We start from the raw sequence: 112,212 nt of genomic DNA, 5'->3' as shown, positions 1-112,212 counted from the left end.
CCGCGTTGATGATGTTCTCCCGTACCTGGCGGGCGAGTTCGGGAATGACGACGCCGTACTCGACCACCAGGGCGATGTCGATGGCGGTCTGCCGCTCGCCGACCTCAGCCTTGATGCCCCGCCCGACGCTCGGCCTGCCGCCGGGCACCCGGTCCCGCATCGCACCGAACGTACGGGCGAGCCCGGAGCCCAGCGCGTGGATCCCGGGGACCTCCCGGGCGGCCATCCCGGCGATCTTCTCCACCACGCCGACGGCCAGCGCCGTACGGCCGCGCTCCTCGACCGGCTTCGCTCCGCCGGAGGCGCCCGGCGGCGGGCCGGGGGTCGGGGCGCCGCCGGCGTTCTTGTGCAGGGTCGCGGGCGTCGGAGTGTCAGGCATGGGCATATCTCCCGTCGTACGGCTCCAGCTATATCGCAAACCTCCCCAACTCTGGCATTTCGCCACGTTCCGCGCCCGCCGAAGGGCACCCGCCCGGCGCCCGCCCGACCCCGCGACGGACCCCGCAACGGACCCGGGAAGCGCCGAAGGCCCGCCCCGGACATCCTTGGGGGCAGGCCTTCGATCAGAGACGGGCGGTCGAACGATGCGGGGTCAGTCGCCGATCCCGGCGAGCTCCCGCAGCCGACGGGCCTGCGCCACCCGTTCGGCCGAGCGCTGCTCCTCGAAGGAGCGCCCGGCGGCGCCCTGTAGCAGGGCCTTGGTCTCGATCACCGCGCCGCGCGGAGCCGCCAGCAGGGCCGCCGCGAGGTCACGGGCGGCGGCGTCCAGTTCCGCGCCCGACACGGCCAGGTTGGCCAGCCCGATCGCGGCGGCCTCCTCGGCGCCGACCCAGCGGCCGGTCGCGCAGATCTCCAGCGCGCGGGCGTAGCCGACGAGTTCGGTGAGCGGCTTGGTGCCGGCCAGGTCCGGGACGAGGCCGAGTGCGGTCTCCTTCATCGCGAACTGGACGTCCTCCGCGACCACCCGCAGGTCGCAGCCGAGGGCCAGCTGGAAGCCCGCTCCGACGGCGTGGCCCTGGACGACGGCGATGGAGATCAGGTCGGGGCGGCGCCACCAGGTGAAGGCCTCCTGGTACGAGGCGATGGTGTCGTCCAGTTCCTTGTCGCTGGCCGCGGCGAGCTGCAGGAAGTTGGGCTCGCCCGGGATGCCCTCGGCGGTGAACATCGCCCGGTCCAGCCCGGCCGAGAAGGAGACGCCCTCGGCGCGCAGCAGGACGACCCGGACGCTGCCGGGCAGGTCACGGCCGGCGTCGGTGAGCGCGCGCCAGAGGGCGGGCGACTGCGCGTTGCGCCGCTTGGGCTGACAGAGGGTGACGACGGCGAGTTCGCCTTCGATCTCCAGGCGGACGCCGTCCCGCTCCCAGCTCGGGGCCTGCGGGTCGGTGGCGGGGGCGGTCATGCGGGGACCTCCGGTGGCGGGGGATGTGGCTACCGGAGAGTAACAAAACTGGACGCGCGAGGGCAGGGGGCCCGGCCCGGAAAGATCGACCGGGCCCGCAGGAAAGGAGGACGGGGGCGGACGGCGCCCCGGACATGACGATCGGCGGCCGGTCCACACGACCCGAGGGCACACGTCCAGCTGTCGGTCAGCTGCCGTCTCCTCAGTCGGCGCCCTGCCGCCGCGTCATCCAGCCAATAGCTGACGAACCGTCAGGAACCGGCCCCGGCAGTCGCCTTGTTCTTGCCCCGCGTGGCACCGCCGCGGCCCCGGAGGATCACTCCGGACTCGCTCAGCATCCGGTGCACGAAGCCGTACGAACGACCGGTCTCCTCCGCGAGAGCGCGAATGCTCGCCCCGGAGTCGTACTTCTTCTTGAGATCGGCCGCGAGCTTCTCACGCGCGGCACCGGTCACCCGGCTGCCCTTTTTCAGAGTCTCGGCCACCCGTGCCTCCTCGTAGCGTTGCTCGGTCAGATTCCCATGATCACCCATCCACCGCGTCCTGGCCACCCATTCGACAAGGTCGATGCCGGAAATGCGCGGTCCTGCGGTGGTGATCCGAGCGCATCAGGGCGCTCACGCAGAGTGCACGCCCCCGGGCGGTTACCGCCATTCGCCGTGAAAGGGCTGATCAGCAGCGTCGGCCCGACCACGATCGAGTGGCGGGCCGACGGGAAGTCCTTAAACGGAATCCGGGTCTACTTCATTCCCGGACACGCCGTAAGGACTAGTTTTTCTGGTCCGAAAAGCGGATGCCGCGTCTACTTCCGGTCAGGCCAGCGAGACCAGATCGGCGTAGGACGGGTTCCAGAGGTCCTCCACGCCGTCCGGCAGCAGGATGATCCGCTCCGGCTGGAGCGCGTCGACCGCGCCCTCGTCGTGGGTGACCAGCACGACAGCGCCGGAGAACTCGCGCAGCGCGCCCAGGATCTCCTCACGGCTGGCCGGGTCGAGGTTGTTGGTGGGCTCGTCGAGCAGCAGCACGTTGGCGGAGGAGACCACCAGGCTGGCCAGCGCCAGACGGGTCTTCTCACCGCCGGAGAGCACCCCGGCCGGCTTGTCGACGTCGTCGCCGGAGAACAGGAACGAGCCGAGGATCTTGCGGATCTGCACCAGGTCGGTGTCGGGCGCCGAGGAGCGCATGTTCTCCAGCACCGTGCGGTCCGGGTCCAGGGTCTCGTGCTCCTGGGCGTAGTAGCCGATCTTCAGGCCGTGGCCCGGGATCACCTCGCCGGTGTCCGGCTGCTCCACTCCGGCCAGCATCCGCAGCAGGGTGGTCTTGCCGGCGCCGTTGAAGCCCAGCACGACGACCCGGGAGCCCCGGTCGATCGCCAGGTCGACGTCGGTGAAGATCTCCAGCGAGCCGTAGGACTTGGACAGACCGCTGGCGGTCAGCGGCGTCTTGCCGCAGGGGGCCGGGTCGGGGAAGCGCAGCTTGGCGACCTTGTCGTTCATCCGGACCTGCTCCAGGCCGGACAGCAGCTTGTCGGCGCGGCGGGCCATGTTCTGCGCGGCGACCGTCTTGGTGGCCTTGGCGCGCATCTTGTCGGCCTGCGCGTTGAGGGTGGCGGCCTTCTTCTCGGCGTTCGCCCGCTCGCGCTTGCGGCGCTTCTCGTCGTCCTCGCGCTGCTGCTGGTACTGCTTCCAGCCCATGTTGTAGACGTCGATCGCGGAGCGGTTGGCGTCCAGGTAGAAGACCTTGTTGACGACCGTCTCGACCAGGTCGACATCGTGCGAGATGACGATGAAGCCACCCTTGTAGGTCTTCAGGAAGTCCCGCAGCCAGACGATCGAGTCGGCGTCCAGGTGGTTGGTGGGCTCGTCGAGCAGCAGCACGTCGGAGTCCGAGAAGAGGATCCGGGCCAGCTCGACGCGGCGGCGCTGACCACCGGAGAGGGTGTGCAGCGGCTGGGCCAGGATCCGGTCCGGCAGGCCCAGCGCGGCGGCGATGGTGGCGGCCTCGGCCTCGGCGGCGTACCCGCCCTTGGTGAGGAACTCGGTCTCCAGCCGGGCGTACTTCTTCATCGCGTTGTCCCGGGTGGCGCCCTTTCCGTTCGCCATCCGCTCCTCGTTCTCGCGCATCTTCTTCAGCACGGTGTCGAGGCCACGGGCGGACAGGATGCGGTCCTTGGCGAGGACGTCGAGGTCGCCGGTGCGCGGGTCCTGCGGGAGGTAGCCGACCTCGCCCGAACGGGTGACGGTCCCGGCGGCGGGCATACCCTCGCCGGCCAGCACCTTGGTGAGCGTGGTCTTGCCGGCGCCGTTGCGCCCGACCAGGCCGATCCGGTCGCCCGGGGCGACCTTGAAGCTCGCGGACTCGATCAGGATCCGGGCACCGGCGCGCAGCTCGAGGGCGTTGGCGGAAATCATGGCTGGGAACTACTCCTGGGACGTGGGCGGGCGGCCGGGCGGGGACCCGGGGCCGGGCGAGCGGAAAGGGGCTTTCATCGGCGGTCGGCGCAGCACACTGGGCGCCGCCGCCCGCTATTGCCCGGAGGAGATAGCCATGACGGCAAGTCTACCGGGCCGCACGAAACACCCCGGGGGTACTACCGCCCCGGGGTACCCGCCGGCTTACGGCTGCTGCGCGGCCGGCTGGTCATCCGCCGGAGCGGAGGGGCCCGGGGTGTCGGTCGCGGCCGGGGCATCGGTCGCGGCGGGAGTGTCCGGAGCGGCCGGGGCGTCGGTCGCGGCCGGGGCCACCGGGGCCGTGGGAGCCGCCGGGGCGTCCGCGGCCGGGGCCGCCGACGGGTCGACGCAGTTGCCCTGCGGCCGGACGGCGGCGAAGGGTACGTCGAGGGTGCCGCAGGCCGTCTCGGGCGCGGCCGCCTTGGTGTCGAAGACCTTGGGCGGCATGACCGGGCCGTCGGTGATCTCCACCCGGCTGGCGTCCAGCACCTTGACCGTCGCGGCCGGGCCGGTGCTCATCGCCCAGCCGTTGCTGTCCAGCCGGTAGCCGGTGATGGCGCCCGAGACGGCCTGCCCGCTGCTGTTGGTGCAGGTGCGCGGGATGAGTACGGCGTAGTCGGTGTGCACGGCGCGCAGCGGGTCGAAGGCGCAGCCGTTGGCCGGCTTGTCGTTGTAGCGCAGGTCACCGTCGGCGTCGCGCAGACCCATCGTCAGGTTCGGGGTCATCAGGGCCAGCCAGGGCGAGCCGTTCCGCTGGACGGGGTGCAGCGCGGCCGCGGCCCGCTGCTTGGCGAGCTGCTTGCGCTGGGCGTCGGTCCGCTTGTCGGCGCCGGGCTCGCCGTCGCCGCGCAGCCAGTCCGCCAGGCCCGGCACCGCGCGGTGCCAGCGCACCTCGTGGTCGCCCGGGCGCACCGAGGTGACGATGCCGTCGTCCCAGACCACGATCGCGTTGTCCCCGGCCATCGCCAGGTAGAGCGCCTCGGCGCCCTCGCGGCGGTAGGACCAGGCCTGCTCGCCGGTCTGCTTGTGGAAGGCCTCCAGGCCCGGGCCCACCCGCAGGTCCAGGTCGGCCGCGCTGAGCGACTCGGAGTTCACCGGCGTCGCCTCCGCGTCGCCCGGCCCCGCCACCCGGTCGCCGAACGGCACCGGCTTGTTCGCGTGGGCCGCCGCGCCGGCCGCAAGGACCAGCATCACCGCCAGGGCAGGCAGGATCGAGCGGGGGGTCAGTACACGCAGCGGCTTCCGGGACACGGCCGGAGCGTACCTTTCGCCGGGCACGCGAGTCAGCCCGGTTCCGGGCCCCGCCCGTACCGCGAACCGCGCGCCCGGCCGCGCGCGCCCCGCCCGCACGCCCACCCGCCCACCTGCGTCGTCGGCTCCCCGGCCGCTCCGCGGGGCGGGGCGGGCCGGGCCGCGGGGCCCGGTCGGACCGTTACAGATCTGATACACGGCGGCCGGTCGGCGGCCATTGCGGCAGACGGCGTTCGAATATCGCCCACTTTAGGGTGACATTCGGCTTTTCTGTCCTCCGGCGGCCCTACTGTCGGCGAGCGGGGCGCCACGGTCCGTCCACGCCGAGACCGGGCGCCCCTCCCACGCGACGTCGGAGGAGAGACCATGCGAATCGGCCGCCTGACGCTGGCCGCCGCCGCCCTGCTGCTGATGGCCACGGTCGGCGTCCCGGCCGGGACTCCGCTCAGCCAGACCGAACGGCGCGCCCTCTCCTCGGACGCCTTCGACCCGCGCGGCGCCGCCCCCCGCCCGCCCGCCCAGCGGCCGAAGCACGAGCCGCCGTTCGGCGCCTTCGTCGGCTCCTGGGACAACTACATCCCGCAGATCGGCCGGTACGCCCAGTGGCTGGGCGACGCGAACCTGCAGGTCGGCCACACCTACCTGGCCGGCAACGGCTGGGCCGACATCGACGGTGACCCGGTGGTGCTCGGCATGTGGTCGCAGTGGCGGCTGGCCGACCCGTCCCGGCTGCTCGTGCTCGGTGTGCCGATGCTGGTGCCCAACGAGGAGAACGTGCCGGACGGCGAGGTGGCGAAGCTGCTCGCCCAGGGCGCGCGCGGGGACTACGACGCGCACTTCCTCAAGCTCGCCCGACGGCTGGTCGCGCTGGGTGGCGCGGACACCGTGCTCACCGTCGGCTGGGAGATGAACGGCACCACCTACACCCACCGCTGCAAGCCCGACCCCTCCGCGTGGAAGGCCTACTGGCGGCGGATCGTCGGAGTGATGCGCTCGGTGCCCGGGCAGCGGTTCCGCTTCGACTTCGCCCCCAACCGGGGCCCGGACGCCATCCCGTGGACCAAGTGCTACCCCGGCGACGACGTGGTCGACATCATCGGCATGGACAGCTACGACCAGCCCGCCGGGGGCACCTTCGACGACTACGTGCGCGAGCCGTACGGCCTGCAGGACCAGGTGGAGTTCGCCGCCAAGCGCGGCAAGCCCGTCTCGTACCCGGAGTGGGGGCTGTTCCGCAACGGCGACAACCCCGAGTTCGTCCAGCGGATGGTCGACTGGATCCGTACCCACGACACCGCTTACCAGACCGTCACCGACTACTGCCCGCACGGCTTCTTCCAGTGCGGCAGCAACCCGCGCTCGGCGGCGCGGTTCAAGCAGCTGATGTCCGGGTCGAAGGGGGCGCCGGCCGTGGTGCCGACGGCGCCCCCGGCGCCCACCGCTCCGGCGGTGCCGACCGTACCCGCGGTGCCGAGCATTCCGGCGCTGCCGACCGCGACCGTCCGGCCGAGCGCGACCGCGACCGCAACGCCGCCGACGGGCCCGGCCGCGAGCCCGTCAGCCGGTCCGACGCCCACCCGGCGTTGAACGGTCAGCTGCGGCGGCGGGCCAGCAGCGCCTCCTTGAGCCTGGGGAAGCGGGTGCGCAGCTGGTGCGCCGCCGCCTGCCGGGCGCGCACCGCCCCGGCCCGGACGAGCGCCGCCGGCGCCGGCCCCGACGGGCCCAGCAGCAGCCGCTGGTTGGGCAGCCGGTCCGGGCGCCAGCGCTGCTTGTACGGCTCCTGGCCGCGCAGCAGGCCGAGCAGCGGGATGCCCGCGCCGACCGTCTCGTCCAGTGCCGCGCCGAACAGCAGCCCGGCGATGTCCAGCCGCTCGCGCAGCATCGGGTGCGCGCCGTAGAGGTACAGCCCGCCGAAGGAGGGGCAGAGCAGCAGCAGGTTCACCGCGACCACCTGGCCGTCCAGGTGGAACTGGTGGACGGCGGCCCTGCCGGTGGCGACCAGGCCGGTGGTGGACTCGGTCAGGTGCCGGGCGAACCGCTCGGTGCGGTGCTCCGGGGTCACACCGCGTACCTGCCACTGCAGGAAGTGCAGCCGCAGCAACTCCTCCAGCGCCTCCGCCACCTCGGCCGGCGGCGTCGAACGGACCTGCACCCCGGCCTCGGCGATCTTGCGCAGCTTCACCCGGCTGCGCTGGGCGGTCTTGCCGGGCAGCCGCTTGAGCAGCCGCTCCATCGGGACGGCCGGCAAGTACTGGCAGAGCGAGTCCTCGAAGCGGCGGCGGTCGCCGCGCCAGTGCGCGTACACCCGCTGCACCGCCGCCTCGGGGTGGACCTCGCGCAGCTCCAGCCAGTGCCACGGTCGGGTGAGCGGGAGCGCGGCGGCGAACTCGGCGGCGGCCCGGTCGGCGCACTCGTCGTCGAGCAGGACGTCGGTGTAGTCGGCCAGCCCGGCGCCCAGGCCGGTCAGGCCGCCGAAGGGGCCGCCGCGACGCCGGAAGGCGCCCGCGCCGACCAGCAGGCCGTCCCGGCGGACCAGCACCACGACCAGGCCGCCCGGGCGGCCGTAGTGGCGCCACCAGGAGCGCTGCCAGGCGGCGGCCTGGAAGAAGGTGGCGGTCCGGCAGCGGGCGGCCAGGTCGTCCCACTCCTCGGCGAGAGTGTCCAGGGCGTCGTCCTCGCAGCGCAGCTCGGTGGTCCAGGACGACGCCGCCGACCGGGCCGGGCGGCCTGCGCTGCGGGTCTCGGTGCTCATCGGCCGCTCCCGGCCGCGCTCTTCTCCTTGGCCGCCGACTTCTCCTTCGCCGTCGGCTTCTCCGTGGCCGGGGGCTCCTCCGCCGCTTCGGGCTCGGCCTCGGCGGCGGCGGCCTTCGCGGTGTCAGCCTTCCGGGTGTCGCTCCTCACGGCGTCGCTCTTCGCGGTGGCGGCCTTCACGGCGTCGGCCTTCGCGGTGCTGCCCTTCGCGCTGCTGCCCTTCACGGTGCTGCCCTTCACGGCGTGGGCCTTCGTGTCCGGCCCGGCCTTGGCAGGCTGGTCCTCGCTGCGCGGGCGCGGCGTCGTCGGGGCCTCGGCCGGTCCGGCGGCCGCAGGGGTCTGCGGGGTCCCGGTGCCCTCGGCGGCCTGCGGTGCCTCGGCCTCGCCCCGGCGGCGGGTCATCATCGCCAGCGCGCCCAGCAGCAGTCCGGCCGCGCCGCCGACCGCGACGTCCAGCTTGGCGGAGGGTGTGGTCGGCGTGTCCGGCGCGGCGGCCGGGGCCAGCGTCACCAGCCGGACGTTGGTGTCCTTGCTGCTGGTGTTGGCGAAGGCGACCAGCGAGCGGGCCACCGCGTCGGCGGTCCGGGCGGCCTCCTGGGCGCGCGTCCCGGTGCCGGTGATCTCGATCATCGGGGCGTCCGGGGAGGTCGTCCCGTGCACCAGGGACTCCAGCTCGGCCCGGGTGTGGCCGGTCTCGGCGGCCGCCACCGCGAGCACCTGCGGCTGGCCCGCCAGCCGCCCGTACGCCTGGGCGAAGTTGGTCGCGGTCGCGGCCTCGCCGGGGTTCTGCGGGACCACGAGGACGTAGGCGTTGGCGGCGTACGAGGGGTGCGAGACGACGGCGTACCCGGCGCCGGCCGCGGCGCCCAACGGAACCGCGAGCGCCACCGGCCACCAGCGGCGGACCAGGCGGCGGGCGCTTCGGCGCGGTGTGGTCATGGGTGTGGCTCCTTGGGTATGGGACGGCGGTTCCGGCGGTGGCGGGCGGTCAAGCGCGGGCCAGCCGGTCGTAGAGGGCGCCCAGGTCGGCGGCGACCCGGGCGATGTCGTAGTGGCCGACGGCCGGCGGGTACGGCAGCGGGTCGGCGGTGTGCTCGCTCAGGTGCCGCAGGTCGCGCAGGGCACCGGCGTAGGCGGCGGGCTCGGACGGGATCCGGCGAGCCTGCGGGGCGGCGCTGGGCGGCAGTTCGTCGAGCGCCGGGCAGGCGCTGTGCCGCACCGGCAGCCCGGCCGCGAGGCCCTCCAGGACGCCGAGGCCGAAGGTCTCCGCGGTGGAGGGCGCGGCCAGCACGTCCAGGGCGGCCAGCAGCTCGGGCACGTCGTCGCGCTCGCCGGTGAGCACCAGCCGCTCCCGGACGCCGAGTGCGGCGGCCCGGCGCTCCAGCGCGGCGCGCTCCGGACCCTCGCCGACCAGCACCAGCCGGGTCGCCGGGTCGAGTTCGGCGAGTGCCTCGACCAGGACCTCGAAGCGCTTGCCGGGGACCAGCCGGCCCACCCCGCCGATCACCCAACTCCCCTCCGGCAGGCCGAGTTCGGCCCGCAGCCGACGGCGGGTGACGGCCCGGTCGACGGGTGGAAGGCGGTAGCGGCCGGTGTCGATGCCGTTGGGGATCAGCTCGATCCGGGCCGGCGGCACGCCCCAGGAGCGCAGCGTCTGGGCGACCTGCCGGGAGACCGCGACGGTGGTGCAGCCGAGGCGCTCGGCCGCCAGGTAGAGGCCCTTGACGCCCCGGGTGACCGGGCGACCCTCGATCACCCCGGCGTGCAGCGAGTGCTCGGTGGAGACCACCGCGCGCACCCCGGCCAGCCGCGCGGCCAGCCGGCCGTACAGCTGTGCCCGGTAGAGGTGGGTGTGCACCAGGTCGTAGCGGCCGGCCCGGACCAGCCGGACCAGCCGGGGCAGCGCGCCGAGGTCCCGGTTGCCGCGCATGCCGAGGTGGTGGACGGTCACGCCGTCGGCGCGCAGGGCGGCCGCGACCGCGCCCGGGTTGGTCAGGGCGAGCACCTCGCACTGCTGGTGCGCGGGCAAGTGCCGGAGCAGCAGGTGGAGTTGGCGCTCCGCTCCGCCGGAGGCGAGCCCGGTGACGATGTGCAGCACCCTCACGGCCGACGCTCCGTGACCGCCCGCTCGCCTCCGGGGCGCTCGGGGCGCGCCGTGCGCGCGCGGCGCAGCTCGGTGAGGGCGTCGCGCAGTCGGTGCCGGCCCTTCTTGGCGCGCAGCCGCCAGGCGCCGTCGCGGTCGCCGACGTAGCAGCGGGGCAGGGCGAATCGGCCGGTGAGCGGGGAGTGCGCGATGGCGCAGCCGTAGTCGTACCCGGCGTCGCGGATGGCCAGGGTGGCGGGCAGGTCGACGGCGCCGTACGGGTAGCAGAAGCCGGTGACCGGGCCGCCGACGACCTCCTCCAGCAGGCGCCGGCTCTCCCGGGCCTGCACCGCGAGGGCCTCGGCCGGCAGGCCGGGCAGCGCCTGGTGGCCGAGGCCGTGCGAGCCGATCTCCCAGCCGGCGGCCGCGAGTTCGGTGACCTCCGGGACGGTGAGCAGCTTCTTGCGCGGGCCCTCGGTGTCCCAGTTGTTGTCGCGGCCGAGCAGGTCGGCGACCACGTACGCGGTGGCGGTGAAGCCGTAGGCCTGGAGGATCGGTACGGCGTACCGGGCGAAGTCCGCGTAGCCGTCGTCGAAGGTGAGGCCGACCAGCTTGTCGTCCCGGCCGAGGGCGCGGGCCCGCATCAGCTCGCGGACCGAGACACCCCGCCGGCCGCGCCGGTGCAGCCAGGCGATCTGCTCGGCGAACCGCTCGGGGCTGACGGTGAGCCGGTAGGGGTCCTCCTTCTCGACCGCCACCGAGTGGTACATCAGGATCCACGGTGAGGCGGGGCCGGGAATCGGCGGTTCACCGACCGGGTGACGGCTCCTGGGCAGTCGCGCCCGGTGCGGCGAGGCGTTGCTGACGCCCGCCTGGGCCGAACGAACGGTGCCCCGTTCATTGTCCATGGGGACGCTTCCCTTCTTCGGCGACGGTGGCGACGGTGTGCGGGTTCAGGGCCCGGGCGGCGGCGAGGACCGGACCGCGCACCTCGTGGGCACCGAGACCGGTGCCCAGGGCGGCGAAGGCCAGCGCCACGGTGAGGCCCCCGAGGAGGGTCGAGAGCAGGGGGTCGGCGGCCAGTCCGGCGGCGGCGGTGCCGAGCACGGTGGCCCCGGCGGCGGCGGCCACCAGCCGGCCGTGGCCGCCGAGGACCCGGCGCAGCCGTAGCGGGATGCCGCGCAGCACCAGGCCGCGCAGCAGCAGCGCGGCGGTGGTGGTGATGCCGGCCGCGTTGCCGGCGGCGAGTCCCAGGGCGCCGAAGGTGGGCGTGGCGAGCAGGCCGGTGGCGACGGTGACGCCGAGGCCGAGCACCATCGCGGCGGCCGGGAACCAGTCCAGCAGCCGGCGGCGGCCGTCCTCGGTGCCGGGGTCGTCGGCCCGGCGGACCACCGGGCGCAGCGAGAAGTACGGCCGGATCATCACGCCGATCAGCGCCTGGGCGGGCAGGCCGAAGCTGTACACCCGGATGACGTCGGCGGTGGCGGCGGTGTCGCGGGGGCCGAAGGCGCCGCGCTCGAACAGCAGCGCGACGACGGAGGGGGCGCAGGCCATCAGGAAGGCGGTGCCGAGCAGGACGACGGCCGCCGCCTGGCCGAGGTCCTTCTCCACCCGGTCGCGGGCGCCGGCGAGGTCTCCGGCGGCGAGCGCCCGGGCGACCAGCGGGAAGGTGACGGTGCAGATCAGGATGCCCGCCGTCATCGCGAGTTGGGAGACCTTGGCGGCGTAGTTGAGGTGCGAGATGGTGCCGGGCGGCAGCGCCGAGCCGAGGTAGCGCTCGACGAAGACCTGCGACTGGCGGGTCAGGGTGAAGGCGCCCACCGGCAGCAGCGCGAGCGGCATCAGCACCAGCGCCTTGCGCGAACGGCGGGCGCGGCCGGCGCCGCTGCCGCCGCCTGTACCGGTGCCGGTGCTGCTGCCGGGGTGGCCCTGGCGCAGCCCGCGCAGGAACGGGCCGACCAGCAGGCCGGCCATCAGCAGGCTGCCGGCCGCGACGCCGAGGGCGGCGGAGCGCACCCCGAGGGAGGCGTGGAAGCCGAGCAGGACGGCCAGGATGCCGAGGTTGTAGACGACGTAGATGCCGGCCGGGGCGGTGAAGCGGTGGTGCGCGCGCAGCGCGGCGGCCAGGTAGCCGGCCACGCCGAAGGGCAGCACGGTGATCGCGGTGATCCGGGTGCAGGTGACGGCCAGGCCGGGGTCGGGCAGGCCGGGGGCGAGCAGCTCGACCAGCTGCGGGGCACCGAGGGCGGCGGCCAGGGCGAGGCAGCTGAGCGCGAGCAGCAGCCAGGGCAGGGTGGCGCGGGCCAGTTGGCGGACCGGGTCGGGGGCGTCCGGGTCCTCCTCGCGCAGCACCAGGGCGAGCGCGAAGGCGGGCACCATGAGGAAGGACATGGCGTCCTCGATCAGCAGCGGCGCGGCCGTCTCGGGGACGGTCCAGGCGACCAGGAAGGCGTCGGTGCCCTGGTTGGCGCCGAAGTAGCGGGCCAGCAGGAGGTCACGCAGCAGGCCGAGGCCGGAGCCGGCGGCGCTGAGCACGGCGGTGATGCCGAAGGCCTTGGCGAGGAAGCCGCGCCGGGGCACCGGGTCGGGTGCGGGGGCCGGCTGCTCGGCGGGCGCGCTGCGCGGGGCCGGCAGGGCGGAGGCCAGGGCGGCCGGCCGGTCGGTGGTCACAGGTCCGCCTCCCCGGCGGCGGCGCGGGCGGCGAGGCCGAGGACGACGGAGGTCAGCACGGTGGTGGTGCCGCCGATGTCGGCGTACAGGTAGTCGACCAGCACCCAGGTCAGCAGGGCGAGCGCCGCGAGGCCGAAGCCCCGGGAGCGGCGCAGGCAGCCGAGCAGGAGGGCGAGGAAGAGCGCCGCGTAGGCGGTGATGCCGATCAGGCCCTGCTCGCTGAGGACCAGGAAGTACATGTTGTGCGGGGAGAGCAGCGGCTCGCGCTGGAAGCCGATGGTGGGGTCGGCGGCGTCGCTGCCGGAGGACAGCCGCAGCGGGGCGTGGCTGTCGCGCAGCTGCTGGAAGGCCTTGGGCCCGGCGCCGTGGACGGGGTGGTCCTGCCAGATCCGCCCGGCGGTGGCCCACAGGTCGTAGCGGTCGGAGACGGACTGGTCGGGGGCGGCGGAGACGGAGCCGATCGAGCTGACCCGCTTGGTGACGCCGGAACCGCCGAGGCCGAGGCCGCCGACCAGGACGACCGCGGCGGCCAGACCGAGGACGGCGCTGCGGACGGCCAGCCGGGCGTCGGCGCGCAGCAGCAGCACGGTGGCGGCGACGCCGGTGGCGATCCAGCTGCCGCGGCTGAACGAGACGGCGAGCGGGAAGGTGAGGAAGGCGGCGGCGGCGAACATCGACCGCCGCAGCCGGGCGTCGCCACGAGGCCCCCGTGTGGCGCCTTCCCCACTCGCTTCCGGTCGCTCGAGCGCGACCTTCGGCTCGCGGGCCCCGAGCGCCAGGGCCAGGGCGGCGAGCAGGCCGAAGCTGACCACCGTGGACATCGCCATGACGTCCAGCGCGCCGAAGGTGCCGACGGCCCGGATCGGCTCGCCGGTGTAGGAGGCACCGGTGTGGGTGAGGTACTGCTTCGCGCCGACCATGCCCTGGATCAGCCCGGCGAGCACGAAGGAGCCGAGGACCAGGCGCTGGTCGGTGCGGTCGCGCAGCGAGCAGAGCACCGCGGCGGGCACCAGCACGAAGACCTGGACCAGCCGGACGAAGCCGGTGACGCTGGTGGCCGGGTCGATCGAGCCGACGGTGGCGACGGCGGCGGCGATCACGATCCCGCCGAACAGCGCGCAGGTGGTCCGGCCGACGGCGGGCAGCCGCCCGCGCAGCAGGTTCAGCGCGGTGAGGGCGACCAGCGCCAGCGAGGCGAGGTCGGCGGCGGTGACGTGGACGGCGGCGGTGACGTCCTTCTCGCCGGTCGGCACGCAGACCAGCAGGACGGTGGCCGCGGCGAGCAGGCTGGGCCGGTCCGCGAGCGCGGGCAGCGCCCTCCGTAAGGCGGGGTGCGGGACGGCGGGAAGGGTCAGGGCCACGCGGGTCAGCTCCCGTCCGGGTGGAGCATCAGGGCCGCGGTGCGGCACAGGATCTTGACGTCCTGCCAGAGGCTCCAGCTCTCGATGTAGCGGTTGTCGAACCGGGCCCGGTCCTCGATGGAGGTGTCTCCACGCAGGCCGTTGACCTGGGCCAGGCCGGTGAGGCCGACCGGGACGCGGTGGCGGTCGGCGTACTCGGGGTAGGCCTGGCCGAACCGCATGACGAAGTACGGGCGTTCGGGGCGCGGGCCGACCAGGCTCATGTCGCCGCGCAGGACGTTCCACAGCTGCGGCAGCTCGTCCAGCGAGCTCTTGCGCAGCAGTCGGCCGACGGCGCCCATCCGGTGGTCCTGCGAGATGTTCCAGCGGGTCGCCGACTCGTGCTCGTTGCTCGGGCGCAGGGTGCGGAACTTGAGGACGGTGAAGACCCGGCCGTCCAGCCCGGTGCGCTGCTGGCGGAAGAGCACGCCGGGGCCGGTGTCGAAGCGGACGGCGAGGGCGCAGAGCGCCAGGACGGGGGCGAGCAGCAGCAGGCCGAACGCGGCGGCGGTGATGTCCAGGGCGCGCTTGCCGGCCCAGCCGGGGCGGCGCATCGCCGGGCGGCCGACCCGCAGGCAGGGGAAGCCCCACAGGTGGTCGCTGCCGGCGATCGGGGCGGTGGGCAGCGAGCCGAACTCGCGCAGCGCGGGCACCAGCCAGACCTGGCAGCCGAGCCGGGTGGCCTCCCGCAGGGCGGCGGCGGTCTCGGCCTCGTCACCGGCGCCGGCGGTGGCGATCACGTGCTGGATCCGGTGCCGGCGCACCTCGCGCTCCAGCACTTCGCGGCCGCCGAGGACGGGCAGGTCGGTGTCGCCGGCGAGCAGCGGCGGGTCGGCGTCCAGGAAGCCGACCGGGCGCATCCCGTACTCGCCGTGCTCGCCGAGGGCGGCGGCGATCCGGCGGCCGAGCCCGCCGGCGCCGAGCACCAGGACGGGGCTGGGGCGGCTGCGGCGGATCCGCCGGACCAGGCGGTAGAGGACGGCGCGGCCGACGGTCGCGACCAGCAGCTGGGCGCCGAGCAGGACGGTGAGGCGGGCCGGGTCGGCCGGGCCGTAGTCGGGCCAGTGGCCGCTCAGGCAGCCGGACAGGGTGACGGCGAAGGCGGCGGCGACCACCGCCCGGGCGGCCAGGACGGGCAGTTCGTCCAGGACGGACAGGGTGAGCCGGGCCCGGTAGAGGCCGCCGGCCAGGTTGAGCAGGAGCAGCAGGGGCAGGACCGCGGGGACGCCGAGCAGGGGGTCGAGCGGGGCGGACGGGTCGACGGCCCGGTTGGCGATGCCGGTGGCGGAGAACAGCGCGATGGTGTCGGCCTGGACCAGGGCGAGCGGCAGGGCCAGCCGGTTGCGGACCGCCCCACGGTGCCGGCGCTGCGCCGGGACCGTCCGACTGTGTGCCGATCCCGCCGGGCGGTCGAGGAGCCCGGTGCCCGGCCGGCGTGGGCCGGCCAGGGGCAGGCCCGATCGCGGCACACTGTCGTGGTCAATGGTCATCAGCGCACGATCTCCCCTGCTGTGTGCCCGGGGTGACGGTGCCCCGACACCGGTTGGCCCGGGGCGGCCATCCCGGCCCGGTGGGCGCGGTCCTGACAGCACCTGCTGCCGCTGGCGGCTTTCGGATCTCCCGCGGCGGGGCCGATCGCAATGGGGCCGGTCGCACTGGACTCGGTCGCGAGGGGCTCAGCCGTGAATTCCCGGTATGAAATCTGAACGAAGCAGGCAAAATCCGACAATACCGAACCAGGGTCTACGGGCCGTAAGTTGACTTGCCGTTTCATTCCAGCCGCCCATTGATAGGTATTCCAGATTTGACGCCTCGTCCCATATCCGGTTGAGGGTGCGAATACGACAGCGCCGGAACGGCGGGCATTCACGGCATGTGAAACGATCAGATCCGCTCTGGGACACGGGCCCGGCGCCGCCGCGCCGACGGTCCGGCGCCCAGCAGATGGCGGTAGAGGACGTCCACCTGTTCGACCACGGTGCGCACGTCGTGCCGCACCACCACGTGGTCGCGCAGCCGCGCGCCGCGTCGCTCGCATTCGATCGGATCGGACAGCGCCTCCGCCATTCGGGTGGCGAGGGCCGACGCGTCCTCCGGCGGGACCACCGCGTGCTCCCGCTCCGCCGGCGGCAGGCACTCCCTCGCCCCCGGCACATCGGTCAGCAGCACCGGACGGGCCGCCGCCATCGCCTCCAGCGGGGCCAGCGCCATCCCCTCCCAGCGCGAGGGCAGCACCACCAGATCGGCCGCCGCCAGCCACGGACGCGGGTCCGCCACGTCCCCGACCAGCCGGACCCGGGCCGGCTCGACGCTATCCCGGACCAACTCCGCCACCCGCTGCTCCTCCGGCCCGCCGCCGACCAGCGCCAGACGGGCCTGCGGCACCCGGCGCAACACCTCCGGCCAGGCCGCCAGCAGCACGTCCTGGCCCTTCTGCCGACACAGCCGCCCGACGCAGACCGCGAGCGGGGCGTCCAGGTCCAGGCCGAGCGCGATCCGGGCGGCCCGGCGGTCGGCGGGCGCGTAGTGCCGGACGTCCACCCCGTTGGGCACCACCGCCCAGTCGGCGTGCACCCCGGCCGCCACGCCGTCGGCCCGCTCCTGGACGCTGACGCAGAGCAGCCGGTGCGCCCACCGGGTGGCGAAGCGCTCCCAGTGCAGGGTCGCGGCGGCCAGCGCGCCGTCCACGGCGGCGAAGGACCAGGCGTGCGGCTGGAAGACGGTCGGGACGGCGCCGCGCACCGCCAGCCGACCGGCCAGCCCGGCCTTGGCGCTGTGCAGGTGGACCACGTCGGGCGCGGCCGCCCGGACGATCCGGCGCAGCCGCCAGGCCTCGGCGGCGGCACCCGGGCCCGGCGAGCGCCCGGCGGACCAGTCCTGGACCAGCGCGCCCACCGCGGCGGCCTCCTCGGCCAGCCGTCCGCCGCGCGGACAGGCGACCAGCACCCGGTGGCCGGCCTCGCGCTGCCCCCGGACCAGGTCGGCGACGACGCGGGCGACCCCGCCGTCCACCGGTTGCGAAATGTGAAGGATCGTCATATGCACGGCGGCGAGCCTAGGATGGCTCGCCCGTGCCGGGCGGCCCTCGTCACCCGGAGGTGGCGGTTCGGCCACCCGTACGGCTTTCGGCTCGCACGGGTGGCCGAGCCGCTCGAATTCCCGCGCGATTCAAGCGCGTTGAAGGATCAACCCGCTCGAATCGCGCCGGTCAGCATACCGGGCCGCGTCGGCGGCGGACCTCGGTGGAGCTCAGCGGACCTCGGTGGAGCTCAGCGGACCTCGGCGGCCAGGTTGGCCAGCACCTGGTCGTGGATGCGGTTCAGGCCCTTCGGGGCGAAGGTGCGCTCGAAGAATCCGCCGATGCCGGTCGCGCCCTGCCAGGTGGCGGTCACGGTGACCTTGGAGCGGCCCTCGCCGGCGGCGGAGACGGTCCAGGTGATCACCATGCTGGAGTTGGCGTCCTTCTCCACCAGCTGGTCCGGCGTCGGCGCCGAGACGGTGAAGAGGCAGTCGCGCACGCGCTTCTCGGTGGCCTGCAGCCTCCAGTGCACCTGGGTGCCGGCGCCGGTGCCGCCGACCCGGACCTCGTACTCGCTGTACTGCGCGGGCAGCAGCTTCGGGCGGGTCACCTGGTAGTCGGCCAGCGCCTCGTACACCCGCTCGGGGGCGGCATCGTAGTCCCGCTCGGTGGTGGCCTGCACCTGTCCCATGACCTTGCTCTCCTCGTGTGGGGGGTAGCGCTCTCACCGGCAAGCCAATCACAGGGTCACGCCCGTGACGCCTCGGGATAGGGTGACCGGTGTGCTCGATCTGGTGACTGCAGTGCGCTACGTCGACCCGCTGCGGGCCGGCGGCTCCGTTCCCGGCGTGGTGGAGACCGACGACCTGGGAACGTACGTGGTCAAGTTCACCGGGGCCGCGCAGGGCCGCAAGGCGCTGATCGCCGAGGTGATCGTCGGCGAGCTGGCCCGGCGGCTGGGCCTGCGGGTGCCGGAGCTGCGGCTGGTGGACTTCGACCCGGCCGTCGCCGCCGACGAGCCGGACACCGAGATCCAGGACATGCTCAAGGCCAGCGCGGGCCTCAACCTCGGGATGGACCTGCTGCCCGGGGCGCGGGACTTCCGGCCGGGGATGATCACGGTGGACTCCGTCGAGGCCGGCCGGGTGGTCTGGCTGGACGCGCTCACCGGCAACGTCGACCGCACCGTGCACAACCCCAACCTGGTGGTCTGGCACGGGCGGCTCTGGCTGATCGACAACGGCGCCGCGCTGATCTTCCACCACCGCTGGGCGGGCGCCGAGGCCTCGGTCGGCAAGCGCTACGACCTCAGCGCGCACGCGCTCGGCGGCTCGGCCCCGGACGTCCGGCTGGCCGACGAGGAGCTCGGCCCGCTGGTCACCGTGCCGCTGCTGGAGGAGGTGCTGGCGCTGGTCCCGGACGAGTGGCTGGCCGACGAGCCCGGCTTCGACTCGGCGGACGCCGTCCGGCACGCGTACGTCACCCATCTGGCCGCCCGGGTGGTGCTCGCCGGGGAGTGGCTGCCGGAGGGCTTCGCCACGCCCGAGCAGCTGCGCGAGGCCGAACGGCGGCGGGCGGCCCGGACCCGGGCCGGGCGCCCGGCCTGGCTGCGGGAGGTGCCGGACCTGCACGGCAAGCCGTCGGTGGAGACGGTCTGGGAGCACCACGTCGACGAGGGCTGACCGGGAGTCGGCCGAGTGTCAGCCGCAGGGTCGACCGAAGGTCGGCCACAGGGTCAGCCGAGCGCGGGGCGGATCCAGCCGAAGTACTCGACGGCGGTGCCGAGCAGCAGGCCGAAGCTGACCGCGGGGAACGCGACGTCCCTGGGCAGCCCCTGCAGCCGGACGATCAGGAACGCCACGCCCAGGCCGATCAGCGGGCCGGCGGTGAGCAGCAGGGCGAGGAGCAGCACCGCGGGCGCCGAAGCGCCGGCGGCCAGGCCCATCACCGCGACCACCAGGCCGCCGGTCGCGAGGGTGGCGAGCATCGGGGCGGCGAGCAGCAGTTGACCCACGCCCAGGGCCAGCGCGAGCCGGTTCCGCTTGCCGGGAAGGGCCTGCCGGCCGGTGAGGCTCTGCGCCATGCCGCTCAACTCCTGTGGTGGCTCCGGTGGGTACGGCTCCATCCTGGGCGGCGGGCGCGGCGGCGGCCTGAGTACGGGTACTCAAACGCGACCGGGGAGCGGGGCCCACGTGGCCCCGCTCCCCGGCTCAGCGATCAGGTGTGGTCGCGGTCAGCGCCTCAGCGCCACCACTGGACCGCCTTCTCGGCGTTGATGATGCCCGCGCCGTAGAAGCCGTTGTCGTCCGCGCCGCCCTCGCAGGTGGCCTTCCACTGGCCGGCGCCGCCCGGGTTGACCTCGCCGGTCGGGCACGGGTGGGACTCGGCCTGGCTGGTCAGCATCTCGGTCAGCTCGTCCGGGCTGGCCCACGGGAAGGTGCTGGCGAGCAGGGCGAGCACACCGGTGGTGTGCGGGGAGGCCATCGAGGTGCCCTGCATGTAGCCGTACTTGCCACCGGGGAGGGTGGACAGGATGCGGCCGTCCTTGTCCGGGGTGTTCGGCAGCTGGTAGCGCTTGTCGCCACCCGGCGCGGCGACGGTCACGACGCCCTTGCCGTAGCTGGAGTAGTAGGCCTTGTCACCGTTGACGCCCACGGAGGAGACGGCGATGACGCCCGGCAGCTCGGTCGGCAGCGACAGGCAGTCGTTGGTGACCGGGCGGGTGCCGGGGGTGGTGTCGTCCGGGCTCGAGACGTCGGTGGTCTTGTGGGCCAGGTCGATGTTCTCGTTGCCCGCCGCGGCGACGTTCAGGACGCCCTTGCGCTGCGAGAACGCGACGGCCTTGCGGACGGCGGCGGTGATGGCCGCCTGGTCCTTGTCGTTGGGGCAGTTGAACATCCACGGGTCGACGTAGTAGCTGTTGTTCGTCACCTTGAACTGGTGCTCACCAGCCCACACGAAGCCGCAGATCGCGTACTCGGGGTAGATGAAGCCGCCGTCGTCGACGACCTTCACGGCGGCGAGCTTGACGTTCGGAGCGATGCCGACGATGCCCTTGCCGTTCTTGGCGGCGGCGATGGTGCCGGCCACGTGGGTGCCGTGGTCACCGTCGGGGCCCGGCTGCCAGGCCTTCCAGTCGGTGTTCGGCTTGCCGCCGTCGATGCAGGAGACCGACTGGGACGCGTCCACGTTGGCGGCCAGGTCCTCGTGCGTGGCGTCGATGCCGGAGTCCAGCACGCCGACGGTGACGTTGCGGCTGCCGAGCGAGATCTTGTGCGCCTTGTCGACGCCGATCTGACGCATGTCCCACTGGTTGGCCTCGTACGGCTCCTGGCCGGCGGCGGCGGTGCCGGTGGGCTCGGCGGCGACCTCGGCCTTGCCCTGGTCGGCGGCGGTGATGCCCTTGGTGCGGCTGGCACCGACGGAGTCGACGCCCTTGGCCAGGCGCAGCTTCTCGGCGAACTTGGTGTCGGTCGAGCGGGCGATCACGACGCCGATCTGCTCGTACGAGTAGACAACGGAGCCGCCGAGGCTCTTGACGGCGTGCTCGACCTTCTGCACCTGACCGTGGTTGGCCTTGGTGTTGACGACGTAGCTGAGCAGCGGACCGGTCGTCGAGTCGGCCGAGGGAGCCGCGACGGCGGTGCCGGCCGGGAGCGCGAGGGCGCCGGCGGTGGCGAGCACGAGGCCCACTGCCGCGTACCGGGTCCGGCTGATCCGAGGAACTCTCATTGGGGTTGGCCCTCCCGAGTCGTCATGCGGCAGCTGCGGTTGGCAGGTGCACTGGCAATGACCGGGACGTTAATGAATATTCGCTGATAAGCGCAAGAGACAGTCATCTAATCGTCACATCTCGATCAACAACGGGGGCCGGAAGTCCGCAGGTCAACAAGGGCAACAGGTTCAAGATTGTTAAAAAGTGATGGTTCGCCGACGTGCGACCCCACGCTTCGGAAGGCTCGCGGCCGACCGGATCGCGCCGCCGCGGCACAGCTGCGGAGCAGCTAGGATGCCGTTACAACCCGTACAGCCGACGGGCGTTGTCGGCGGCGATCAGGCGCGCCAGCCGTCGCGCGTCGGCCGCGGAACACGCACCATCGGCCTGCCAGCGATCCAGCAACCCACCCAGTCCGTGCCGGAACTGGCAGGTGCCCACCAGGAAAAGTTCGGGCAGCCCGTAGGCGTCGGTGGAGAACAGCAATTTGCCGAATGGCGCCAGTTCCAGCATCTCGCCCAGCACGGCCGCCACCCGCGGGCCGGTGTAGGAGGCGGTCAGCCCGAGGTCGGTGAAGACCGTCGGGAAGGCCTGGGCCAGCCAGGCGGCCTGGCGGTGGTACGGGTAGCAGTGCAGCAGCACCAGCGGGACGCCGCTGGGCTCGGCGGCGCGCACGAAGTCCGTCAGCAGGGACGGGTCGGCCCGGTGCAGGGTGAGGTCCGGATCGCCGAAGCCGGTGTGGAGTTGGAGCGGCAGGCCGAGTTCGGCGCAGACGTCCACGGCCGTCCAGAGCAGGTGGTGCAGCAGGACCGGGTCGGTCAGCCGGTCCTGCCCGCCGCGCAGCCGGGCGCCGGCCGCGGCCACCACGGCCGGCCCGGCAGGGCGTTCGGCCGGGGCGGCCAGGCCGTGCCGGTAGGCGAGCACCGACTTCACGGCGACGGCCCCGTCGGCCGCGGCCGCCAACGCCTCGGCGACGGCCCGCGGCCAGTCCTCGGCACCGGCCGTGACGGACTCGGCGACCGACTCCAGCCGGATCACCTCACGCACCGACGCCCCGGCGGCCTCGGCCAGTTCGCCCAGCGGCAGCAGCGGCAGGCCCGCGGCGGCGGTCAGCCCGGTGTCCACCAGGCAGGTGTCCAGCCCGGCCGCGCCGAGCAGCCGTCCGGTCGCCTCGGCGGCGCCCAACTCGCGCCGCCGGGCCAGGTAGTCGGCGGCCGGGGCGTGCGCCGGCAGGCCGAGCGCGGGCGGGCACCAGCGCCGCACGGCGAGGCCGAGCGCGCTGTCGAAGGGCGAGCAGCCGGGCGCGGGCGGGCGGTCGGACTCGGTGAGCAGCCCGGCCAGGGCGTCGTCGGCGAGGTCGGCCACCACCACGCTGTGGCAGTGGTGGTCGACCAGCGCGGGCGGCTCCGGCCGGGCCACCGGTCAGTACCGCCAGCGGGCGGCCGCGGCCACCTCCTCGGGTGTGGCGGCGGCGTACTGCTCGCTCTCCGCGCGGCGCACCGCCAGCACCGCCTGGTACAGCGGCTCGCCGAGCGCCTCGCGCAGCACCGCCGAGCGCTCGTACGCGGCCAGCGCCTCCGCCGGGCTCTCCGGCAGCCGGGGCACCGTGCCGGGCTCGGCGGCCGCCGGGTCTCCGGTGAACTCCGGCGGGAGCGCCCGGCGTTGGTCCAGCCCGGCGAGGCCGGTCGCGATCACCGCGCCGACCGCGAGGTACGGGTTGGCGCTCGCGTCGAAGCACTTGACCTCGGCGTTGGCGGCGGCGGCCCGCTCCCCGGTGGAGCCGGTCACCAGGCGCAGCGCGGCCTCGCGGTTCTCCAGGCCCCAGCACTGGTAGGCGCCCGCCCAGTGCGAGGGCACCAGCCGCAGGTACCCGGCCGGGCTGGAGCAGCCCAGCACCAGCAGTTCGGGCAGCGCGTCGAGCACCCCGGCGAGGAAGCCCTCGGCCTCGGCGGTCAGTCCGTGCGGCCCGGGGCCGCCGTGGCCGAGGTTGCGCTCCTCCCGCCAGAGGCTGAGGTGCAGGTGGCCGCCGTTGCCGACCGCGCCCGCCTCGACCACCGGCGCGAAGGAGACCCGCAGGCCGTGCCTGGCGGAGACGGCGCGGATGGTGTGCCGGACCAGGACGGAGGTGTCCGCGGCGCCGACCGGGCCCTCGGGGGCGACCGAGACCTCGAACTGGCCCGGGGAGTACTCGGGGTGGATCTGCAGCACGTTCAGCCCCTGCTCGCCGAGGGCGCGCAGGACGTCCCGCAGGTAGTCGGAGAGGTCGGTGAGCCGGTGCATCCCGTACGCGGGGCCGTGCGTCGGGTACCGCGGCTCCTCCTGTGGGGAGCCGGCGAGGGCGACCACCCACTCGACCTCGATGCCGGCCTTGATGCCCAGCCCGCGCGCGGCCGCCGCGGCCTCCGCCCGGCGGGCGAACAGTCGCTGGCAGCCGGGGTGCGGGGCGCCGGCCTGGGTGTACCTGTCCCCCGGGGCCCAGGCCCAGCCGGGCTGGGCGGCCAGCGGGACGACCCGCTCCAGGTCGGGGTAGAGCCTGAGGTCCCCGGTGGGGCCGCCGATGATCGGGCTGGTGGTGATCGCGTCGTCGGCGAGGAACACGTCGAAGCACGGCGCGGTGCCGACGCCCCACTGCGCGGCGTGCGTCAGGGCGCCGAGCGGCACCGCCTTGACCCGGGTGATGCCCGCGTTGTCCACCCAGGTGACGGCCACCGCCTCCACGGCGGCGGTGCGCAGCCGGTCGGTGGCCGCCTCGGCGCGCTCGGCCCGCTCGGCGCGCGGGGGCAGCGCGACGGCGGCCGCCCCGGCGGCGCCGAGCGGCCCGGCGGCCCCGGACGGCTGGGCGGGACCGGGCGCGGTGGGGCCGGCGGTGGCGGTTCCGATGGTCATGTCCCCATGCTGCCCCGCCGGTCGGGCTTCCGTAACTCCCCTATCGGGTGGTCCAAACGGAAGGCCGTCCATCCGTTCACCCGTTCGGGGCGAACCGGGCCACCAGCTCCCCCGCGGTGATCCGCTCCAGGGCGTCCGGGGCGGCGTCCGTCCGGCCCGGGTAGAGCCGGTAGAACGTCCCGTGCGCCCCGGCCGGGGCCTGCACGTCGGCGTGCACCAGCGCCACGAACGCCTTGGAGTCGGTCAGGCGTTCGGCGATCAGCCGGGCGGTGTCGTCCGGCCGCTCCTCGGTGCGCCGGTCGCTCACGTGGCGTCCGCGCAGCCGCTCGGCGAAGTCGGCGACCGGCTCGTCCGCGCCCCGGCGGTAGACGTCCAGCCCGCAGCCCGTCCGGTCGCGGACCAGCACCTCGTCGCTGCCGGCCGCGGCGGCCGCGCAGGCGAGGTCCCAGAGGGTGGCCCGGGCGCCGGGCGCGAAGTGCGCCAGCACGTCCTCGGCCAGCGAGCCGATCCTGTCGTGGTGCCGGTCGAGGTTGTGGAAGCCGCTGCCGGAGCCGGGGTTGAGGTCGGTCCAGGTGTAGTCGCGGGTCTGGAGGTCGACGATCATCGGCACGCAGATCTTGGCGTCCCCGGCGAGGTCCAGCCGCTGGCGGACGCTCTGCGGGTGGAAGCTTCCCTTCCGCTGCCGGGCCGCCTCGGACGGGGTCAGGGTCATGAAGCCGGCGAAGGCGTCGGTGAGGTCCTCGAACGGGATGTCGTTGTAGCTGAACACCACCACCACGGCGTACCGGGCACGGGCCTTGCCCAGCCTCTGCACGTCGAGGTCGACGAACTCGGTGGCGCCGTGCGGCGGCGGGGCGGTGGTGTAGTCCCCGGAGTGGACGGCGGCTCGCCCACCGAGGACCAGGCGGGTGTAGTCGCACAGCCCGACGAACTGCCACTCCTCGTCGTAGAAGGCGACCGACAGGTCGAGGTCGACCCGCTGGTGCGGGCGCTGCATCCAGTGCACGAACAGCCGCAGGTGCTGCCCGTCCGGGAGCCGCTGCACGCTGCCGCGCGGCACGGCGACCAGGGTCTTGGCGCTCGCGCGCTCGGCGAAGGGCACCACCAGGTCGGCCAGGCCGTCGTCCAGCACGGCCACCTCGTAGCGCCCCGCCTCCCCCGCCGACCGCTCGGCCCGGCGCAGCAGTTCGGCCTCGATCAGGGCGCAGACCGGCGCGCTGAGCCCGGCCGGGACGCGCGTGCCCCAGTCGGAGCGGGCCTTCGCCGAGGCGACCCGGCCGCGCGGGAAGTACAGCCGTCGCTCGCCGAGCGCGCGCGGGGCTCGCAGCCGCCCGTACGCGCCGAGCAGCGGGCCGGGCGCGACCGCGCGCAGCGCTCCCGGCAGCGCCTCGGCGAGCTCGGCGGGCAGCGACCGGCCGGGGAACCAGGCCTCGTGCACCCGCAGCAGGTGGTGCAGCCGGCGCACCAGCTCGCCCGGGCGGCGCGTCAGCAGCCGGACGGCGGCGGGCAGGTCGCCCTGCTCGAGGGCGTGCTCGACCCCGGCGGCGAAGGTCTCGACGGTCAGCCGGGTGTGCCCGCCCGGCGTCTCGCGCACCCGCAGCGGGGCGGGCGCCTCGCGCAGTTGCGGGCCGAGGCCGTGCAGGTCGAGGTCGCTCTGCCGGAGCACGGCGAAGGCGGCCGCCGCGTACGGGAAGCGGGCGCGGTGCTCGTACGGGTGGAGCAGTTCGCCGACCCGCAGCCAGGGCTCACGGTGGCGGCGCAGGTCCTCGGCGAGGGTGCCGACCGGGAACGCGTCCAGGACGGCGAGCAGTTCGCGCCGCAGCGGGCGGGGCAGGCCCCGCAGCCGCAGGGTGCGGGCGGTCCCCGGCAGCAGGTCCGGTTCGGCGCCGGACCACGCCCAGATCAGCCGCAGCACGTCGGTGGCGGTGGTGAGGTGGCCGGCGAGCAGCGGGCGGGCGCGCTCCGGGTCGCGGCGCAGCAGTGCGGCCAGCACGGTGGCGCGGCTCTCCCGGACGGGGATCTCGGCGGGCAGCCAGGCGGCCGGGTCGGCCGGGGTGTGGTCGAGGAGCAGCGTGAGGTCCTCGCGGTCCTGCGGGCTCAGCGGGGTCTGCCGGGCGAGCAGGGCGGCCAGCGCGGTGCCGGCGAGTTCGGTGAGCGTGAGGGCCTCGGCGAGGCGCAGCGGCTTGAGGAGGTTGCCGGGCGGGAGGCCGTCGGCGACGGCGCGGGCGCCCTTGGTGTCGGGCCTCAGGTGGCGCGGCCGCTCCAGCGGGGCGTCGCAGATCGGGCAGCTGCGGCCGTGGCCCTGCTCGACCAGTTCCTCGTAGCACTCGCCGCACAGCAGGTGGGCGCACGGGGCGAGGGCGCCGACGCCGGCCTCGACGCTGCCGCGCGCGCACAGCAGGCAGATCTGGCTCGCCTGGCAGAGCAGGAAGCCCCGGATCATCGCGGAGTAGGAGGCGTGCGCGTGCGAGGGCACGCCGTCGGGGAAGCGGCGGAACAGCGGGTCGTGGCGGCGGTCGGCGCCGAGCATGGCGTCGATTTCCCCCAGCAGCCGGTTTCCGGTCGCGGCCAGGTCCGCCGGGCGCAGTCGGCCGAGGGCGGTGCGCAGGTCGCGGGTCAGTACGTACCCGCTCTGCGCCAGGTCGGCCTCGAGGGCGACCAGGCCCTTGGCCGTCCACGGCTGCGGTTCCTCGGGCGGGGCCCCGGCTTCGACCGGGAACATCCCGTGGCGGCGCAGCAGGTAGGTGGCCAGGGCCGTCCCGGCCGCGGCGGTGTTCTGCTCCTTCACTGCTCTTCCCCCGGTGGATACGACAAAGCGGGGGCGGAGAGTGGGCGCACTCGGTTCATTGGAAGATGAGGAGAAGGAAGCACGCCGCGGAGCCGCCCCCGCGTCGATCACCCTAGCGAAGGCCGGGCCCGCGCCCGAACGGTTTTCCGCGCACGCCCCCTTCCTACCGGTGAGTAGCTTCGCTACAGTGGCCGCACGCACCATCGCCGGGCTTCGGGAGCCGCACCGGCGGGAGCCTGCGATCGCCGTGTCTGCGGCGCTCGCGCGGTGCGTTTTCACCGGCCGGCGCCGCGAACCGCGGCGGGCCGGGTTTCTCCTCGCATCAGAGCCGCTTCCTTCACCTTCGAGCGCCTGAGTACCACGGCACACCCGCAGTTCGGCCGGAGCGGACCGGCCGCTGCCCTGGTGGGCCGAACCCCGTCATCTCCCCAAGCCCCCGCGCGTGAACCCTCCTCCGGCGGCGGCCGCCCCCGGTGTCCGGGCGCGGCGGCGTGCCCGCCGGAGCACGCGCGGGCCCTTCATGACTAGGAGTTCAGGACAGATGGAGCGTCCCTTCCCCACTGTTGCCGTCGTCGGCCTCGGCACGATGGGTGCCGGCGTCGCGGTGGCGGTCGCCAAGAGCGGCCGCCGGGTGATCGGCATCGAGGCCACCGAGGACTCGGCCGCCCGGGCGTTGGCCCGGATCGAGGAGGCGACCGCGCACGCGGTCGACCGGGAGCGGCTCACCGCCGAGGAGCGCGCCGGGCTGCTGGCCCGGATCTCGGTCGGACACGAGCTGGCGGCCGCCACCGGAGCGGACCTGGTGATCGAGGAGGTGCCCGAGCAGCTGGAGCTGAAGCGGGAGATCTTCGCCGAGCTGGACCGGATCTGCCCGCCGGCCACCGTGCTGGCCACCGGCACCACCGCGCTCTCGGTGACCCGGATCGCCGCCGCGACCGCCCGTCCGGAGCGAGTGCTGGGCCTGCACTTCTTCAACCCGGTGCACACCATGAAGCTGGTCGAGGTGGTCCGCACCGTGCTGACCTCCCCGCAGACCGCCGAGGACGCCGCCGCCTTCGCCCGGGACCTCGGCAAGGAGCCGGTGGCAGCCGGCGACCGGGCCGGCTTCGTGGTGAACGGCCTGCTGTTCGCGTACCTGAACCAGGCCGCCTCGATGTACGAGTCCAAGTACGCCTCGCGGGAGGACATCGACGCCGCGATGCGGCTCGGCTGCGGCCTGCCGATGGGCCCACTGGCGCTGCTCGACCTGATCGGCGTCGACACCGCGCGCACCGTCCTGGAGGCGATGTACGAGCAGTCCCGGGACCGCCTGCACGCCCCCGCCCCGATCCTCGGCCAGCTGGTCGCGGCCGGGCTGCTCGGTCGCAAGACCGGCCGCGGCTTCTACACCTACGAGGCGCCGGGCTCCTCGAAGGCCGTGGACGCGGCCACCGGGCCGGCGCTGCCGAAGGTGCCGGGCCGCGAGGTCCGTACCGTCGGTGTCTGCGGCTCGGGCACCATGGCCACCGGCATCGCCGAGGTGTTCGCCAAGGCCGGACACCCGGTGCTGCTGGCCGCCCGCAGCCAGGAGAAGGCCGACCGGGCCAAGGCGCAGCTGGCCAAGTCCCTGGAGCGCTCGGTCGCCAAGGGCCGGATGTCCGCCGAGCAGCGGGACGCCGCGCTGGCGCTGGTCACCCCGGTCGGCCGGTACGCCGAGCTGGCCGACGTCGACCTGGTGGTCGAGGCGGTGGCCGAGGACCTGGAGGTCAAGCGGGAGCTGTTCGCCACCCTGGACAAGATCGTCAAGCCGGGTGCGGTGCTCGCCACCACCACCTCCTCGCTGCCGGTGATCAGCTGCGCGACCGCCACCTCGCGGCCGCAGGACGTGATCGGCATGCACTTCTTCAACCCGGCGCCGGCCATGAAGCTGGTCGAGGTGGTCTCCACCGTGCTGACCGCGCCGGACGTCACCGCGACCGTGCTGGAGCTGACCGCCAAGGTCCGCAAGCACCCGGTGGAGTGCGGCGACCGGGCCGGCTTCATCGTCAACGCGCTGCTCTTCCCCTACCTGAACGACGCGGTGCGGATGCTGCAGGAGCACTACGCGACGGTGGACGACATCGACACCGCGATGAAGCTCGGCTGCGGCTACCCGATGGGCCCGTTCGAGCTGCTGGACGTGGTCGGCCTGGACGTCTCGCTGACCATCGAGCAGGTGCTGCACCAGGAGTTCCGCGAGCCCGGCCTGGCCGCCGCGCCGCTGCTGGAGCACCTGGTCGCGGCGGGCTGCCTGGGCCGCAAGACCGGCCGCGGCTTCCGCGACCACGCGCGCCGGTGACCACGCCGCAGCCGGGGGGCGGCGACCCGTACGGGGCGGCGCCCGCCGCGCGGCCCGGCTGGAGCCCGGGGACGGTGTCCGCGCGCTGGCCACGGCCGGCCGTGGCCGGCCCGGTCGCCCCGGTGCGCCGGGGAAGGCCCGCGGCCGCGCCCGCGGGGCCGTGTAGCGTTCCGGACATGGATCGGGTTCAGTCAGCCTCCCCGCAGCACCCCGCCGGTTCGCACGGCGCCGACCGGACGGCCCCCTCGACCGGGGGCACCGGGCCGGAGGCCGGGCCGGGCAGCCGCCGGGCGGCGGCGCAGCGTCAGCAGATGCGTCAGGACCTGGCCACGGCCGCGATGGAGCTGTTCGCCTCGCAGGGTTACGAGGAGACCACGGTCGACCAGATCGCGGCCGCCGCCGGGGTGGCCCGGCGCACCTTCTTCCGGTACTTCCGGTCGAAGGAGGAGGCGATCTTCCCGGACCACGACGACACCCTCGTGCGGGTGGCCGACCTGCTCGCCAGCGCCGAGCCGGAGGAGCACCCGCTGGACGTGGTCTGCCGCGGCATCAAGGAGGTGCTGCGGATGTACGCCTCCACCCCGGGGGTGTCGGTCGCGCGGTACCAGCTGATCCGTCAGGTCCCGGCGCTGCGCGAGCGGGAGATCGCCGTGGTGGCCCGCTACGAGCGGCTGTTCACCCGGTACCTGCTGGGCCGGTTCGACACCAGCGAGTCCATCCCGTCCGGCTGGCAGCGCGGCGGCGAGGACGACTCGATGCTGGCCGAGGTGTCGGCGGCGGCGGTCGTCGCGGCGCACAACCACGTGCTGCGGCGCTGGCTGCGGGCCGGCGGCCGGGGGGACGTGGAGGCGCAGCTGGACCACTCCTTCGAGGTGATCCGGCGGACCTTCTGGGCGGCCAGTGCCCCGGGGGCCAGACGCCGGGGATCCCTGGTGGCACCCGGTGCCAGTGGGGCACCCGGTGACATCGTGGCGGAGAGCGTACTGAGTGCCAGCCCCGGGGGTGAGGTGCTCATCACAGTCGCCCGGACGGATGCCCCGCTGGATGTCGTGGTGGACAGCATCCGGGCCGCACTGAGCGGCGCCCGGGAGTCGTAAGCCCGGCATTTTCGCAGGTCAGAGCAGCATCGAAGGCCCGCGCCGACGAATCGGCGCGGGCCTTTCGGCTACCCGCGCAACGCGCGTCACGCGCCGTTTCGGCCCGTTCCGAGCCTCGGGAATTCCTGGCACCCGGTGTCTTTACGAGTGGCACAGGGTGCCACTACCTTGTTACTCACCAGTCGCGGCGCCGCGGCTCCCCACCTCGGCGCGCCGTCGTCCGGTGTTCCCACACCCCGGGAGCAGTGCCAGCCCGGCCCGGTCCACACCGGGCGCCCAGCCTGACCCGCCCACCACCCAACTCAGCGAAGCCGGTGTCCGCTCCCGGTTCCCCCAGACGCCCTGTGACCCTCACACAGGTACGCCTTCGGAGGCAGCCATGCAGGAAATCCTCGACGCGATCCTCAGCACCGACAGCACGTCGGCGGACTTCGCAGCGATCAAGCTCCCCGAGTCCTACCGAGCGGTGACGCTCCACAAGGACGAGGAGCAGATGTTCGCCGGCCTCGACAGCCGCGACAAGGACCCTCGCAAGTCCCTTCACCTCGACGAGGTCGCCCTGCCCGAGCTGGGCCCGGGCGAGGCCCTGGTCGCCGTCATGGCCAGCTCGGTGAACTACAACACCGTCTGGAGCTCGATCTTCGAGCCGGTCTCCACCTTCGGCTTCCTGGAGCGCTACGGCCGGCTGTCCCCGCTCACCAAGCGCCACGACCTGCCGTACCACGTCCTCGGTTCCGACCTCGCGGGCGTCGTGCTGCGCACCGGCGCCGGGGTCAACGCCTGGAAGCCCGGCGACGAGGTCGTCGCGCACTGCCTCTCGGTCGAACTGGAGTCCCCGGACGGCCACAACGACACGATGATGGACCCGGAGCAGCGCATCTGGGGCTTCGAGACCAACTTCGGCGGCCTGGCCCAGGTCGCGCTGGTGAAGACCAACCAGCTGCTGCCCAAGCCGAAGCACCTCACCTGGGAGGAGGCCGCCTCCCCCGGCCTGGTCAACTCCACCGCCTACCGCCAGCTGGTCTCGCGCAACGGTGCCGGCATGAAGCAGGGCGACAACGTGCTGATCTGGGGCGCCAGCGGCGGCCTCGGCTCGTACGCCACCCAGTACGCGCTGGCCGGCGGCGCCACCCCGATCTGCGTGGTCTCCAGCGAGGCCAAGGCGGACATCTGCCGCGCCATGGGCGCCGAGGCGATCATCGACCGCTCCGCCGAGGGCTACCGGTTCTGGAAGGACGAGAACAACCAGGACCCGCGCGAGTGGAAGCGCCTGGGCTCCAAGATCCGCGAGTTCACCGGCGGCGAGGACGTCGACATCGTCTTCGAGCACCCGGGCCGCGAGACCTTCGGCGCCTCGGTGTACGTCACCCGCAAGGGCGGCACCATCGTCACCTGCGCCTCCACCTCCGGTTACATGCACCAGTACGACAACCGCTACCTGTGGATGTCGCTCAAGCGCATCGTCGGCTCGCACTTCGCGAACTACCGCGAGGCCTTCGAGGCCAACCGCCTGGTCGCCAAGGGCAAGATCCACCCGACCCTGTCCAAGGTCTACTCCCTGGAGGAGACCGGCCAGGCCGCCCTCGACGTGCACCACAACAAGCACCAGGGCAAGGTCGGCGTGCTCTGCCTGGCCCCCGAGGAGGGCCTCGGCGTGCGCGACCGGGAGCTCCGCGAGAAGCACCTGCCCGCCATCAACCGCTTCCGGAACGTGTGAGACCGATCCGATGACCGAACCCCAGAAGCGGGACCGGCCCTGGCTGATGCGTACCTACGCCGGCCACTCCACCGCGAGCGACTCCAACGCGCTCTACCGGCGGAACCTGGCGAAGGGCCAGACCGGCCTGTCCGTCGCCTTCGACCTGCCGACCCAGACCGGCTACGACTCCGACCACATCCTCGCCCGCGGCGAGGTGGGCCGGGTCGGCGTCCCGGTCGGCCACGTCGGCGACATGCGCGCCCTGTTCGACGGCATCCCGCTCGAGCAGACCAACACCTCCATGACGATCAACGCCACCGCGATGTGGCTGCTGGCGCTCTACCAGGTGGTCGCCGAGGAGCAGGGCGCCGACATCGCCAAGCTCACCGGCACCACCCAGAACGACATCGTCAAGGAGTACCTGTCGCGCGGGACGCACGTCTTCCCGCCCGGCCCGTCGGTGCGGCTGATCACCGACATGATCGCCTACACGGTCGGCAACATCCCCAAGTGGAACCCGATCAACATCTGCAGCTACCACCTGCAGGAGGCCGGGGCCACGCCCGTCCAGGAGATCGCGTACGCGATGTGCACCGCCATCTCGGTGCTCGACGCCGTCCGCGACTCCGGCCAGGTGCCCGCCGAGCGGATGGGCGACGTGGTCGCCCGGATCTCCTTCTTCGTGAACGCCGGCGTGCGCTTCGTCGAGGAGATGTGCAAGATGCGCGCCTTCGCCCGGCTGTGGGAGAAGGTCACCCTGGAGCGCTACGGCGTGACGGACCCCAAGCAGCGCCGCTTCCGCTACGGCGTCCAGGTCAACTCCCTCGGCCTGACCGAGGCCCAGCCGGAGAACAACGTCCAGCGGATCGTCCTGGAGATGCTGGCCGTCACCCTCTCCAAGGACGCCCGCGCCCGGGCCGTCCAGCTGCCCGCCTGGAACGAGGCGCTCGGCCTGCCCCGCCCGTGGGACCAGCAGTGGTCGCTGCGGATCCAGCAGGTGCTGGCGTACGAGTCGGACCTGCTGGAGTACGGCGACATCTTCAACGGCTCCGAGGTGATCGAGACCAAGACCGCCGAGCTGCTGGCCGGCGCGGAGGCCGAGATCGCCAAGGTGCTGGAGATGGGCGTCAAGGCCGGCAACCGAGGCATCATCCCGGCTGTGGAGTCCGGCTACCTGAAGTCCAACCTGGTCGCCTCGCACGCCGCCCGCCGGGCCCGGATCGAGTCCGGCGAGGACAAGATCATCGGGGTCAACTGCTTCGACACCACCGAGCCGAGCCCGCTCACCGCCGACCTCGACACCGCGATCATGGTCGTCGACCCGGCCTCCGAGCAGTCCGTGCTCGCCGCCCTGGAGGCCTGGCGCGGACAGCGCGACGAGGTCGCCGTCCAGGAGTCGCTGGCCGAGCTCAAGGCCGTCGCCGCCACCGAGGCCAACCTGATGCCGGCCACGCTCGCCTGCGCCCGGGCCGGCGTCACCACCGGCGAGTGGTCCTTCGCCCTGCGCGAGGTCTTCGGCGAGTACCGCGCCCCCACCGGCGTCGGCGGCGCGCCCGTCGCGGTCGCCGCCGAGCCCGGCGGGGAGCTGGAGCAGGTCCGCGCCGCGGTCGCCGCGACCGCCGCGGAACTGGGCGCCGGCAAGCTGCGCCTGCTGGTCGGCAAGCCCGGCCTGGACGGGCACTCCAACGGCGCCGAGCAGATCGCCGTCCGGGCCCGCGACGCCGGGTTCGAGGTGGTCTACCAGGGCATCCGGCTGACCCCGGAGCAGATCGTCTCCGCCGCCGTCGCGGAGGACGTCCACTGCGTGGGCCTGTCGATCCTCTCCGGCGCGCACTGCGAGCTGGTGCCCGACGTCCTGAAGCGCCTGAACCGCGCCGGGGTGCAGGATGTCCCGGTGATCGTGGGTGGCATCATCCCGGCAGCGGACGGCGAGGCTCTCAAGGCCGCCGGCGTCGCCGCCGTGTTCACCCCGAAGGACTTCGGCATCACGACCATCATCGGCCGGATCGTGGACGAGATCCGGCTCGCCAACAAGCTCCAGCCGTGGACGCCCACACCGACCTCGGCCACGAACTGACCAGCTGACCAGCTGACCACTGGGAAGGAACAGACCCACCCTCATGACGAACGTGAACCGCCTGCGCCCGCGCCGCTCCTGCCTCGCCGTACCGGGCAGCAACCCGCGCTTCCTGGAGAAGGCCCAGGGCCTCCCGGCCGACCAGGTCTTCCTCGACCTCGAGGACGCCTGCGCCCCGCTGGTCAAGGAGAGCGCCCGCCACACCATCGTCGACGCCCTGAACAACGGCGACTGGGGAAACAAGACCAAGGTCGTCCGGGTCAACGACTGGACGACGCACTGGACCTACCGCGACGTGATCACCGTCGTCGAGGGCGCCGGCCCCAACCTCGACTGCATCATGCTGCCCAAGGTCCAGGACGCCGAGCAGGTCAAGGCCCTCGACCTCCTGCTCACCCAGATCGAGAAGACCATGGGCTTCGAGGTCGGCAAGATCGGCATCGAGGCGCAGATCGAGAACGCCAAGGGCCTGATCAACGTCGACGCCATCGCCGAGGCCTCGCCCCGGCTGGAGACCATCATCTTCGGCCCCGCCGACTTCATGGCCTCCATCAACATGAAGTCCCTGGTCGTCGGCCAGCAGCCGCCCGGCTACCCGGCCGACGCCTACCACTACATCCTGATGCGCATCCTGATGGCCGCCCGCGCCAACGACCTGCAGGCGATCGACGGCCCGTACCTGCAGATCCGCAACCAGGAGGGCTACCGCGAGGTCGCCGGCCGCTCCGCCGCCCTCGGCTTCGACGGCAAGTGGGTGCTCCACCCGGACCAGGTCGCCGCCGCGAACGAGATCTACTCGCCCTCGCAGGAGGACTACGACCACGCCGAGCTGATCCTCGACGCCTACGACTACTGCACCTCCGAGGCGGGTGGCGCCAAGGGCTCCGCGATGCTCGGCGACGAGATGATCGACGAGGCCAGCCGCAAGATGGCCCTGGTCATCTCCGGCAAGGGCCGGGCCGCGGGCATGGAGCGCACCACCAAGTTCGAGATCCCGGAGGCCTGAGCCATGCAGTTCGGACGCACCTACGAGGAGTTCGAGGTCGGCGCGGTCTACAAGCACTGGCCCGGCAAGACGGTCACCGAGTACGACGACCACCTCTTCTGCCTGCTCACCATGAACCACCACCCGCTCCACATGGACACCAACTATGCGGAGAAGACGACGGACTTCGGCAAGAACGTCGTCGTGGGCAACTACGTCTACTCGCTGCTGCTCGGCATGTCCGTCCCGGACGTCTCCGGCAAGGCGATCGCCAACCTGGAGATCGAGTCGCTGCGCCACATCGCGCCGACCTTCCACGGCGACACCATCTACGGCGAGACCACCGTGCTCGACAAGTGGCCGTCCAAGTCCAAGGACGACCGCGGCATCGTCTACGTCGAGACCAAGGGGTACAAGCAGGACGGCACGGTCGTCTGCATCTTCCGCCGCAAGGTGATGGTGCCGACCGAGACGTACATCAAGGAGCGGGGCGGCGAGCAGCCCGGCCGCCCGACCCCGCTCTCCTGACTCCCCTCTCCCCTGGAGACCCCGGACGGGCAGGCCGCCGTCATCGGCCGACCCCCACCCGGTAACGGGGGCCCTGCTGCCACGCCGGCAGGGCCCCCGCAATCCCCCCCCCCCCCGCCCTCTTAGACCTTTCCGGAGCCGCACGATGGGACGCCTCGCACAGACCGACGGCCTCACCGAGATCCAGCGGGACATCCTCGCCACCGTGCGGGATTTCGTCGACAAGGAGATCATTCCGGTCGCGACCGAGCTGGAGCACAAGGACGAGTACCCGACCGCCATCGTCGAGGGCATGAAGCAGCTCGGCCTCTTCGGGCTCACCATCCCCGAGGAGTTCGGCGGCCTCGGCGAGTCGCTGCTCACCTACGCCCTGGTGGTCGAGGAGATCGCCCGCGGCTGGATGTCGGTCTCCGGCATCGTCAACACCCACTTCATCGTGGCGCACATGATCAACGCCCACGGCACCCAGGAACAGAAGGACTACTTCCTGCCGAAGATGGCCGCCGGCGAAATCCGCGGCGCCTTCTCGATGTCCGAGCCCGGCCTCGGCTCCGATGTTTCGGCCATCTCCACCAAGGGCGTCAAGGACGGGGAGTTCTACGTCCTCAACGGCCAGAAGATGTGGCTCACCAACGGCGGCACCTCCACCCTCGTCGCGGTCCTCTGCAAGACCGACGAGGGCGGCAGCAGCCCGTACAAGAACATGACCACCTTCCTCATCGAGAAGGAGGCCGGTTTCGGCCCGAACCCCTCGGTTCCCGGCCTGACCGTGCCCGGCAAGATCGAGAAGATGGGCTACAAGGGCGTCGACACCACCGAGCTGGTGCTGCAGGACGTCCGGATCCCGGCCGACCGCGTCCTCGGCGGCGTCCCGGGCCGCGGCTTCTACCAGATGATGGACGGCGTCGAGGTCGGCCGCGTCAACGTCGCCGCCCGCGGCTGCGGCGTCGCCCGCCGCGCCTTCGAGCTGGGCATCTCCTACGCCCAGCAGCGCTCCACCTTCGGCAAGAAGATCGCCGAGCACCAGGCCATCCAGTTCAAGCTCGCCGAGATGGCCACCAAGGTCGAGGCCGCCCACCAGATGATGGTCATGGCCGCCCGCAAGAAGGACAGCGGCGAGCGCAACGACCTCGAGGCCGGCATGGCCAAGTACCTCGCCTCCGAGTACTGCAAGGAGGTCGTCGAGGACGCCTTCCGCATCCACGGCGGCTACGGCTTCTCCAAGGAGTACGAGATCGAGCGCCTCTACCGCGAGGCCCCGATGCTGCTCATCGGTGAAGGTACTGCGGAGATCCAGAAGATGATCGTCGGACGCCGGCTCCTGGAGGAGTACCGGATCGCCGAGTGATCCCCGGGCCGCCCGCCGACGGACCACGTCGCGGGCGGCCCCCTCGAACCGCCGGTCGACGGGCGTGCGGGTCCGTCCCGGCGGAGCGCCGTGCCCCGTCACGGACCCGGCCTGGTCCGCCTGGGTCCGGCACGGCCCTCCGGAAGCGGCCGCAGGGCGTACAGCTGCGACAACACGCCCGGCGGCCGCTTCCGCACACCTTCTTCCGGCCACTACGGCCGTTTCCCCCACCGGGTTCCGCCGGGGCACCTCTTGAGACAAGTCTCACCAGCTCTGTCAGGTCCCTTGGGAACCGGACCGGGGCGAGCTACGGTCGTAGAGGTGGGACGCGCACACGCGCTCCCACCGGACACATGAACGAGCAGGCGGGTTGCCCACCCACCGTGTGCTCCCGATAGCATCCACCGGGACAGCAAGCCGTCCCTTCTATTACCGATCCCGCGGTGGCCCCCGTCCAGCGGCCATGATCCCCCGCGACAAAGGTCTTCGATGCCCATCAGCCCGTCCCCTCGCACTTCCGTCACGGACCGCGATGCCCTCGCAGCCCCGGCGGCCGGTCGGCGACCCCGCGTGACCATCGCGCGCGGAGCCACCCCCTGGTTCGTCCCCACCCTCGCCACGGCCGCCGTGACCACCGCCCTCACCCGGCGCAGCGGCAAGTGGGCCCTGGCGGCGGTACCCGCCTGTGCGCTCAGCGCGGGCATGCTGTGGTTCTTCCGCGACCCCGAGCGTGAGATCGCCACGGGCAGAGTGATCTCCCCCGCCGACGGCGTGGTGCAGAGCATCGACGCCTGGCCGGACGGCCGCACCCGGGTCGCGATCTTCATGAGCCCGCTCAACGTCCACGTCAACCGCGCGCCCCTGCCGGGCACGGTGACGTCGGTCGAGCACGTCGCGGGCGGCTTCGTCCCCGCGTTCAACAAGGACAGCGACCAGAACGAGCGGGTCGTCTGGCACTTCGACACCGAGCTCGGCGACATCGAGATGGTCCAGATCGCGGGGGCCGTGGCCCGCCGCATCGTGCCGTACGTGGCCGCCGGAACCAAGGTCGAGCAGGGCGACCGGATCGGCCTGATCCGGTTCGGGTCCCGGGTCGACACCTACCTGCCGGCCGGCGTCGAGGTCGGCGTCGAGGTCGGCCAGAAGACCACAGCCGGGGTGACGCGCCTTGACCGTGACTGATCCTGAGACAATCGTCGGCCTGGACGACGAGGAGACGGCCCTGCGCCGCCGCCGCTGGGCGCGCGACCGCGAGCTGCGCGCCCCGCGCTCTCCCCAGCACCTGTCCACCGCCGACTTCCTGACCCTGGGGAACGCCGTCTGCGGCTTCCTGGCGATCTACTCGATCACCACCGGGGTCCTCGTCCCGCACATCACCAACCCGGACGCCGCTCCGGACCGGCACAGCGCCGCCACCGCGGTCACGCTGCTGCTGATCGGCTCCATGTGCGACCTCTTCGACGGCCTGGTGGCGCGCAAGCTGCGCTCCTCCGCCCTCGGAGCGGAACTGGACAACCTGGCGGACCTGATCAGCTTCGGCATCGCGCCGGCCTACTTCGTCGCGGTCTGGGGCATGGTCTCCCAGGGCTCCAACAGCAAGCTCTCGGCGCTCATCGCGATCACCGTGCTGCTCGCGGTCGTCCTGCGGCTGGCCCGCTTCTCGGCCGTCAAGATGCGGCCCGGGGTGTTCCAGGGCATGCCCTGCCCGATGGGCGCGATGACGGTCATCGCCATCGTGCTGCTCGACCCGCCGTTCCTGCCCGGTCTGCTCGCCATCTTCGGCGCCGCGTACCTGATGGTCAGCCGGATCGAGTACCCGAAGCCGCAGGGGCTGCTGGCCACCGCCACGCTCTGCTGGATCGTGGTCTCCATCGGCTGCCTGGCCGCCTGGGCCACCGGCCTGCCCGGCGGCGACGCGCTGATGCACGTCGGCGCGTTCGCCCAGATCACGCTCGCCGCGATGGCGCCGCTGCTGGTCATCCGCCGCAAGGTGGGGCAGAAGGTCGGCGACGTCCGCGCCCGGCGGGCGGAGTCGCGGCTCGGCTGAGGCCGCTCATTCGACCCACGCGGAAGGGCCCGGAACCGATCGGTTCCGGGCCCTTCGCCGTGCTCCGTTCCAGCGAGCCCGCAGTGGCTACGCCCCGCCGGTGTGGACGCTGAAGGCCGAACGGCGGGCCGCCCGCGCCACCCCCGGGTCCGGGTGCACGCCCGAGACCGCCGTCAGCACCGAGGCCGCCCTCGGGTGCCCGGACTGCCGGGCCCGGGCGAACAGCCGCACCGGGTCGCCCGCCGAGGCACCCTCGACATGGCCCACCAGCAGTTCCGTCTCGCCGTGGTCGAGCACCGCCGCCGCCGTGTCCACCCAGAGCCAGGCCGCGTCGTCCGCGCCCAGCACGTCCGCCGGGGAAACCCCCTCGTCCGCGCGCTCCGCCAGCCACAGCAGCGCGTACGGGCGCAGCACCGGCGCGTCCACCGCCGCCCGCACCGCCTGCTCGGCCGGCCCTCCGGCCACCCGCAGCGCCTCGAATGCCAGCCCGCGCACCAGCGCGTCGTCGCCCCGTGCCGCCTCCAGCAGCTCGGCCACCGCCCGGTCCGCCGGACGGGCCGCCACCCAGGCGCGGTACTCGGCGCGGGCCGGGCCCGGCGAGTAGTCCGCACAGGCGTTCAGCAGCTCGAAAGCGCTCTGCTCGATGTGCCCGGCCGCGGTCTGCGCGACCGTGCAGATCTCCTCCAGCTTCGCCCGCACCGCCCAGTGGCCGAGCGGCGACAGCTCGGCGGCCTCGTTCCTGCGCGTCAGGGCGCCGACGGCCGCCAGGCCGTCCAGCATCCAGTCCAGGACGGCGGCCACGTCCGAGGGCGAGGCCGGGGTGTCGATCTGCGGCTCCCGGCAGGTGCCGCGGACCGCGGACACCGCGGAGGCCGCGTGCGGCACGGGCGACAGGCCCGGACCGCCGGCCCCGCCGACCCGGCGCTCGTCCAGGCCACGGCGCAGCAGCTCCAGCAGCTCGCTCTCGGCCACCGGACCGTCCACCAGGTGCAGGAAGGAGAGCAGCTGCGGAGCCTGGTCCACGGCCTGCCCGGCCAGTACGGCGAACACCCCGCGCAGCGCGGCGGGCGGCACCGGGGCGAGCAGGGTCCAGGCGTCGAACAGCGCCGACCAGCCGCGCACCACGGCCTCGTCGTCGTGCTCCCAGGCGTGCAGGCGCCAGCCCGGACCGGCCCCGGTGTCCCGGGCCTCCACCAGGCCCACCAGGAGCGCCTGCCCCCAGGCCTTGGCGGCGGCACCGACCGTCATGGCCAGCGCCCGGCCCGCCGCACGGGCGTCCTCCGGGAGCAGCTCGCCACGCTTGTCGATCTCCGGCAGCTCCCCGGCCCAGCGGGCGATCCGGACGGCGTCCACCAGCATCCGGCGGGCCAGCGGCGCCAGCTCGGCCGGCGCCGGAAAGCCCTCCGGCACGGGAACCCGGCCCCGTCCGGGCGCCGGCGCGGGTCCCCGTCGCCGGGGTACGCCGTTACGGGGTACAACCGCCCCGCTCGGCCTGCCACCGGCTGGCCGGTGGGCCGTACCGGGGAGACGGGTCACCGTCGCACCGGTACCGATCGGAGGCGGGAGCGGGGCATCACGGTCGCGCGGGTTCCGAGACGTCACGTCGAGCAGTCTTCCCCTTGTACCGGCCTTCTGTCACATCCGGTTGTCCGTACGACCGGGCGCCCGGTGGCGACACCTCCGCAAGATCGGGCAACAGAGGCAAACCGCCTGGCCGGAAACGTGTGGCCTGCTCATGCCAGGTCAGTCGCGACGGTTGCTGCGGCCGTTCGAGCGGTCACGGAACGTGAGGGGGAGGGTGGTGTGCGGGGCCAAAAATGTGCCCCTCACGGCGCGGCGACCGCTGCGGGCCGCGCCGAAGCCGTCGGCGGGCGGCAGGGCTGTCGAGCCCGGATCCGGACGGATGGGCGCGCGGGACGGGCCGATCTTGGAGCACGAGAAGTCGGCGGGTCCGACTTCCCGCGCTCCGCACGGGCGGTGGCTCCCGGTCAGAGGAGCGGGGTGAGCCAGCGGCGGAGGAGTTCGGTGTAGTGGTCGGGGGCGGAGTTCCAGAGGGTGCCGTGGTCGGCGCCGGGGAAGGGCTGGAGGCCGACCACGTCGGGCCGGGCGGCGGCGAGGCGCTCGGCACTGCGGAACGGGGAGACCCGGTCGGCCGGACTGTGCAGGAGGAGGGTCGGGACGCGCAGGTCGGCGCCCTCGGCGATGCGGGAGAAGTCGGCGAGGTCGACGCCGGTGCGGCCCTGGGCGGCGAGGGCGCCGAGTTCGACGGCCGCACCCCGGAAGCCCAGCCGTTCGGCGTCGCCGCGGGCGGTGGCCGGCAGGTCGAGGACCGGCGAGTCGAGGATCAGACCGCTGACGGCGTACGCCCAGGCGGAGCGGGCCGCCGTCTGCAGGACCATCGTGGCGCCGACCGACCAGCCGTAGAGGATCACCCGACCCGCGCCGTGGGCGAGCGCCAGCCGTACCGCCGCCTCGACGTCACGCCACTCGGTCTCGCCGAAGTGGCTGTACCCGTCCGGGGAGGCCGGGGCGCCCTCGTCGCCGCGGTAGGTGACGGCGAGGGCGGGCAGGCCGAGACGGTCGAGGACGGGCAGGACCGGAAGGGTCTGCTGGCGGTCGGCCTCGGGGCCGTGGACGAGGATCACCCAGGTGCCGCGCTTGCCGTCGAGGTACCAGGCGGGGAGGGCGCCGAGTTCGCCGTCGACCGCGGTCTCGGTGTAGGCGAGGCCGAGCGCCCGGGTGGGGTCGCCGACGTGGACGCGCGGGCTGAAGCGGACCTCGGCGCCGGGGACGAGGGTGCCCCGGTCGGCGCGGACCAGCCGACGGGTGACGTCCTCCTCGTCGCTGTGCAGGACCTCCTCGACGACCGCGTGGCCGCCGTCGTCCCACTCGACCGCCCAGCGGCCGGGACGCAGGCTCTCGGGGCTGCGGCTGAAGGTGATCCGCCCGACGCCGAGGCCGCGGACCAGGACCGGCCCGGACTCCTGCACGGCCGTGACCGGGCGGACCATCCGCTCGGAGGCCCGGCGGCCGATCACCAGGACGACGGCCCCGGCTCCGACGGCGGCGGCCGCCACGACGGCGGCGGTTCCCCAGCGCATATCGATCCCCGCTCTGTTGGTCACGGACCGGACGGTGTTCGTGCACCAGTCCACCGGCGCCCCGGCCGCCCGGCCACCGGGCTGGGCCGTCCGGGTCACTCGGCGCGGGGTCGGGGCGCGGGGACGGGGTCCGGCGTCGGGGCGCGGGGTCAGTCCGTGGCGGCGTCGAGGAGGTGCCAGAAGCGGGGGGTGAGGGAGTCGGTGGTGGGGGGTGGGGCGGCGCGGGTGGTGGCGCCCCAGTGGGTGGGGACGTGGTGTTCCTGGTGGAGGACGGTGAGAGCGGCGGCGAGGGTGTCGGCGGGGGCCGGGACGATGCGGGCGAGGGCGCGGAGGTGGGGTTGCCAGCGGCCCGCGACGCACTGGCGGAGGAGCTGGCCGAGGGCCTCCCGGCGGCCGGTGGCCTCCACGAGCTCGGGCAGGGTCAGGTCGAGGACCTCGGCGAGGGCGCGGGTCTGTTCCTCGTCGCCGTCCCATTGGCCGGTCAGTTCGGCCTGCCGGTAGGTGGCGAGGACGGTGCCGGTGCGGTCGGCGACGGCGGCCTGGCCGAGTTCACGGGCGACGCGGTGGTCGCGCAGCCGTACCGGGCGGGTGTCCATCAGCTGGGCGGCGGGGCACCAGAGGGCGCGGGCGAGGGCGATGAACTCCGGTTCGCTGGGGCGCAGCTCGCCGGCCTCCCAGGCGAGGACGTGGGCGGGCAGCAGCCGGACGCCGTGCGCGGCCATGCCCTCCGCGACCTGCTCGGGGGTCAGGCCGAGGCCGGCCCGGTGGGCGCGGGCGGCCGCGGGGGAGAACGGCACCGGAGGCGGGACAGTGGGGGTCTTTCTGCGACGCATGCCACCGAACGGTAGGCGCGGACCGCGGTGCGCCCCAGCGACCGAACCCACGAAGCGGCCGGTCCGGGGGCGGTGCTCCGCTGGGCGATCCCACAGCGCGTCGGGGCGGTGCCCGGTGTGACCAACCCCTCCGTGACCTCGGTTGACTCCCGGTTCGGCCGCGTGATGGGATCCTGGGGCCAATCGGAGGCATGGAGAGGAAGCCGGTGCGAGTCCGGCGCGGTCCCGCCACTGTCACCGGGGAGCACGCTCGGAATGATCGCCACGGCGGGCCGTCAGAAGCCGCTGGAAGGCCCCGGGGGTGTGTCCGACCCGGAAGCCAGGAGACTCTCGCCCCCGCTACGTCGATCCAGGGCGCGGACCCTGAGTGAGGACACGCACGCGATGCAGGCTGCCCCGCCCCACCGGACTCCGAGCGGCCTTCCGCCGAGCTGTCTCCCGATGAGTTGTCTTCCGATCAGCCCCCTTCCGGCGTTCGTCCTGTGACCGTCCGTCCTGCGACCGGACGCCCCCTGGCCCGCGCCGCCGCGTTCGCACTGGGCGCCGTCGCGGGCTACGCCGCCGACGCCCGCTTCGCCGACCCGCGCCGGGGCCACCCGGTGGCCGTCTTCGGCAGCGCGGCGACCCGGCTGGAGCGGCGCCTGTGGCGCGACGACCGTACGGCCGGGGCCGGGTACACGGCGCTGTGCGTGGGCGCGGTCGCGGCGGGCGCGCTCGCCCTGGACCGTACGGTGGGCCGGCGCCCGCTGGGCCGGGCGGCGCTGGCGGCGGCCGCGACCTGGACGGTCCTCGGCGGCACCTCGCTCACCCGGGAGGCCCGCGCCATCGGCCGCTCGCTGAAGGACGGCGACCTGCGGGCCGCGCGGGAGCGGCTGCCGCACCTGTGCGGGCGGGATCCGAGCGCGCTGGACGGGCAGCAGATCGCCCGCGCGGTGGTCGAGTCGGTGGCCGAGAACACCGCCGACGCCGTGGTGAACGCGCTGGCCTGGGGTGCCCTGGCGGGCACGCCCGGGCTGCTGGCGTTCCGTGCGGTGAACACCCTGGACGCCATGGTGGGACACCGTTCGCCGCGCTACGCCCGGTTCGGCTGGGCCTCGGCCCGGCTGGACGACGTGGCGGGCTGGCCGGGCGCCCGGCTGACCGCACTGCTGACGGTGGCCGCCGCCCCGCAGCCCCGGACGGCCTGGCGGGTCTGGCGGCGCGACGGCTCCTCGCACCCGAGCCCGAACGCGGGCCAGGCGGAGTCGGCGTTCGCCGGGGCGGTGGGCGTGCGGCTGGGCGGCACGCTGCAGTACGGCGAGCGCGTGGAGCACCGTCCGGTGCTGGGCGCGGAGCTGCGGCCGGTGACGGTGGACGACATCGAGCGGGCCTGCGCGCTCTCCCGGCGGGTGGGCGCGCTGGCACTGGGTACGACGGTCGCGGGGCATCTCGTGATCAGGGCGTTCGGTAAGAGGAGGGGTGGGGCATGAGCAACGCGCTGCTGGTCGCCGGGACGACATCGGACGCGGGCAAGAGCGTGGTGACGGCCGGCATCTGCCGCTGGCTGGCCCGCCAGGGTGTGCGGGTCGCGCCGTACAAGGCGCAGAACATGTCGTTGAACTCCTTCGTCACCGCCGACGGCGCCGAGATCGGGCGGGCCCAGGCGATGCAGGCGCAGGCCGCCCGGGTGGAGCCGGAGGCGGCGATGAACCCGGTGCTGCTGAAGCCCGGCGCGGACGGCCGCAGCCAGGTGGTGCTGCTGGGCAGGCCGGTCGCCGAGGTGGGTGCGCTGGACTACCGCGAGCGCAAGCCCGTCCTGCTGGAGCGCGCCCTGGAGTGCCTGGCCGACCTGCGCCGCCGCTACGACGTGGTCGTCTGCGAGGGCGCCGGCTCGCCCGCCGAGATCAACCTGCGCGACCGCGACATCGCCAACATGGGCCTGGCCACGGCCGCCGGGCTGCCGGTGGTGGTGGTCGGGGACATCGACCGCGGCGGCGTGTTCGCGGCGATGTACGGGACGCTGGCGCTGCTGTCGGCGGAGGACCAGCGGCACGTGGCCGGCTGGTTCGTCAACAAGTTCCGCGGCGACGCGCGGCTGCTGGCGCCCGGGCTGGAGATGCTGCACGAGCTGACCGGCCGTCCGGTGCTGGGCACCCTGCCGATGCTGCCCGGACTGTGGCTGGACGCCGAGGACTCGCTGGACCTGTCGACGGTGGTGGACCGGGTCGACGGGCGCGGGCCGCTCGGGGCGGACGTGCTGCGGGTGGCCGTGGTGCGCTTCCCCCGGCTGTCCAACTTCACCGACCTGGACGCGCTGGCGCAGGAGCCGGGCGTGCTGGTGCGCTGGGCCACCAGACCCGAGGAGCTGGCCGACGCCGACCTGGTGGTGCTGCCCGGCACCCGGGCCACCGTGGCGGACCTCGCCTGGCTGCGCGAGCGCGGCCTGGAGCCGGCGCTGAAGGCGCGGGCGGCGGCCGGGCTGCCGGTTCTCGGGGTGTGCGGCGGCTACCAGATGCTGGCGCGCGGGATCGTCGACGAGGTGGAGTCCAAGGCGGGCGCCGTCGACGGGCTCGGCCTGCTGCCGACGCAGGTGCGGTTCGGCGCCGAGAAGGTGCTGGCGCGGCCGGTCGGCGAGGCGTTCGGGCACCGGGTCGAGGGCTACGAGATCCACCACGGGGTGGTGGCCGTGGAGGGGGGCCAGGCGTTCGTCTCCGATGGCCGAGGGCAGAGTCTGGACGGCTGCCGGGTGGGCTCGGTCTGGGGCACGACCTGGCACGGCGTGCTGGAGAACGACGACTTCCGTCGCGAACTCCTGCGCGAGGTCGCCGAGTTGGCGGGCCGGGCGTTCGTCCCGGCGCCGGACACCTCCTTCGCCGAGGCGCGCGAGGCCCGGCTGGACCGGCTGGGCGACCTGATCGAGGAACACGCGGACACCGACGCGCTGTGGAAGCTGATCGAGGGCGGGGTGCCGGCGGCCGGATCGCTGCCGTTCCTGGCGCCCGGGGCACCTGGGAGTGACGCATGACTGACGTCCGCTATCCGTTCACCGCGATCGTCGGCATGGCCGACCTGCGGCTGGGGCTGCTGCTGAACGCGGTCTCCCCGGCCGTGGGTGGCGTGCTGGTCCGCGGCGAGAAGGGCACCGCGAAGTCGACCATGGTGCGCGCGCTGGCCGGCCTGCTGCCGTCCATCGCCGCCGTGGACGGCTGCCGCTTCGCCTGCGACCCGGCCGCGCCCGACCCGCAGTGCCCGGACGGGCCGCACTCCGCCGCCGGGAGCCACGAACGGCCGTCCCAGCTGGTCGAGTTGCCGGTCGGCGTGGCCGAGGACCGGATCGTCGGCTCGCTCGACCTGGAGCGCGCGCTGGCCGAGGGCGTCAAGGCGTACGAGCCCGGGCTGCTCGCCAAGGCGCACCGCGGCGTGCTCTACATCGACGAGGTGAACCTGCTCCAGGACCACGTGGTGGACCTGCTGCTGGACGCCGCCGCGATGGGCCGCTCGTACGTCGAGCGCGAGGGCGTGTCGGTGCGGCACGCGGCCCGGTTCCTGCTGGTCGGCACGATGAACCCGGAGGAGGGCGAGCTGCGGCCGCAGCTGCTCGACCGGTTCGGCCTGACCGTCGAGATCGCCGCCACCCGGGACCCGGCCGAGCGCGCCGACGTGGTCCGCCGCCGGCTCGCCTACGACGCCGACCCGGCCGGCTTCGCCGCGCGGTTCGCCGAGGAGGAGCGGGCACTCGCCGAACGCGTCACCGCCGCACGGGAGTTGCTGCCAAAGGTCGAGCTGACCGAGGTGGCGCTTCGTCAGATCACCGCCGTGTGTGCCGCGTTCGAGGTGGACGGCCTGCGCGCGGACATCGTGATGGCCCGCACCGCCGTCGCGCTCGCCGCCTGGGACGGGCGCACCGAGGTGCTGGAGGAGGATGTCCGCAAGGCCGCCCAGCTGGCGCTGCCGCACCGGCGCCGCCGCAACCCCTTCGACGCGCCGGGGCTGGACGAGGAGCAGCTGGACCGGACGCTGGAGGAGCACGCCCAGGGGGACGACCCCGAGCCCGACCCCGAGCCCGAGGGCGACGGCCCGGGGCCGGACGGCGACGGCCCCGACCCCGAGGGCGGCCCGGACGGCGGCGGCCCGGACGGTGGTGGTCCGGACGGCGGCGGGGCGCCCGAGCCCTCCGACGGCGGCGCCCCGGAGGCGTCCACGACCGGCGGGGACGACCAGCCACAGTCGCCGGTCCCGACCCAACACCCGGCCCCCGCACGGGAGTCGACGCCGGCCGCGGCCGGGGACCCGTACCGGACCAAGCTGTTCACCGTCCGCGGCACCGGCCACGGCGCCCAGGGCCGCCGCTCCCCCGCCGAGACCACCGGCGGGCACACCATCCGCGCCCGCCGCCCGCAGGGCGCGCTCGGCCGGCTGCACCTGACCGCGACCCTGCAGGCCGCCGCGCCGCACCAGGCGGCACGCGGACGCAGCGGCCGGGCGCTGGTGCTGCGGAAGGACGACTTCCGCGAACAGGTGCGCCAGGGCCGGGAGTCCAACCTGGTGCTGTTCGTGGTCGACGCCTCGGGCTCGATGGCCGCCCGGCAACGGATGACCGCCGTCAAGGGCGCCGTGCTGTCACTGCTGATGGACGCCTACCAGCGGCGCGACAAGATCGGCATGATCACTTTCCGCGGCGCCGGCGCCGAGCTGGCGCTGCCGCCCACCTCCTCCGTGGAGGTCGGCGCGGCCCGGCTGGAGTCGCTGCCCACCGGCGGACGGACCCCGCTGGCCGAGGGGCTGCTGCGGGCCCACGAGGTGCTGCGGGTCGAGCGGCTGCGCGACCCGAGCCGCCGCCCGCTGCTGGTCGTGGTGACCGACGGCCGGGCCACCGGTGGCCGCGACGCGCTCGCCCGCTCCCACCGCGCGGCCGCGCTGTTCGCCGCGCAGGGCACGGCGAACGTGGTGCTGGACTGCGAGTCCGGCCCGGTCCGGCTGGGCCTGGCCCGCACCCTGGCCGGGCAGCTCGGCGGCACCGCCGTCAGCCTGGACGAGCTGCGCGCCGAGGGCGTGGCCTCGCTCGTCCGCGAGAACCGCGGGGACAACCGTTCCTCGACCGTCCGCGACAACCTCGCGACAACCATGCGAAAGGCGGCCTGACCCATGCCCAAGGGCGTCCCCGAGAGCGTTCCCGACGACGGCCTGACGACCCGTCAGCGCCGTACGCAGCCGATCACCGCCGTGCACACCGGCCCCGGCAAGGGCAAGTCCACGGCCGCCTTCGGCATGGCGCTGCGGGCCTGGAACCAGGGCTGGCCGGTCGGGGTGTTCCAGTTCGTGAAGTCCGCCAAGTGGAAGGTCGGCGAGGAGAACGCGCTGCGCGTGCTCGGCGCCTCCGGCGAGGGCGGCACCGTCGACTGGCACAAGATGGGCTCCGGCTGGTCCTGGATCCAGCGCTCCGCCGAACAGGAGATGACCAGCGAGGAGGCGGCCAAGGAGGGCTGGGAGCAGGTCAAGCGCGACCTCGCGGCCGAGACCTACCGCTTCTACGTGCTCGACGAGTTCACCTACCCGATGCACTGGGGGTGGATCGACGCCGACGAGGTGGTGGCCGTGCTCAAGGACCGCCCGGGCAGCCAGCACGTCGTCATCACCGGCCGGTACGCGCCCGAGGCGCTGACCGGTTTCGCCGACCTGGTCACCGAGATGACCAAGGTGAAGCACCCCATGGACGCCGGCCGCAAGGGCCAGCGCGGTATCGAGTGGTAGACCGTTGAGCACCGTCCCCCGCCTCGTCATCGCCGCGCCCTCCTCCGGCGCCGGCAAGACCACCGTCGCCACCGGCCTGATCGCGGCACTCGCCGCGCGCGGGCTGGCGGTGTCCCCGCACAAGGTCGGCCCCGACTACATCGACCCGGGCTACCACGCGCTCGCCGCCGGGCGCCCGGGCCGCAACCTCGACGCCTTCATGTGCGGTCCCGAGCGGATCGCGCCGCTGTTCCTGCACGGCGCGGCGGGCGCGGACGTCGCGGTGGTCGAGGGCGTCATGGGCCTGTTCGACGGGGCTTCCGGGCGCGGGGAGTTGGCGTCCACCGCGCACGTCGCCAAACTGCTGCGGGCACCGGTGGTGCTGGTGGTGGACGGCTCCTCGCAGTCCCGCTCGGTGGCCGCGCTGGTGCACGGCTTCGCCTCCTGGGACCCGCAGGTGCGGCTCGCCGGGGTGATCCTCAACCGGGTCGCCTCCGACCGGCACGAGCACCTGCTGCGCGAGGCCCTGGAGGAGGGCTCCGGCGTGCCGGTGCTGGGCGCGCTGCGCCGCTCGGCGGCGGTCGCCACGCCGTCCCGCCACCTCGGGCTGATCCCCGCGGTGGAGCGCTCGGCGGAGGCGCTGAAGGCGGTCGCCGACATGGGCGAGCTGGTCGGCTCCTCCGTCGACCTGGACGCGCTGCTGGAACTCGCCCGCACGGCACCCGATGTGGACGCCGAGCCGTGGGACCCGTCGGCCGAGGTCACCCCGGTGGCCGGTCGGCCGCGGATCGCGGTGGCGGGCGGCCCGGCGTTCTCCTTCTCGTACGCCGAGAACGCCGAACTGCTCGGCGCGGCCGGGGCGGAGGTGGTCCCGTTCGACCCGCTGCACGCCACGGCCCTACCGGCGGGAACCGCCGGGCTGGTCATCGGCGGCGGCTTCCCGGAGCTGTACGTACGGGAGTTGAGCGGGAACACCGAACTGCGCTCGGCGATCGCCTCCTTCGCCGCGTCGGGCGGGCCGATCGCCGCCGAGTGCGCCGGACTGCTCTACCTGGGGCGGGAGTTGGACGGCCTGCCGATGTGCGGCGTGCTCGACACCGAGGCCCGGATGACCGAGCGCCTCACCCTCGGCTACCGGGAGGCCGTCGCCCTGCACGACTCACCGCTCGCGGCGGCCGGCACCCGGGTGCGCGGGCACGAGTTCCACCGGACGGTGTGCGAACCGGGCGCGGGCGAACACCCCGCCTGGGGCTGGCGCCTGCCGACCGGGCCCCGCACGGAGGGCTTCGCCGCGGGCCGGGTGCACGCCTCCTACCTGCACCTGCACTGGGCGGGGGCGCCGGCGCTGGCAGCGTCCTTCGCGGCCGCGGCGGCGGCCTACGACGGCACTCCGCGCGGGGCGGCCGCCGTGTAGGGGGCGACTGCGTAGGATGCGCGCATGCATGTGATCGTCCTCAACGGCGGCTCCAGCTCCGGCAAATCCAGCATCGCCCACCGTCTGCAGGAACTGCTGCCGCAGCCGTGGCTGCACCTCGGCGCGGACACCATGGTCGGCGCCCTGCCGCCCTCGCTGCGCAGCGGCGGGGAGGGCATCGGCGGCCTGGAGGACGGGACCGGCACGGTCGAGGTCGGGCCGGCCTTCGCCGCGCTGGACGCCGCCTGGACGGTCGGGGTGGCGGCGATGGCCCGGGCCGGCGCCCGGATCGTGGTGGACGAGGTGTTCCTCGGCACCACCGCCTCGCAGGCCCGCTGGCGGGCGGCGCTGGAGGGCCTGGACGTGCTCTGGGTCGGCGTGCGCTGCGACCCGGCGGTGGCCGCGGCCCGGGAGGCCGCGCGCGGCGACCGGGTGGCCGGGATGGCCGCCGCGCAGGCGGAAGCGGTGCACGAGGGGGTCGCGTACGACCTGGTGGTGGACAGCTCCCGGACCTCGGCGGACGAGTGCGCCGAGCTGATCCTCGCGCGGGTGTCCGCCCGCGGCTGACTGCCCGCGCCCATCCGCCCCGGGTGACCGCCCGCGCCCATCCGCCCCGGGTGACGGTCGCGGGCAGAGCCGCTACAGGACCAGGGTCCGCCAACCCCGGGTGATCTGGTCGTCGACGGCCACGGGGTCCGGCGTCGTCGGCTGGGCCGCCTCCAGCACTGCCAGCAGGGCGGCGCCGTCCGCCGGGCGCTGCGCCGGGTCGATGGCCAGCGCGCGGGTGACGACGGCGGCGAGCGCCGGGTCGAGAGCCCGGACCGCCGCCAGCGCGGTCGGTTCGGGCCCGGTGTCCACGATCCGGCGGATCACCGCGCCGGTGCTGGTCGCCGCGAACGGGCTGGCCCCGTGCGCCGCGCACACCACGCAGCACGCCCAGGCCCACACGTCGGCGGCCGTACCGACCCGCTCATCGCCGAACTGCTCCGGCGCCATGTACGTCAGGGTGCCGGGCCCGCCGCCGGTGGCGGTGAGCCGGGTGCCGTCCACGATCGCCGCGATGCCGAAGTCCAGCAGGCGCGGGCCGGCCGTGGTCAGCATGATGTTGGCCGGCTTGAGGTCCCGGTGGATCAGCCCGAGCCGGTGCACCCCGGACAGCGCCACGGCCAGCGCCAGCGCGAGCGCGCGGAGCGCCTCGGCGGAGCGGATCGGCCCCTGCTCCCGCAAGTGGACGTCCAGCGGGCGGCCGTCCAGCAACTCCATGGCCAGGTACGGACGTCCGGCATCCACGCCCGCGTCGAGCACCCGGGCGGTGTAGGCGCCGGGCATCATGGCCAGCACCTCGGACTCACGCTGGAAGCGGCGCAACAGCTCGGCGTCGTCGAGGAGTTCGAGGTTGATGGTCTTCAGGGCGACCTGGGTGGCGGAGCCCTGGCGCTGGGCGAGGTAGACCGTGCCCATCCCGCCGGAGCCGATCCGGCCGAGGAGCTGGTAGCCGCCGATCGTGCGGGGCTCGTGGACACGGAGTGGACCGTGGGCCACGGGCGGGGCAGGTGATACGGGCGGCGCAGGTGACACGGGCGGCGCGAACTGCGGCACCGGCGGGGCGGCCGGAACGTGCTGCGTCGGAACGTACGCCTGCGGCGCCGGGGTGGTCGCGGCCGCGTTCGGCGCAGGGGTGGCCGGTGCGGCGGTGTTCGACCTGGTGACGACCGGCTCGTGCCGCCTGCTGGTGACGGCCGCACCGATCTGGAACAGCAGCACGGCGAAGACCAGCCAGTACGGCAGGGCGAACACGCCGATCACCGCGCGCAGGGCGAGCAGGCCGAGGACCCGGCGCCAGGTGGCACGTGCCGACCGGACCTGCTCCGGCATGCGGACGGTCAGCAGGTTGCGCTGGGTCAGGAACCAGAACAGCAGCCAGAGCACCAGGGCCGAGATCACGGGAACGAGGTACCAGAGCCTCGCCGTGTGGAGGGCCAGGTGCGCCTCCCTGCTCAGGTAGCGCACGTTGTCGGTGTCGATCGGCTCCCGCAGCATCCGGAGGGTGTCGGTGTCGCCGAGGAACAACAGGGCATCCAGCCCTGCCGCGCAGACGAGCCCCACCAGCGGCGCGGCGATGAACGGCACCCGACTGACCGGGGCGCCCGCACCCACGGCCGCCGCCGCCCGTTGGCGCGTCGCCCGTTGAAGCCACAGCAGCAGCGGAAGTGTCACCACCCGCACCACCAGCAGCACGAGCAGGAGGAACACCGGTGCGACGAGGCTGACCACGCTCATGTCTCCCCCTTGGCCGATCGAGCACACGGAGTAACGGAGTATAAGCGGGACGACCCGGGCCTCTCCCCCGGGCTCCTACTCTGCCGCCGTGAGCAGCGCGTCGAGGTAGCGCGCCGCATCGTCGCGCAGTTCCTCCGGCATCGGCGTGCGCCAGTGCCCGCTGCCGGCCGTCGCGTTGAACAGCACGCCGTCGCACCAGCGGACCAGCCGTCGGGCGTCGGCTGCCGGGTCGGTCGAGCCGCACCGGGCGAGCAGGACGGCGGCGGCGTCGGCGAAGCGCGCGCCCAACCGGTCGTAGACGGCGCGCAGTTCGGGCCGCCTGGTGGCTTCCAGGGCGAGTTCGAGCCGGGCCAGGGTGAGCCGGCGTCCGGTGGTGAGCGCCTGGAACAGCAGATCGGCGGCGACCCGTACGAGCAGCTCGCGCGGCGGGGTGTCGGCCGGCGGCTCACCGGTGAGGACGGGGTGCTCCCGGGTCTCCCGCTCGACGATCCGGGTGAGCGCGACCTCGAGCAGGGCGGCCCTGGTCCGAGCGAGGTTGGAGGTCGAGCCGGCGGGCAGCCCGGCCTCCTCGTCCACGGCGCGGTGGGTCAGCCCGCGCAGGCCGCGTTCGGCGATCAGGGCGATGGCTGCGTCGGCGATCAGGGTCGGGCGCGGGGGCGTCATGGGTCCGATCATGGCCTTTCTCCTCGGGCGTCCCAACCTACTACGGCAGTAGTCTGCGGCACTACATCCGTAGTACGGTGTGCGGGCAGCGCTAACTACAGCCGTAGTGCGAGATGAGGAGCCCACCCATGGACAGGCACCAGGCGATCGTCATCGGCGGCGGCATCGGCGGGCTCACCGCCGCCCTCGCCCTCCACCGGCAGGGCATCCCCGTGGCCGTCCACGAACGCGCCGCCTCGCTCGAACCCGTCGGCGCCGGACTCGCCCTCGCCCCCAACGCCCTGCGCGCCCTCGACCGGCTCGGCGTCGGCGAACGCCTGCGCGCCCTCGCCACCCCGCACCCCGCCATCGGCCTGCGCCACCCCTCCGGCCGCTGGCTCGCCCGCACCGACACCGCCACCTTCGAGGCCCAATTCGGCGACCCGATCGCCGCCGTCGCCCGCGCCGATGTCATCGCCGCCCTGGTCGACGCCCTCCCGGACGGCACCGTCCGCACCGACTCGCCCGCCTCGCTCGTCACCCCCGGCAGCGCCACCGAACCCGCCGTCGTCCGGACCCCGGACGGCGACCGGCCCGCCGGGCTGGTCGTCGCCGCCGACGGCATCCGATCCGCCACCCGCGGCCTGCTCTTCCCCCAGCACCCCGGCCCCCGCTACAGCGGCTTCACCACCTGGCGCACCATCGTCACCCCCACCCGCCGACCGGACGCCGCCGGCGAGATCTGGGGACGCGGACAGCTCGCCGGGATCGTCCCGCTCGCCGACGGCCGCGTCTACGTGTACGGCGCCGCCCTCGCCCCGGCCGGCGCCCGCGCCGCCGACGGCGACGAGAAGGCCGAACTCCTGCGCCGGTACGGCACCTGGTGCGCGCCCGTACCCCAACTCCTCGCGCTCGCCGAGCCGGAGCGCGTCCTGCGCCACGACGTCTGGGACCTCGCCGACCCGCTGCCCGCCCACCACCAGGGCCGGGTCGCCCTCCTCGGCGACGCCGCCCACGCGATGTGCCCCTTCCAGGGCCAGGGCGCCTGCCAGGCCATCGAGGACGCCGTCGTCCTCGCCTCCCTGCTGACCCCGTCCACGGACCCCGCCACCGCCCTCCCCGCCTACACCGCCACCCGCCTCCCCCGCACCACCGCCATCGTCACCGGCTCCCGCCGCATCGGCGACCTCGTCGCCCTCCGCACCCCCGTCGCCACCCTCCTCCGCACCACCGCCCTCACCCTCGCTGGCCTCCTCCCCGCCCGCGCCCTCCTCCGCCGCTCCGCCCCGATCTACGACTGGCAGCCGCCGGCCCTGGACGCGACGGCCTGAGGGCGCCGCAAGGCACCGGAGACGGCGCGGACCGGGCCGCCCGGACTACGCGTCAGTGTCCTTCGGATGCCGGGACGAGGCGTAGACGACATGCACGGCCCGGCCCGCCTCGTCCACCAGGTAACGCACCCGCCCCCCTGCGGTCACCTCGCACTCCAGCCCTTGGCGGCCTCGCTCGTACCGATCCGCAGCCGCCACTCGTCACCGATGGGCGGCGACGGGACGTCGTCACCGCGCTTGGGGCTCACGGCTCGACCACCTCGCCGTGGTCGTCGCCGGGGAGCGGCCTGGTGAGCAGCGGTACGGCCGGTGTCAGTGGCGGTGGGGACAATGCCCGGCATGAGCGACTCCGACGACTCCAGCGGGCCCGCCTCCGACCCCGGCTCCGGCTCCGGCCCCGACATCGCCGAGTACTGGGACGCGGCCGCCGAGGCCTTCGACGAGGAGCCCGACCACGGGTTGCGGGACGCCTCCGTCCGGGCGGCGTGGGTGCGGCGGGTTCGGGGGTGGGTGCCGGGTGAGGCCTGCGACGTGCTCGATATGGGGTGCGGCACGGGCTCGCTGTCGTCGCTGCTCGCGGCGGACGGGCACCGGGTGGCCGGGGTGGACCTGGCACCGCGCATGGTCGAGCGGGCGCGGGCGAAGCTCGCGGCGGCGGGGCTGCCGGGCCGGTTCCTGGTGGGTGATGCGGCGGCACCGCCGGTCGGGGGCGAGGGTTTCGACGTCCTGTTGTCGCGCCACCTGATCTGGACGCTGCCCGAGCCCGAGCGGGCCCTCCGCGCCTGGGTGGGGCTGCTGCGCCCGGGCGGCCGGCTGGTCCTGATCGAGGGCCGGTGGCGCGAGGCCGGGCAGGCCGTGGCACCCTACGCGGCCGGGGCGGAGCGGCTGCCGTGGAGCGGCGGCATCGGGGCGGACGAACTCGCCGGTGCCGTACGACCATTGGTGGCCGAGCTGCGGGTCGAGCCGCTCAGCGGGGACGACGAGCTGTGGGGTGGCCCGGTGTGCGACGAGCGGTACGCGCTGGTCGCGTACCGCTGAGCGGCGCGTCCGCCTGAGCCTTTCGTACAGCCGGGCGGCACGTACGGCCGGGCAGCCCGTCAGGCGCCGCTGCCGAAGGTGCCGCGCCGGGGGTCGGCGCGGCGCTTCTCCTCCGGTGCGGTTCCGCAGGGTCCGCGGGTGCGGTTCCGCCGGAGTCAACGCGGACGGGCGGGCGCTGGACACGCCCGCCTCCGCGTCACGCTCCCCGTCGATCCTTCCCCGCCGGCCCTCCCCCGCGTCGACCGGAGTCGCCGCTCAGCCGAGGAGGGGTTCGGTGTCCCCGTGCGCGATGAGGAGCTTGCGCAGCAGGCCGTCGAGCTGGGTGCGCTCGTCGTCGTCGAGCGCGGCGAGGATGCGTTCCTCGTTGCGGACGTGGCCGGCCAGGGCGCCGTCGATCAGCTCCTTGCCGGCCGGGGTGAGGCGGACGAGGACGGCGCGGCGGTCGTCGGGGCAGGGGTTGCGCTCGACCAGGCCCTTGGCCACCAGCCGGTCGACCCGGTTGGTGATGGCGCCGGAGGTGACCATGGCGGACTTGAGAAGGGCGCGGGCGTTGAGCTCGTAGGGCTCGCCGGAGCGCCGCAGGGTGGCCAGGACGTCGAACTCGGAGGAGTCCAGGCCGCAGGAGGTGAAGTACTCGCGCAGGGCGGCGTCGACCCGGACGTTGAGTCGCCGCAGCCGGCCGATCAGGGCCAGTGCCCTCGGGTTGAGGTCGGGACGGGTCCTCGCCCACTGCTCGACGATGTCGTCGACGGTGTCGCGCTGCTCCATGGTGTGCCGCCTTCCTGGTTCTGCTTCGCGGACCCCCGTCCAAATATCTTAGCCTTCACATACTTGACGTTCACCTACCTGGGGGCGTAGAACTTATCTCAACGTTCAGATAATCAACGTTCAGGGGATGGCCGTCATGGACCGCAAGCGCGCAGCAATCGCCGCCACCGCCGCACTCGCCCCGGCCGCCTGGGGCACGACCTACCTGGTCACCACCCAGCTGCTGCCCGAAGGCCGCCCGCTGCTGCTCGCGGCACTGCGCGCCCTGCCGGCCGGACTGCTGCTCCTGCTGATCGGCCGCAAACTGCCCAAGGGCGCCTGGTGGGGGCGCGCGGCCGTGCTCGGGATGCTCAACATCGGGCTGTTCTTCCCGCTCACCTTCGTCGGCGCGTACCGCCTGCCCGGCGGGGTCGCGGCCACCATCGGGGCGATCCAGCCACTGCTCGTCGCCGGGCTCTCCATCGGCGTCCTCGGCGTACGGCCCGGACGGCGCGCACTGCTCGCGGGACTGATCGGAGTCGGCGGCGTCGCCCTCCTGGTGCTCAAGAGCGGCGCCCGGCTGGACGGTGTCGGGATCGCCGCGATGGTCACCGCCATCGCGCTGATGGCCACGGGCACCGTCCTCACCCGCCGCTGGGGCCGCCCTGAGGGCGCCACCCTGCTCGACCTCACCGCCTGGCAGCTCCTCGCCGGCTCGGTCTTCCTGGTGCCGCTCGCGGCGCTCGTCGAGGGCGCACCGCCCGCCCTGAGCGCCGCCAACCTGGCCGGCTTCGCCTATCTCGGCCTCTTCAGCACCGCCCTCGGCTACATCCTCTGGTTCCGCGGCATCGAGCGGCTGGGCGCCGGACCGACCTCGTTCCTCGGCCTGATCAACCCGGTGGTCGCGACCGTGGGCGGTCTCGTCGTCCTCGGCCAGACCCTCACCGGGTGGCAGCTCCTCGGCCTGACGCTCGCCCTCGGCGCCATGTTCGCGGGTCAGGCCCCCGCCCGGCGGCCCAAGGCCGTCACCGCCCCCACCACGCCCGCCAACCCTGTCGCTCCTCTCGCTCCTGCCACCACTGCCATCCCTGTCGTTTCTGCCACCCGCTGACCACGACCGCACGGAGTACGCCATGCACTACATCGTCATCACCCGCACCGACAGCACCCCCGACGCCGACCTCGGCCACTACCTCGCCAATGTCGGCGCCACCATGGAGCCCCACCAGGGCCGCCTGCTCGCCTTCGCCGCCCCGGCCCGGCTGGAGGGAGACACCGCCTACACCAAGACCGCCATCCTCGAGTTCCCCACCGAGGCCGACGCCCACGGCTGGTACCACTCCCCCGCCTACCAGGCCCTCGCCACCTGGCGCATCAGCACCATGGGCCACCCCGTCACCATCGCCGCCGTCCCCGGCCTGTCCGGCTGACGCCGCCACCCGAACCGTCCAGGCCCCGCCGCGCACCGGCGGGGCTTCGGCATGCCCGGCGGCGAGGTCAGCCGGTGGCGCGGATGTAGATGTCGGCGGCGCCGGAGAGGCCGCCGGGGATGGCGGCCACGTAGATGCGGCGGGCGGTGGGGGTGTGGGTGGGCGTCGGGGTGGGGGCTGGAGTCAGGGTGGGGACGGGGGTGGTGACGACGGGCTCGTCGTCGGGGGTCGCCTCGGGGGTTGCTTCGGGAGCGGCTTCTGGGGCAGCTTCCGGAGCTGCCTCCAGGCCGGCGTCGCCATCGCCATCGCTATCGGCATCGCCATCGGGGGCCAGGACGGGCGTGTCCTCGGCGGGAGCGGGGGAGGCCGAAGGGGACGGAGAAGCGGAGGGGACGGCCGACGGGGAGAAGGTCGGGGCGGGGGAGCTGATCGGCCCGTCGGGGAGTTCCGGGGCCTCGGCCGGCTCGTCGCCGCCGAGGGCGGCGACGAGGTCGGGCGGGAGGGGGGCGGCCGGGCCGGGGGCGGGGAGGTCGTAGGCGCTGAGGAAGTCGCCGACGCCCGGGGCCTTGCCGCCGCCGAGGCGGTAGTGGAGGTAGGCGACGGGGGCGCCGTCGGAGGTGTGGGTGTAGACGGCGCCGACCGGGACGTAGTACCGGCCGACGCCCGGGTGCTGGGAGGGGTGGAGGCCGGCCAGGCGTTCGGCGCGGTCGCGGTCGGTCTCGTGGCCGGTGCGGCCGACGGTGAGCGCGTTGACGCCGCGCACCACGAGGGCGGCGGCGACGGACACGCACAGCACCAGCCCGACGGCGACGGTGCGCCGCAGGACGGGGCGGCCGTGCAGGGCGGGCCAGGAGTCGGTCACCATGCGCTCGGGTGGGATGCCGTCCATGGTTGCTCGCTCCCCATCGGTCAGGACGTTCGATCCGGACATTCGATCAGGACGTCGCACTGTGCTCGACGTGGGACCGTATCCGAGAGTTCCTCAGCCCAGGTAGGCGGGGGCCACGGCGGCCTTGGTGAGTGACTGCGGGCTGCCCGAGCCGTCGGCCGGCACGGTCCACAGGTCGGCGCCGTAGTCGCCGGGCAGGGCGTAGACCAGGGTGCCGTTGCCGTCCCAGAGCGCCTGGTCGTCGATGTTGCGCTGCTCGGCGGTGGCGGTCTCGGTCATGGTGGCGAGGTCGAGGACGTACAGCCGCCAGGGTACGTCGGCGGGGAGGCCGGGGACGCGCTTCTTGTACGCGATGCGGGTGCCGTCCGGGGAGAGCGAGGGGCACTCGACGTTGTCGTGCAGGGCGGTGAGGGTGCGGGCGGTGAGGTCGCCGCGGACGAGGTGGGTCTGCCCGGAGCCGGCGACGGTGGCGTAGAAGGTGTTGTCGTCGGCGAAGGTGACGCCCCAGATGTTGGTGTCGTGCGCCTGGTACGGGTGGCCGTCCAGGATGACCGCGAAGTCCTCCAGGTTCTCCCGGAGGTTCCAGTCCCGGACGTCCACGATCGAGGTGCGGGTGGAGAAGTCGCTGCCCGCGTAGGAGTCGCCGCTGACGAAGACCGTCCAGGCGGCGAGGTGCCCGGACGGTGAGACCCGGGAGCGGGTGGGGATGCCGGCGGCCGGGAAGGAACGCCGCTCGCGCAGGTGGTCGTCGAGGATGACGGCCCGGTAGGTGTCCTCCAGCGCGCCGCGCTGGGCCTGCAGGCAGATGCCGGTGCCGGCGGCGGCGTGGAAGCGCAGGCACTGGACGCCGGAGGCGGTGCGCGGGCCGTCGGGGCGGTCGGCGGGGACGGTGGTGATCTCGTCCCGGTGCGGACCCCAGGCCATGTTGCGGAACAGCAACCGGCGTCCACTGCCGGGCACCTGGAGGGAGACGGCGCCCGACTCGACGGACGGCCCACCGGGCTGGACCTGGTCCCGGCGGGCGGTGCGGCCGGCCGCGTGCAGGACGGCCCCGGTGCCGACCGCGCCGAGCAGCACGACGGCGACCAGCAGGATGATCATCCTGGTCCGGTTCGGCAGGTTCACGAGCTCTCCTCGGCGGCGACGGGTGCGGCATCGCAGTCAGCAGCAGGTCCGGCAGGTCCGCCGTCGGCCACGGTCAGCGGTTCGGACGGGCGCAGCACCGCCGCCGCGCCGAGCACGCACAGCGCCAGCGCCCCCGTCGACCAGCCCAGCGCCGCCGGGCCGCCGACCGCGCCCCACAGCGCGCCGAACAGCAGCGAGCAGGCGAACCGGGACAGCGCCTGCCCGGTGCCGACCAGGGCGAGCCCGGCGCCGCGCTGCTCGGCCGGTACGGCGTCGGCGGCCGCGGCGGCGAGCACGCCGTCGGTGGCCGCGTAGAACGCGCCGTGCAGCACCAGGACGCAGATCACCGCCGGCAGTCCGCGCAGCGGCGAGAGCAGCAGCCCGTACGCGAGCAGCAGCACGCCGTGTCCGGCGAGGAAGAGCCGGTGGCGGCCGATCCGGTCGGCGAGCGCGCCGAGCGGGACGGCGAGCAGCAGGAAGGCGGCGGCGGTGCCGAGCGGCAGCAGCGGGAAGAGGGTGACGGACAGGCCCAGCCGGCGCTGGATGAGCAGGTAGAGGAAGGAGTCGCTGACGGTGGTCAGCCCGAGCAGGACGGCGCAGAGGGCGAGCCGCCGGAGCCCGGGCAGGCGCAGCAGGGTGAGGCTGTCACGCAGCGAGGGAGCCATAGTTGACGGATCGTCGGATCGCTGCCGGTTCGGCACGAACAGCAGCAGGATCAGGACGCCCAGGGCGGCGACGCAGGAGCTGACCGTGAACACCGCGTCGTAGCCGTGCCGTTCGCCGCCGTCGGCGAGCAGCGGGCCGCCGGCGAGCCGCAGCACCAGGAAGGCGGTGAGCGGTCCGAGCAGGGCGCCGGCCGTGTCCATCGCCCGGTGTACGCCGAACGCCCGTCCGCGGTGGGCGGGTTCGGTGGCGAGCGAGATCATCGCGTCCCGGGGTGCGGTGCGCAGGCCCTTGCCGGTGCGGTCGACGGCGATCACCGCGCCGATCAGCGGCACGGTGTGGACGAGCAGCAGCAGCGGCCGGCAGAGCGCGGAGAGTCCGTACCCGACGGCCGCGACGGCCTTGTGCCGGGCGGCGCCGTCGCGGCCCCGGCGGTCGGCGAGGTGGCCGCCGACGAGGCGGACAAGGGCGCTGAAGCCGTTCTGGATGCCGTCGAGCAGGCCGAAGCCGAGTGGGGAGAGGCCGAGCCCGGTGAGCAGGTAGAGGGGGAGGACGGCGGTGACCATCTCGGAGGAGATGTCGGTGACCAGGCTGACGGTGCCGAGGGCGAGCACCGTGCCGGGGACGGCGCCCCGCCGCACCGGGCCGGTGGCCGGTGCGGCGGGCGCCTTCGAGCTGCGGGAGTCCGCGACGTACACGGGCGTCAGTTCCAGATGCCGGTGATGTCGACGGCGCCGGCCGAGTTGCCCGCGTGGGCGTCGAGGCCGGCCAGGTCCTCCAGGGTGTGCAGCACGTCGTAGTGGTTGTAGGTGGTGGCGGTGCTGCTGCCGGGGGCGACGTGGGCGCCGTAGACCAGGGTCGGGATGCGGTTGCCGGACAGCCTGTTGTCCTCGTCGAAGGTGACGACGAGCAGGCTGTTGTGGCTCTTCGCCCACTGCGCGTAGGCGTCGAGGTTGCTCTGCAGCCAGGAGTCGCCGGTGCCGACGGAGCAGTCGTGCATGTCGTCGCAGAGGTCCGGGACGACGAAGGAGACCTTGGGCAGGGTGCTGTAGTCGGCCGGGAACGCGTCCATGCCGTAGGCGCTGTCGGTGGGCACGTTGCCGAAGCCGAACCACGGGTTGTGCTTCTGCGCGTAGTTGTCGACGCGGCAGTCGGTGGCGCCCTGGGCGGGCAGGCCCTCGTTGTAGCTGGCCCAGGTCTGGCCGGCGGCGAGCAGTTCGGAGGCCAGGTTGGGCCCCTGCAGCGCGCCGACGTCCACGCAGCTGTCGTCGACGATGCCCTGCGAGCTGCCGGAGAACAGCATGTAGTAGTTGGGCTGGCTGGGGTGGGTGAGCGCGTGGGACTGGGTCAGCCGCGCGCCGCCGGCCACCAGCGTGCCGTTGATGTACGGGGCGCTGGAGCTGCCGATGACCTGCGAGTAGGCGTGGTTCTCCAGGACGACGACGACCACGTGGTCCGGCGCGGGCAGGCCGGTGGCGGTGTCGGCGAGGGCGGTGTCGGCGGCCGCGCTGCCGCCCGCGGCCCAGAGGCCGAGCGAGCCGGCGATCAGGCCGAGCCCGGCGGCGAGGGCGGTCAGCGGGCGGGCCGTGCGGAGTCTGCGCTGGGGGCGGTGGGGGGTGGGGGTTCCGGGGGTGCGGGGTCGTGCGAAGGCCATGGGGTCCTCCGTGCGTCGGGCTGCCTGGCTGGAGCGCCGAGAACAGTAGGATCGCCCCGGTGTCGTGTACGGCACAAGACAGGTGAAGAACAGACGAACAGCTGTCTCCCCCTCGGCCGTCGGGCCCGACTGCACGGCCCTGCACGGCCCTGTATGCACGGGCTTGAGCCGCGTCACACCCTCCGCGATTGACCCCCTCCGGCCGCCCGTGGTGGGATCGCGGGGGCCCGCTGCCGGAGGGCCGGGAACGGCAAGGAGTGCGGTACGTGATCGGACTGGTCGCCATCGACGGGCCGGGCCGCCCGCTCGCCGACGAGTTGCACGCGCGCTGGCCGGAGAGCAGCCACGTCCACCAGGCCTACCGCGGCAACTGCTCCCAGCCGCCCGACGTCCTGGACTTCGCCCTCCGCCGGTACCGGTTCGTGGTCGCCGTCGCCCCGCTCCCGACCGTCGTCTCCCTGCTGACCGGCGGCCTCGTCGACCTTCCGCGCGGCAGCGCTCTGCTCTGCGTGGACCCGCAGCGGCGCTGGGTGATCCCGATGGCCGGCGGGGACGCCGCGGAGGAGCTGTCCGTCGAGGTGGCGGCCGCCCTCGGTGTCATCCCCGTCCCCACCGGCCACGCGCCGCCGGCAGGGCCGCCCCCGGGGGTCCGGGCCGAGCCGGCCGAGGCGGCCCAGGCGACCGACGCGCCCGAGACAGCCGACCTGCCCGAGGACGCCCCGATCCTGCGGGTCACCGACCGGGAGGACCCGGGTTACGGCGACCTGCTGGTGCTCCCGCGCACCCTCGTCGTCGGGATCGGCGCCACCGGCGGTGCCGGGCGGACCGAGGCGATGCGGCTGCTGGCGGCCACGCTCGAGGAGGCCGGCCTGGCCCGCTCGGCGGTGGCCCGGCTGGCCACGGTGGCCGGCAAGGCGGACCACCCGGCGGTGCGCTGGGCCGCGTTCTGCCTCGGCGGGGTGCCGGTGGACGAGTACCCGGCGGAGGAGCTGGCCGAGGTGGCGGTGCCGAACCCGTCCGCGGTGGTCGGGGCGGCCGTCGGCACGGCGAGCGTCGCCGAGGCGGCGGCGCTGGCCGGCGCGCCGGGCGGTCGGCTCGTGGTCGCCAAGCGGAAGTCGGCGACCACTACGGTGGCGATCGCCCGGGCGACGCTGCGCGGGCGGCTCGCCCTGGTCGGCCTCGGGTCAGGCGATCCCGACCTGCCGACGCCGGGCGCGCTCACCGAACTGCGCGGCGCCTCGGCGGTAGTGGGAACACCCGAGGCGTTCGAGACGCTCGCAGCGGTCGAGAAGCTCGCAGCAGCCGAGGCGGTGGCCGGGCTGCTCCGGCCGACGACCCGGCGGATCGCGGTGGACGTCGCCGCCGGGACGACGGCGGACGGCTCCGGGGCACCCCTGGACCCCGCCGGAGCCGCCGCGCACCTCGCCGCCCACGGACACACCGTCGCACTGGTCGTCCTCGGCGACGGCGCCGGACTCACCGTGCCGCCCGGCCCGTACGAGCTCCACCGCCTGCCCGGACCGCCCGCCGTCACCGCCGACGGCACGGCCGGCGCCACCACCGCCTCCGCCCACCCCACTCAGCACCAGGGAGACCCCGCGTGACCGCCCCCGAACCCGACCTGCGCCACCACGGCGACGCCGAGGTCCGCGCCGACGGTCTCGGCCTGGTGGACCTCGCCGTCAACGTCCGCACCGGCACGCCCCCGACCTGGCTGCGCGAGCGCCTCGCGGCCACCCTCGGCGACCTCGCCGCCTACCCCGACCAGAGCACCGCCCGCGCCGCGGTGGCCGCCCGGCACGCCCGCCCGGTCGGGGAGGTGCTGCTCACCTCGGGTGCGGCGGAGGCCTTCGTCCTGCTGGCCCGCACTCTGACATCCCGTCACATCGTCGTCGTACACCCGCAGTTCACCGAACCGGAGGCGGCACTGCGGGATGCCGGCCACCGGGTGCACCGGGTACTGCTCTCCCCCGAGGACGGGTTCCGACTCGGCGCCGTCCCCGAGGAGGCGGACCTGGTCATCCTCGGCAACCCGACCAACCCGACCTCCGTGCTGCACCCGGCCGAGGCCGTGGCCGCGCTCGCCCGGCCGGGGCGGACCCTGGTGGTGGACGAGGCGTTCATGGACACCGTGCCGGGCGAGCGGGAGTCCCTCGCCTCCGTGCGGGACCTGCCCGGCCGGGTCGTCGTCCTGCGCAGCCTCACCAAGACCTGGGGGCTGGCCGGGCTGCGCATCGGCTATGTGCTCGGGCCCGCGCCACTGATCGCCGAACTCGCCGCCGCCCAGCCGCTCTGGCCGGTCTCCACCCCGGCGCTGGCCGCCGCCGAGGCCTGCAGCGGCCCGGCGGCGCTCGCCGAAGCGGACCGGGCCGCCGCCGAACTCGCCCTCTGGCGCGACCACCTGGTGAAGGGCCTGGCCGCCTTCCCGCAGGTGCGGATGTACGGAGAACCGGCGGCCTCCTTCGTGCTGGTCCGGCTGCCGCACGCGGCGGCCGTCCGGGAGCGGCTGCGCGAGCACGGCTTCGCCGTCCGGCGCGGCGACACCTTCCCGGGGCTCGGCGAGGAGTGGCTGCGGATCGCCGTCCGGGACCAGGACACCACCGACCGGTTCCTCAAGGCCCTTGAGGCGGTACTCAGTTCAACCTGAGCTCGTTCAGCCCCGCTCCTTTCAGCCTCAGCTCCTTCAGCCACGCTCCTCCAGCCTGAGCCCCTCCAGCCTCAGGTCGTCGCCCGTCCGGATCCGCCCGGGCACCAGCACCTGTGCGTACACCCCCGCGCAGGGCAGCTCCGGCATGCCCTCCAGCGGGACCACCCGGTTCCGCTCGGCCGGGATGCGCAGGGCCTCGGTACGGCGGGGCAGCGGGCCGTGCCGCAGGGTGGGGACGGCGCAGCGCGGGGTGGCCGCCAGGACGCGCAGGCGCAGCGTCGGGCCGATGGCCAGCTCCCGCCCCACCCAGGCGTTCTCGACGAAGCCCTCATCCTCGGTTCGGATCACCAGGTTCGGCCGGTAGCGCTCGGCCTCGGAGCCGGTGGCGCGCAGTGTCGAGGTGGTGATCAGGTGCAGCGGAGCGAAGTCGAAGAACCCGCCGTCGGGCGCGGCGCGGCCCAACTCGTTGACCGTGACGTCGACTTCGGCCGCGATGCCGTGCGCCAGCACCTCCTCCGGCACGGCCCGCTCGACCGTCGCGCCGGGTGGGCGTTCGGCGACCAGCGCAACCTTGCGGCCGAGCGCCTCGGACAGCTCCGCCTCGTCCGCGCCGCGCCCGTCCGGACCGGTGATCGCCACGCCGCCGTCCGCCGTGGCCGCCGCCGCGTACCCGAGCAGGCCCGACCAGAGCCGGGGGTGCTTGGCGCTGGCCACCCGCCCGGTCGCCAGGTCGAGCAGCGCGCGCTCCCGGTCACCGGCCAGCCCCCGGCCGGTGATGTCGGCCGCGTCCAGCTCCTCCCCCAGCAGGGACTTCACGGGGTAGCGCCGCAGCCGCTCGACCGTGCCGATGCCACCCCCGACGCGCATGCCGGTACCGCTCACTGCTCCTCCTCCGCCCATTCCCGCAGCGCCTCGAAATGCAGCTCGCGCAGGCCGAACCGGGGATCGATCCAGAGCGCCACGGCCGGTCCCGGGTGGTTCGCCGCGATCCATTCGATGTCCTGCGGGCCGAGTTCGTCGTCCACCCAGACGAACGGCCGCCCGGCCGCCCAGGCGACCAGGTCCCGGGTCTTCCAGTGCAGCCCGTCCGGATCCTCGCCGAACATCTCCGTCCAAGGGATGTAAGGGAGTTCGGGCAGCCCGATGCGCGGCCCGATGAAGGTGTTGGCCTCGTCCATCCAGGTGGTCGCCCACACCAGTTCGTACGGCAGCGCGAGCAGCTCCGGCCCGTGCGCCGGGTTCAGCCACACCCGCAGCGGCTTCACCCGCCCGCGCGGCTGCGGCGCGTGGCGGGCCACCCACGACTCGGGGAGCAGCCGGTGGGTCCGGTAGCCCTCCGGGCGACGGGTCTTGGGCGCGGCGTAGGGGTTGAGCGGTCCGTCCACGTCGAGGAGGAGCAGCGGCTGCCCGGTCATGCGGCGGCCGCCCACTCCCGCAGGGCCGCGAAGTCGTCGGCCAACAGGCCTATGCGGGGGTTGACGTGCAGGGTGAGCGCCGGCCCCGGGTGGTTTGCCGCGATCCACTCGGCGTCCTGCGGGCCGAGTTCGTCGTCCACCCAGACGAACGGCCGCCCGGCCGCCCAGGCGACCACGTCCCGGGTCTTCCAGTGCAGCCCGTCCGGATCCTCGCCGAACATCTCCGTCCAGCGGATGTACGGGAGTTCGGGCAGCCCGATGCGCGGCCCGATGTGGGTGTTCGCCTCGCTCATCCACCCGGTGGCCCACACCAGTTCGTACGGCAGCGCCAGCAACTCGGGCCCGTGCGCCGGGTTCAGCCACACCCGCAGCGGCTTGACCCGGCCGGCCGGGCGCTTCGCGTGCTTCGCGCGCGTCGCCAGCCTGGCCTGCGCGGCCGCCTGCCGCTCCTGCTTCGCGACCCACCAGCCGGGCAGCAGCCGGTAGGTGCCGTAGCCGTCCGGCCGCCGCTTCGGCGCGGCGAAGGGGTTGAGCGGTCCGTCCACGTCGAGGAGGAGTAGCGGCTGCTGGGTCATGCCATGAATTCTCGGTCCGGCGGGGGCGGTTGACCAGCGATTTGCCGGTCACGATCGGGCCCTGCTTGCCTGCCCGCCTGCCCGCCTGCCGCCTGCCGCCTGCCGCCGCCCTCCGGCCGCGCGCCCCGGGCATGCCGGGCGTACCGGCCGTGCTGGGCGTCACAGTGGCCAACCGAGTTCAACGATCCTGCGACCGTCACCCCAGCCACCCCCGGGTGCCACGCCTCGGCAGCCGGGAAGCCCGCCGACGCCCGAGCGCGCGAACGCCCGCAGGCCCTCCCCGGCGGGGGAGGGCCTGCGGGCGTCGTGCGCGCCTCGGGGGCGGTGGATCAGACCTGGCCGGCCTTCTCCAGGGCCTCGCAGCAGGTGTTGATCAGGAGGCGGGTGACCACGTAGGGGTCGATGTTGGCGTTCGGGCGGCGGTCCTCGATGTAGCCCTTCTGCTCCACCTCGACCTGCCACGGGATGCGGACGGAGGCACCGCGGTTGGAGACGCCGTAGCTGTAGACGTTCCACGGGGCGGTCTCGTGCTTGCCGGTGAGGCGGGACTGGATGTCGTCACCGTACTGGCTGACGTGCTCCAGCACCTTCTCCTGGGAGGCGCCGAGCGACTCGCAGGCGGTGATGATGGCGTCGTAGCCCTCGCGCATCGCCCGGGTGGAGAAGTTGGTGTGGGCGCCCGCGCCGTTCCAGTCGCCCCTGGCCGGCTTGGCGTCGAGGGTGGCGTCGATGCCGAACTCCTCGGCGGTGCGGTAGAGCAGGTAGCGGGCGATCCACAGGTCGTCGGAGACGGTCAGCGAGTCGACCGGGCCGATCTGGAACTCCCACTGGCCGGGCATGACCTCGGCGTTGATGCCGCAGATGGCGAGGCCGGCGTCGATGCAGCGGTCCAGGTGCAGCTCGACGATCTCGCGGCCGAAGACCTCCTCGGCGCCGACGCCGCAGTAGTAACCGCCCTGCGGGGCCGGGAAGCCGCCCTCGGGGAAGCCGAGCGGGCGGGAGCCCTTGAAGAAGGTGTACTCCTGCTCGATGCCGAAGATCGACTCCTGAGCGGCGAACTTCTCGTGCACCTCACGGAGCAGCGCGCGGGTGTTGGACTCGTGCGGGGTGCCGTCCGTCTCCAGGACCTCGCAGAGGACCAGGATGTTGTCGCCGCCACGGATCGGGTCCGGCACGACCTTCACCGGGTCCAGCACGCGGTCCGAGGCGTGGCCCTCGGCCTGGTTGGTCGAGGAACCGTCGAAGCCCCAGGTCGGGATCTTGTCGGCGTTCGGCAGGACGCGAGTCTTGGAACGGAGCTTCGCGGTCGGCTTGGTGCCGTCGATCCAGATGTACTCGGCCTTGATTGCCACGGCTTGTCCCTCGCGTTACTGGGTGGTGGGTGCCCGCGTAGCGTCGCAAGCCGCCGTTTCCCGGTTGTTCCTCTCATGTAACGCGCATGTGAACCAACCGTCCGCGTTGGCACGGTCACGGTGCGGGAGTGCCGGGGGTGGCACTCCCGCGTCGCGCGGTGCCTCCGGTGCCTGCGGTGCCCGGGTACTGCGGCGTTCCTGGCGCCCCGACACCGCCACGACACCGCCCCGACACCGCGCCGGCTCAGGGCCGGCGGGCGTGCGCGGCCCGGCGGCGCCGGGTGGCCCACAGTGCGGCCGCCCCGCCCGCGACCAGGGCCGCGGCCCCGGCGGCCAGCGGGCCGGTGGCGCTGCTGCCGCCGGTGGTGGCCAGCCGTTCCGGCTGCACGGACCTCTCCGCCCCGGCCTGCGGGACGGCGGCGCGCGAGGTGGTGGCATCGGCCACCGGCTGGGCGGTGGGCGCGGTGCTCGGGGTGTTCGGGGTGTTCACGGCGGACGGGCCGGCCGACGGCGCCGTGGGCTTCTCGCAGCCCACCGAGGCGACGGTGACCTTCCCGGTGACCTTGGCGACGTTCAGGTTCAGCGGGTTCACCTCCACCTGCACCTCCAGGGCCGAGGCGGCGGCGGTGGTCGTGGTGGTGGTCTTCTTGGAGAACTCCACCGACACGCTGCCGATCAGCGGCACGTCCACCCTGGTCGGCCCGTACAGGCCGACGGTGACCGGCTTGCCGAGCACGGTCAGCTTGGCAGGCGCGACCACGTCCGCCGTCGGCGGCCCGTCCACCGGGCAGGTCACCTCGGCGCTCATGGCCTCCAGGCCGAGCAGCGCGGTGGCGGGCAGGCCGGGGGCGTGCACGTCGGCGTTGACCAGCTTGACGGAGGCCGCGGCGCCCTTGGCGTCGACGCGGGTCACGGACTTGCCGACGTCCGCCTTGACCAGGGTGACCGGACCCTGCTGGTCGACACCGTCCACAGTGGCGGTGAGTACGGAGCCGTCCCTCTGGGCCGGCGACTCCACCTTGTTCAGCGCGATGTTCACCGGGACGTCCACGGCGTTGTTCAACAGCTTGACGTCCAGGGCGAGTTCGGCGGTGACGGCGCGCGCCTTGCCCGGGGAGGACGCGGTGGACGGGACGGCCGAAGCAGCCGGGGCAGCCGGGGCGGCGGGAGCGGCAGGGGCGGCAGGGGCCGCTTGGACGGGCCCGGCGGTGAGGGCGGTGCTCACCAGCACGACGGCGGTTGCGGAAGCGATTCGGCGAGAAGACATGGCGGTACCCCCACACAGATGAAACGATGAGCCGCCAGTCTTCTCGAACAATCCGTCACATCAGCAACACAGAACGTAATTTCACCCGTTGGAGTGAGATTGACGTTCCGGGCTGACCCGACTCTGCTAGAGGGGCCGCACCCCTACGGCAGCCGCCAGTCCACCGGCTGCGCCCCCTGCCGCACCAGCAGCTCGTTCGCCCGGCTGAACGGCCGCGAGCCGAAGAAGCCGCGGTCGGCCGACATCGGGCTCGGGTGCGCCGACTCGATCGCCGGGACCTGTCCGAGCCCCGGCCGCAGCCTGCGGGCATCGGCCCCCCACAGGATCGCCACCAGCGGCCCCCCGCGCGCCACCAGCGCCCGGATCGCCTGCTCGGTGACGTCCTCCCAGCCCTTGCCCCGGTGCGCCGCGGGCTTGCCCGGCGCGGTGGTCAGCGCGCGGTTGAGCAGCAGCACGCCCTGCTGCGTCCACGGCGTGAGGTCGCCGTTGGACGGCTGCGGCAGGCCGAGGTCGGTGCCGTACTCCCGGTAGATGTTGATCAGGCTCGCCGGGATCGGCCGCACCTCCGGCGCCACCGAGAAGCTGAGCCCGACGGCGTGGCCGGGGGTCGGGTACGGGTCCTGCCCGACGATCAGCACCCGCACGTCGGCGAAGGGCTGCTGGAAGGCTCGCAGCACGTTCGGGCCGGAGGGCAGGTAGGTGCGGCCGGCGGCCAGCTCGGTGCGCAGGAAGTCGCCCATCGCGGCCACCCGTCCGGCGACGGGTTCCAGGGCGGTGGCCCAGCCGGGCTCGACGATCTCATTCAGTGGACGCGGTGCCATGGTCGCCACCCTATCGGCCTACACCGACAGGGCGTTCAGCGGATGATCATGTGATCAAGGGCCCGCCGGAGGGCCCTCCCCGCGGCCCTCACAGCAACCCTCACAGTAACCGGACAAACGCTCAACGAACCGGTCAACGAACCAGCCGACCAACGGCCGACCAACCGGGCCGACCGTCAGCCGACCGGCCGCCCCCGCAGCACCACCAGACGCGGGTCCGCCAGCACCCGGACGTCCGCCCGGGGGTCCTCCGCGTACACCACGAAGTCCGCCGGCGCGCCCTCCTCCAGGCCCGGCCGCCCCAGCCACTGCCGCGCACCCCAGCTCGCCGCCGACAGCGCCTCGGCCGGACTCAGCCCCGCCTTCACCAGCTCCGCCACCTCGTCCGCGACCAGCCCGTGTGCCAGCGAGCCGCCCGCGTCCGTGCCGACGAACACCGGGATGCCCGCGTCGTGCGCGGCGCCCACGGTGTCGTACCGGCGCTCGTGCAGCCGCCGCATGTGCGCGGACCAGGCCGGGAACTTGGCCTCGCCGCCGGCCGCGAGGTCCGGGAAGGTGGCGATGTTGACCAGGGTCGGGACGATGGCGACGCCGCGCTCGGCGAAGACCGGGATCAGCTCCTCGGTCAGCCCGGTGGCGTGCTCGACGCAGTCGATCCCGGCCGCCAGCAGGTCCGGCAGGGACTCCGCGGAGAAGCAGTGCGCGGTGACCCGCGCGCCCTCCTCGTGCGCCGCCGCGATCGCCTCGGCCAGCGCGTCGCCGGGCCAGCAGGCGGTGAGGTCGCCGCGCTCGCGGTCGATCCAGTCGCCGACCAGCTTCACCCAGCCGTCCCCGCGCCGGGCCTCGGCCCGGACGTACGCGGCCAGGTCGCCGGGCTCGATCTCGTGCGCGTAGTTGCGGATGTAGCGGCGGGTGCGGGCGATGTGCCGCCCGGCGCGGATGATCCGGGGCAGGTCCTCGCGCTCGTCGATCCACCGGGTGTCGGCCGCCGAGCCCGCGTCGCGGATCAGCAGGGTGCCCGCGTCACGGTCGGTGAGCGCCTGCTTCTCGCTGGTCTGCGCGTCCACCGCGCCGTGCGCGTCCAGTCCGACGTGGCAGTGCGCGTCCACCAGGCCCGGCAGCACCCAGCCGGTCACGGTGCGCACGTCCCCGGCGGACGGCGGACGGGTGAAGCTCACCCGGCCGTCCACCACCCAGAGTTCGTCCCGGACGTCCTCCGGGCCGACCAGCACCCGACCCCGCACGTGCAGCACCGCACCATCACTCATGGCCGCACTCTACCGACGGGGGCGCCACGTGTAAGCAGCAAGAATGCGGCACACTCGTTCCGGCACCCACCACCCCGTAGACGAAAGCCCGCGAAAGGCCGTGAAGCCGTGAGTCCCTTCCTCGACCTCCCCCCGCTCAGCGCCGCCGAGTTCGCGGCGATCGAGGACCAGGTGGCCGCGCTGCTGCACACCGAGGCCGACGTCATCGTCACCCAGGGCGAGGCCCTCCTCCCCCTGGAGGCCGCGATCCGCGGCGCCGCGCACCCGGGCTCCACCGCGCTCAACATCGTCACCGGCCCGTACGGGCAGACCTTCGGCAACTGGCTGCGCTCCTGCGGCACGACCGTCGTCGACCTCGCCGTCCCCTTCGACAGCGCGGTGAGCGCCCGGCAGGTGGCCGAGGCCCTGGACGCCGACCCGGCGATCGACTTCGTCTCGCTCGTCCACGCCGAGGCCGCCACCGGAAACACCAACCCGGTCGCCGAGATCGGCGCCGTGGTCCGCGAGCACGGCGCCCTGCTGATGCTCGACGCGGTCGCCTCCGTCGCCGCCGAGCCGCTGCTCACCGACGCCTGGGGCATCGACCTGTGCGTGATCGGCGGCCAGAAGGCGATGGGCGGCCCGGCCGGGGTGTCCGCCGTCTCGGTCTCCGAGCGCGCCTGGGAGCGGATCGCCGCCAACCCGGCCGCGCCGCGCCGCTCCTACCTGTCGCTGCTCGACTGGAAGGAGCGCTGGACCGACGCCGGTCGCGCCGTACTCCCGCACGCCCCGGCCCAGTTGGAGATGCTCGCGCTCGGCGCCTGCCTGGACCGGATCGCCGCCGACGGCCTGCCCGCCGTCATCGCCCGCCACCGCGCCGCCGCGGCCGCCACCCGGGCCGGCGTCCGCGCGCTCGGCACCCTGACCCCCTTCGTCACCGAGGACGCCCACGCCGCCCCGGTCGCCACCACCCTGCGCACCCCGGACGGCCTGCACGCGGCAGAACTCGCCGCCCTCCTCGACCCGGCCCTGCCCGTCCAGCCGGGCGGCGGCGCGCTGGCCGCCTCCATGCTCCGGATCAACCACTACGGACCGGCGGCCACGCTGGACACCGTCCGCGCCTGCCTCACCGGCCTGGCGACGGCCACGAACGCCGCCGCGGAGCCGGCCCTGGCCGCCGCCGAGGCCGCCTGGAGCGCGACCGTCGACGCCTGAGGACACAGCACTGCGGCCCCCGGAGGACGTCCTCCGGGGGCCGCACCCGCTCCGGGACGCCTCAGTGCCCGCCGGCGTCCACCACCTCGACGCCCCGGATGTTCCGCTCGATCTCCTCCGTGGGCAGCGCGACCGCCAGCGCCCAGTAGTAGACGACCAGCGAGAACACCACCACGACGCCGATGTCCCACCACAGCGGCAGGTTCCCCTGCGAGCCCTCGCCGAAGGTGCCCTGCCAGGAGACGATCCCCATCCCGACCAGGTAGACCGGCAGCCACTGCCCCGCCTTGAAGTCCATCCGCGGCGCGTTCGGCACTCCCTTGGACGCGGCGTACGCGGAGTAGCCGCCGAGCAGCACGTACCCGATCACGATCGCCAGGCCGAGGCGCCACAGGGTGTCCCAGCCCGACCAGTAGATGACCAGGCTCGCCACCACGAAGGCCAGCGGCGAGATGACCGTGCCGCCGGGCAGGTGGTACGAGCGCTCCATCCCCGGCAGCCGCTTGCGCAGCACGCCGAAGGCCAGCGGCGCACCCGCGTACATCAGCACGACGGCCGAGGTGATGAAGCCGACCAGCCGCTGCCAGCTCGGGAAGGGCAGGAAGCAGATCACCCCGGCGACCCAGGCGATGATCAGGCCCAGCCAGGGCACCGAGCGCTTGTCGGTGTACTGCAGGGCCTGTGGGGCGTAGCCGTTGCGGCTCAGGCCGTACGTCACCCGCGAGCTGGAGGTCATGTAGACCAGCCCGGTGCCGGCGGGCGAGATGATCGCGTCGATGAACAGGACGGTGGCCAGCCAGCCCAGGCCGATCAGGGTGGCGAGGCCCGCGAACGGTCCGCTGATGCCGGGGTAGGTGAGCGTGCCCCAGCCGCCGGCGAAGGTGTCCGGCGGCAGGGCGCCGATGAACACCACCTGGAGCATGACGTAGATGATCGTGCCGATCACCACCGACCCCAGGACGGCCCGGGGGATGTCCCGCCGGGGGTTGCGGCTCTCGCCGGCCCACTGGATGGCCTGCTCGAAGCCGAGCAGCGCGAAGATCACCCCGCTGGTGCTGATCGCGGCGAGCACGCCCTTGGCGCCGTCCGGTGCGAAGCCGTGGACGCTGAAGTTGGAGCCGTGGAACTCGGTGATCCCGAGCGCGAAGATGGTCAGGATCGGGACGGCGACCTTCCACACGGTGGCCACGCTGTTGGTGTGGGCGAGGAGCCTGACGCCGAGGAAGTTGATCGCGACGAAGACACCCATCAGCGCGGCCGCGACCACGAACCCTGCGGCGGTGAGCGTCAGGTTCTTGTTCAGCAGGCCGTCCGCCCAGGACCAGTGCTGGGCGTAGTTGATCATCGCCTGCACCTCGATCGGCGCGATCGTCGCCGCCTGCAGCCAGGTGAACCAGCCGAAGGACATCCCCGCGAACCCGCCGAAGGCGTAGTGCGGATACCGCGCCGTCCCGCCCGCCACCGGGAACAGCCCACCCAGCTCGGCGTGCACCAGCGCCAGCAGGATGATCGCCACCGCGCCGACCCCCCACGACACCAACGCCGCCGGCCCCGCCGCCACCGCCGCCTTCTGCGCCCCGAACAGCCACCCGGAGCCGATGATCGCGCCGACCGAGGCCCACAGCAGCCCGGCGACCCCGACCTCGCGCTTGAGCCCGGTATGCCCGGAGGCTCCCGTACTCGAATTCGTATCGGCATGAGCCATGCCCGGCCGCCTCTCACCTATCAGGACAAAATCCATCCCGACACTGCCGCAACACGCCGAACTCCCCCACGCCAAAACGCGCTCCGACCCGCACCTGTCAGCCAGACGGAGGAAGCGACCGCCGATGACGACCGCTCCCCTTCCGCAACAACGCCACCGGGGTATCGTCCTGCGCCTCGACCAGTTCCCCGCCCCGCCGCACGATCAGCGGATAAGCCTCCGAGAAGTCAGCCGCCACCGCCACCGGCCGCCAGACCCGCCTGGCGCAGGCGGGGCGTCGCCACCGCGATGCACCGCGCGCTGGTGGACGGGTTGGAGAGCCGGCGCGTGATGCTGAACAGCCGGCCGGAGGCGACGGCGGCCCAGGCCGCCTATCGGGCGTGGGGCTACCGCAGGGTGGGTGCGGCGGTTCCGTGGGAGGGCGCGGCGGAGCACGATGTCCTGGTGCTGGAGCTGTGAGGCGCCGGACCTGCTAGGACGGGACCTCGGCGAGGTGGCGGAACGTGCGGGCGTGGTCGGCGAGGGTGTCGCTGTCGAGCGTGATGTCGTCGTAGTGCTCGACGTAGATGGCCGCCATGCTGCCGTCGACCCAGGTACAGAACCCGAGGTCCTGGGGCTTCCCGGCCTTCTTCATGTCGGTGCCGTGACCGCATCTCATGACGCCGTCGCGGTCGCCCGGATCGACGGTGCGCAGGCCCACGACGTGCTGGCCGGTGCTCGCCAGGGTGGTCATGTGGTCGATCTCGGCCGAGGGCGCGATGGAGGGCAGCTCGCGAACAGCCAGGAGGACGGTCCGCGTCCTGTCCGCGGCCTGGTAGCCGCTGACCTTCGCATCGGCCAGGAGCGGCGAGATCTTGGGGAGCCGTTCCGCGGGGACGCTCGGCACCCCCAGGAAGTCCTTCGGCGGGCTGTAGCGGTACGCACCGAAGGCGGCGATGTTGTCGGCGAAGACCACAGCGAGGGTGGTGACTCCGGCGACCCCGAGTGCGGCCAGGGTCAGCCAGAGCCTGCGGCGGGAGCGCGGCGGTGGGGGCGGGGTCGGGGCGGCGGGGGTGACGTCCACCAGGACGTCACCGGCCGGGGTCTGATCTTGATCGAGCACCGGCATATCCGAGCAGGTCGGGGCCATGGGCACAAGAGATTTGGCGGCGGTCTCGACGGACAGTTCCCCGGACGTTCATCCGACGGGCACGCGGAACTCACCGGGGAGCGGCAGGCTCCCTGCCGGAGGCCGAGTTGGCTATACAACTTTACCGGCAGGGCTGCCGCCGAGGAGGAGACCACCGATGACCGAGCTGCCGCCGTACTGGCTGCGCGACAACTGCCCCTGCGCCGAGTGCCGGGATCCCCGGAACGGGCAGAAGCTGTTCCGGATCGGCGATCTGCCGGAGGGCCTGAGCATCGCGGCGAGCACCGAGACCGACGGGCACCTGGAGGTGCTCTGGTCGGACGGGCACCGGTCCCGGTACGCGCCGGAATGGCTCGACGAGGCGGACGAGGGAGACGGGCGCACCGAGGACGGCAAGCGGCTCTGGGCGGCGGCGGACTTCGCCCGCGGCATCCCCGAGGCGGAGTGGGCGGCGTACCTCGCCGACCCCGCCGAGCAGGCCGCCGTCCTGAGCGCCGTCCGCCGCAGCGGGTTCGCGGTGCTGCGCGGGGTGCCGGTCGTGACGGGGCAGGTGCTGCGGGTGGCGGAGAGCTTCGGGTACGTCCGGGTCACCAACTACGGGGAGCTGTTCGACGTCCGGGTCGAGCCGGACCCGAACAACCTCGCCTTCACCAGCGCCGCGATCGCACCGCACACCGACAACCCGTACCGCGACCCGGTGCCGACGCTGCAGCTGCTGCACTGCCTGGAGAACGCGGCGACCGGCGGGGACTCCGGGCTGGTGGACGGGTTCAAGGCGGCGGCGGTGCTCCGGGCGGAGTCACCGGCGGACTTCGCGACGCTGACCCGTACGCCCGTCCCCTTCGTCTTCCGCGACCGCCGCACCGAGCTGCGTGCCGACCGTCCGCTGATCGACGTGGACCCCCTCGGCCGGATCCGCGAGGTCAGGTTCAACAACCGCTCGATCGGCACCCTCCGGGGAGGCGACCGGGAAGCCTTCTACGCCGCCTACCGCCGCTTCGCCGCGATCACCCTGCGCCCCGAGTTGCAGCTCGCCTTCCGCCTCGGCCCCGGCGACTGCCTGATCTTCGACAACACCCGTCTCCTGCACGCCCGTACGGCGTTCCGACAGGACGGTCGCCGACACCTCCAGGGCTGCTACGCCGACCTGGACTCGCTGTCCTCCACCCTCGCCGTGCTGCACCGCCGCACCGCCGCCCTGGACGCGATCGCCGGGCTGTTCGCGGGCGAGGGCGCCGGGGAGTACCTGGGCGAGGAGGTCACCATGGCCGAGCACATGCTGCAGGCCGCCGCTGCCGCCGAGGCCGCCGGCGCGCCGGACCACCTGGTCGCCGCCGCCCTGCTGCACGACGTCGGCCACTTCTTTGACGAGCACGGCCAAGGTGCCCTGCACGGAGTGGATCTGATGCTGGGTCATGACAATCGGCACAGCCACACCGGCGCCGACTGGCTGACCCGCTGGTTCGGCCCGGAGGTCACCGAGCCGGTCCGGCTGCACGTGGCCGCCAAGCGCTACCTGTGCGCGGTCGAGCCCGGATACCGGGAGCGACTGTCCGAGGCCTCCGAGTACACGCTGGCCGTCCAGGGCGGCCCGATGTCCGACCGGCAGGCCACCGAGTTCGCCGAACTCCCGGGCGCCACGGACGCGGTGGCGGTGCGGCGCTGGGACGAGCAGGCGAAGGTGGCCGGCGCCGCGACCCCCGGCTTCGACCACTACCGCCCGCTGCTCGCCTCCCTCATGCGCTGACCCCGCAGAGCGCACGAAGCACGCGGAGCGCACGGGAGGTGGCTCAGTCCATCTCCCGCGCGTGCCGCGAAAGCGCCGAGGTGGCCAGGGAGTTGTGCACGCTGAAGGCCACCGTCCCGGGCAGGTAGCGGTCCTGGGACCATTCCACGGGCGTGCCCGTCGGGTCGGTGGTCCGGCGCCGTTCGCGCAGCAGCGGGCTGCCCCGGCGGCAGCCGAGCAGTCGGGCGTCCTCGGCGTTGGCGGCGACGATATCGATGGTGTGGTCGGCGTCGGTGAACAGGATGCCGTGCTCGCGCAGGACTTCGGTGTGGGAGACCACGTCCGGGGGCAGTTCGGCGACGATCTCGCCGACCCTCGGCGGGTAGACGGTGCGCTCGACCATCACGGGCGTGCCGGAGAGCGTGCGCAGTCGGACCGTCACGTACACCTCGGCGCCCGGTTCCAGGCGCAGTTGCTCGCGTTCGGCGGCGTCGGCCGGGCGGCGCACCAGCGAGTCGAGGATGCCGCCGGGCTCCTCGCCCATCGAGTAGGCCCAGTGCGTGAAGCTGAGCAGTTCGGAGAAGCTCTGTACCCGGGCGCCGCCGAGCACGACCCGGCGGGTGCCGCGGCGGGAGGTGACCAGTCCGTCGGAGCGCAGTACGGCGAGCGCCTGGCGGACGGTGCCTCGGGAGACGCCGTACTGCTCGGCCAGCGCGCCTTCGGCGGGCAGCCGGCCGGCCTCGCCGTACGCGCCGGTGGTGATGGCCTCGCGCAGGTCGGCGGCCACCTTCCGGTACAGGGCTCCGGAGGTTCGCTCCTCGGTCGCGGCGGGGCGCTGGGGCTCGGTCGCGGCGGGGCGCTGGGGCTCGGTTGCCACGTCAGTCAATGTCCCTCCTGGGGCAGTGTCCTGCGCAGCCGTACCGGCGCGGACAGCCCGACCTTATCCCGCTGCGCTTTCGAAGCATGGCACCGAACGGATCACGCTCCGGTGGCCGGATTCCACCGTTCCCGCAGCCGACCCCGGTTCTGGGCCGTCTGTTCACCTTCCCGTCACCGGACTGCGGCGTACTTACCCCCGTCAGCGAAGTTGGCTAGTCAACTCGGACGGTTCCGAACAGCCCCCGTAGCCCGGACGACTCCGGAAACGACTCCGGAAATCACTCCGGACCGCCACTCGCCAGATCCCCCGATCGAGACGCCCACTCGCAGTTCCCCCTTCTCAGGAGACTGACCCGTGTCCGTGCACCGCGCCCGCTCCGCCGCCTTCGCGGCCGTCCTGACCGCTGCCGCGCTCTCCCTCACCGCCTGCGGCTCCGCCGGCTCCTCCGCGAAGTCCGGCGACGCCGCGGGCGGCAAGAACGCCAAGACCGCCACCTCGGTCGCCGACTTCGGCGGCATGGACGGCCTGGTCGCCGCCGCCAAGAAGGAGGGCAAGCTGCACGTCATCACGCTGCCGCGCGACTGGGCGAACTACGGCAAGCTGATGGACGACTTCAAGGCCAAGTACGGCATCGAGATCGAGGACGAGAACCCGGACGGCTCCAGCCAGGACGAGATCAACGCGGTCACCTCCCGCAAGGGCCAGGACCGCGCCCCCGACGTCGTCGACCTCGGCTCCGCCTTCGCGATCAGCGCCGGCAAGCAGGGCCTGCTGGCCCCCTACAAGGTGACCGACTTCGACAAGATCCCGGCCACCATGAAGGACGCCAACGGCCTGAGCTACAACGACTACGGCGGCTACATGTCGATCGGCTGCGACGCCAAGAAGGTGTCCGTCTGCCCGAAGACCTTCGCCGAGCTGCTGAAGCCCGACTACAAGGGCATGGTCGCCCTGAACGGCAACCCGACCAAGGCCGGTGCCGCCTTCGGCGCCGTGTACGCGGCCGCGCTCGCCAACGGCGGCTCGCTGGACAACATCCAGCCGGGCATCGACTTCTTCGGCAAGGTCAAGCAGACCGGCAACTTCAACCCGGTCGAGGTCACCCCGGCGACCATCGAGAAGGGCGAGACCCCGATCAGCATCGACTGGTCGTACCTGAACGCCGGCTACGCCGACAAGTTCAAGGACAAGGGCATCGACTGGCAGGTGGCCATCCCGTCGGACGGCTCCTACGCCCAGTACTACAACCAGGCGATCAACAAGGACGCCCCGCACCCGGCGGCCGCCCGCCTGTGGGAGGAGTACCTCTACAGCGCCCAGGGCCAGAACGGTTTCCTCGGCGGCTACGCCACCCCGGCGCTGTTCGACGCCATGAAGGCCGCCGGCACCCTGGACGCGGCCGCCTCGGCCAAGCTCCCGCCGGTCGAGAAGCCCTTCACCACCTTCCCGACCCAGGACCAGACGGACGCGGCCAAGAAGGTCGTGACCGAGAACTGGGCCAAGGCGATCGCGGGCTGACCTGAGATGACCACGGCACCCACCCCGGTGCCGGCCTCCGCCTCCGCCGCCCAGAGCGGCGGAGGCGCCATCGCCGGCTCCGTCACCCCCGTCACCACGGCCGCCAAGGCCCCCCGCCCCGGCAAGCGCCGGGCCGGCGGCAGCCGAGCCTGGCTCGCCGCCCTCCCCCTCCTGCTGTTCTTCGTGATCGGCTTCGGCCTGCCGGCCGTGGCGATCGCCATCGGCGCGTTCACCACCTCCTCGGACGCGCCCGACGGCGGCGGCACCTTCACCGCCGCCAACCTGACCGGCTCCCTCCAGGGCGCCTACTGGACCGCCCTGTGGGGCAGCGTGAAGCTCTCGCTGCTGACCGCGCTGATCGCCACCGTGGTCGGCCTGCCGCTGGCCCAGGCCGTGGCGACCTCCCGGTTCCGGATGTTCCGCGAGGCGGTGATGTCGGCCTCCGGCGTGCTCGCCAACTTCGGCGGCGTGCCGCTCGCCTTCATGTTCGTCGCCACCCTCGGCAACTCCGGCGAGGTCACCAAGAAGCTCGGCCTGACCAAGCACGGCTGGAGCCTCTACACCTTCTCCGGCCTCTCGGTGGTCTACCTCTACTTCCTGGTCCCGCTGATGGTCATCACCATCACCCCGGCCCTGGAGGGCCTGCGCGTCCAGTGGCGCGAGGCCGCCTACAACAACGGCGCCACCTCCCTGCAGTACTGGCGGCACGTGGCGCTGCCCGTCCTGCTGCCCTCGCTGCTCGGCGGCTTCGTGCTGCTGTTCGGCGCCTCCTTCGCCGCGTACGCCACCGCCGAGGCCATGGTGGGCAGTTCGGTGCCGCTGATCTCGATGCAGATCGGCGACGCACTGTCCGGCAACGTCCTGGTCGGCCAGGGCAACCTCGCCCTCGCCCTCGGCCTCGACATGATCGTGGTCGCCTGCCTGGTGATGGCCGTGTACCTGCCCCTTCAGCGCCGGAGTGCCAAGTGGCTCGCCTGATCGATCGCATCCGTTTCGGCCGCGGCCTGGTCCTGCTGGTCTGCGCCGTCTACTTCGCCGTGCCGATGGCCGCCTCGCTGTGGTTCAGCATCGACGACAACAAGGGCGGCACCACCTTCCGCGCCTACACCGAGCTGCTGAACGCCCCCGGCTTCACCGACAGCCTGGTGCTCAGCCTCGAACTGGCCGGCGTCACCGTCGCGGTGCTGCTGCTCCTGCTCGTCCCGGCGATGCTCGCCGCCCGGCTCGGCGCGCCCAGACTGCGCCCGGTCATCGAGGTGATGTGCTCGATGCCGCTGGTCGTCCCGGTGGTGGCGCTCACCACCGGCATCATCGGTGTACTGCGCTGGGGCCCGGACTACCTGCAGGACACCCCGCTGTTCCAGACCATCGTGGCGATCCAGAACCCGGACTTCCCGATCGTCCTGGTCATCGCGTACGTGCTGATGGCGCTGCCCTTCGCCTACCGGGCGATCGACGCCGGGCTGCGCGGCGTGGACGTCGTCACCCTGGTCGAGGCCGCCCGCAACTGCGGCGCCGGCTGGCTGCGCGCGGTGTTCACCGTCGTCCTGCCGAACCTGCGCAGCGCCCTGCTGAACGCGGCCGTGCTCACCGTCGCCCTGGTGCTCGGCGAGTTCACCACCGCCTCCATCCTCGGCTTCGCCCCCTTCTCGGTGTGGATCAACTCCAACGGCAAGAGCGACGGCCAGATGTCCGTCGCGGTCTCGATGCTCAGCCTGCTGATCGTCTGGGTCGTCCTGCTGCTGATGTCCGCCGTCGGCCGCGGCCGCAAGGCCGCGCGCTCCTGAGCGCACCGCCCTTACGGTCCTGAACCGCCCCACGTTTTCCAGGAGTCACCAGCCATGACCACGGCCCCCGCCCCCGTCACCGGCGTCGCGCTCGCCCCCGGCAGCGCCACCGTCGAGTTCCGCTCGCTGCGCCGCTCGTTCGGCGCCACCACCGCCCTCGACGGCCTGGACCTCACCGTCCACCCCGGCGAACTGCTCGCCCTGCTCGGCCCGTCCGGCTGCGGCAAGACCACCGCGCTGCGCATCCTGGCCGGCTTCGAGCAGCACGACTCGGGCGAGGTCCTGGTCGACGGCCAGGACATCACCGCGATCCCCGCGCACAAGCGCGACGCGGGCATGGTGTTCCAGTCGTACAGCCTCTTCCCGCACCTGACCGCGCTGGACAACGTCGCCTTCGGGCTGCGGATGCGCGGCGCCGGCAAGGCCGACCGCCGCAAGCGCGCCCAGGAGCTGCTGGAGCTGGTCGGCCTGCCGCACCGCGCCGAGCACTACCCGCACCAGATGTCCGGCGGCCAGCAGCAGCGCATCGCGCTCGCCCGCGCGCTCGCCCTGCAGCCGCGTGTGCTGCTGCTCGACGAGCCGCTGTCCGCGCTGGACGCCAAGGTCCGGCTGCAGCTGCGCGAGGAGATCCGGCGCCTGCAACAGGAGTTGGGCATCACCACCCTGTTCGTCACCCACGACCAGGAGGAGGCGCTGTCGATGGCCGACCGGGTCGCGGTGCTGCGCGCGGGCAGGCTGGAGCAGTGCGCCACCCCGTCCGAGCTGTACGGCCGGCCGGCCACCGCCTTCGTCGCCGAGTTCGTCGGCACCATGAGCCGCATCCCGTGCACCCGCACCTCGGACGGCGTCGAGGTGCTCGGCCGCCGCCACACGGTGGACGGCGAGATCCCGGCCGACGGCGAGCTGCAGGTGCTGGTCCGCCCGGAGAACGTCACCCTGACACCCGCCGAGAACGGCCCCGCGCTGGTGGTCTCCGCGTCCTTCCTGGGCGCCGTCACCCGGCTCACCGTCCGCCTCGACGACGGCACCGAGGTCAAGGCCGACCTGCCCACCGAGGCCACCGCCGCGCTGCCGGCCGGCTCGCGCGCCGAGCTCACCCTGCCCGAGCGCCCCGTGCTGGTGGACCGCCGCCCGGCCTGAGAGCCTTGCACGTCCCTGCTCCGACGTTGAGAACCACCGAAGGTACCGCCATGCCTGAATCCGTCCTGCCCGAATCCGCCGCCTCGTCCGAGGCCGCCCTGCCCGCCGCCGTCCTCTTCGACATGGACGGCACCCTGGTCGACACCGAGCAGTTGTGGTGGCAGACCGCCGCCGAGATCGCCGAGGAACTCGGCCACCCGCTCACCGACGAGGACGCCCCCGAGGTGCTCGGCCAGGCCGTCGAGCACACTGCCGCCCACCTCCACCGGGTCAGCGGCACCACCCTCGACGAGGCCGAACTCGCCGCCCGGCTGGGCGAGTCCTTCGCCGGCAAGGTCGCCGTCGAGACGGTGCCGCGCCCCGGCGCGCTCACCCTGCTCGCCTCGCTGCGGGACGCCCGGGTGCCCACCGCGCTGGTCTCCGCCTCCCCGCGCCGGGTGGTCGACCTCGTGCTGTCCGCCATCGGCCGGGACTGGTTCGCCGTCACCCTGGCCGCCGAGGACACCGAGCGCACCAAGCCCGCCCCCGACCCGTACCTCGCCGCCGCCGAGCGGCTGGGCCTGGACCCGGCCGTCTGCCTCGCCGTCGAGGACACCCCGACCGGGGTCGCCTCCGCGAGCGCGGCCGGCTGCGCCGTGCTCGCCGTGCCGTCCACCGCGACGCCGATACCGGACGGGAAGCGGATCACGCTGCTCGCCAGCCTGGAGCAGGCCGACCTCGCGCTGCTCGGGAAGCTCACCGCCGCCCCGGCGGTTTGACACCGACATGCCCTACGTCCTGCTCGCCCTCGCCATCCTGAGCGAGGTCTGCGCCACCAGCTGCCTCAAACTCACCGACGGGTTCACCCGCCTCTGGCCGAGCCTGGCGGTCGGCATCGGCTACGCGCTCTCCTTCCTGCTGCTCGGCCGCGCGCTCAAGCACATCCCGGTCTCGGTCGCCTACGCGGTCTGGTCGGGGGCCGGGACGGCGGCGGTCGCCGGGATCGGCGTGCTCGCCTTCGGCGAGTCGCTCGGGCGGCTGCAGTGGCTGGGGATCGCGCTGGTGATCGTCGGGGTGGTCGTGCTCAACCTCAAGGGCAGCCAGTGACCGTCGATTTCCGAACAGATCCCGACGGACCCTGACGGACTCTGACGGACTCTGACGGATCGTCATGTCACAAGACAGCTGGTCAACTCGCCGACCGGAGCGGGAAGTCGGACGGGCCGACTTCCCGCTCCGAGCCGTTCGCTACGGTGTTGCCCATGACGAACCCCCGGCCCCACCACTACCGCTTCGTCCACCGCGAGCTCGCCCGCCAGGTACTGGAGTTCGGCCCGCGCGTGGCCACCCCGGCCCCGGACGGCGGCAGCCTGCTGCCCGTCGTCACCAAGATCTGGGACGACCTCGGCGGGACCCTTCCGCCCGAGGACCGCCTACCCACCCACGGCCTCGACTGCCGCCACCTGTCGGTCGACGGCCACCACATGCTGCTGGTCACCCTGCCCAGCCCGGTCGGCGCCACCGAGGCCCACTTCGTCGCCGCCGTCCACCCCCAGGGCAGCCGGACCGTCCGCTACGTGACCCTGGAGCACGCACTCAACCCCTTCGACGGCAGCCCCGGCACCGTCCTCGGCGAGTGGACCACCGAGAGCCACCTCAACCACGGCCCGGGGCCCTCCCCCGTCGCCGAACTCTTCGTCGCGTCGGTCGTGCAGCTCGTCACCCCGAAGAAGCGCGGCTTCTGGCGCCGCTGACATCCAGCCCACCCCATGGCCCGGTCAAGCAAATGCCCAGCTACGGCAAAGTGTTGCTCGTCACACGAACCATCTGGAACCCGCCCGCCCCGCCGAGTCTTCTTCCCCATCGCACGTCAGATGGACGACGGACGGGGGGAGAGACCGTGGCGGACGACGGGGCGAAAGCCGGCGGGCCGGAGTTCAAGATCCGGCCGGGGGACCTGAAGGACGCCGCGCCGACGTTCGAGAACCAGAGCAAGGCGCTCAAGGAAGCGCTCGACAAGCTCAAGCAGAGCCTCACCGAGGCCGGCAGCCCGTGGGGCGGCGACAAGCAGGGCAACGAGTTCGCCCAGGCCTACAACGGCCCGCACGACAAGGTGCTCTCCGCGCTCGACGTCCTGGTCAAGGGGCTCACCAGCATCCACGACGGCCTGGTCGCCCACGCCGACAACCACACCGACGCCGACAACCACGCTCGCAAGAACATGACGCCATGACCGGCGCTCCCTTCCGGACGGGGGCGGCGGGTGGGTGAGTCCACGGCGGCGAAGGCCGTCCGCAAGCTCACCGGGATGTGGTGGCCCGACGCGGACCCGGACAAGCTCCGCAAGGTCGCCGACGCGTGGGAGGCGATGGCCACCGCCATCGACAACGTCACCGCGCCCACCAACCAGGCCGCCGCCGCGATCGTCGCCAACAACCACGGCCCGGCGATCGACGCCTTCGGCACGTTCTGGGGCCAGTACTACGGGGGCAAGGACAGCGCGGGCCAGGGCAAGGGCTGGCTCCCCGACACCGCCACCGCCTGCCGCAGCCTCGCCAAAGCCCTGCGCGACTTCGCCGCCGAGGTGGACAAGGCGATCAAGAAACTGGAGGAGGAGGCCGCGATCGTCGGCGCGACCCTGGTCGCCGGCACCGCCCTCGCCTTCTTCACCGTCGGAATCTCCGAAGGCGTCGCCGTCACCGCCGCCGCGGGCATCGTCGCCACCGCCGCCGGCCTCGGCGTCGCCGTCTCCGAGACCATCGCCATGATCGCCGCCACCGTCCTCACCGGCGTCGTGTTCGGCGCCGTCGAAGCGATCGCCGTCGACGTCGCCGTCGCCCAGCCCATCCGGGTCGAGTTCTACGACGACGGCGGCTACAGCCTCAAGGAGGCCGTCGACGCCGAGAAGACCGGCGGCATCATGGGCGGCGCCGGTGCCGGCCTCGGCGCCGGCGCCCGCGTCGTCGCCAACGCCGCCGAGCGCGCGGAGAGTGCCTCCGTCGCCCTCGCCGGCCTGGCCAAGGTCGCCAACGCCGCCGACACCCTCCCCGGCCGCATGGTCACCGGCGCCGGCCTCACCTACGGCTACGACACCGCCTTCAAGACCGGCCCCGTCATGCCCTTGGACCTCGTCCTCGGCGCCGTCGGCGGCGCCGCCGCACCCGGCCGGAGCAAGACTCCGTTCCCCGACACCGAGGGTTGGGGCGGCGCCGGATGGGTTCATGAGCCGTCGGAGTTCGCCGGCGGGGTGTACGAGAAGGTCCGCGCGACCCCCAACAAGGTCGACCTCCCGAAGATCTCCGAGAACACCGGCATCGACCCGTCCGTCCTCCGCCAAGTCAAGTCCCACCTGTTCCGGGAGCAGCACACGGTGGCGGTCGGCCCGCTGGACACGAAGCGGGGGCTCTTCACTCCACGCGACGACATCGCGGAGATCTGGCAGGACGCTCACGCGGGCAAACTCGACGCCGCCGGCCTGAAGGAGTTCCGCTCCCTGATGGCCCATGAGTACATCGAGAGCGAGCTGATGAGGGGAGGGCTTCCCTACGTATCGGAGCATCCGGACGTCTGGAACGAGGCGCACGACAAGCTGTTCCCGCAGGACGTGAGCAAGGCCGGCGCCCATGATCTGGCGCCGCATTCCGTGGAGGGCCATTTCCGCCCCTGGGAGACCCGCTTGGGGCTGACGCCGCCCAAGACGCCGCTCGCGGACGACCTTTCGAACATTGATACCGTGGTCTCCGAGATCAAGCAGGAGCTGCGCAGGAACGGGGTGAACGTCAAGTGACGAATCCGTCGCGTCTCATTCTGGATCGCCTGCGTGCGGTCGAGTGGAGCGACTGGGACGGCGCACAGCCCCACCTCCGCTCCCGGGCCGCTCTGATGCGCGAGTACCTGCGGCGGTCCGCCCTCTGGGCCGACGCCTTCGACGCCGCAGGCCTCTGGCCGTTCTTCGACATCGCCCTGCACATCGACCCCACCGTCCGCGCCGATTCCGACGTTGCCGCCGACCTGGAGGCCTACCTCTCCGGCGCCGTCCGGCGTCGCACCATCCGGGAGACCTGCCGAGGCGCCGTGCACTGGCCCACGTTCCGCCGCGAGACGAAGGTCGTCCTCCCCGAGCTGCCCGACCCCTACGACCCGCTCCTGCTCCTCTACGGGCGCGGAGGCGGTTTCTACGTCGAGGAGCACATCGACCTCGACGGCATCTCCGTCCCTCTGGGCCAGTTGTCGGACCATCTGTCTCGCGTCCCGGTCGTCGACCTCGATCCGGCCACGCTCGACGCGCTGGACGCGACCTGAGCGGCAGTGCCGTCGGCGGCTCGGCCCGGCCGGAGCCGCCGACGAAGGCCCGCGGGGCCTACGACCGCACCACCCGCGCCCGCAGGTAGTTGCGCCGGCCGAAGTTCGGTTCGTCCACCGCCGTCAGCTCCTCCACCTGGAACCGGTACAGCGCCGCCGCCCCGCCGCCGGTGAGGAACTGGCGCCGGACCTCCTCGTCCTGCGCGAAGGACGGGTAGCGCCCCTGGTACGCGGCCAGCGCCGCCTGCGCCTGCCGCCCCCAGGCCTCGCCCGCGCTGCCGGTCAGCTGCAGTCCGCGCAGCTGCTCGCCGAAGGCGGGCGGCGGCAGGAACACGGTGGCGGCGGCCCGGGCCTCCTCGGCGAGATGGTGGCTGTGCCGGGTGGAGCGCTCGCTGACGAAGCGAGGACGAGGTCGTCGTCGTGGGCGAAGAAGGCGAGGTTGGCGTGCGGTCCGTGTTCGTGGCCGGCGGTGGCGAGGGTGAGCACCATGGCCTCCGCGAGCAGGCCCTCGACGCCCTTGTGCAGCAAGTCGCCCGGCCAGTCCCCCTGTGTGATGTCGAGTCTGTACGGCATTCGGCACTCCCTCCGCTGGCACGCCCGGCGCCCTCGCGCCCCGAGCACGACTGAGCCGGGCGGGCGCCCCCTGAGGAGGCCCCACGCCCGGCTCACATGCTCTACCCGCCACCCCGGCGGAACAAGGGTCGCGGAACGGGTGGAACGAGCGCGATCAGCGCCGCCGCACCCGACGGTCTCAGTGCCGCTGCGCCCCGTACGCCGAGTGCCCGTGGCTCACCAGCGGCGGCACCCCCGGGCCGAGCAGCGGCCGCAGCGCGCCGGTCCGCATCCGGTCCACCAGTGGCCCGCAGCGCCCGGCGACCGGTGCCAGCACCACCGCGACCAGCAGGCCGACCAGCGCGCCCACCGCCACGTCGTGCGGGTAGTGCACGCCGACCCAGACCCGGGAGGCGGCCATCAGCACCGCGAACAGGCCGGCCACCCAGCCGAGCCGCCGGTTGACGAACCAGAGCGAGGCCGCGGCGGCGACGGCGATCACCGAGTGGTTGCTCGGGAAGGACCAGTCCCCGGTGCCCGGGCAGGTCTCCAGCGAGACGCTGCCGGGGATCTGCGCGCAGGGCCGGACCTCCTCGACGATGCCCTTGAGCCCCGAGTTGACGACGTAGGCGATGACCACGATCACCGGCGAGGCCAGCACCTTGGCCATCACCGCGGAGTCCGCGCCGCGCGCCCGCCACCACGCCCAGAGCATAAAGATCGCGAACAGGCCGAGACCGATCGCCGACCAGACCTTGATCAGCTCGTCCAGCCAGTGCGGGGCCGACTGCGCCCACCCGTTGACGCGGGTGTAGAGGCTGCCGTCGATGCCGCTGCCGTCATAGACGGCGAGGGCCCGTGAGGACATCACGCGTCACCTCCGTGACGTGGCGCCTTACGGGCGCGGAACAGTTCGAGAACAATGGGGAACACGGAGACAACTACTACCAGACCGATGATGGGCAGCAGATACTGGTCGATCCCGGGTACCGACGATCCGAGCGCGTACCCGGCGAGCACCACGCCGACCGTCCAGACCGCACCGCCGACGACCTGCCAGAGGGTGAACGAGCGGACCGGCACTTCGAGCACGCCGCACAGCGGATTCAACACCGTTCGGACCACCGGGATGAACCGGGCGAGCATGATCGCCTTGCCGTGGCCGTACTTCGCCAGCAGTTCCTCGGCCCGCGCGGCGCCCTTCAGCAGGCTCTTCCGCCTGGTGCGGCGCAGCAGCGACCGGCCGCCGCGCCGGCCGATCAGGTAGCCGACCTGGGCCCCGCCCAGTGCTCCGACCAGGGCGGCGGGCAGCACCTGCCACAGTTCCAGCTGGGGCCCCTTGGTCACGCCGGGCACGCAGAGCAGTCCGGCGGTGAACAGCAGCGAGTCGCCGGGCAGGAAGAAGCCGATCAGCAGGCCGGTCTCGGCGAACAGCACCACGGCGATGCCGAGCGCGCCGAAGGCGGCGAGCAGTGAGGACGCGTCCAGCGGGTTCACCGCGAGGTGAACGGCCGGATCGCCGGGGAACTGGAGCAAGGCTGGCGGACCTCCCGTACGTTGGAGGGCGGTTCACGGCGCATTCCGCCGGAACCGACCGGTTCACAGCGGATCCGCTCAGGCCGGCTGTTCACGGCGAACCCGCCGGGACAGCGGTTCACAGGGACCCGCCCGGACCGGGAGGTTCACAGGGACCGCCCGGACCGGGGAGGTTCACAGCCGGACTTCACTGCCGGGCTCTTCAGCCGGACCCGCCCGACCGTCTACAGTCACGTAGACGGTCTACATGACTGTAGACGAAACTTGGAGGAATCGCCGCCATGTCCGACGTACCGTCCGCCCGCCGGCCCGCCGGGGAGCTGGAGGCCGAGGTGCTGGCCGCCCTCTGGTCGGCCCGGCAGCCGATGACGCCGCAGGACGTCCAGGCGGCGCTCGGCGGGGACCTCGCCCGCACCACGATCGCGACGATCCTGGCCCGGCTGCACGACAAGGGGACGGTCGAGCGCACCCGGGCCGGCCGCGCCTACGCCTACACCCCGACCGTCCAGGACACCGCCGGACTGGCGGCCCGCCGGATGCACACCGAGCTGGGCCGCGAGGCCGACCGCTCCACCGTGCTGGCCCGCTTCATCTCCGACCTCTCCGCCGAGGACGAGCAGCTGCTGCGCGACCTGCTCGGTGACGGCCCCGCCGGCCCCGGCACCGGAGCCGCCGACGCCGGAGCCCTCACCAGAACCGTCGGCGACGACCACCCGTGGCCGGGCAGCAGGGGAGCGGCCGGCCGATGATGATCGCCGTCTGGGCCCCGCTGCTGCTGCCGTTCCTGGCCGCCCCGCTGGCCCGCCGCCTCGCCGAACTGCTGTCGCCGCGAGCCGCCGCCTGGATGCTGGCCGGCAGCGCCGCCGTCCTGGCCGGCGGCACCCTCTGCTCGCTCGGCCTGCTCGCCGCTGCCGGGCTGCTCCAGCTGCCGCCGGTCGCCGCCCTCGGCCACCTCTCGCTGCCGTGGCTCACCGCGGCCGCGCCGGCCGCCCCGCTCGCCGCCGCGGCGGCGGCCCTGGCGCTCGTCGCGCTCGCCGCGCTGGCGGTGCGCACGGCCCGCCGCCGACGGCTGGAGCTGCGCACGGCTTGGGCCTCCCTCCCGGCCGATGACCGGCATCCGGATACGCGCCTCCCGCGCGCCACCGTGCGCCGGGCTCGCACCCCGGATCGCCGCACCGCCCCGCCGAGGCCCGCCGAGCCCGCGTTCTCCGCCCTCCTGCGGCCCGCCGGATCAGTGCTCACGGCGCTTCTGCGGCCCGCCGAGCCCCCGCTCGCCGTCCTGGACGACGAGCGCGCCGACGCCTTCGCCCTGCCCGGCCGTCTGCGCCGCCCCGGCCGACCGGGCGAGCCCGGCCGGATCGTGGTCACCTCGGGGATGCTGCGGGCCCTCAGCGGCCCCGAGCGCTCCGCCCTGCTCGCCCACGAGCGCGCCCACCTGGCCGCCCGCCACCACGTCTTCCTCGCCCTCGCCGAGCACGCCGCCGACGTCCACCCGGCGCTCCGCCCGCTGCGCGCGCCGCTCGGGTACCACCTGGAGCGGTGGGCCGACGAGGTGGCGGCGGCCCGGGTCGGCGACCGCACCGTGACCGCCCGCGCGGTCGGCCGGGCCGCCCTCGCCGCGAGCCGCTCCCCCTGGCCGGACCGGCCCAGGCTGGCCCCCGCCGCGCACTCCGGGCCGGTCCCGCGCCGGGTCGCCGCCCTGCTCCAGCCCCGCCCGGCGGCCACCCCCGGCACCCGGCTGCGGGCGGTCGCGCTGGCCCTGGCCGCCTGCCTGGCGCTGAGCACCGGCGCCACGCTGGAGGCCACCGCCGACCTGCACCACACCGTCGAGGCGGCCCAGCAGGGCGTGGGCGCGCAGCGCTGAGACCCACCCGGGCCCGGGGGTCGCCCGGGGCCGGGGCCGCCCCCGCGTACCGTCCGGTATGCCGAGTTGGCAGACCCCATCCCCACGGGCCCAGCTCACCCGTACGCTTTCGTCAGCGCGTCGGCCCCGGCGCGACCTCGAACGGCGGCGAGGAGCGGACCGAGTGCGGCAGACCGGACGGCAGTCCCGACGACCAGAGCGCCGCACCCCGCCGACCGCGACGGAGCTGGCCAAGGTCCACGAGCGCACCCTCGCCGACGCCGCCGCCCGGGAGCTGACCGGTCCCGCCTCCCCCGAGGAGGGCGGCGTCCCCGGCCTGCTCGAACCCCGCCCCGAGATCGGCGACTCCTGGGCCCGGCTGCGCCGGCTCGGCCTCGACCCCGACACCGGTGCCGCCGCCGCCCTGCTCGGCCCGGCCGAAATCGAACAGCGCCGCCGCGCCAGTGGGCTTGACGCAGTCATGCCAGTCCTGCGGCAGACCCTGCTGGAACCGACCGACGCACTCCCGCTGATCCTCGCCATCGCCGACGCCGAGGGCCACGTGCTCTGGCAGGAGGGCGAGCGCGGCCTGCGCCGCAGCGCCGACCGGATCGGCTTCATCACCGGCGCCCGCTGGATCGAGGAGAGCGTCGGCACCAACGGCATCGCCGTCGCCCTGCGCGCCCGCCGCCCGATGCACGTCCACTCCGCCGAGCACTACCTGCGCAGCCACCACTCCTGGACCTGCGTGGCCGCGCCCGTGCACGACCCCGGCACCGGGCAGCTGGTCGGCGCCATCAACCTGAGCGGCCCCGCGCACAGCATCCGCCCGTACCTGCTCCAGCTCACCGCCACCGCCGCCCGGCTCGCCGAGACCGAGCTGCGCGCCCACCGGCTGGAGGCCCTGCACCAGCTGCGCACCCTGGCCGCCCCGCTGCTCGCCCGGGTCGGCGGCCCGGCCCTGGTGGTGGACGCGGCCGGCTGGACCGCCGCCGCGGCCGGGCTGCCGCCGCCCAACCGGCTGCGGGTGCCCAGCGAGGGCTGGGCCCCGGCCGCCGTGCACTGGGTGCCCGGCCTCGGCGAGTGCGTACTGGAACCGCTCGCCGACGGCTGGCTGGTGCGCCCGATCCGGCCGCCCGGGGAGGACGGCTCCGGCACGGTGAGCGCCGAACAGGCCGAGGGGGCCCGGCTCCGACTCGACCTGCGCCGGGCGGACCGGCCCGAACTGTCCGTCCGGGGCGCGGTCGGCAGCTGGTCCCACCCGCTCAGCCCGCGCCACGCCGAACTGCTGCTCCTGCTCGCCACCGGACGCCAGGGCAGCACCGCCGCCCAGCTCGCCGAGGCGCTGTTCGGCGACGCGGGCCGGACGGTGACGGTCCGCGCGGAGCTGTCCCGGCTGCGCCGCTACCTGGGCGGGCTGCTGGCCCACCGGCCGTACCGGATCGCCGAGTCGGTGCTGGTCACCGTGGAGGGGCCGGACGACCCGTACGACCTGCTGCCCGCCTCCACGGCCCCGGCCGTCCGGAGACTGCGGGCCGCGCTGGCGACGGGGGCGGTGCGGCTGCCCGGAGCGGTACCCGTCCCGCCGCCGCGCGCACCCGGCGACCAGCCGCTCGGCCGCTGAGGCCGCGGCCGACCGCCGACCCTCAGCCGCTTGCCCGCCGCCCGTCAGCCGCCCGTCAGCCGCCCGCGAGCAGCGCGGCCAGGTCGTCGTCGGTGGGGCCGCAGTCGCACTCCCGCGCCTCGGAGACCAGCGCGTACGTCCGGTCCAGCCAGGCCTGCACCCGGGGCTTGGGAGCCTCCAGCAGGGCGCTGCCGTGCGGGGATTCGAGCGCCAGGTGCAGCGTCGAGCCGTGGCACGGGCAGTACGCCGGCCACAGCTTGACGTCACCCTGGCCGCTCAACATGCCCAGGCCGTCGCGCAGCAGCTCGCGCGAGAACACCCAGTCGGCCTCGTCCGGCCGCCCCAGGTGGAACGTCAACAGCACCTCGTACGGGCGGGCGGCGTCGAACCGGAACCGGGTGCGCACCTCGCCGACCACCTCCTCGCCCAGCGAGATCCGGAGCGTCAGCACCTCCTCCACCGCCGCCGGAGCGGCGGTGGAGCCGTCCCCATCGCCGCCCGTGGGGGTGGCGGCGATGGGTGCACTGGAGGCTGCGGACAGCGGGTCGGGCGGCATGACGGTCTCTCCGGGGCGGCGTGGGATGGACCCAGCCTGCGCCACCCCGTGCCGGGCGGCAAGGGTTGCAAGGGGGTTGCAACAACCGCCACCATCCAGGCCAACCGCCCCCTACTTCCCTGTCGGACGGAGCGTCAACTTCCGGACATCGAACGGGTGTCCACGAAATGGATGGAACCCGTCCACGGTATGACCGCCCGCTGGTACGCTCTCCCCCTCCCCGGCGCGGGCCCGCGGCGGACCGGCCCGCGACGGCCGGAACCAGGCCCGGCGGCAGCGCGTGGGAGAATACGGCGACGCGACTTCGGGGAGGGAGGGGGTCCGGTGGCTGTGCGCGAGGACACCGCGCGGGACGTGCGGCACGAGCCCGAGCGGCACGGCCGGCACGGCCGACCGCGCCCCTTCGGCGGCCGACTCCGACTGCCCACCCTGCGCTTCTCCGGCGCTGCGATGGCGATGTCCACCGTCGTCGGCATCAGCATCGCCACCACCCTCCTGCTCAACGAGCAGCAGGGGATCGGCCGTCGGGCCGGCGTGGCCCGGGTCGGCTCCACCCCGCCGCCCACCCCGGGCGCCACCGACCAGGCCGAGGCGGCCTCCGCGCAGACCCCGACCGCCACCCCGGCCGGCGGACCGTCCGCCACCCGGCAACCGGCACACCCGTCCACGCGCCCCGCGGCCCACCCCTCGGGAGCGGCACCGGTCCTGGCCACCCCGCCCGGCGACCGCTCGGCGCACCCGGGCTCCTCGGCCCCGACCGGGGGTCAGACCGCCACCGGGCAGGATTCGCAGCCCCCCGGCACCCAGCTCGCGGGCACCCAGCCGGGCGTACCGGCTCCGGCCGGGCCCTCGCCCGCCGCCCCGACCCCGCCCGCCGGACAGCCCGACGGCCAGCCCACCGACGGCGTGCCACCGAAACTGCCCGGCATCAGGCCCACCGCGCCCACCCGCCCCGTGCCGCCGCCCACCGAGACCGCCCCCGGCACCGGCGGGTCCCCGGACGGCCAGGCCCCGACGGACCCGGGCGGCGACGGCGGCACACCGACGGACACACCCGGCCCCACCGCACCCGCTCCCACCGCGCCCGGCCCCACCGCGCCCGGCCCCGGTACGCCGGACCCGAGCACCGACCACGCCCTGTCCGGCACCTCCCTGGTCGCCCCGCTCGGCCGCGACGGCCTGCGGCACGAGCTCGGCCTCACCGTGACCGAGCCGGTCACCGCCCTGCAGGCCGAATTCCGGCTCGCCCCGGGCGAGTCCGCCGCCGGCACCGGCACCGCCTGGACCGACCTGCCCGGCGCCGTGGTCACCGTCCAGCAGGAGCGCGGCACCCTGGTCTACCGCTTCACCACACCGCCCGGCACCGACGTCCGGCCCGGCCACTACACCTTCGGCGCGCGCGGCGCCCGTCCGGCCGCCGCCGACCCGTCCGCGGTCCGCAAGTCGGCCCCGGCGGAGAGCTGGAGCGCCTCCGCCTTCGCCCTCGACCACCCCCGCGCGGTCGCCGCGCTCGGCGGCTTCGACCCCATCCCGCCACTGCCCACCCCGGCACCGCCGACCCCGTCACTGCCGGCCGCGCCGCCGCCCTTCGCGCCCCAGGCCCCCGGTGTCCCGGCGGCCCCCGCGCCCCGCTGACGGCCCGGGCGGTCCAGGCCGTCCGGCGGTGCAGGCCGTCCGGTGGCCACGCTTCTCCAACGGCCACGCTCCTCCGACGGCCCATCGTCACAACATTCCGACAGTCCGACGATCCGACAGCTGAGCTGCTCGGACGGGCGCATCCCCGCACCCTCGTTCGTTACTGTGGGCAGCACCCGGCCGGGCGCCCCCAAAGGCCCCCGACCGGGGCCGTCGTTCCGCACCCGAGGAGGAGTCCGTGCCCACCGTCCTGACCCAAGGCGGCAACGCACCGCTGACCGCCGCGCGAGTGACCGTCGAGGTCACCGCGCCCAAGGCGCTGGACGTCTCCGGCCTGCTGCTGACCGACGCCGGAAAGGTGCGCTCGGACGACGACTTCGTCTTCTTCAACGCCCCGAACGGCCCGGGGGTGAGCCACCGCCCGGCCGCCGCCGGTACTCCCGACGCGATCACCGTCGACACCCGGGCCGTCCCGGCGGACATCACCAAGATCGCGGTCACCGCCAGCCCCGCCGACCAGGTCTCCACCTTCGCCGGGACCGAGCCCACCGCCACCGTCCGCGACGCCGACACCGGCGAGGTCCTGGTCACCTTCACCCCGCCCCGGCTGGGCCTGGAGACCGCGCTGGTCGTGGTCGAGGTCTACCTGCGCAACGGCGCCTGGAAGGTGCGCGCGGTCGGCCAGGGCTACGCCAACGGCCTCGCGGGCATCGCCACCGACTTCGGCGTCAGCGTCGACGACACCCCGGCCCCGGCCGCCCAGGCCGCCCCCGCCCCGAGCACCCCGCAGGCCACGGCCGCTCCGGCCGACCCGACCCTCCAGCTCCCCACCCCGCCCGTCGCACCGCCCGCCCCGCCCGCTCCCCCGGCGGCTCCCCCGGCCCCCGCGACCCCGCCCGCCGCCGCCGCGGTCGACCCCCGGATCGCCCTCGCCACCGGCTCCCACCCGCTGCCGCCGGCCCCGCCCGCGCCGCCCTCCGTTCCCGCGACCCCGGGCGCGCCCGCGAAGATCACCCTGGACAAGGGCCGGGTCAGCCTGGTCAAGGGCAGCTCCGTCTCCCTGGTCAAGAACGGCCGCCCCTTCCTCTCCTCCGTCCGGATGGCCCTCGGCTGGGAGCCCGCCGCCCGTGGCCGCAGCATCGACCTGGACGCCTCCTGCCTCGCCTTCGACGCCCGCCACAAGCGGCTGGAGACGGCCTGGTTCATGAAGCTGAACATCTTCAACGGCGCCATCGCCCACTCCGGCGACAGCCTCACCGGCGGCGGCGACGGTGACGACGAGCTGATCACCGTCCACCTGGAGGGCCTGCCGGCCGAGGTCCACGGACTGGTCTTCGTCGTCAACTCCTTCTCCGGCCAGAAGTTCACCGACGTGAAGAACGCCTACTGCCGCCTGCTGGACGCCGGCACCAACGAGGAGCTGGTCCGCTTCGACCTGACCCACTCCGAGTCGCGCACCGGCGTGGTGATGTGCAAGCTGGTCCGCCGACCGGGCGGCGAGTGGGAGATGACCGCGCTCGGCGAGTACGTGGACGGCAAGACCGCCCGGGCGATGATCGAGCCCGCCGCCGCGCTGCTCTAGCCCACCGCCCTCATCACGCCAACGCCCACGAATTCACCCTCCTGAGGCATCAAGTCGCACACACACCGACTCGATTGACTCTCAGGGGGGTGAATCGCACTCTCCCCCGCACTCGCTGAGGAGAGACCGTGCCACGCTTCCTGTCCCGCCTCGCCGTCGCCGGCACCGCCGCCGTCCTCGCCGCCGGACTGACCACCCCCACCACCGTGCAGGCCGCCGCCGAGCCGTCCGCCCGCGCCCGGGCGCTGACCTGGGTGGCCATGGGCGACTCCTACACCGCGGGCGTCATCGAGGCCACCGGCGACCTGACCGAGCCCCGCGACGGCTGCGCCCGGACCGTCGGGTCCTACCCCGAGATCATCCGCCGCGACCTCGGCTTCCTGGTCGACCAGCGCAACGTCAGCTGCAGCGGCGCCACCACCGAGAACATCCACGCGACCAAGCTCTCCCCGCTCGGCCGCCCCCTCCCGCCGCTCGGCACCGACCCCGGCGCCCCCTACCCGCCCGTCCCGCCGCAGGTCGACGCCGTGGGCCCGGCCACCGACCTGGTCACCGTCGGCATCGGCGGCAACGACCTCGGCTTCGCCGAGATCCTCAAGAACTGCATCGAACTCGGCGCCACCCACCTCGGCCAGGGCACCCCCTGCAAGGACAAATACGACGCCGGCCTGCCCGACCGCCTGGCCGCGCTGCGCAGCGGCTACGACACCATGCTCACCGCGCTGCACGTCAGGGCCCCGTTCGCCAAGGTCCTCACCGTCGGCTACCCGCACCTCGTCCCGGAGAACGTCAACCTCTGCACGTACGGCGACCTGCTGCAGTTCGCCACCTTCACCACCGGCGACCTCGCCTGGGCCCGGACCGCGATCCTGGAGCCGCTCAACGCGGTCATCGCGCAGAACACCGCCGCCCACGGCGACACCTTCGTCGACCTCTACCCCTCCACCGCCGGCCACAGCGTCTGCGACCCCGACCACTGGCTGGACGGCGTGCTGACCAGCGTGATCCCGCTGAAGTACGCGGTGGTGCACCCGAACGCCCGGGGCCAGGCCAACGCCGCCGCCGTCGTCGAGGACGCCGTCCTCGGCGGCTGAACGGAAAACCGGTGGCCCGCCGGCCCGCCGACGATCATGCTGAGCGGATGATCATCCGCGAAGCCACCCCCGAGGACTGGCCGGCCATCTGGCCCTTCTTCCAGGCGATCGTCACCGCCGGCGAGACCTTCCCCTACCCCCTCGACATGCCCTCCGAGCTCGGCCAGGAGTGGTGGCTGCTCGCCGCCCCCAACCGCACGGTGGTCGCGGTGGACGAGGACGGGCGGATCGTCGGCACCGCCAACATGAACCGCAACCGGCCCGGCAACGGCTCGCACGTCGCCAGCGCCAGCTACATGGTCGACCCGGCCCACCACGGCAAGGGCATCGGGCGGGCCCTGGTCGAGTACACCCTCGACTGGGCCCGCCGGGCGGGCTTCCGCGCCATGCAGTTCAACGCGGTGGTCGCCAACAACCACCACGCCGTGAAGCTCTACGAGTCGCTCGGCTTCGAGATCGTCGGCACCGTCCCCGAGGCCTTCCACCACCCGGTCGACGGCTACGTCGGCCTGCACGTCATGTACCGCCCTCTGTAAGGGACTTCACTCCCCGCGCTACTCCTCGATCGCCCCGCCGACCCGCCGCAGATGCTGCCGGAAGCTGTACGACGGGTCGGCGGCGCGGCGCTCCAGGTACGCGTCGAAGGCGGTCTGCGCGCGCAGCGTGTCACCGTCGGCGATCCGCCCGGCCTGCGCGCGCTCGGTCCGGGCGATCGCGCCGGCCGCCTCCAGCACCTCCCCGACCCGGTCGGCCGGGACGAACAGCACCCCGTCCGGGTCGGCGAACACCACGTCCCCGGCCGTGACCGTGTGCGGCCCGACCCGCGCCGTCCGCAGCGCCTCCGGCTCCCGGTCGTCCAGCCGCATCGGCCCGAGCGGCAGCGCGCCGTAGCTGAACACCGGCAGCCCGATCTCCAGCAGCTCGGGGGTGTCCCGGTGCAGCCCCCACACCACGATCCCGGCCACCCCGGCGGCCCGTGCCTCCAGCACCGCGAGGTCCCCGACGCAGGCCTCGTCCGTCCGCCCGCCGTTGTCGATCACCAGCACGTCCCCGTCCCGGGCGGCCCCGTACGCCTCCAGGAACACGTCCACACTCCCGTAGTGCCGCACCGGCAGCACCCGCCCCGTCACCCGCGCCCCGGCCCCCACCGGACCGACTCCCACCGGCGCCGCCCGCACCCCCACCCCGAGCCGCACACACGCATCCGCCACCACCGGCGTCGACAGCCCCGCGAACTCCTTCAGCATCCCCAACTCCTTCCGCCAAGACCCCAGTTCACAGCACCGGGATCCTACGCCCGCCCCAAACTCACACCATCGGGTGAAAGCTCACCGTGGACTGCGCTTCCCGCCCCGACCGTGCATAGCGTGACGCCCATCTGAAGGAGGGGCACCATGAGTGCTGTGGCGCATGAGCAACCGATCACGGACTCCCCATCGCAGGCAGACATCCTGCTGGAGGGCTTCCTGAGCCTGCACTCCCCCGAAGGCTTCCGAGCCGAGCTCATCGAGGGAGAGATCATCGTGGCACCACCGTCGGACGGCGATCACGAGGACCACATCGATCTGCTGATCGACCAGGTGAAAGCGCGGTCCAGGGTCCGCATGCAGGTGTCCGGCGGCAAGGGCCTCCGTCTGATCAGCGGCGGACCCTGCCCGAAGAACCACGTCGTCCCGGACGCAACGTTCGCTCCACGGGAACTCCGCCTCTTCCGCGGCGCCCCGCCGTGGATGGAACCGGACGGTGTGGCCATGGTCGCCGAGGTCACGTCGAGCAAGCCCGACCAGGACCGCATCACCAAGCGGCACGGCTACGCCCGGGCCGGAATCCCGCTCTACCTCCTCGTCGACCGCGAGAGGTCCCAGATCAGCCTGTTCGGCGAGCCGCACCGCGAGGAGTACACCGAGGTCCACCTGTCCGCGTTCGGTGAACCGCTGCTGCTCCCGGCTCCCTTCGAGTTCGAGCTGGACACCAAGGACTTCCTCTAGGAACGCGAAACGGCTCGTACCCCCTCCCACACAGGGGGTACGAGCCGTTCCACCGGGCCGGCAGCGTCAGCTGCGGGTGGCCATGGCCCGCAGGAAGAAGGTCAGGTTGGCCGGGCGCTCGGCGAGGCGGCGCATGAAGTAGCCGTACCACTCCTGGCCGTACGGGAGGTACACGCGCATCGTGTTGCCCTCGCCGGCGAGGCGCAGCTGCTCCTCGGGGCGGATGCCGTACAGCATCTGGTACTCGAAGGAGTCCCGCTTGCGGCCGTTCCACTGGGCCAGCTGGCCGGCGATCTTGATCATGTTGGGGTCGTGCGAGGCGATCATCGGGTAACCCTCGCCCGCCATCAGGACCTTCAGCGCGCGGACGTACGCGAGGTCGACCTCGTGCTTGCCCTGGAAGGCGACCGACTCGGGCTCCTTGTAGGCGCCCTTGCACAGGCGCACGCGGGAGCCGGCGCCGGAGAACTCGCGGCAGTCGGCCTCGGTGCGGCGCAGGTAGGCCTGGAGCACGACGCCCAGCCAGGGGAAGTCCGCCCGCAGCTCGCGCGCGATGGCGAGGGTGGAGTCGGTGGTGGTGTGGTCCTCCATGTCGAGGGTCACCGTGGTGCCCGCGTCGGCGGCGGCCTCGCAGATGCGGCGGGCGTTCTCCAGCGCGATCTTCTCGCCGTCCACCGGGAGGAACTGGCCGACGGCCGACAGCTTGACCGACACCTCGGCGCCGGCCGCCAGGCCGGTCTCCTTGAGGGCCTTGAGCAGGTGCTCGTAGGCCTCGGCGGTACCGGCGGCCTGGGAGGCGTCCTGGGTGTCCTCACCGAGGTGGTCCAGGGTGACCTTGCGGCCGGTGGCGACCAGGTCGTCGCAGGCGGTGACCGCGTCGTCGAGGGCTTCGCCCGCGACGAAGCGCTCGACTATCGCGTGGGTCGGGGGGAACTTCTCGACCACGGTGCGGACCTGCGGGGACCGGGAGGCCGCGAGAAGGGCGGAACGGAGCATCGTGACTCCTGGAGCTGGTGTTTCCAAGGGTGGCAGAAGGGGGGCCGGGGCGGCGGGCACGGGGGTGGAGCACGCCGCCCCGGCGGGCGACGCCCGGCTGCGGGGCCGGGCGTCGCGGGTGACCGATGGCTACTGGACGAGCCGTGTGGTCAGCACGTCAGGGCTGGTCAGCCCATGTGCGGGTAGCGGTAGTCCGTCGGCGGGACGAAGGTCTCCTTGACCGAGCGGGTCGAGGTCCACCGCGTGAGGTTCTGCTTGGCACCGGCCTTGTCGTTGGTGCCGGAGGCCCGGCCGCCGCCGAAGGGCTGCTGGCCGACGACGGCGCCGGTGGGCTTGTCGTTGATGTAGAAGTTGCCGGCCGCGAAGCGCAGCTTGTGCATGGCGTCCTGGGCGGCGGCGCGGTCCTGGGCGATGATCGCGCCGGTCAGGCCGTAGGCCGACGCCGACTCCATCTGCGCCAGCATCTCGTCGTACTTCTCGTCCTCGTAGACGTACACGGCGAGGATCGGGCCGAAGTACTCGTCGCGGAAGTACTCCGAGGCCGGGTCCTGGCACACGAGCACGGTCGGGCGGACGAAGTAGCCGACCGAGTCGTCGTAGGTGCCGCCGGCCAGGACCTCCACGGAGGGGTCGGCCTGGGCGCGGTCGATGGCGGCCTTGTTCTTGGCGAAGGCGCGCTCGTCGATGACGGCCGACATGAAGTTGGACAGGTCGGTGACGTCGCCCATGGTGAGGCCGTCGACCTCGGCCGCGAACTCGTCCTTGAGACCGGCCCACAGCGAGGCGGGGACGTAGGCACGGGAGAGCGCCGAGCACTTCTGGCCCTGGAACTCGAAGGCGCCGCGGGTCATCGCGGTCTTCAGGACCTTCGGGTCGGCGGACGGGTGGGCGACCAGGAAGTCCTTGCCACCGGTCTCGCCGACGATCCGCGGGTAGGTGCGGTAGCCGGCGATGTTGGTGCCGACCTCGCGCCACAGGTGCTGGAAGGTGGCGGTGGAGCCGGTGAAGTGGATGCCGGCCAGCGCCGGGTGCTTCAGCGCGACCTCGGAGACGGCCAGGCCGTCGCCGGTCACCATGTTGATGACGCCCTTGGGGAGGCCGGCCTCCTCGAGCAGCTGCATCAGCAGGTGCGCGGAGAACTGCTGGGTCGGGGACGGCTTCCAGAGCACCACGTTGCCCATCAGCGCGGGCGCGGTCGGCAGGTTGCCGGCGATCGCGGTGAAGTTGAACGGGGTGATGGCGTAGACGAAGCCTTCCAGCGGGCGGTGGTCGCTGCGGTTCCACACGCCGTCCGAGGAGATCGGCTGCTCGGCCATGATCTGGCGGGCGAAGTGCACGTTGAAGCGCAGGAAGTCGACCAGCTCGCAGGGGGTGTCGATCTCGGCCTGCTGGGCGGTCTTGGACTGGCCGAGCATGGTGGCGGCGGCCAGGGTCTCGCGCCAGGGGCCGGCCAGCAGGTCGGCGGCCTTGAGGAAGATCGCGGCGCGGGAGTCGAAGGAGAGCGCCTGCCAGGCCGGGGCTGCGGCCAGGGCAGTGTCGATGGCCTCCTGCGCGTCGGCCTGGGTGGCGTTGCGCAGGGTGCCGAGCCGAGCCGCGTGGTTGTGCGGCTGGACGACGTGGAACTCGGTGCCGCCGCCCATCCGGCGCTCACCGTTGATCGTCATGGTCAGCTGGACCGGCTCCTGGCCGCCCAGCTCCTTCAGCTTGGCCTCCAGACGGGCCCGTTCCGGGCTCCCGGGGGCGTAGCTGTGGACCGGCTCGTTCACCGGCGCGGGGACCTGGGTCACAGCGTCCATAGAGCGCACGCTCTCCTTCGTTCAATGCGGGGGGATTGCCGGCGCGGGTCGCACGCCGGCCACAGCACGAACGCTATTCCTGGCGACCGGGCCACTTGATTGGCCGCGCGGCTAAATTCCCCCGTACGGCGTTGTCCGGCCCGACGAAGGGGATCACGCCGCGGTCACGGCCGACCTTCACAGCGGCCCCCACCGTCCCCGGCGTCACCCCCGCCCCACCGGACCCACCGGCACGCCGACCGTCAGGCCGCGCGCTTGTCCCGCCCGTGACGGCCCGTCGTCCCCGCGCCCGTCGCGCCCGGCGCGCCCGCGCCCGGGGCGACCGGCGTGACCGGGGCAACCCGCCGGTCCCAGTCGATCCGGTAGCCGTGCACCGGCCGCAGCGTCCGCTCCGGGCTCAGGAAGGTCCGCATCGCGATCGGCGCGACCAGCCGGAACATCATCCGCCCGATCGGCCCGGAGGACTTCTGGCTGTTGGTGCGCGCCGCGTCGGCGGCGATCTTCTCGACCCGGGGCCGACGCAGCGCCTCGTACGCGGCGAAGGCGGCGGTGTGGTCGGGCAGGTCGCGCAGGCAGCGGGCGAGTTCGACGGCGCTCTCGACGGCCAGTGAGACGCCCTGGCCCGAGCTGTTGGACGGGGCGTGCACCGAGTCGCCGACCAGGACCATCCGGCCGCGGTACCAGCGCGGCACGGACGGCATGATCTCCAGCCGCGGGAAGGTCTCGATGGTCTCGACGTCGGCCGTCCGCAGCACGTCGCGGGCGGGCAGGTCGTCGGAGTGCAGCTCGCGGCAGCGGCGCAGCCACTCCGCCGTGCCGACGGCGCGGGCCTCCTCCGGGGCGAGCGGCTCGGGCTGCGGGATGTTGCTGAACCAGGCGGTGCCGCTGCCGTCGGCCAGGCCCCAGTAGCCGAAGAAGGCGCGGGCGCCGTTGGCGAAGTGCACGGACTCGCCGCGGCCGGCCCGGCCGGGCAGCCGGTGGGAGCTGTAGCCGCCGACGCCGAGCAGTCCGGTGTACTGGGCGGCGGGCGCGGCCGGGTCGATCAGGGTGCGGACGGTGGAGCCGGTGCCGTCGGTGCCGATCAGCAGGTCGCCGGTGGCGCTGCTGCCGTCGGCGAACCGGGCGGTGATCCCGTCGGCGCGCTCCTCGACACCGACCAGCCGCTTGCCCCACCGCACCTCGATGCCGGTCTCCCGCAACCGCCGCTGCAGTACCTCGTACAGTTCGGCGCGGCGCATCAGCCGGCCGGGCGGCAGGTCGGCGAGGCCGGTGAACTCGGCCAGCACGCCGCCCTTGCCGTCCTCGATCACCATCGGCCCGACCGGTTGCCCGATCCGGCCGACCTCCGCTTCCAGCCCGACGACAGCCAGGGCGCCGAGGCCGTTGGGGGCGATCATGAAGGTCCCGCCGATGCCCTCGGCGGAGGTCCGGTACGCCTCGAACACGACCGGTTCGAGGCCGGCCTTGCGCAGTGCCAGCGCCATCACCGGTCCGGCGATGCCGCCGCCGATGACCAGCGCCTTACGGGTCGTGCCATTGGTGCCGTTGGTGCTGGCGATGCCATTGGTGCTGGTGGTGCTCATTCCAGGCTCCTCATGAATTCCTGCAGGGTCCGGTTGAACTCCGGCTCCCCGATCTGTCCGATGAGGTTCTCGGTGTAGCGGCGCTCGGCCTCCAGCAATGCGAGGGCGTACTCCTCCTCGACGACGAACATCGGGTGGACGTCCATCCCGGCGGCCTTGTGCAGCTGGGCGCGCGAGGCGTCGATCCGCGCGTCCAACGCCTCCAGCCGCCGGCCGAGCAGGTCGGCCGATTCCTCGGTCGGGAGCACCACCAGCAGGCAGAGGGCGACCCCGAAGGCCGGGTACTCCTCCTGCGGTTCGGCGATCCATTCGCGCATCCAGTCGAGGAGCTCCGCCTGGCCCTCGGGTGTGAGGGCGTAGACGGTGCGCTCCGGTCGCTGGGTGTCGCGGACGGTCTCCTGCTCGGCGACGAACCCGGCCTTCCGCAGTTGCTCGACGACCATGTAGAGCGAGCTGCGGTTGTACTTGATGTTGCGGTCCTTGCCGTGCTCCTTGAGCCGGCGCCCCATCTCGTACGGGTGCATCGGCTCGGCTCCGAGTTCGGCCAGGACCGCGAGGGCCAGCGGGTTCGACACCTTGCGTCGCTTCGCCATGAGAACATTCCTCATCACTTGGTCAGTACTGACTATCCGGCATCGACTAGTCAGAATCAACTATTCAGGGATGACGAACCGAAACTCTGTCCGTCCGGCTAAAATCAACCACACGGTATTGTCCGCGCGGATGAAGGAGGCCTGAGTGCCCACCCCCGGCCTCCCGCTCCGTCAACTGCTGATGTCCCTCGGCGAACCGCTGGTCGAACTGCAGGCCGCCCCGCTGGGCCTGGACGTCGCGGTCCGCGACGTGGCGATCCTCGACCCGGAGGACCCGCCGACCGCCGCCCCCGGCGAACTCGTCCTCGCGATCGGCGCCCGCGGCCGCGCCGCCCTCCCCGCCCTGCGCGCGGCCGGCCGGGCCGGCGCGGCCGCCGTCGCGGTCAAGCTGGACGGCCCCGGCCAGGCCGACGCGCTGCGCGAGGCCGCCACCGAGGCGGGCGTCGCCCTGCTCTCGGTGCGCCGGGAGACCCGCTGGGAGCACCTCGACTCGCTGGCCCGGGCGATCATCGCCGGCCCGGACGCCCCGGACGCGCCCGCCGCCCCCGACTCCAACGCGGGTGACCTCTTCTCCCTCGCCCAGACCGTCGCCGTGCTCACCAACGGCATCGTCTCGATCGAGGACACCTCCAGCCGGGTGCTGGCGTACTCCCGCTCCTCCGACTCCGACGAGGTCGACGACCTGCGCCGGCTCTCCATCCTCGGCTGGCAGGGCCCGGAGCCGTACCTGTCCAAGCTCCGCGAGTGGGGCATCTTCCAGCACCTGCGCAGCTCGGACACCCCGATCGCGGTCGAGCCGCACCCCGAGCTCGGCCTGCGCCGCCGCCTGGCCATCGGCATCCGGGCCGGGGCGCAGCCGCTCGGCACCATCTGGGTACAGGAGGGCGCGCAGCCGCTGGCGCCGCTGGCCGAGCAGGCGCTGGTCGGTGCCGCCCGCGTCGCGGCCGCCCAGCTGGTGCGCCGCCGCCGGGAGCTGTCCGCCGACGTCCGGCTCACCCGGACGCTGCTCACCGGACTGCTGGAGGGCTCCACCGGCCCCCAGTCGCTCGCCACCCATCTCGGCCTGGACCTGCGCCGCCCGGCCACCGTGCTGGCATACAGCGCGCACACCACCGAGGCGCTGCACCGCTCCGACGTCACCGGCCTGATCTCGGTGCACACCGCCGCCCGGCACCGCACCGCGCTGCTCGCCCCGATCGAGTCCCGGGTGTACGTGCTGCTGCCCGAGCTGCCGCCGGGCCTGCCGATGACCACCGTGCGCGACTGGGCCTCCGAGGTGGTGACGGCCGCCCGGGAGCACCTCGGCGTCCCGCTGCGCGCCGCGATCGGCTCGACCGTCGACGCCCTGGCCCAGGTGCCCGACTCCCGCGCGCAGGCGGACCGCATCCTGGACGCGATGGGCCGCGGCGGAGTGGACCTCGACGTCGCGGCGCTGATCGACGTCCAGGCGGAGGTGCTGGTCAGCGAGATGGTCGCGCTGCTGCAGGAGCGCTCCGGCCTGCGCGATCCGCGGCTCACCGCGCTCACCGAGTACGACCGCCGGCACGGCACCCGGCTGGCGGAGTCGGTGCTGGCCTGGCTGGACGCGCTCGGCGAGGTCAGGGTGGCCGCGGACGCCCTGCACATCCATCCCAACACCCTGCGCTACCGGGTGCGCCGCGCCGAGCAGTTGACCGGCATCGACCTGGCCCAGCCGCAGCAGCGGCTGCTGGCGATGCTGCAACTGCGGCTGCCCGCGGACGAGTAGTCCACGGGCAGCCGAACAGCCCCACCGGTCACACCTGGTGAACCGTCACTCGCCGTAGCCCTGGCCGCGCTTGTGCTCGTTCAGCCGGCGCCACGGGCCGCTGATGGCCAGCTGGATGCCCGGGGTCTGGATGTTGGCGAACAGGGTCTTGCCGTCGTCCGAGAAAGTCACCCCGGTGAACTCGCTGAACTCGGGCTTCTCGGCGGTGCCGATGTTCAGCTCGTTGCGGGCGATCGGGTAGACCAGCCCGTCCTCGGTGGCGCCGAACAGGTGCGAGATGCCCTCGCCGTCCTCGCAGATCACGATGCCGCCGTACGGCGAGACGGTGATGTTGTCCGGGCCGTCGAAGTTGTCGTGGTCGCCCCAGACGTCGGTGTTGACGCCCAGCAGGACCTTCAGGGTGATGGTGCGGCGGGCCGGGCTGTAGAACCACACCTGGCCGTCGTGCTGCAGCGGGCTCTCCGAGCGGGCGAAGCTGGAGACGAAGTAGAAGCCGCCGTCACCCCACCACATGCCCTCCAGCTTGCGGGCGCGGGTGACCTCGCCGTCCTTGAACTGCTTGCGGACGGAGACGGTCCTGGCGTCGCGGTCCTGGACCTTGACCCAGTCCACGCCGTAGGTGGTGCCGACCTTGGTGGCGCGGGAGAGGTCGTCGACGAACTTGCCCTGCCCGTCGAAGACCTTGAAGGCCTCCAGCACGCCGGCGTCGGCGGCGAGCCCCCGCAGCTGGTAGCGGCCGTGCTGGAAGCCGGCCGGCGGGGTCCAGCGGAACAGCAGGCCGTTGGGGTTCGAGGCGTCCTCGGTGAGGTAGACCTGGCCGCGCTTCGGGTCGACGACCACGGCCTCGTGCGCGTAGCGGCCGAAGGCCTTGACCGGCTGCGGGTCGCGGTTGTAGTCGTCGTCGAGCGGGTCGACCTCGAAGATGTAGCCGTGGTCCTTGGTGAAGCCGTTCTTGCCGGCCTTGTCCTCGGTCTCCTCGCCGGACAGCCAGGTGCCCCACGGGGTCACGCCGCCCGCGCAGTTGGTGGAGGTGCCGGCGATGCCGACCCACTGCTCGACCGAGCCGTCCCGCTTGGCGTGCACGATGGTGCAGCCGCCGGCCGCGCCCGGGTCGTAGACGTGGCCCTCGGTCAGCGGCACCGGGTGCGGCCAGTTCGCGCGGGCGCCGGACAGCTCGTGGTTGACGACCATGTAGTTGCCGCCGCGCTCGTCCTCGAAGGCGGAGGTGCCGTCGTGGTTGCTCGGGGTGAACTCGCCGGTGCGCAGCCTGGTGACGCCGGCCCGGTTCAGGACCTTGTACGAGAAGCCCTTCGGCAGGGACAGCAGCCCGGCCGGGTCCTGCACCAGCGTGCCGTAGCCGACGGCGGTGCCACCGGCCGCGTTGGTGCCGGCGGCCGCGGCGGCCGGGGCCTCGCCGCCGACCGGGGCGGCGATCGCACCGGGGGCGCTGGCCAGGGCCTCGGCGCTGCCGGCAATCAGCACGCCGGCCCCGACGAGGGTGGAACGGTTGACGAAGTCCCGGCGGGACAGCGACATGGCAGCAACTCCTGAGGGGATGAGCGGGGCGTCGGGGCGGGATGCCGACGCCAGCAGGCTCCGCCGGACGGGTGAACCCGGCATGACGCCCACCTCACGCCCGGGCGTCCATTTGCCGACTGATGACTGACACATGACCTCCACTTTGCCAAGGCGTCGTCAGCCCTGCCACAATCCGGCACACCGCCGCCACCGCCGGACCGTCAGCGGCGGAGTGTCAACGCCGGACCGTCAGCGGCAGAGTGTCAACGTCGGACCGTCAGCGCCGGGCCGCCCGCCACTGCTCCCAGGCCGCCAGCCACAGCTGCTCGGCCAGCCGGTGCTGCTCCCAGACCCCGGCCCCGCCGCCGCCCGGCCGTTCCCGCCACAGCTGCTCCCAGGCCCGCTGGGCCGGCAGGCTCGCCACCTCGCTCGCGAACACCGTGTACCGGACGACCTCCTCGACGGCCGCCTCCCCCTCCGCCGTGCCGACCAGCCAGTGCGTCTGCTGGGACAGCCGGTTGAGGTGGTTGACCATCGAGGTCACCGCCGCCGCGGCCTCCTCCCGGGTCTCGGTGGCCAGCCTCATCTGCTGGCGCACCGCCGCCTCCCAGCGCACCGCGCAGGCGTCCCCGCGCAGCCCGCGCGGCAACCGCGGCGTGCGCCCGGCCCGGACCTGCGCCTCGATCGCGGCGGTCTCCGCGACGCTCTGCGCGATCAGCGACCGGTGCGCCTCCAGCCCGACGACGGGCGGCAGTTCGCGTTCCTCGACCGGGACGTACCGGGCCTGCCGGGAGGCGAGGTCGCGCAGCAGGTCGGTGCGTCCGCGCAGGTACCGCTCGAAGTCGCCGATCCCGCCGAGTTCCACCCCGCCCGGGTTCACCCCGCGGCCGCAGACCGTCACGGTCAGGCCGTCGATCCGCAGCCGCACGGCCCACACCGACCCGGGCCCGCCGGCCACCGTGGCTCCGGGGCGCAGCACCCGCCGGTCCTCGTACACCTCCACGGCGCACGGCTCGCCGTCCACCGTGATCCACTCGCGCAGTGCCCGCACCCGGCCCGGCCCGTCGCCCTCGTCGACACCCAACTGCTCGTAGACGCGGTCCCGTTCGTCCTCGACCACGTCCTCCAGCTCGGGCAGCGGCTCGGCGCGCTCGGCGCCCGGACGGTAGGTGCGCACGGTCACGTACGGGCCCGCCGCCGAGCGCCAGTCGCCGCACTGCACCTCGACCCAGCGCAGTTCGCCGCCGGAGGTTTCGAAGGCGGCCAGCGCCTCACCGGTGCGGGCCGGGCCGGCGGCCACGCCGTACACGGGGAAGTCGACCGCGGCGAGGGTCCGGCGGGAGAACTCCACCTGGTCGGCGAAACGATCCTCCTGGCCCGGCCGCTCCGGGACCGGGGCGCGGCCCGAAGGCCCGGTGTTCCACTCCTGGTGCCTGCCGCCGCTCTCCCGCATCATCCTGTGCCGCACCCCCGACTCCTCGCGCCCGCACCGCTGACGCCACCTTACGTGCCCGCCGCTGCCGGGTCATCAGCTCCTCTGCCGGACGGAGGCGGTGGCCGTGTCAGGACGCCCGGTTGTCAGCCGCCCTCCCTACCCTGGCGGCATGACAGCACAGAGCAGCACCACCGCAGGCGGCACCGCGGCACCGACCGGTGTCCCCGCCAGGATCAGCATCGTCACCCTCGGCGTCTCCGACCTCGACCGCAGCGCCCGCTTCTACGAGGACCTCGGCTGGCGGCGCTCCACCGCCTCCAGCCCGGAGATCGTCTGGTTCCGCACCGCCGACTCGGCGCTCGGCCTCTTCCCGAGCGACGAGCTGGCCGCCGACGCGGGCGTGCCCGCCACCGGCGAGCCGTCCTTCCGCGGCGTCACCCTCGCGGTGAACCTGGAGTCCCCCGCGCTGGTGGACGCCGCGATGAAGACGGCCGTCGAGGCCGGCGCCGTGCTGGTCAAGCCGCCGGTGCCGACGAGCTGGGGCGGCTACTCCGGCTACTTCGAGGACCCGGACGGCCACCTCTGGGAGCTGGCCCACAACCCGTTCTTCCCCTTCACCGAGGACGGCTCGCTGGACCTGCCCTGAGCCGCCTACTTCTTGGAGCGCGCCTTGAAGGCCGCCTTGCGGGCCTCCTTGGCGACCGCCCGGTCCAGGTGCAGCTCCCCGATCGCCTCCAGGACGTCCGCCGTGTACGGGTGGTCGACCCGCCACAGCTCACCGAACCAGGCCGCCGGATCGCCCTTCACCGGCAGGTCGGTGACCAGTTCGCGCAGCAGCGCGGCGTCGCCGCCGTTGTCCAGCAGCTGGGCGGCGAAGGTGTCGACCACCGTCCACAGCGTCATCGTCCGGGTCGGCACCGGCACGTCCGTCGCGCCCTGCGCGGTCAACCAGGCCCGCCCCGCGCCGCCCAGCTCCGGGTCGTCCAGCACCTCCCGGACGGCCGGTTCGGCGCCCGGCCCCAGCAGGTCGAGCGCGGAGACGCAGAGCATCCGCCGCAGCGGGCCGTACGCGTCGTCGCCGCGCGCCGCCACGAGCAGTTCGCGCGCCGCCGCGACCGGCTCCCGGTCGGCGGTCCACACCCGCAGCTCCTCCTCCGGCAGCACGTTGGCCGACTCGCACAACCCGCGCAGCAGCTCAGCGGCGTCGCCCTGGGCCAGGTCGCCGACCAGCGGCGCGTCGTAGCCGTCCTCCAGCAGCCACTGCCGGATGCCGTACTGGCCGAGCGGGGTGAGCCGGACCAGGCCGAAGCGGGCCGACTCCTCCTCGTCCAGCGGCTCCTCGCCGACGACGGCGGGCTCCGCGCCCTCCTCCTCGTCGAACAGCTCCGGGTCGATCGGGCGGTAGTCCAGCAGGCCCAGCTCGGCCAGGTCGCCCAGCATCGGGTCCAGCGCGACCATCACATCGGTGATGTCGCCCAGCAGCTCCTCGCTCGGCTCCTCGCCCTCCGGCACCACCAGCAGCGCGGCCAGCACGCCCAGCGGCACGGTCTCGTTGCCCGGCTCGGCGAAGGCGGTGGTCTCGTAGAGCACCTGCAGCGCCTCGTCGAGCAGCTCGGCGGCCTCGTCCCGGGCCTCCTCGACCTCGGAGAGCCCGTCCTCGTCCTCCTCGCCGGGCTCGGCCTGCGCCTCGGCCCCCTCCGCCGTCTCCTCCGGCAGCGAGTCGGCCTCCACGGCCAGCTCCCGGACGATCCCGGCGGCGGTCAGCCACAGCTCCAGGACGGTCTCCGGATCGCCCTGCTCGGCGGGCTCCAGGTCCGGGCCCGGGACGGCGACGTGCTCGCCCTCCGCGGTCGTGCCCAGCTCCACCAGGTCCAGGTCACAGGCGAGCGACCAGGCCCGCAGCGCCTCGATCTCGGCCTCCTCCGGCACCTCGCCCTCGGCCGGGGCCAGGCCCAGCAGCCGCGCCGCGGGCGCCCGGTCCGCCTCGACGAGGTCGCCGAACTCGTCGACCGCCAGGTGCGGGGCGGCCCAGCGGGCCAGCGCCAGCGCGTACCCGAACATCGGGACGGCCTTCGCCTGCCCGGCCAGTTCCTGCTCGGGGGGCAGCTTCACCGGCGGCACCAGCACGGCCGCGTCGTCCAGGTCCTCGTCGTCCAGTCCGTGGGCGGCGAACGCCCCGTAGAGGTCCTGGAGCTCCAGGTCGGCGGGCAGCACCGCCTCGGCCGCGCCCTCTCCCGCCGAGCCCCCGGTGTTCTTGCGACGTCGTCCGGCCATCGTTGTGCGCTCTCCCTCAGCCAGCGGTCAGCCCAACAGCGCCGCGTACCGTTTCACCACCTCAGCGTATAGGTGTGGCACCCCCGATGCCCGGCCGCAAGGGGCGCACGCAGGGGCGCGCGCCGCGAATGCGCTCCCACCCCTTATCCTTCGACCTGGTACCCGCGCACACCCCGCGCGGGCCCGCCGGGCAACGAAGCCCACAATCCTCAGCTCATCCGCTCCACCAGGGAGCCCCGCACCGCGGCCACCACCACAGCGCCTCAGGACGGGCGCGCCGGCCTACCCCGCCGACCCGGTGGTGCCCTGCCACAGGAGATCCCTTACATGGCGGACCTCTCCCCCGCCGGCTCCGGCCTGCGCACCGCGCAGCTCGACGGACGCCGACTGTCGGAGGCCCTGCTTCCCCTGGAACTCGCGCCCCGGCCCCAGCTCCAGCTCTCCGCGATCAGCCGTTGGAACGCACTGCGCGGAGTCCGCGTCGGCCTAGTGGCCGCCGCCCTGCTGCTGATGCTGATCGGTGCCAACCTGGCGACGCCGATCTACCCGATGATCCAGCAGCGCCTCGGCCTGACCGCGCTCGACACCACGATCCTCTTCACGATCTACGTGTTCGCGCTGGTCCCGGTGCTGGCCATCGTCGGCCACTGGTCCGACCACCTCGGCCGCCGTGCCCTGATCCTGCCCGCCGTCGCGCTGGCCGCCGCCGGTGACGTCGTGTTCGCGACCGCCGGCAGCTTCTGGCAGCTGGCGATCGGCCGGGCCGTCCAGGGCATCGCCGTCGGCCTGTCCACCGGCGCCGCCGGAGCCGCCCTCGGCGACCTGCTGCCCGACCACCCGACGCTCGCCGCCAAGCTCACCCTGGCCTGCTCAGCAGGTGGCGTGGCGCTCGGCCCGGTCGTCGGCGCCCTGCTGTCCGGCGGCTCCGACCCGCTGCTGACACCCTTCCTGCTGCACGCCATCGCCCTGCTCACGCTCTGCGTGCCGCTGGCGCTCGTGCACCCCCGGATGCCCGGCCGCAACCGCGCGCCCGCGTCCCCGCCCCGCATCACCACCCCGGCCCACCTGCGCCCCCAGCGACTGCGGCTGCCGCGCACCGGCCGCCGCGAGTTCCTGCTCGCCGCCTCGGCCGGCTTCATCTCCTACGCGGTCTTCGGCGTCTACCTCAGCCTGGCCCCGTCCTTCGCCGCCAAGCTGCTGCACACCCCCTCGCACCTGACCGGCGCGATCGTGGCCGCCCTGCTGCTCGGCTCCTCGGCGGCCGCCCAGCTGATCGTGCCGCCGACCTCGGACCGCGTGGTGATCGCCCTCGGCATGACCGGCCTCGCCGCAGGCCTGGGACTCGTCGTCGCCGCCGGGTACACCGGCACGCCCGCGCTGCTCTTCATCGGCAGCGTCCTCGGCGGCGCCTGCCAGGGCGTCGCCTTCCGCTCCCTGTTCACCACCGCCGTCGCCGCGATGAACCCGGAACGCCGGGGCTCGGAGATGAGCGCCCTCTGGATCATCGTCTACCTCGGCAGCTCCCTCCCCATCGTCGCCGTGGGCGCCCTCGTCCAGAGCTACGGCCTCCTCCCCGCCGTCAGCGGCTTCGCCGCCGTCGCAGCCCTCGCCTGCGCCGCCCTGGCCGTCGCCGTGGCCCGCAAGCCCAAGACGGCCTGACCAGCCCCTGGGACGGGGGGGGCCCGGGCCCCCCCCCCAGGGGGGCCCGGGAGCGCCCTGCCCCGGGGAAAACCGCCCGTGTAAACCGGCACAGGGGCCCTCCGCCCCCGCGTGGCACCGCCCAACCCCC

The 112,212-nt window shown here is 73.8% G+C and carries 100 protein-coding genes and 1 riboswitch (1 of these 101 only partly in view); of the genes, 47 read left to right on the top strand and 53 right to left on the bottom strand.

Annotation, left to right across the window (positions count from 1 at the left end; genetic code table 11):
• From ACZ51D_RS16970 to ACZ51D_RS16950, 5 genes are all read right to left on the bottom strand, one after another.
• On the bottom strand, positions 1-379 hold the 5' portion of the coding sequence (locus ACZ51D_RS16970) for an Asp23/Gls24 family envelope stress response protein (RefSeq protein WP_360499648.1). The gene continues 134 nt to the left of window position 1, outside the view; the window shows 379 of its 513 coding nt (coding positions 1-379); its start codon is at positions 377-379; its stop codon lies off the left edge, out of view.
• A 213-nt stretch (positions 380-592) separates the two neighbouring features.
• Complete coding sequence (locus ACZ51D_RS16965; RefSeq protein WP_465621127.1) at positions 593-1,399, bottom strand: enoyl-CoA hydratase/isomerase family protein; 807 nt, start codon at positions 1,397-1,399, stop codon at positions 593-595.
• A gap of 251 nt (positions 1,400-1,650) precedes the next feature.
• Positions 1,651-1,884, bottom strand: a complete 234-nt coding sequence (locus tag ACZ51D_RS16960; RefSeq protein ID WP_030059940.1) for a helix-turn-helix domain-containing protein — start codon at positions 1,882-1,884, stop codon at positions 1,651-1,653.
• A gap of 327 nt (positions 1,885-2,211) precedes the next feature.
• The gene (locus ACZ51D_RS16955) at positions 2,212-3,810 is read right to left on the bottom strand and encodes an ABC-F family ATP-binding cassette domain-containing protein (RefSeq protein WP_360499645.1); all 1,599 of its coding nucleotides are present in this window, start codon (positions 3,808-3,810) and stop codon (positions 2,212-2,214) included.
• A gap of 204 nt (positions 3,811-4,014) precedes the next feature.
• A complete protein-coding gene (locus ACZ51D_RS16950; RefSeq protein WP_465662670.1) occupies positions 4,015-5,100 on the bottom strand; it encodes a hypothetical protein in 1,086 nt (361 codons plus the stop codon).
• Positions 5,101-5,466: 366 nt separating this feature from the next.
• Between ACZ51D_RS16950 and ACZ51D_RS16945 the strand changes: the two genes are divergently transcribed.
• Entirely contained in the window at positions 5,467-6,687 is a 1,221-nt protein-coding gene (locus ACZ51D_RS16945; protein WP_465621123.1) for a glycoside hydrolase family 26 protein, read from the top strand.
• Positions 6,688-6,691: 4 nt separating this feature from the next.
• Here the strand turns inward: ACZ51D_RS16945 and ACZ51D_RS16940 are convergent, their stop codons facing one another.
• From ACZ51D_RS16940 to ACZ51D_RS16900, 9 genes are all read right to left on the bottom strand, one after another.
• Positions 6,692-7,852, bottom strand: coding sequence for a GNAT family N-acetyltransferase (locus ACZ51D_RS16940; RefSeq protein ID WP_465662668.1), 1,161 nt, complete (start codon positions 7,850-7,852; stop codon positions 6,692-6,694).
• Positions 7,849-8,790, bottom strand: coding sequence for a Wzz/FepE/Etk N-terminal domain-containing protein (locus ACZ51D_RS16935; protein WP_465662666.1), 942 nt, complete (start codon positions 8,788-8,790; stop codon positions 7,849-7,851). Before ACZ51D_RS16935 ends, ACZ51D_RS16940 begins: the two co-directional genes overlap by 4 nt.
• 49 nt (positions 8,791-8,839) lie before the next feature.
• On the bottom strand, positions 8,840-9,955 hold the full coding sequence (locus ACZ51D_RS16930; protein WP_465621120.1) for a glycosyltransferase: 1,116 nt from the start codon (positions 9,953-9,955) through the stop codon (positions 8,840-8,842).
• Positions 9,952-10,842, bottom strand: a complete 891-nt coding sequence (locus tag ACZ51D_RS16925) for a polysaccharide deacetylase family protein (protein ID WP_465662664.1) — start codon at positions 10,840-10,842, stop codon at positions 9,952-9,954. Before ACZ51D_RS16925 ends, ACZ51D_RS16930 begins: the two co-directional genes overlap by 4 nt.
• Entirely contained in the window at positions 10,832-12,604 is a 1,773-nt protein-coding gene (locus ACZ51D_RS16920) for a lipid II flippase MurJ (RefSeq protein ID WP_465662662.1), read from the bottom strand. The genes ACZ51D_RS16925 and ACZ51D_RS16920 overlap by 11 nt, the downstream gene beginning before the upstream one ends.
• Entirely contained in the window at positions 12,601-13,965 is a 1,365-nt protein-coding gene (locus ACZ51D_RS16915) for an O-antigen ligase family protein (RefSeq protein ID WP_465662659.1), read from the bottom strand. Before ACZ51D_RS16915 ends, ACZ51D_RS16920 begins: the two co-directional genes overlap by 4 nt.
• A 5-nt stretch (positions 13,966-13,970) precedes the next feature.
• Positions 13,971-15,494 carry an exopolysaccharide biosynthesis polyprenyl glycosylphosphotransferase gene (locus ACZ51D_RS16910; RefSeq protein WP_465662657.1) on the bottom strand — a complete coding sequence of 508 codons (1,524 nt, stop codon included), beginning with the start codon at positions 15,492-15,494 and terminating at the stop codon, positions 13,971-13,973.
• A gap of 394 nt (positions 15,495-15,888) precedes the next feature.
• Positions 15,889-17,043 carry a glycosyltransferase gene (locus ACZ51D_RS16905; protein WP_465662656.1) on the bottom strand — a complete coding sequence of 385 codons (1,155 nt, stop codon included), beginning with the start codon at positions 17,041-17,043 and terminating at the stop codon, positions 15,889-15,891.
• 230 nt (positions 17,044-17,273) lie between these two features.
• A complete protein-coding gene (locus ACZ51D_RS16900) occupies positions 17,274-17,714 on the bottom strand; it encodes an SRPBCC family protein (RefSeq protein ID WP_465621108.1) in 441 nt (146 codons plus the stop codon).
• Between the two features lie 91 nt (positions 17,715-17,805).
• On the opposite strand from ACZ51D_RS16900, the gene ACZ51D_RS16895 reads away from it, so the two are divergent.
• On the top strand, positions 17,806-18,705 hold the full coding sequence (locus ACZ51D_RS16895; protein ID WP_465662654.1) for a HipA family kinase: 900 nt from the start codon (positions 17,806-17,808) through the stop codon (positions 18,703-18,705).
• Positions 18,706-18,758: 53 nt separating this feature from the next.
• Here the strand turns inward: ACZ51D_RS16895 and ACZ51D_RS16890 are convergent, their stop codons facing one another.
• The 5 genes from ACZ51D_RS16890 to ACZ51D_RS16870 form a co-directional block, all read right to left on the bottom strand.
• Positions 18,759-19,106: a hypothetical protein gene (locus ACZ51D_RS16890; RefSeq protein ID WP_360499619.1), complete on the bottom strand. Its 348-nt coding sequence runs from the start codon at positions 19,104-19,106 to the stop codon at positions 18,759-18,761.
• A gap of 158 nt (positions 19,107-19,264) precedes the next feature.
• Positions 19,265-20,755 (bottom strand): S8 family peptidase, encoded by a 1,491-nt coding sequence (locus tag ACZ51D_RS16885; protein WP_465662653.1) that lies wholly within the window; start codon positions 20,753-20,755, stop codon positions 19,265-19,267.
• A 283-nt stretch (positions 20,756-21,038) separates the two neighbouring features.
• A complete protein-coding gene (locus ACZ51D_RS16880; RefSeq protein WP_465621103.1) occupies positions 21,039-22,157 on the bottom strand; it encodes an amidohydrolase family protein in 1,119 nt (372 codons plus the stop codon).
• A 3-nt stretch (positions 22,158-22,160) separates the two neighbouring features.
• Positions 22,161-23,624 (bottom strand): type I glutamate--ammonia ligase, encoded by a 1,464-nt coding sequence (locus tag ACZ51D_RS16875; protein WP_465621101.1) that lies wholly within the window; start codon positions 23,622-23,624, stop codon positions 22,161-22,163.
• Between the two features lie 76 nt (positions 23,625-23,700).
• Positions 23,701-26,412 (bottom strand): MXAN_6230/SCO0854 family RING domain-containing protein, encoded by a 2,712-nt coding sequence (locus ACZ51D_RS16870; RefSeq protein ID WP_465662651.1) that lies wholly within the window; start codon positions 26,410-26,412, stop codon positions 23,701-23,703.
• A 541-nt stretch (positions 26,413-26,953) separates the two neighbouring features.
• Here ACZ51D_RS16870 and ACZ51D_RS16865 point away from each other — a divergent pair.
• The 9 genes from ACZ51D_RS16865 (at position 26,954) to ACZ51D_RS16825 (ending at position 38,510) form a co-directional block, all read left to right on the top strand.
• Positions 26,954-28,729: a 3-hydroxyacyl-CoA dehydrogenase family protein gene (locus tag ACZ51D_RS16865; protein WP_360499609.1), complete on the top strand. Its 1,776-nt coding sequence runs from the start codon at positions 26,954-26,956 to the stop codon at positions 28,727-28,729.
• 176 nt (positions 28,730-28,905) lie between these two features.
• Positions 28,906-29,826, top strand: coding sequence for a TetR family transcriptional regulator (locus ACZ51D_RS16860; protein ID WP_465621095.1), 921 nt, complete (start codon positions 28,906-28,908; stop codon positions 29,824-29,826).
• 379 nt (positions 29,827-30,205) lie between these two features.
• Entirely contained in the window at positions 30,206-31,543 is a 1,338-nt protein-coding gene (ccrA, locus tag ACZ51D_RS16855) for a crotonyl-CoA carboxylase/reductase (protein WP_360499605.1), read from the top strand.
• Between the two features lie 10 nt (positions 31,544-31,553).
• Positions 31,554-33,602, top strand: a complete 2,049-nt coding sequence (locus tag ACZ51D_RS16850) for a protein meaA (protein ID WP_465662650.1) — start codon at positions 31,554-31,556, stop codon at positions 33,600-33,602.
• A gap of 43 nt (positions 33,603-33,645) precedes the next feature.
• Positions 33,646-34,608, top strand: coding sequence for an HpcH/HpaI aldolase/citrate lyase family protein (locus ACZ51D_RS16845; protein ID WP_360499601.1), 963 nt, complete (start codon positions 33,646-33,648; stop codon positions 34,606-34,608).
• A 3-nt stretch (positions 34,609-34,611) separates the two neighbouring features.
• Positions 34,612-35,115: a MaoC family dehydratase gene (locus tag ACZ51D_RS16840; RefSeq protein WP_360499599.1), complete on the top strand. Its 504-nt coding sequence runs from the start codon at positions 34,612-34,614 to the stop codon at positions 35,113-35,115.
• Between the two features lie 145 nt (positions 35,116-35,260).
• On the top strand, positions 35,261-36,463 hold the full coding sequence (locus tag ACZ51D_RS16835) for an acyl-CoA dehydrogenase family protein (RefSeq protein WP_360499597.1): 1,203 nt from the start codon (positions 35,261-35,263) through the stop codon (positions 36,461-36,463).
• A gap of 489 nt (positions 36,464-36,952) precedes the next feature.
• Positions 36,953-37,645 (top strand): phosphatidylserine decarboxylase, encoded by a 693-nt coding sequence (locus ACZ51D_RS16830; protein ID WP_465621092.1) that lies wholly within the window; start codon positions 36,953-36,955, stop codon positions 37,643-37,645.
• Positions 37,632-38,510, top strand: a complete 879-nt coding sequence (locus tag ACZ51D_RS16825; RefSeq protein WP_030059975.1) for a CDP-alcohol phosphatidyltransferase family protein — start codon at positions 37,632-37,634, stop codon at positions 38,508-38,510. The genes ACZ51D_RS16830 and ACZ51D_RS16825 overlap by 14 nt, the downstream gene beginning before the upstream one ends.
• 87 nt (positions 38,511-38,597) lie before the next feature.
• On the opposite strand, the gene ACZ51D_RS16820 is transcribed toward ACZ51D_RS16825, so the two are convergent.
• The 3 genes from ACZ51D_RS16820 to ACZ51D_RS16810 form a co-directional block, all read right to left on the bottom strand.
• Entirely contained in the window at positions 38,598-39,920 is a 1,323-nt protein-coding gene (locus ACZ51D_RS16820; RefSeq protein WP_360499593.1) for a hypothetical protein, read from the bottom strand.
• Positions 39,921-40,498: 578 nt separating this feature from the next.
• Positions 40,499-41,635: an alpha/beta hydrolase family protein gene (locus tag ACZ51D_RS16815; RefSeq protein ID WP_465662648.1), complete on the bottom strand. Its 1,137-nt coding sequence runs from the start codon at positions 41,633-41,635 to the stop codon at positions 40,499-40,501.
• 125 nt (positions 41,636-41,760) lie between these two features.
• On the bottom strand, positions 41,761-42,444 hold the full coding sequence (locus ACZ51D_RS16810; protein WP_465621087.1) for a helix-turn-helix domain-containing protein: 684 nt from the start codon (positions 42,442-42,444) through the stop codon (positions 41,761-41,763).
• A 197-nt stretch (positions 42,445-42,641) separates the two neighbouring features.
• A riboswitch (cobalamin riboswitch) is annotated at positions 42,642-42,773 on the top strand.
• A gap of 153 nt (positions 42,774-42,926) precedes the next feature.
• Here ACZ51D_RS16810 and ACZ51D_RS16805 point away from each other — a divergent pair.
• From ACZ51D_RS16805 to cpt, 6 genes are read left to right on the top strand one after another with little or no spacing between them, the layout of a single operon-like run.
• Positions 42,927-43,913, top strand: a complete 987-nt coding sequence (locus tag ACZ51D_RS16805) for a cobalamin biosynthesis protein (RefSeq protein WP_465662646.1) — start codon at positions 42,927-42,929, stop codon at positions 43,911-43,913.
• The gene (locus ACZ51D_RS16800; RefSeq protein WP_465621083.1) at positions 43,910-45,448 is read left to right on the top strand and encodes a cobyric acid synthase; all 1,539 of its coding nucleotides are present in this window, start codon (positions 43,910-43,912) and stop codon (positions 45,446-45,448) included. The genes ACZ51D_RS16805 and ACZ51D_RS16800 overlap by 4 nt, the downstream gene beginning before the upstream one ends.
• Positions 45,445-47,565: a putative cobaltochelatase gene (locus tag ACZ51D_RS16795; protein ID WP_465662645.1), complete on the top strand. Its 2,121-nt coding sequence runs from the start codon at positions 45,445-45,447 to the stop codon at positions 47,563-47,565. Before ACZ51D_RS16800 ends, ACZ51D_RS16795 begins: the two co-directional genes overlap by 4 nt.
• Before the next feature lie 3 nt (positions 47,566-47,568).
• On the top strand, positions 47,569-48,174 hold the full coding sequence (cobO, locus tag ACZ51D_RS16790) for a cob(I)yrinic acid a,c-diamide adenosyltransferase (protein WP_360499581.1): 606 nt from the start codon (positions 47,569-47,571) through the stop codon (positions 48,172-48,174).
• Positions 48,175-48,178: 4 nt separating this feature from the next.
• Positions 48,179-49,567, top strand: a complete 1,389-nt coding sequence (locus tag ACZ51D_RS16785) for a cobyrinate a,c-diamide synthase (protein WP_465621080.1) — start codon at positions 48,179-48,181, stop codon at positions 49,565-49,567.
• Between the two features lie 30 nt (positions 49,568-49,597).
• On the top strand, positions 49,598-50,134 hold the full coding sequence (gene cpt, locus ACZ51D_RS16780; protein WP_465662689.1) for a chloramphenicol phosphotransferase CPT: 537 nt from the start codon (positions 49,598-49,600) through the stop codon (positions 50,132-50,134).
• 72 nt (positions 50,135-50,206) lie between these two features.
• On the opposite strand, the gene ACZ51D_RS16775 is transcribed toward cpt, so the two are convergent.
• On the bottom strand, positions 50,207-51,847 hold the full coding sequence (locus tag ACZ51D_RS16775; RefSeq protein ID WP_465621078.1) for a serine/threonine-protein kinase: 1,641 nt from the start codon (positions 51,845-51,847) through the stop codon (positions 50,207-50,209).
• A gap of 75 nt (positions 51,848-51,922) precedes the next feature.
• The gene (locus tag ACZ51D_RS16770) at positions 51,923-52,522 is read right to left on the bottom strand and encodes a TetR/AcrR family transcriptional regulator (protein WP_465621077.1); all 600 of its coding nucleotides are present in this window, start codon (positions 52,520-52,522) and stop codon (positions 51,923-51,925) included.
• A 116-nt stretch (positions 52,523-52,638) separates the two neighbouring features.
• Here ACZ51D_RS16770 and ACZ51D_RS16765 point away from each other — a divergent pair, with 116 nt between their 5' ends.
• Both ACZ51D_RS16765 and ACZ51D_RS16760 read left to right on the top strand, forming a co-directional pair.
• On the top strand, positions 52,639-53,820 hold the full coding sequence (locus ACZ51D_RS16765; RefSeq protein WP_465662644.1) for an FAD-dependent monooxygenase: 1,182 nt from the start codon (positions 52,639-52,641) through the stop codon (positions 53,818-53,820).
• Positions 53,821-54,159: 339 nt separating this feature from the next.
• Positions 54,160-54,858, top strand: a complete 699-nt coding sequence (locus ACZ51D_RS16760) for a class I SAM-dependent methyltransferase (protein WP_465662643.1) — start codon at positions 54,160-54,162, stop codon at positions 54,856-54,858.
• 255 nt (positions 54,859-55,113) lie between these two features.
• Here ACZ51D_RS16760 and ACZ51D_RS16755 read toward each other — a convergent pair whose 3' ends face one another.
• Complete coding sequence (locus tag ACZ51D_RS16755) at positions 55,114-55,626, bottom strand: MarR family winged helix-turn-helix transcriptional regulator (RefSeq protein ID WP_465621071.1); 513 nt, start codon at positions 55,624-55,626, stop codon at positions 55,114-55,116.
• A 136-nt stretch (positions 55,627-55,762) separates the two neighbouring features.
• Between ACZ51D_RS16755 and ACZ51D_RS16750 the strand changes: the two genes are divergently transcribed.
• Both ACZ51D_RS16750 and ACZ51D_RS16745 read left to right on the top strand, forming a co-directional pair.
• A complete protein-coding gene (locus ACZ51D_RS16750; RefSeq protein WP_465621069.1) occupies positions 55,763-56,716 on the top strand; it encodes an EamA family transporter in 954 nt (317 codons plus the stop codon).
• 22 nt (positions 56,717-56,738) lie between these two features.
• The gene (locus ACZ51D_RS16745) at positions 56,739-57,035 is read left to right on the top strand and encodes a DUF1330 domain-containing protein (RefSeq protein ID WP_465662641.1); all 297 of its coding nucleotides are present in this window, start codon (positions 56,739-56,741) and stop codon (positions 57,033-57,035) included.
• 67 nt (positions 57,036-57,102) lie between these two features.
• Here ACZ51D_RS16745 and ACZ51D_RS16740 read toward each other — a convergent pair whose 3' ends face one another.
• The 4 genes from ACZ51D_RS16740 to ACZ51D_RS16725 all read right to left on the bottom strand — a co-directional run bounded on the left by ACZ51D_RS16740 (position 57,103) and on the right by ACZ51D_RS16725 (position 61,366).
• On the bottom strand, positions 57,103-57,924 hold the full coding sequence (locus ACZ51D_RS16740; RefSeq protein WP_465621066.1) for a hypothetical protein: 822 nt from the start codon (positions 57,922-57,924) through the stop codon (positions 57,103-57,105).
• A gap of 93 nt (positions 57,925-58,017) precedes the next feature.
• Positions 58,018-59,025 (bottom strand): TolB family protein, encoded by a 1,008-nt coding sequence (locus tag ACZ51D_RS16735; protein ID WP_465662687.1) that lies wholly within the window; start codon positions 59,023-59,025, stop codon positions 58,018-58,020.
• A gap of 20 nt (positions 59,026-59,045) precedes the next feature.
• Positions 59,046-60,410: an MFS transporter gene (locus ACZ51D_RS16730; protein WP_465662640.1), complete on the bottom strand. Its 1,365-nt coding sequence runs from the start codon at positions 60,408-60,410 to the stop codon at positions 59,046-59,048.
• 5 nt (positions 60,411-60,415) lie between these two features.
• Positions 60,416-61,366 (bottom strand): alkaline phosphatase family protein, encoded by a 951-nt coding sequence (locus ACZ51D_RS16725; RefSeq protein WP_360499555.1) that lies wholly within the window; start codon positions 61,364-61,366, stop codon positions 60,416-60,418.
• Between the two features lie 266 nt (positions 61,367-61,632).
• Here ACZ51D_RS16725 and ACZ51D_RS16720 point away from each other — a divergent pair, with 266 nt between their 5' ends.
• Positions 61,633-62,970, top strand: coding sequence for a cobalamin biosynthesis protein (locus ACZ51D_RS16720; RefSeq protein ID WP_465662638.1), 1,338 nt, complete (start codon positions 61,633-61,635; stop codon positions 62,968-62,970).
• On the top strand, positions 62,967-64,013 hold the full coding sequence (gene cobC, locus ACZ51D_RS16715) for an Rv2231c family pyridoxal phosphate-dependent protein CobC (RefSeq protein WP_465662636.1): 1,047 nt from the start codon (positions 62,967-62,969) through the stop codon (positions 64,011-64,013). The genes ACZ51D_RS16720 and cobC overlap by 4 nt, the downstream gene beginning before the upstream one ends.
• Positions 64,014-64,049: 36 nt before the next feature.
• Here the strand turns inward: cobC and ACZ51D_RS16710 are convergent, their stop codons facing one another.
• From ACZ51D_RS16710 to ACZ51D_RS16680, 7 genes are all read right to left on the bottom strand, one after another.
• Positions 64,050-64,895: an MOSC domain-containing protein gene (locus tag ACZ51D_RS16710; RefSeq protein WP_465621061.1), complete on the bottom strand. Its 846-nt coding sequence runs from the start codon at positions 64,893-64,895 to the stop codon at positions 64,050-64,052.
• Complete coding sequence (locus ACZ51D_RS16705) at positions 64,892-65,428, bottom strand: hypothetical protein (protein ID WP_360499547.1); 537 nt, start codon at positions 65,426-65,428, stop codon at positions 64,892-64,894. The genes ACZ51D_RS16710 and ACZ51D_RS16705 overlap by 4 nt, the downstream gene beginning before the upstream one ends.
• On the bottom strand, positions 65,425-66,003 hold the full coding sequence (locus ACZ51D_RS16700) for a hypothetical protein (RefSeq protein WP_465621059.1): 579 nt from the start codon (positions 66,001-66,003) through the stop codon (positions 65,425-65,427). The genes ACZ51D_RS16705 and ACZ51D_RS16700 overlap by 4 nt, the downstream gene beginning before the upstream one ends.
• 329 nt (positions 66,004-66,332) lie before the next feature.
• Positions 66,333-67,355 (bottom strand): glutamine synthetase, encoded by a 1,023-nt coding sequence (gene glnII / locus ACZ51D_RS16695; RefSeq protein WP_360499544.1) that lies wholly within the window; start codon positions 67,353-67,355, stop codon positions 66,333-66,335.
• Positions 67,356-67,599: 244 nt separating this feature from the next.
• Positions 67,600-68,622 (bottom strand): SCO1860 family LAETG-anchored protein, encoded by a 1,023-nt coding sequence (locus tag ACZ51D_RS16690; RefSeq protein ID WP_465662635.1) that lies wholly within the window; start codon positions 68,620-68,622, stop codon positions 67,600-67,602.
• Between the two features lie 143 nt (positions 68,623-68,765).
• Positions 68,766-69,443: a uracil-DNA glycosylase gene (locus tag ACZ51D_RS16685; RefSeq protein ID WP_360499540.1), complete on the bottom strand. Its 678-nt coding sequence runs from the start codon at positions 69,441-69,443 to the stop codon at positions 68,766-68,768.
• A gap of 176 nt (positions 69,444-69,619) precedes the next feature.
• Positions 69,620-70,711, bottom strand: coding sequence for an amidohydrolase family protein (locus tag ACZ51D_RS16680; protein ID WP_360499538.1), 1,092 nt, complete (start codon positions 70,709-70,711; stop codon positions 69,620-69,622).
• 108 nt (positions 70,712-70,819) lie between these two features.
• Between ACZ51D_RS16680 and ACZ51D_RS16675 the strand changes: the two genes are divergently transcribed.
• Positions 70,820-71,905 (top strand): pyridoxal-phosphate-dependent aminotransferase family protein, encoded by a 1,086-nt coding sequence (locus tag ACZ51D_RS16675; protein WP_465621045.1) that lies wholly within the window; start codon positions 70,820-70,822, stop codon positions 71,903-71,905.
• A gap of 61 nt (positions 71,906-71,966) precedes the next feature.
• Here the strand turns inward: ACZ51D_RS16675 and ACZ51D_RS16670 are convergent, their stop codons facing one another.
• Positions 71,967-73,610, bottom strand: coding sequence for an APC family permease (locus ACZ51D_RS16670; RefSeq protein WP_465621043.1), 1,644 nt, complete (start codon positions 73,608-73,610; stop codon positions 71,967-71,969).
• 97 nt (positions 73,611-73,707) lie between these two features.
• A complete protein-coding gene (locus ACZ51D_RS16665) occupies positions 73,708-73,854 on the bottom strand; it encodes a hypothetical protein (protein ID WP_465621041.1) in 147 nt (48 codons plus the stop codon).
• Between the two features lie 44 nt (positions 73,855-73,898).
• Here ACZ51D_RS16665 and ACZ51D_RS16660 point away from each other — a divergent pair, with 44 nt between their 5' ends.
• On the top strand, positions 73,899-74,069 hold the full coding sequence (locus tag ACZ51D_RS16660) for a hypothetical protein (protein ID WP_465662634.1): 171 nt from the start codon (positions 73,899-73,901) through the stop codon (positions 74,067-74,069).
• A 13-nt stretch (positions 74,070-74,082) separates the two neighbouring features.
• Here ACZ51D_RS16660 and ACZ51D_RS16655 read toward each other — a convergent pair whose 3' ends face one another.
• Entirely contained in the window at positions 74,083-74,712 is a 630-nt protein-coding gene (locus ACZ51D_RS16655; RefSeq protein ID WP_465662632.1) for a hypothetical protein, read from the bottom strand.
• A 184-nt stretch (positions 74,713-74,896) separates the two neighbouring features.
• Here ACZ51D_RS16655 and tmpA point away from each other — a divergent pair, with 184 nt between their 5' ends.
• On the top strand, positions 74,897-76,486 hold the full coding sequence (gene tmpA, locus ACZ51D_RS16650) for a 2-trimethylaminoethylphosphonate dioxygenase (protein ID WP_465662630.1): 1,590 nt from the start codon (positions 74,897-74,899) through the stop codon (positions 76,484-76,486).
• 43 nt (positions 76,487-76,529) lie between these two features.
• On the opposite strand, the gene ACZ51D_RS16645 is transcribed toward tmpA, so the two are convergent.
• Positions 76,530-77,264 carry a GntR family transcriptional regulator gene (locus ACZ51D_RS16645; protein WP_465621179.1) on the bottom strand — a complete coding sequence of 245 codons (735 nt, stop codon included), beginning with the start codon at positions 77,262-77,264 and terminating at the stop codon, positions 76,530-76,532.
• 435 nt (positions 77,265-77,699) lie between these two features.
• Here ACZ51D_RS16645 and ACZ51D_RS16640 point away from each other — a divergent pair, with 435 nt between their 5' ends.
• From ACZ51D_RS16640 to ACZ51D_RS16595, 10 genes are all read left to right on the top strand, one after another.
• Positions 77,700-78,863, top strand: coding sequence for an ABC transporter substrate-binding protein (locus ACZ51D_RS16640; RefSeq protein WP_465621033.1), 1,164 nt, complete (start codon positions 77,700-77,702; stop codon positions 78,861-78,863).
• A gap of 6 nt (positions 78,864-78,869) precedes the next feature.
• Positions 78,870-79,841, top strand: a complete 972-nt coding sequence (locus ACZ51D_RS16635) for an ABC transporter permease (protein ID WP_465621031.1) — start codon at positions 78,870-78,872, stop codon at positions 79,839-79,841.
• Entirely contained in the window at positions 79,841-80,650 is an 810-nt protein-coding gene (locus tag ACZ51D_RS16630; protein ID WP_396289799.1) for an ABC transporter permease, read from the top strand. The genes ACZ51D_RS16635 and ACZ51D_RS16630 overlap by 1 nt, the downstream gene beginning before the upstream one ends.
• A 54-nt stretch (positions 80,651-80,704) precedes the next feature.
• Positions 80,705-81,790, top strand: coding sequence for an ABC transporter ATP-binding protein (locus ACZ51D_RS16625; protein WP_465621029.1), 1,086 nt, complete (start codon positions 80,705-80,707; stop codon positions 81,788-81,790).
• Between the two features lie 50 nt (positions 81,791-81,840).
• Complete coding sequence (locus ACZ51D_RS16620) at positions 81,841-82,548, top strand: HAD family hydrolase (RefSeq protein ID WP_465621028.1); 708 nt, start codon at positions 81,841-81,843, stop codon at positions 82,546-82,548.
• Positions 82,549-82,555: 7 nt separating this feature from the next.
• Entirely contained in the window at positions 82,556-82,876 is a 321-nt protein-coding gene (locus tag ACZ51D_RS16615; RefSeq protein ID WP_465621026.1) for a DMT family transporter, read from the top strand.
• Between the two features lie 155 nt (positions 82,877-83,031).
• Positions 83,032-83,523, top strand: a complete 492-nt coding sequence (locus tag ACZ51D_RS16610) for a hypothetical protein (protein ID WP_465621024.1) — start codon at positions 83,032-83,034, stop codon at positions 83,521-83,523.
• Between the two features lie 146 nt (positions 83,524-83,669).
• Positions 83,670-84,002 carry a WXG100 family type VII secretion target gene (locus tag ACZ51D_RS16605; protein ID WP_465621022.1) on the top strand — a complete coding sequence of 111 codons (333 nt, stop codon included), beginning with the start codon at positions 83,670-83,672 and terminating at the stop codon, positions 84,000-84,002.
• Between the two features lie 30 nt (positions 84,003-84,032).
• Entirely contained in the window at positions 84,033-85,556 is a 1,524-nt protein-coding gene (locus tag ACZ51D_RS16600) for a WXG100-like domain-containing protein (protein WP_465621020.1), read from the top strand.
• A complete protein-coding gene (locus ACZ51D_RS16595) occupies positions 85,553-86,071 on the top strand; it encodes a hypothetical protein (protein WP_465621018.1) in 519 nt (172 codons plus the stop codon). Before ACZ51D_RS16600 ends, ACZ51D_RS16595 begins: the two co-directional genes overlap by 4 nt.
• A 58-nt stretch (positions 86,072-86,129) precedes the next feature.
• On the opposite strand, the gene ACZ51D_RS16590 is transcribed toward ACZ51D_RS16595, so the two are convergent.
• From ACZ51D_RS16590 to ACZ51D_RS16575, 4 genes are all read right to left on the bottom strand, one after another.
• Complete coding sequence (locus ACZ51D_RS16590) at positions 86,130-86,405, bottom strand: hypothetical protein (protein ID WP_465662628.1); 276 nt, start codon at positions 86,403-86,405, stop codon at positions 86,130-86,132.
• Entirely contained in the window at positions 86,354-86,644 is a 291-nt protein-coding gene (locus tag ACZ51D_RS16585) for a hypothetical protein (protein ID WP_465662626.1), read from the bottom strand. The genes ACZ51D_RS16590 and ACZ51D_RS16585 overlap by 52 nt, the downstream gene beginning before the upstream one ends.
• A 178-nt stretch (positions 86,645-86,822) precedes the next feature.
• On the bottom strand, positions 86,823-87,491 hold the full coding sequence (locus ACZ51D_RS16580; protein WP_465662624.1) for a phosphatase PAP2 family protein: 669 nt from the start codon (positions 87,489-87,491) through the stop codon (positions 86,823-86,825).
• A complete protein-coding gene (locus ACZ51D_RS16575) occupies positions 87,491-88,159 on the bottom strand; it encodes a DedA family protein (protein ID WP_465662622.1) in 669 nt (222 codons plus the stop codon). The genes ACZ51D_RS16580 and ACZ51D_RS16575 overlap by 1 nt, the downstream gene beginning before the upstream one ends.
• 281 nt (positions 88,160-88,440) lie before the next feature.
• Here ACZ51D_RS16575 and ACZ51D_RS16570 point away from each other — a divergent pair, with 281 nt between their 5' ends.
• From ACZ51D_RS16570 to ACZ51D_RS16560, 3 genes are all read left to right on the top strand, one after another.
• On the top strand, positions 88,441-88,908 hold the full coding sequence (locus tag ACZ51D_RS16570) for a BlaI/MecI/CopY family transcriptional regulator (RefSeq protein ID WP_465621014.1): 468 nt from the start codon (positions 88,441-88,443) through the stop codon (positions 88,906-88,908).
• On the top strand, positions 88,905-90,023 hold the full coding sequence (locus ACZ51D_RS16565; protein ID WP_465621012.1) for a M56 family metallopeptidase: 1,119 nt from the start codon (positions 88,905-88,907) through the stop codon (positions 90,021-90,023). The genes ACZ51D_RS16570 and ACZ51D_RS16565 overlap by 4 nt, the downstream gene beginning before the upstream one ends.
• Positions 90,024-90,186: 163 nt before the next feature.
• Complete coding sequence (locus ACZ51D_RS16560; protein WP_360499495.1) at positions 90,187-91,626, top strand: GAF domain-containing protein; 1,440 nt, start codon at positions 90,187-90,189, stop codon at positions 91,624-91,626.
• Positions 91,627-91,681: 55 nt separating this feature from the next.
• Here ACZ51D_RS16560 and ACZ51D_RS16555 read toward each other — a convergent pair whose 3' ends face one another.
• A complete protein-coding gene (locus tag ACZ51D_RS16555) occupies positions 91,682-92,182 on the bottom strand; it encodes an SsgA family sporulation/cell division regulator (RefSeq protein WP_465621010.1) in 501 nt (166 codons plus the stop codon).
• Between the two features lie 324 nt (positions 92,183-92,506).
• Here ACZ51D_RS16555 and ACZ51D_RS16550 point away from each other — a divergent pair, with 324 nt between their 5' ends.
• From ACZ51D_RS16550 to ACZ51D_RS16535, 4 genes are all read left to right on the top strand, one after another.
• Positions 92,507-93,817, top strand: a complete 1,311-nt coding sequence (locus tag ACZ51D_RS16550) for a hypothetical protein (RefSeq protein WP_465621008.1) — start codon at positions 92,507-92,509, stop codon at positions 93,815-93,817.
• Between the two features lie 250 nt (positions 93,818-94,067).
• Positions 94,068-95,399: a TerD family protein gene (locus ACZ51D_RS16545; RefSeq protein WP_465621177.1), complete on the top strand. Its 1,332-nt coding sequence runs from the start codon at positions 94,068-94,070 to the stop codon at positions 95,397-95,399.
• A 128-nt stretch (positions 95,400-95,527) separates the two neighbouring features.
• Entirely contained in the window at positions 95,528-96,493 is a 966-nt protein-coding gene (locus tag ACZ51D_RS16540; RefSeq protein WP_465621006.1) for an SGNH/GDSL hydrolase family protein, read from the top strand.
• Positions 96,494-96,540: 47 nt separating this feature from the next.
• The gene (locus tag ACZ51D_RS16535; RefSeq protein ID WP_465621004.1) at positions 96,541-97,029 is read left to right on the top strand and encodes a GNAT family N-acetyltransferase; all 489 of its coding nucleotides are present in this window, start codon (positions 96,541-96,543) and stop codon (positions 97,027-97,029) included.
• Between the two features lie 18 nt (positions 97,030-97,047).
• Here the strand turns inward: ACZ51D_RS16535 and ACZ51D_RS16530 are convergent, their stop codons facing one another.
• Entirely contained in the window at positions 97,048-97,740 is a 693-nt protein-coding gene (locus ACZ51D_RS16530) for an RraA family protein (RefSeq protein WP_465662620.1), read from the bottom strand.
• A 147-nt stretch (positions 97,741-97,887) separates the two neighbouring features.
• Between ACZ51D_RS16530 and ACZ51D_RS16525 the strand changes: the two genes are divergently transcribed.
• On the top strand, positions 97,888-98,481 hold the full coding sequence (locus tag ACZ51D_RS16525) for a Uma2 family endonuclease (RefSeq protein WP_465621000.1): 594 nt from the start codon (positions 97,888-97,890) through the stop codon (positions 98,479-98,481).
• Between the two features lie 66 nt (positions 98,482-98,547).
• On the opposite strand, the gene ACZ51D_RS16520 is transcribed toward ACZ51D_RS16525, so the two are convergent.
• From ACZ51D_RS16520 to ACZ51D_RS16505, 4 genes are all read right to left on the bottom strand, one after another.
• Entirely contained in the window at positions 98,548-99,477 is a 930-nt protein-coding gene (locus ACZ51D_RS16520; protein ID WP_360499481.1) for a proline dehydrogenase family protein, read from the bottom strand.
• Positions 99,478-99,644: 167 nt separating this feature from the next.
• Positions 99,645-101,273 (bottom strand): L-glutamate gamma-semialdehyde dehydrogenase, encoded by a 1,629-nt coding sequence (gene pruA / locus ACZ51D_RS16515; protein ID WP_465620999.1) that lies wholly within the window; start codon positions 101,271-101,273, stop codon positions 99,645-99,647.
• A gap of 242 nt (positions 101,274-101,515) precedes the next feature.
• Positions 101,516-102,856: an FAD-dependent oxidoreductase gene (locus ACZ51D_RS16510; protein WP_465620997.1), complete on the bottom strand. Its 1,341-nt coding sequence runs from the start codon at positions 102,854-102,856 to the stop codon at positions 101,516-101,518.
• Positions 102,853-103,449 carry a PadR family transcriptional regulator gene (locus tag ACZ51D_RS16505; protein ID WP_360499475.1) on the bottom strand — a complete coding sequence of 199 codons (597 nt, stop codon included), beginning with the start codon at positions 103,447-103,449 and terminating at the stop codon, positions 102,853-102,855. Before ACZ51D_RS16505 ends, ACZ51D_RS16510 begins: the two co-directional genes overlap by 4 nt.
• 145 nt (positions 103,450-103,594) lie before the next feature.
• Here ACZ51D_RS16505 and ACZ51D_RS16500 point away from each other — a divergent pair, with 145 nt between their 5' ends.
• Positions 103,595-105,196 carry a PucR family transcriptional regulator gene (locus ACZ51D_RS16500; protein WP_465620994.1) on the top strand — a complete coding sequence of 534 codons (1,602 nt, stop codon included), beginning with the start codon at positions 103,595-103,597 and terminating at the stop codon, positions 105,194-105,196.
• Between the two features lie 45 nt (positions 105,197-105,241).
• On the opposite strand, the gene ACZ51D_RS16495 is transcribed toward ACZ51D_RS16500, so the two are convergent.
• Together ACZ51D_RS16495 and ACZ51D_RS16490 are read right to left on the bottom strand one after the other, a co-directional pair.
• Positions 105,242-106,732: an alkaline phosphatase PhoX gene (locus tag ACZ51D_RS16495; RefSeq protein ID WP_465620992.1), complete on the bottom strand. Its 1,491-nt coding sequence runs from the start codon at positions 106,730-106,732 to the stop codon at positions 105,242-105,244.
• Positions 106,733-106,991: 259 nt separating this feature from the next.
• Complete coding sequence (locus ACZ51D_RS16490) at positions 106,992-108,182, bottom strand: hypothetical protein (protein WP_465620991.1); 1,191 nt, start codon at positions 108,180-108,182, stop codon at positions 106,992-106,994.
• Positions 108,183-108,318: 136 nt separating this feature from the next.
• On the opposite strand from ACZ51D_RS16490, the gene ACZ51D_RS16485 reads away from it, so the two are divergent.
• Positions 108,319-108,795, top strand: a complete 477-nt coding sequence (locus tag ACZ51D_RS16485; protein WP_465620989.1) for a VOC family protein — start codon at positions 108,319-108,321, stop codon at positions 108,793-108,795.
• A 5-nt stretch (positions 108,796-108,800) separates the two neighbouring features.
• Here ACZ51D_RS16485 and ACZ51D_RS16480 read toward each other — a convergent pair whose 3' ends face one another.
• On the bottom strand, positions 108,801-110,423 hold the full coding sequence (locus tag ACZ51D_RS16480) for a hypothetical protein (RefSeq protein WP_465620987.1): 1,623 nt from the start codon (positions 110,421-110,423) through the stop codon (positions 108,801-108,803).
• Between the two features lie 327 nt (positions 110,424-110,750).
• On the opposite strand from ACZ51D_RS16480, the gene ACZ51D_RS16475 reads away from it, so the two are divergent.
• Entirely contained in the window at positions 110,751-112,082 is a 1,332-nt protein-coding gene (locus tag ACZ51D_RS16475) for an MFS transporter (RefSeq protein WP_465620985.1), read from the top strand.
• The last annotated feature ends 130 nt before the right edge of the window (positions 112,083-112,212 follow it).

It is taken from the genome of Kitasatospora sp. NPDC033851 (genome assembly GCF_055576085.1).
The sequence above is the reverse complement of the archived record's forward strand: the minus strand, read 5'-3'. Positions and strand labels throughout refer to the sequence as shown.

What these genes read in the sequence shown, in the direction of transcription:
- ACZ51D_RS16610 (WP_465621024.1), top strand. Translation starts at nt 83,032, where the DNA reads ATGACGAACCCCCGGCCCCACCACTACCGCTTCGTCCACCGCGAGCTC.
- ACZ51D_RS16775 (WP_465621078.1), bottom strand. Translation starts at nt 51,847, where the DNA reads ATGAGCGTGGTCAGCCTCGTCGCACCGGTGTTCCTCCTGCTCGTGCTG.
- ACZ51D_RS16725 (WP_360499555.1), bottom strand. Translation starts at nt 61,366, where the DNA reads ATGGCCTTCGCACGACCCCGCACCCCCGGAACCCCCACCCCCCACCGC.
- ACZ51D_RS16910 (WP_465662657.1), bottom strand. Translation starts at nt 15,494, where the DNA reads ATGACCATTGACCACGACAGTGTGCCGCGATCGGGCCTGCCCCTGGCC.
- ACZ51D_RS16875 (WP_465621101.1), bottom strand. Translation starts at nt 23,624, where the DNA reads ATGACCATCGGAACCGCCACCGCCGGCCCCACCGCGCCCGGTCCCGCC.
- ACZ51D_RS16615 (WP_465621026.1), top strand. Translation starts at nt 82,556, where the DNA reads ATGCCCTACGTCCTGCTCGCCCTCGCCATCCTGAGCGAGGTCTGCGCC.
- ACZ51D_RS16735 (WP_465662687.1), bottom strand. Translation starts at nt 59,025, where the DNA reads ATGATCATCCTGCTGGTCGCCGTCGTGCTGCTCGGCGCGGTCGGCACC.
- ACZ51D_RS16530 (WP_465662620.1), bottom strand. Translation starts at nt 97,740, where the DNA reads ATGCTGAAGGAGTTCGCGGGGCTGTCGACGCCGGTGGTGGCGGATGCG.
- ACZ51D_RS16760 (WP_465662643.1), top strand. Translation starts at nt 54,160, where the DNA reads ATGAGCGACTCCGACGACTCCAGCGGGCCCGCCTCCGACCCCGGCTCC.
- ACZ51D_RS16935 (WP_465662666.1), bottom strand. Translation starts at nt 8,790, where the DNA reads ATGACCACACCGCGCCGAAGCGCCCGCCGCCTGGTCCGCCGCTGGTGG.
- ACZ51D_RS16740 (WP_465621066.1), bottom strand. Translation starts at nt 57,924, where the DNA reads ATGGACGGCATCCCACCCGAGCGCATGGTGACCGACTCCTGGCCCGCC.
- ACZ51D_RS16940 (WP_465662668.1), bottom strand. Translation starts at nt 7,852, where the DNA reads ATGAGCACCGAGACCCGCAGCGCAGGCCGCCCGGCCCGGTCGGCGGCG.
- ACZ51D_RS16890 (WP_360499619.1), bottom strand. Translation starts at nt 19,106, where the DNA reads ATGGCGCAGAGCCTCACCGGCCGGCAGGCCCTTCCCGGCAAGCGGAAC.
- ccrA (WP_360499605.1), top strand. Translation starts at nt 30,206, where the DNA reads ATGCAGGAAATCCTCGACGCGATCCTCAGCACCGACAGCACGTCGGCG.
- ACZ51D_RS16685 (WP_360499540.1), bottom strand. Translation starts at nt 69,443, where the DNA reads ATGGCACCGCGTCCACTGAATGAGATCGTCGAGCCCGGCTGGGCCACC.
- ACZ51D_RS16510 (WP_465620997.1), bottom strand. Translation starts at nt 102,856, where the DNA reads ATGAGCACCACCAGCACCAATGGCATCGCCAGCACCAACGGCACCAAT.
- ACZ51D_RS16900 (WP_465621108.1), bottom strand. Translation starts at nt 17,714, where the DNA reads ATGGGACAGGTGCAGGCCACCACCGAGCGGGACTACGATGCCGCCCCC.
- ACZ51D_RS16580 (WP_465662624.1), bottom strand. Translation starts at nt 87,491, where the DNA reads ATGTCCTCACGGGCCCTCGCCGTCTATGACGGCAGCGGCATCGACGGC.
- ACZ51D_RS16945 (WP_465621123.1), top strand. Translation starts at nt 5,467, where the DNA reads ATGCGAATCGGCCGCCTGACGCTGGCCGCCGCCGCCCTGCTGCTGATG.
- ACZ51D_RS16570 (WP_465621014.1), top strand. Translation starts at nt 88,441, where the DNA reads ATGTCCGACGTACCGTCCGCCCGCCGGCCCGCCGGGGAGCTGGAGGCC.
- ACZ51D_RS16865 (WP_360499609.1), top strand. Translation starts at nt 26,954, where the DNA reads ATGGAGCGTCCCTTCCCCACTGTTGCCGTCGTCGGCCTCGGCACGATG.
- ACZ51D_RS16705 (WP_360499547.1), bottom strand. Translation starts at nt 65,428, where the DNA reads ATGACCGGGCAGCCGCTGCTCCTCCTCGACGTGGACGGACCGCTCAAC.
- ACZ51D_RS16555 (WP_465621010.1), bottom strand. Translation starts at nt 92,182, where the DNA reads ATGCCGCCCGACCCGCTGTCCGCAGCCTCCAGTGCACCCATCGCCGCC.
- ACZ51D_RS16495 (WP_465620992.1), bottom strand. Translation starts at nt 106,732, where the DNA reads ATGTCGCTGTCCCGCCGGGACTTCGTCAACCGTTCCACCCTCGTCGGG.
- pruA (WP_465620999.1), bottom strand. Translation starts at nt 101,273, where the DNA reads ATGGACGCTGTGACCCAGGTCCCCGCGCCGGTGAACGAGCCGGTCCAC.
- ACZ51D_RS16505 (WP_360499475.1), bottom strand. Translation starts at nt 103,449, where the DNA reads ATGGCGAAGCGACGCAAGGTGTCGAACCCGCTGGCCCTCGCGGTCCTG.
- ACZ51D_RS16475 (WP_465620985.1), top strand. Translation starts at nt 110,751, where the DNA reads ATGGCGGACCTCTCCCCCGCCGGCTCCGGCCTGCGCACCGCGCAGCTC.
- ACZ51D_RS16795 (WP_465662645.1), top strand. Translation starts at nt 45,445, where the DNA reads ATGACTGACGTCCGCTATCCGTTCACCGCGATCGTCGGCATGGCCGAC.
- ACZ51D_RS16850 (WP_465662650.1), top strand. Translation starts at nt 31,554, where the DNA reads ATGACCGAACCCCAGAAGCGGGACCGGCCCTGGCTGATGCGTACCTAC.
- ACZ51D_RS16485 (WP_465620989.1), top strand. Translation starts at nt 108,319, where the DNA reads ATGACAGCACAGAGCAGCACCACCGCAGGCGGCACCGCGGCACCGACC.
- ACZ51D_RS16885 (WP_465662653.1), bottom strand. Translation starts at nt 20,755, where the DNA reads ATGAGAGTTCCTCGGATCAGCCGGACCCGGTACGCGGCAGTGGGCCTC.
- ACZ51D_RS16810 (WP_465621087.1), bottom strand. Translation starts at nt 42,444, where the DNA reads ATGCGTCGCAGAAAGACCCCCACTGTCCCGCCTCCGGTGCCGTTCTCC.
- ACZ51D_RS16520 (WP_360499481.1), bottom strand. Translation starts at nt 99,477, where the DNA reads ATGCTCCGTTCCGCCCTTCTCGCGGCCTCCCGGTCCCCGCAGGTCCGC.
- ACZ51D_RS16670 (WP_465621043.1), bottom strand. Translation starts at nt 73,610, where the DNA reads ATGGCTCATGCCGATACGAATTCGAGTACGGGAGCCTCCGGGCATACC.
- cobO (WP_360499581.1), top strand. Translation starts at nt 47,569, where the DNA reads ATGCCCAAGGGCGTCCCCGAGAGCGTTCCCGACGACGGCCTGACGACC.
- ACZ51D_RS16770 (WP_465621077.1), bottom strand. Translation starts at nt 52,522, where the DNA reads ATGATCGGACCCATGACGCCCCCGCGCCCGACCCTGATCGCCGACGCA.
- ACZ51D_RS16955 (WP_360499645.1), bottom strand. Translation starts at nt 3,810, where the DNA reads ATGATTTCCGCCAACGCCCTCGAGCTGCGCGCCGGTGCCCGGATCCTG.
- ACZ51D_RS16750 (WP_465621069.1), top strand. Translation starts at nt 55,763, where the DNA reads ATGGACCGCAAGCGCGCAGCAATCGCCGCCACCGCCGCACTCGCCCCG.
- ACZ51D_RS16625 (WP_465621029.1), top strand. Translation starts at nt 80,705, where the DNA reads ATGACCACGGCCCCCGCCCCCGTCACCGGCGTCGCGCTCGCCCCCGGC.
- ACZ51D_RS16840 (WP_360499599.1), top strand. Translation starts at nt 34,612, where the DNA reads ATGCAGTTCGGACGCACCTACGAGGAGTTCGAGGTCGGCGCGGTCTAC.
- ACZ51D_RS16925 (WP_465662664.1), bottom strand. Translation starts at nt 10,842, where the DNA reads ATGGACAATGAACGGGGCACCGTTCGTTCGGCCCAGGCGGGCGTCAGC.
- ACZ51D_RS16525 (WP_465621000.1), top strand. Translation starts at nt 97,888, where the DNA reads ATGAGTGCTGTGGCGCATGAGCAACCGATCACGGACTCCCCATCGCAG.
- tmpA (WP_465662630.1), top strand. Translation starts at nt 74,897, where the DNA reads ATGACCGAGCTGCCGCCGTACTGGCTGCGCGACAACTGCCCCTGCGCC.
- ACZ51D_RS16690 (WP_465662635.1), bottom strand. Translation starts at nt 68,622, where the DNA reads ATGTCTTCTCGCCGAATCGCTTCCGCAACCGCCGTCGTGCTGGTGAGC.
- ACZ51D_RS16565 (WP_465621012.1), top strand. Translation starts at nt 88,905, where the DNA reads ATGATGATCGCCGTCTGGGCCCCGCTGCTGCTGCCGTTCCTGGCCGCC.
- ACZ51D_RS16700 (WP_465621059.1), bottom strand. Translation starts at nt 66,003, where the DNA reads ATGACCCAGCAGCCGCTACTCCTCCTCGACGTGGACGGACCGCTCAAC.
- ACZ51D_RS16585 (WP_465662626.1), bottom strand. Translation starts at nt 86,644, where the DNA reads ATGCCGTACAGACTCGACATCACACAGGGGGACTGGCCGGGCGACTTG.
- ACZ51D_RS16755 (WP_465621071.1), bottom strand. Translation starts at nt 55,626, where the DNA reads ATGGAGCAGCGCGACACCGTCGACGACATCGTCGAGCAGTGGGCGAGG.
- ACZ51D_RS16845 (WP_360499601.1), top strand. Translation starts at nt 33,646, where the DNA reads ATGACGAACGTGAACCGCCTGCGCCCGCGCCGCTCCTGCCTCGCCGTA.
- ACZ51D_RS16745 (WP_465662641.1), top strand. Translation starts at nt 56,739, where the DNA reads ATGCACTACATCGTCATCACCCGCACCGACAGCACCCCCGACGCCGAC.
- ACZ51D_RS16660 (WP_465662634.1), top strand. Translation starts at nt 73,899, where the DNA reads ATGCACCGCGCGCTGGTGGACGGGTTGGAGAGCCGGCGCGTGATGCTG.
- ACZ51D_RS16905 (WP_465662656.1), bottom strand. Translation starts at nt 17,043, where the DNA reads ATGACGATCCTTCACATTTCGCAACCGGTGGACGGCGGGGTCGCCCGC.
- ACZ51D_RS16800 (WP_465621083.1), top strand. Translation starts at nt 43,910, where the DNA reads ATGAGCAACGCGCTGCTGGTCGCCGGGACGACATCGGACGCGGGCAAG.
- ACZ51D_RS16680 (WP_360499538.1), bottom strand. Translation starts at nt 70,711, where the DNA reads ATGAGTGATGGTGCGGTGCTGCACGTGCGGGGTCGGGTGCTGGTCGGC.
- ACZ51D_RS16860 (WP_465621095.1), top strand. Translation starts at nt 28,906, where the DNA reads ATGGATCGGGTTCAGTCAGCCTCCCCGCAGCACCCCGCCGGTTCGCAC.
- ACZ51D_RS16830 (WP_465621092.1), top strand. Translation starts at nt 36,953, where the DNA reads ATGCCCATCAGCCCGTCCCCTCGCACTTCCGTCACGGACCGCGATGCC.
- ACZ51D_RS16480 (WP_465620987.1), bottom strand. Translation starts at nt 110,423, where the DNA reads ATGGCCGGACGACGTCGCAAGAACACCGGGGGCTCGGCGGGAGAGGGC.
- ACZ51D_RS16835 (WP_360499597.1), top strand. Translation starts at nt 35,261, where the DNA reads ATGGGACGCCTCGCACAGACCGACGGCCTCACCGAGATCCAGCGGGAC.
- ACZ51D_RS16765 (WP_465662644.1), top strand. Translation starts at nt 52,639, where the DNA reads ATGGACAGGCACCAGGCGATCGTCATCGGCGGCGGCATCGGCGGGCTC.
- ACZ51D_RS16635 (WP_465621031.1), top strand. Translation starts at nt 78,870, where the DNA reads ATGACCACGGCACCCACCCCGGTGCCGGCCTCCGCCTCCGCCGCCCAG.
- ACZ51D_RS16965 (WP_465621127.1), bottom strand. Translation starts at nt 1,399, where the DNA reads ATGACCGCCCCCGCCACCGACCCGCAGGCCCCGAGCTGGGAGCGGGAC.
- ACZ51D_RS16620 (WP_465621028.1), top strand. Translation starts at nt 81,841, where the DNA reads ATGCCTGAATCCGTCCTGCCCGAATCCGCCGCCTCGTCCGAGGCCGCC.
- ACZ51D_RS16535 (WP_465621004.1), top strand. Translation starts at nt 96,541, where the DNA reads ATGATCATCCGCGAAGCCACCCCCGAGGACTGGCCGGCCATCTGGCCC.